This is a genomic window from Pseudomonas sp. FEN (assembly GCF_904067045.1).
In the GTDB taxonomy this organism is placed as follows: Bacteria; Pseudomonadota; Gammaproteobacteria; order Pseudomonadales; family Pseudomonadaceae; genus Aquipseudomonas.
Genome location: NZ_CAJFDC010000013.1, coordinates 345419 through 443169 on the forward strand (window position 1 = coordinate 345419; position 97751 = coordinate 443169).

General features: G+C 59.8%; 104 protein-coding genes, 2 tRNA genes and 6 pseudogenes. 62 read left to right on the forward strand and 50 right to left on the reverse strand.

The window, feature by feature from the left end:
- Positions 1 to 90 precede the first annotated feature (90 nt).
- The 4 genes from ggt to PFEN_RS15955 all read right to left on the reverse strand — a co-directional run bounded on the left by ggt (position 91) and on the right by PFEN_RS15955 (position 5645).
- Positions 91 to 1818, reverse strand: a complete 1728-nt coding sequence (gene ggt / locus PFEN_RS15940) for a gamma-glutamyltransferase (protein WP_191487771.1) — start codon at positions 1816 to 1818, stop codon at positions 91 to 93.
- A 182-nt stretch (positions 1819 to 2000) separates the two neighbouring features.
- Positions 2001 to 3356 carry an MATE family efflux transporter gene (locus PFEN_RS15945; RefSeq protein WP_191487772.1) on the reverse strand — a complete coding sequence of 452 codons (1356 nt, stop codon included), beginning with the start codon at positions 3354 to 3356 and terminating at the stop codon, positions 2001 to 2003.
- A gap of 89 nt (positions 3357 to 3445) precedes the next feature.
- Positions 3446 to 4480 carry a hypothetical protein gene (locus tag PFEN_RS15950; RefSeq protein WP_191487773.1) on the reverse strand — a complete coding sequence of 345 codons (1035 nt, stop codon included), beginning with the start codon at positions 4478 to 4480 and terminating at the stop codon, positions 3446 to 3448.
- Between the two features lie 286 nt (positions 4481 to 4766).
- On the reverse strand, positions 4767 to 5645 hold the full coding sequence (locus tag PFEN_RS15955; protein WP_191487774.1) for a LysR family transcriptional regulator: 879 nt from the start codon (positions 5643 to 5645) through the stop codon (positions 4767 to 4769).
- Positions 5646 to 5892: 247 nt separating this feature from the next.
- Between PFEN_RS15955 and ampC the strand changes: the two genes are divergently transcribed.
- Together ampC and PFEN_RS15965 are read left to right on the forward strand one after the other, a co-directional pair.
- Positions 5893 to 7065: a class C beta-lactamase gene (ampC, locus tag PFEN_RS15960; protein ID WP_191487775.1), complete on the forward strand. Its 1173-nt coding sequence runs from the start codon at positions 5893 to 5895 to the stop codon at positions 7063 to 7065.
- 111 nt (positions 7066 to 7176) lie between these two features.
- Positions 7177 to 7578 carry a hypothetical protein gene (locus PFEN_RS15965; protein ID WP_191487776.1) on the forward strand — a complete coding sequence of 134 codons (402 nt, stop codon included), beginning with the start codon at positions 7177 to 7179 and terminating at the stop codon, positions 7576 to 7578.
- Between the two features lie 8 nt (positions 7579 to 7586).
- Here the strand turns inward: PFEN_RS15965 and PFEN_RS15970 are convergent, their stop codons facing one another.
- The gene (locus PFEN_RS15970) at positions 7587 to 8495 is read right to left on the reverse strand and encodes a helix-turn-helix domain-containing protein (protein ID WP_191487777.1); all 909 of its coding nucleotides are present in this window, start codon (positions 8493 to 8495) and stop codon (positions 7587 to 7589) included.
- Positions 8496 to 8669: 174 nt separating this feature from the next.
- Between PFEN_RS15970 and PFEN_RS15975 the strand changes: the two genes are divergently transcribed.
- Entirely contained in the window at positions 8670 to 10028 is a 1359-nt protein-coding gene (locus tag PFEN_RS15975) for a glutamine synthetase family protein (RefSeq protein ID WP_191487778.1), read from the forward strand.
- Positions 10029 to 10120: 92 nt separating this feature from the next.
- Positions 10121 to 11422 (forward strand): NAD(P)/FAD-dependent oxidoreductase, encoded by a 1302-nt coding sequence (locus tag PFEN_RS15980; RefSeq protein ID WP_191487779.1) that lies wholly within the window; start codon positions 10121 to 10123, stop codon positions 11420 to 11422.
- An 87-nt stretch (positions 11423 to 11509) separates the two neighbouring features.
- Here PFEN_RS15980 and PFEN_RS15985 read toward each other — a convergent pair whose 3' ends face one another.
- The 3 genes from PFEN_RS15985 to PFEN_RS15995 all read right to left on the reverse strand — a co-directional run bounded on the left by PFEN_RS15985 (position 11510) and on the right by PFEN_RS15995 (position 13319).
- Positions 11510 to 11824: an AzlD domain-containing protein gene (locus PFEN_RS15985; RefSeq protein ID WP_191487884.1), complete on the reverse strand. Its 315-nt coding sequence runs from the start codon at positions 11822 to 11824 to the stop codon at positions 11510 to 11512.
- A complete protein-coding gene (locus tag PFEN_RS15990; RefSeq protein ID WP_191487780.1) occupies positions 11824 to 12519 on the reverse strand; it encodes an AzlC family ABC transporter permease in 696 nt (231 codons plus the stop codon). Before PFEN_RS15990 ends, PFEN_RS15985 begins: the two co-directional genes overlap by 1 nt.
- 143 nt (positions 12520 to 12662) lie before the next feature.
- On the reverse strand, positions 12663 to 13319 hold the full coding sequence (locus tag PFEN_RS15995; protein ID WP_191487781.1) for a ribonuclease T2 family protein: 657 nt from the start codon (positions 13317 to 13319) through the stop codon (positions 12663 to 12665).
- 195 nt (positions 13320 to 13514) lie between these two features.
- Here PFEN_RS15995 and PFEN_RS16000 point away from each other — a divergent pair, with 195 nt between their 5' ends.
- Positions 13515 to 14339, forward strand: a complete 825-nt coding sequence (locus tag PFEN_RS16000) for an aspartyl/asparaginyl beta-hydroxylase domain-containing protein (protein ID WP_191487782.1) — start codon at positions 13515 to 13517, stop codon at positions 14337 to 14339.
- 89 nt (positions 14340 to 14428) lie between these two features.
- Here PFEN_RS16000 and fabV read toward each other — a convergent pair whose 3' ends face one another.
- On the reverse strand, positions 14429 to 15625 hold the full coding sequence (fabV, locus tag PFEN_RS16005) for an enoyl-ACP reductase FabV (protein WP_191487783.1): 1197 nt from the start codon (positions 15623 to 15625) through the stop codon (positions 14429 to 14431).
- Between the two features lie 217 nt (positions 15626 to 15842).
- On the opposite strand from fabV, the gene PFEN_RS16010 reads away from it, so the two are divergent.
- The 3 genes and pseudogenes from PFEN_RS16010 to PFEN_RS16020 all read left to right on the forward strand — a co-directional run.
- Positions 15843 to 16787 carry a sensor domain-containing diguanylate cyclase gene (locus PFEN_RS16010; RefSeq protein ID WP_191487784.1) on the forward strand — a complete coding sequence of 315 codons (945 nt, stop codon included), beginning with the start codon at positions 15843 to 15845 and terminating at the stop codon, positions 16785 to 16787.
- A gap of 298 nt (positions 16788 to 17085) precedes the next feature.
- The gene (gene ppnN, locus PFEN_RS16015; RefSeq protein ID WP_191487785.1) at positions 17086 to 18459 is read left to right on the forward strand and encodes a nucleotide 5'-monophosphate nucleosidase PpnN; all 1374 of its coding nucleotides are present in this window, start codon (positions 17086 to 17088) and stop codon (positions 18457 to 18459) included.
- Between the two features lie 102 nt (positions 18460 to 18561).
- A pseudogene (locus PFEN_RS16020) lies at positions 18562 to 18687 on the forward strand (toxin-antitoxin system HicB family antitoxin); the annotation flags it as partial.
- A gap of 30 nt (positions 18688 to 18717) precedes the next feature.
- Here PFEN_RS16020 and tam read toward each other — a convergent pair.
- Entirely contained in the window at positions 18718 to 19482 is a 765-nt protein-coding gene (gene tam, locus PFEN_RS16025) for a trans-aconitate 2-methyltransferase (RefSeq protein ID WP_191487786.1), read from the reverse strand.
- A gap of 103 nt (positions 19483 to 19585) precedes the next feature.
- On the opposite strand from tam, the gene PFEN_RS16030 reads away from it, so the two are divergent.
- The 6 genes from PFEN_RS16030 (at position 19586) to PFEN_RS16055 (ending at position 24679) form a co-directional block, all read left to right on the forward strand.
- Positions 19586 to 20509 (forward strand): LysR family transcriptional regulator, encoded by a 924-nt coding sequence (locus PFEN_RS16030; protein ID WP_191487787.1) that lies wholly within the window; start codon positions 19586 to 19588, stop codon positions 20507 to 20509.
- Between the two features lie 76 nt (positions 20510 to 20585).
- Positions 20586 to 21035 carry an antitoxin Xre/MbcA/ParS toxin-binding domain-containing protein gene (locus PFEN_RS16035; RefSeq protein WP_191487788.1) on the forward strand — a complete coding sequence of 150 codons (450 nt, stop codon included), beginning with the start codon at positions 20586 to 20588 and terminating at the stop codon, positions 21033 to 21035.
- Positions 21032 to 21478 carry an RES family NAD+ phosphorylase gene (locus PFEN_RS16040; RefSeq protein ID WP_191487789.1) on the forward strand — a complete coding sequence of 149 codons (447 nt, stop codon included), beginning with the start codon at positions 21032 to 21034 and terminating at the stop codon, positions 21476 to 21478. The genes PFEN_RS16035 and PFEN_RS16040 overlap by 4 nt, the downstream gene beginning before the upstream one ends.
- Before the next feature lie 363 nt (positions 21479 to 21841).
- Complete coding sequence (gene dapA / locus PFEN_RS16045; RefSeq protein WP_191487790.1) at positions 21842 to 22717, forward strand: 4-hydroxy-tetrahydrodipicolinate synthase; 876 nt, start codon at positions 21842 to 21844, stop codon at positions 22715 to 22717.
- Positions 22718 to 22782: 65 nt separating this feature from the next.
- On the forward strand, positions 22783 to 23157 hold the full coding sequence (locus PFEN_RS16050; protein ID WP_191487791.1) for a DUF2784 domain-containing protein: 375 nt from the start codon (positions 22783 to 22785) through the stop codon (positions 23155 to 23157).
- 274 nt (positions 23158 to 23431) lie between these two features.
- The gene (locus tag PFEN_RS16055; RefSeq protein ID WP_191487792.1) at positions 23432 to 24679 is read left to right on the forward strand and encodes a ribonucleotide-diphosphate reductase subunit beta; all 1248 of its coding nucleotides are present in this window, start codon (positions 23432 to 23434) and stop codon (positions 24677 to 24679) included.
- Here PFEN_RS16055 and PFEN_RS16060 read toward each other — a convergent pair.
- Entirely contained in the window at positions 24649 to 24945 is a 297-nt protein-coding gene (locus tag PFEN_RS16060; RefSeq protein ID WP_191487793.1) for a hypothetical protein, read from the reverse strand. The genes PFEN_RS16055 and PFEN_RS16060 overlap by 31 nt on opposite strands.
- On the opposite strand from PFEN_RS16060, the gene PFEN_RS16065 reads away from it, so the two are divergent.
- Complete coding sequence (locus tag PFEN_RS16065) at positions 24944 to 25162, forward strand: hypothetical protein (RefSeq protein ID WP_191487794.1); 219 nt, start codon at positions 24944 to 24946, stop codon at positions 25160 to 25162. The genes PFEN_RS16060 and PFEN_RS16065 overlap by 2 nt on opposite strands.
- A 335-nt stretch (positions 25163 to 25497) precedes the next feature.
- Here the strand turns inward: PFEN_RS16065 and PFEN_RS16070 are convergent, their stop codons facing one another.
- Positions 25498 to 26166 (reverse strand): dihydrofolate reductase family protein, encoded by a 669-nt coding sequence (locus PFEN_RS16070; RefSeq protein WP_224770979.1) that lies wholly within the window; start codon positions 26164 to 26166, stop codon positions 25498 to 25500.
- A 290-nt stretch (positions 26167 to 26456) separates the two neighbouring features.
- On the opposite strand from PFEN_RS16070, the gene PFEN_RS16075 reads away from it, so the two are divergent.
- From PFEN_RS16075 to PFEN_RS16100, 6 genes and pseudogenes are all read left to right on the forward strand, one after another.
- On the forward strand, positions 26457 to 27053 hold the full coding sequence (locus PFEN_RS16075; protein WP_191487795.1) for a DUF4157 domain-containing protein: 597 nt from the start codon (positions 26457 to 26459) through the stop codon (positions 27051 to 27053).
- 12 nt (positions 27054 to 27065) lie between these two features.
- Positions 27066 to 27479, forward strand: a complete 414-nt coding sequence (locus PFEN_RS16080; protein WP_191487796.1) for an SgcJ/EcaC family oxidoreductase — start codon at positions 27066 to 27068, stop codon at positions 27477 to 27479.
- Positions 27480 to 27856: 377 nt separating this feature from the next.
- Complete coding sequence (locus tag PFEN_RS16085; protein WP_191487797.1) at positions 27857 to 28237, forward strand: hypothetical protein; 381 nt, start codon at positions 27857 to 27859, stop codon at positions 28235 to 28237.
- Positions 28238 to 28516: 279 nt separating this feature from the next.
- Positions 28517 to 28849 carry a hypothetical protein gene (locus tag PFEN_RS16090; protein WP_191487798.1) on the forward strand — a complete coding sequence of 111 codons (333 nt, stop codon included), beginning with the start codon at positions 28517 to 28519 and terminating at the stop codon, positions 28847 to 28849.
- Between the two features lie 207 nt (positions 28850 to 29056).
- Entirely contained in the window at positions 29057 to 29353 is a 297-nt protein-coding gene (gene tnpB / locus PFEN_RS16095; RefSeq protein ID WP_191487799.1) for an IS66 family insertion sequence element accessory protein TnpB, read from the forward strand.
- A 100-nt stretch (positions 29354 to 29453) separates the two neighbouring features.
- A pseudogene (locus tag PFEN_RS16100) lies at positions 29454 to 30162 on the forward strand (IS66 family transposase); the annotation flags it as partial.
- Here the strand turns inward: PFEN_RS16100 and PFEN_RS30645 are convergent.
- Positions 30145 to 30285, reverse strand: a pseudogene (locus PFEN_RS30645) (integrase); the annotation flags it as partial. The pseudogenes PFEN_RS16100 and PFEN_RS30645 sit on opposite strands and share 18 nt — an antisense overlap.
- A 166-nt stretch (positions 30286 to 30451) precedes the next feature.
- Between PFEN_RS30645 and PFEN_RS16105 the strand changes: the two are divergent.
- Complete coding sequence (locus tag PFEN_RS16105) at positions 30452 to 30985, forward strand: hypothetical protein (protein ID WP_191487800.1); 534 nt, start codon at positions 30452 to 30454, stop codon at positions 30983 to 30985.
- A gap of 180 nt (positions 30986 to 31165) precedes the next feature.
- On the opposite strand, the pseudogene PFEN_RS16110 reads toward PFEN_RS16105, so the two are convergent.
- From PFEN_RS16110 to PFEN_RS16120, 3 genes and pseudogenes are all read right to left on the reverse strand, one after another.
- A pseudogene (locus tag PFEN_RS16110) lies at positions 31166 to 31395 on the reverse strand (IS66 family transposase zinc-finger binding domain-containing protein); the annotation flags it as partial.
- A gap of 71 nt (positions 31396 to 31466) precedes the next feature.
- Positions 31467 to 31802 carry an IS66 family insertion sequence element accessory protein TnpB gene (gene tnpB, locus PFEN_RS16115; RefSeq protein WP_191487801.1) on the reverse strand — a complete coding sequence of 112 codons (336 nt, stop codon included), beginning with the start codon at positions 31800 to 31802 and terminating at the stop codon, positions 31467 to 31469.
- Between the two features lie 309 nt (positions 31803 to 32111).
- On the reverse strand, positions 32112 to 32810 hold the full coding sequence (locus PFEN_RS16120; protein ID WP_224770980.1) for a GlxA family transcriptional regulator: 699 nt from the start codon (positions 32808 to 32810) through the stop codon (positions 32112 to 32114).
- Between the two features lie 353 nt (positions 32811 to 33163).
- Between PFEN_RS16120 and PFEN_RS16125 the strand changes: the two genes are divergently transcribed.
- Entirely contained in the window at positions 33164 to 33628 is a 465-nt protein-coding gene (locus PFEN_RS16125) for a tautomerase family protein (protein ID WP_191487802.1), read from the forward strand.
- Positions 33629 to 33944: 316 nt separating this feature from the next.
- Here the strand turns inward: PFEN_RS16125 and PFEN_RS16130 are convergent, their stop codons facing one another.
- Positions 33945 to 34307, reverse strand: a complete 363-nt coding sequence (locus tag PFEN_RS16130) for a MerR family transcriptional regulator (RefSeq protein WP_191487803.1) — start codon at positions 34305 to 34307, stop codon at positions 33945 to 33947.
- Between the two features lie 53 nt (positions 34308 to 34360).
- Positions 34361 to 34936, reverse strand: coding sequence for an NAD(P)H-dependent oxidoreductase (locus PFEN_RS16135; protein ID WP_191487804.1), 576 nt, complete (start codon positions 34934 to 34936; stop codon positions 34361 to 34363).
- Positions 34937 to 35105: 169 nt separating this feature from the next.
- On the opposite strand from PFEN_RS16135, the gene PFEN_RS31030 reads away from it, so the two are divergent.
- The 3 genes from PFEN_RS31030 (at position 35106) to PFEN_RS16145 (ending at position 36957) form a co-directional block, all read left to right on the forward strand.
- Complete coding sequence (locus PFEN_RS31030; RefSeq protein WP_263596608.1) at positions 35106 to 35231, forward strand: DUF6124 family protein; 126 nt, start codon at positions 35106 to 35108, stop codon at positions 35229 to 35231.
- A gap of 203 nt (positions 35232 to 35434) precedes the next feature.
- Positions 35435 to 35626: a hypothetical protein gene (locus PFEN_RS16140; RefSeq protein WP_191487805.1), complete on the forward strand. Its 192-nt coding sequence runs from the start codon at positions 35435 to 35437 to the stop codon at positions 35624 to 35626.
- A 581-nt stretch (positions 35627 to 36207) separates the two neighbouring features.
- On the forward strand, positions 36208 to 36957 hold the full coding sequence (locus tag PFEN_RS16145; protein ID WP_191487806.1) for a substrate-binding periplasmic protein: 750 nt from the start codon (positions 36208 to 36210) through the stop codon (positions 36955 to 36957).
- Between the two features lie 59 nt (positions 36958 to 37016).
- Here the strand turns inward: PFEN_RS16145 and PFEN_RS16150 are convergent, their stop codons facing one another.
- Entirely contained in the window at positions 37017 to 37187 is a 171-nt protein-coding gene (locus PFEN_RS16150) for a hypothetical protein (protein WP_191487807.1), read from the reverse strand.
- 121 nt (positions 37188 to 37308) lie between these two features.
- On the opposite strand from PFEN_RS16150, the gene PFEN_RS16155 reads away from it, so the two are divergent.
- The 3 genes from PFEN_RS16155 to PFEN_RS16165 all read left to right on the forward strand — a co-directional run bounded on the left by PFEN_RS16155 (position 37309) and on the right by PFEN_RS16165 (position 41343).
- The gene (locus tag PFEN_RS16155) at positions 37309 to 38646 is read left to right on the forward strand and encodes a hypothetical protein (RefSeq protein WP_224770981.1); all 1338 of its coding nucleotides are present in this window, start codon (positions 37309 to 37311) and stop codon (positions 38644 to 38646) included.
- A gap of 58 nt (positions 38647 to 38704) precedes the next feature.
- Entirely contained in the window at positions 38705 to 40105 is a 1401-nt protein-coding gene (locus PFEN_RS16160; RefSeq protein ID WP_191487808.1) for an alkaline phosphatase family protein, read from the forward strand.
- Positions 40106 to 40425: 320 nt separating this feature from the next.
- Positions 40426 to 41343, forward strand: coding sequence for a DMT family transporter (locus PFEN_RS16165; protein ID WP_191487809.1), 918 nt, complete (start codon positions 40426 to 40428; stop codon positions 41341 to 41343).
- Between the two features lie 79 nt (positions 41344 to 41422).
- Here PFEN_RS16165 and PFEN_RS16170 read toward each other — a convergent pair whose 3' ends face one another.
- The 6 genes from PFEN_RS16170 to PFEN_RS16195 all read right to left on the reverse strand — a co-directional run bounded on the left by PFEN_RS16170 (position 41423) and on the right by PFEN_RS16195 (position 46127).
- Positions 41423 to 42331, reverse strand: a complete 909-nt coding sequence (locus tag PFEN_RS16170) for a LysR family transcriptional regulator (RefSeq protein WP_191487810.1) — start codon at positions 42329 to 42331, stop codon at positions 41423 to 41425.
- Between the two features lie 31 nt (positions 42332 to 42362).
- Entirely contained in the window at positions 42363 to 43148 is a 786-nt protein-coding gene (locus PFEN_RS16175; protein WP_191487811.1) for a sulfite exporter TauE/SafE family protein, read from the reverse strand.
- 155 nt (positions 43149 to 43303) lie between these two features.
- The gene (locus PFEN_RS16180; protein WP_191487812.1) at positions 43304 to 43699 is read right to left on the reverse strand and encodes a GFA family protein; all 396 of its coding nucleotides are present in this window, start codon (positions 43697 to 43699) and stop codon (positions 43304 to 43306) included.
- A gap of 80 nt (positions 43700 to 43779) precedes the next feature.
- The gene (locus PFEN_RS16185; RefSeq protein ID WP_191487813.1) at positions 43780 to 44550 is read right to left on the reverse strand and encodes a class I SAM-dependent methyltransferase; all 771 of its coding nucleotides are present in this window, start codon (positions 44548 to 44550) and stop codon (positions 43780 to 43782) included.
- Between the two features lie 44 nt (positions 44551 to 44594).
- Positions 44595 to 45155 carry a DUF4174 domain-containing protein gene (locus tag PFEN_RS16190; protein WP_191487814.1) on the reverse strand — a complete coding sequence of 187 codons (561 nt, stop codon included), beginning with the start codon at positions 45153 to 45155 and terminating at the stop codon, positions 44595 to 44597.
- A 69-nt stretch (positions 45156 to 45224) separates the two neighbouring features.
- The gene (locus PFEN_RS16195; protein WP_191487815.1) at positions 45225 to 46127 is read right to left on the reverse strand and encodes a LysR family transcriptional regulator; all 903 of its coding nucleotides are present in this window, start codon (positions 46125 to 46127) and stop codon (positions 45225 to 45227) included.
- A 141-nt stretch (positions 46128 to 46268) separates the two neighbouring features.
- Between PFEN_RS16195 and PFEN_RS16200 the strand changes: the two genes are divergently transcribed.
- The 4 genes from PFEN_RS16200 to PFEN_RS16215 all read left to right on the forward strand — a co-directional run bounded on the left by PFEN_RS16200 (position 46269) and on the right by PFEN_RS16215 (position 49984).
- The gene (locus PFEN_RS16200; RefSeq protein ID WP_191487816.1) at positions 46269 to 46967 is read left to right on the forward strand and encodes a CoA transferase subunit A; all 699 of its coding nucleotides are present in this window, start codon (positions 46269 to 46271) and stop codon (positions 46965 to 46967) included.
- A 37-nt stretch (positions 46968 to 47004) separates the two neighbouring features.
- Positions 47005 to 47664 carry a CoA transferase subunit B gene (locus tag PFEN_RS16205; RefSeq protein WP_191487817.1) on the forward strand — a complete coding sequence of 220 codons (660 nt, stop codon included), beginning with the start codon at positions 47005 to 47007 and terminating at the stop codon, positions 47662 to 47664.
- 14 nt (positions 47665 to 47678) lie between these two features.
- Positions 47679 to 48857, forward strand: a complete 1179-nt coding sequence (locus PFEN_RS16210) for an acetyl-CoA C-acetyltransferase (RefSeq protein WP_191487818.1) — start codon at positions 47679 to 47681, stop codon at positions 48855 to 48857.
- Positions 48858 to 49225: 368 nt separating this feature from the next.
- Entirely contained in the window at positions 49226 to 49984 is a 759-nt protein-coding gene (locus PFEN_RS16215) for a DJ-1/PfpI family protein (RefSeq protein ID WP_191487819.1), read from the forward strand.
- 87 nt (positions 49985 to 50071) lie between these two features.
- Here the strand turns inward: PFEN_RS16215 and PFEN_RS16220 are convergent, their stop codons facing one another.
- On the reverse strand, positions 50072 to 51094 hold the full coding sequence (locus PFEN_RS16220) for an AraC family transcriptional regulator (protein ID WP_191487820.1): 1023 nt from the start codon (positions 51092 to 51094) through the stop codon (positions 50072 to 50074).
- 163 nt (positions 51095 to 51257) lie between these two features.
- Between PFEN_RS16220 and PFEN_RS16225 the strand changes: the two genes are divergently transcribed.
- From PFEN_RS16225 to PFEN_RS16235, 3 genes are read left to right on the forward strand one after another with little or no spacing between them, the layout of a single operon-like run.
- Entirely contained in the window at positions 51258 to 52439 is a 1182-nt protein-coding gene (locus tag PFEN_RS16225; RefSeq protein ID WP_191487821.1) for an acetyl-CoA C-acyltransferase family protein, read from the forward strand.
- Positions 52440 to 52452: 13 nt separating this feature from the next.
- On the forward strand, positions 52453 to 53307 hold the full coding sequence (locus PFEN_RS16230) for a 3-hydroxybutyryl-CoA dehydrogenase (protein ID WP_191487822.1): 855 nt from the start codon (positions 52453 to 52455) through the stop codon (positions 53305 to 53307).
- 5 nt (positions 53308 to 53312) lie between these two features.
- Positions 53313 to 53978: a TetR/AcrR family transcriptional regulator gene (locus PFEN_RS16235; RefSeq protein ID WP_191487823.1), complete on the forward strand. Its 666-nt coding sequence runs from the start codon at positions 53313 to 53315 to the stop codon at positions 53976 to 53978.
- Between the two features lie 88 nt (positions 53979 to 54066).
- Here PFEN_RS16235 and PFEN_RS16240 read toward each other — a convergent pair whose 3' ends face one another.
- Positions 54067 to 54417, reverse strand: coding sequence for a hypothetical protein (locus PFEN_RS16240; RefSeq protein WP_191487824.1), 351 nt, complete (start codon positions 54415 to 54417; stop codon positions 54067 to 54069).
- Positions 54418 to 54854: 437 nt separating this feature from the next.
- On the opposite strand from PFEN_RS16240, the gene PFEN_RS16245 reads away from it, so the two are divergent.
- The 4 genes and pseudogenes from PFEN_RS16245 to PFEN_RS16260 all read left to right on the forward strand — a co-directional run bounded on the left by PFEN_RS16245 (position 54855) and on the right by PFEN_RS16260 (position 58705).
- On the forward strand, positions 54855 to 55202 hold the full coding sequence (locus tag PFEN_RS16245; RefSeq protein ID WP_191487825.1) for a bacteriocin: 348 nt from the start codon (positions 54855 to 54857) through the stop codon (positions 55200 to 55202).
- Between the two features lie 199 nt (positions 55203 to 55401).
- Positions 55402 to 55683, forward strand: coding sequence for a DUF2790 domain-containing protein (locus PFEN_RS16250; protein WP_191487826.1), 282 nt, complete (start codon positions 55402 to 55404; stop codon positions 55681 to 55683).
- 291 nt (positions 55684 to 55974) lie between these two features.
- A pseudogene (locus PFEN_RS16255) lies at positions 55975 to 57116 on the forward strand (HlyD family secretion protein).
- The gene (locus PFEN_RS16260) at positions 57113 to 58705 is read left to right on the forward strand and encodes a DHA2 family efflux MFS transporter permease subunit (protein WP_191487827.1); all 1593 of its coding nucleotides are present in this window, start codon (positions 57113 to 57115) and stop codon (positions 58703 to 58705) included. Before PFEN_RS16255 ends, PFEN_RS16260 begins: the two are co-directional and overlap by 4 nt.
- Before the next feature lie 168 nt (positions 58706 to 58873).
- Here the strand turns inward: PFEN_RS16260 and PFEN_RS16265 are convergent, their stop codons facing one another.
- The 4 genes from PFEN_RS16265 to PFEN_RS16280 form a co-directional block, all read right to left on the reverse strand.
- Positions 58874 to 60712 carry an amidohydrolase gene (locus tag PFEN_RS16265; RefSeq protein WP_191487887.1) on the reverse strand — a complete coding sequence of 613 codons (1839 nt, stop codon included), beginning with the start codon at positions 60710 to 60712 and terminating at the stop codon, positions 58874 to 58876.
- Positions 60713 to 60778: 66 nt separating this feature from the next.
- Positions 60779 to 61357 carry an antibiotic biosynthesis monooxygenase gene (locus PFEN_RS16270; RefSeq protein ID WP_191487828.1) on the reverse strand — a complete coding sequence of 193 codons (579 nt, stop codon included), beginning with the start codon at positions 61355 to 61357 and terminating at the stop codon, positions 60779 to 60781.
- Positions 61354 to 61788 carry a DoxX family protein gene (locus PFEN_RS16275; protein WP_191487829.1) on the reverse strand — a complete coding sequence of 145 codons (435 nt, stop codon included), beginning with the start codon at positions 61786 to 61788 and terminating at the stop codon, positions 61354 to 61356. The genes PFEN_RS16270 and PFEN_RS16275 overlap by 4 nt, the downstream gene beginning before the upstream one ends.
- 69 nt (positions 61789 to 61857) lie before the next feature.
- On the reverse strand, positions 61858 to 62502 hold the full coding sequence (locus tag PFEN_RS16280) for a hydrolase (protein ID WP_191487830.1): 645 nt from the start codon (positions 62500 to 62502) through the stop codon (positions 61858 to 61860).
- A 355-nt stretch (positions 62503 to 62857) separates the two neighbouring features.
- Here PFEN_RS16280 and PFEN_RS16285 point away from each other — a divergent pair, with 355 nt between their 5' ends.
- A complete protein-coding gene (locus tag PFEN_RS16285) occupies positions 62858 to 64804 on the forward strand; it encodes a DNA topoisomerase III (RefSeq protein WP_191487831.1) in 1947 nt (648 codons plus the stop codon).
- 73 nt (positions 64805 to 64877) lie between these two features.
- On the opposite strand, the gene PFEN_RS16290 is transcribed toward PFEN_RS16285, so the two are convergent.
- The 7 genes from PFEN_RS16290 to PFEN_RS16320 all read right to left on the reverse strand — a co-directional run bounded on the left by PFEN_RS16290 (position 64878) and on the right by PFEN_RS16320 (position 68200).
- Complete coding sequence (locus tag PFEN_RS16290) at positions 64878 to 65426, reverse strand: hypothetical protein (RefSeq protein WP_191487832.1); 549 nt, start codon at positions 65424 to 65426, stop codon at positions 64878 to 64880.
- Positions 65427 to 65605: 179 nt separating this feature from the next.
- Entirely contained in the window at positions 65606 to 66058 is a 453-nt protein-coding gene (locus tag PFEN_RS16295; RefSeq protein WP_191487833.1) for an SRPBCC family protein, read from the reverse strand.
- A 386-nt stretch (positions 66059 to 66444) separates the two neighbouring features.
- Positions 66445 to 66990 (reverse strand): NADPH-dependent FMN reductase, encoded by a 546-nt coding sequence (locus PFEN_RS16300; RefSeq protein WP_191487834.1) that lies wholly within the window; start codon positions 66988 to 66990, stop codon positions 66445 to 66447.
- Between the two features lie 126 nt (positions 66991 to 67116).
- Entirely contained in the window at positions 67117 to 67383 is a 267-nt protein-coding gene (locus PFEN_RS16305; RefSeq protein ID WP_191487835.1) for a hypothetical protein, read from the reverse strand.
- Positions 67380 to 67583 (reverse strand): hypothetical protein, encoded by a 204-nt coding sequence (locus PFEN_RS16310; RefSeq protein ID WP_191487836.1) that lies wholly within the window; start codon positions 67581 to 67583, stop codon positions 67380 to 67382. The genes PFEN_RS16305 and PFEN_RS16310 overlap by 4 nt, the downstream gene beginning before the upstream one ends.
- 304 nt (positions 67584 to 67887) lie before the next feature.
- A tRNA-Val gene (locus PFEN_RS16315) sits at positions 67888 to 67964 on the reverse strand.
- A gap of 159 nt (positions 67965 to 68123) precedes the next feature.
- Positions 68124 to 68200 (reverse strand) — tRNA-Val (locus PFEN_RS16320).
- A gap of 186 nt (positions 68201 to 68386) precedes the next feature.
- Between PFEN_RS16320 and PFEN_RS16325 the strand changes: the two genes are divergently transcribed.
- A complete protein-coding gene (locus PFEN_RS16325) occupies positions 68387 to 69670 on the forward strand; it encodes an NAD(P)/FAD-dependent oxidoreductase (protein WP_191487837.1) in 1284 nt (427 codons plus the stop codon).
- Between the two features lie 28 nt (positions 69671 to 69698).
- On the opposite strand, the gene PFEN_RS16330 is transcribed toward PFEN_RS16325, so the two are convergent.
- Both PFEN_RS16330 and PFEN_RS16335 read right to left on the reverse strand, forming a co-directional pair.
- Positions 69699 to 70385: a PA2778 family cysteine peptidase gene (locus PFEN_RS16330; RefSeq protein ID WP_191487838.1), complete on the reverse strand. Its 687-nt coding sequence runs from the start codon at positions 70383 to 70385 to the stop codon at positions 69699 to 69701.
- 581 nt (positions 70386 to 70966) lie between these two features.
- Positions 70967 to 71716: a TerC family protein gene (locus PFEN_RS16335; protein ID WP_191487839.1), complete on the reverse strand. Its 750-nt coding sequence runs from the start codon at positions 71714 to 71716 to the stop codon at positions 70967 to 70969.
- A gap of 137 nt (positions 71717 to 71853) precedes the next feature.
- On the opposite strand from PFEN_RS16335, the gene nhaR reads away from it, so the two are divergent.
- The gene (gene nhaR, locus PFEN_RS16340; protein ID WP_191487840.1) at positions 71854 to 72810 is read left to right on the forward strand and encodes a transcriptional activator NhaR; all 957 of its coding nucleotides are present in this window, start codon (positions 71854 to 71856) and stop codon (positions 72808 to 72810) included.
- A 199-nt stretch (positions 72811 to 73009) separates the two neighbouring features.
- Here the strand turns inward: nhaR and PFEN_RS16345 are convergent, their stop codons facing one another.
- Positions 73010 to 73519, reverse strand: coding sequence for a DUF1993 family protein (locus PFEN_RS16345; RefSeq protein ID WP_191487841.1), 510 nt, complete (start codon positions 73517 to 73519; stop codon positions 73010 to 73012).
- A 131-nt stretch (positions 73520 to 73650) separates the two neighbouring features.
- On the opposite strand from PFEN_RS16345, the gene PFEN_RS16350 reads away from it, so the two are divergent.
- Positions 73651 to 74298 carry a YceH family protein gene (locus PFEN_RS16350; RefSeq protein WP_191487842.1) on the forward strand — a complete coding sequence of 216 codons (648 nt, stop codon included), beginning with the start codon at positions 73651 to 73653 and terminating at the stop codon, positions 74296 to 74298.
- A 19-nt stretch (positions 74299 to 74317) separates the two neighbouring features.
- Here PFEN_RS16350 and PFEN_RS16355 read toward each other — a convergent pair whose 3' ends face one another.
- Positions 74318 to 75136 (reverse strand): shikimate 5-dehydrogenase, encoded by an 819-nt coding sequence (locus tag PFEN_RS16355; protein WP_191487843.1) that lies wholly within the window; start codon positions 75134 to 75136, stop codon positions 74318 to 74320.
- Between the two features lie 256 nt (positions 75137 to 75392).
- Between PFEN_RS16355 and PFEN_RS16360 the strand changes: the two genes are divergently transcribed.
- The 3 genes from PFEN_RS16360 (at position 75393) to PFEN_RS16370 (ending at position 76439) form a co-directional block, all read left to right on the forward strand.
- Entirely contained in the window at positions 75393 to 75731 is a 339-nt protein-coding gene (locus PFEN_RS16360) for a hypothetical protein (protein WP_191487844.1), read from the forward strand.
- 221 nt (positions 75732 to 75952) lie between these two features.
- Positions 75953 to 76147 (forward strand): hypothetical protein, encoded by a 195-nt coding sequence (locus tag PFEN_RS16365; protein ID WP_191487845.1) that lies wholly within the window; start codon positions 75953 to 75955, stop codon positions 76145 to 76147.
- Positions 76148 to 76256: 109 nt separating this feature from the next.
- Complete coding sequence (locus PFEN_RS16370) at positions 76257 to 76439, forward strand: hypothetical protein (RefSeq protein WP_191487846.1); 183 nt, start codon at positions 76257 to 76259, stop codon at positions 76437 to 76439.
- An 87-nt stretch (positions 76440 to 76526) separates the two neighbouring features.
- Here the strand turns inward: PFEN_RS16370 and PFEN_RS16375 are convergent, their stop codons facing one another.
- Positions 76527 to 77087, reverse strand: a complete 561-nt coding sequence (locus tag PFEN_RS16375) for a hypothetical protein (protein ID WP_191487847.1) — start codon at positions 77085 to 77087, stop codon at positions 76527 to 76529.
- A gap of 423 nt (positions 77088 to 77510) precedes the next feature.
- Between PFEN_RS16375 and PFEN_RS16380 the strand changes: the two genes are divergently transcribed.
- From PFEN_RS16380 to PFEN_RS16395, 4 genes are all read left to right on the forward strand, one after another.
- Complete coding sequence (locus PFEN_RS16380; protein WP_191487848.1) at positions 77511 to 77717, forward strand: hypothetical protein; 207 nt, start codon at positions 77511 to 77513, stop codon at positions 77715 to 77717.
- Positions 77718 to 78219: 502 nt separating this feature from the next.
- A complete protein-coding gene (pbpG, locus tag PFEN_RS16385) occupies positions 78220 to 79146 on the forward strand; it encodes a D-alanyl-D-alanine endopeptidase (protein ID WP_191487849.1) in 927 nt (308 codons plus the stop codon).
- Positions 79147 to 79395: 249 nt separating this feature from the next.
- Complete coding sequence (locus tag PFEN_RS16390; protein WP_191487850.1) at positions 79396 to 81858, forward strand: hypothetical protein; 2463 nt, start codon at positions 79396 to 79398, stop codon at positions 81856 to 81858.
- Positions 81859 to 81906: 48 nt separating this feature from the next.
- Entirely contained in the window at positions 81907 to 82743 is an 837-nt protein-coding gene (locus PFEN_RS16395; RefSeq protein WP_191487851.1) for an AraC family transcriptional regulator, read from the forward strand.
- Positions 82744 to 82749: 6 nt separating this feature from the next.
- Here the strand turns inward: PFEN_RS16395 and PFEN_RS16400 are convergent, their stop codons facing one another.
- Complete coding sequence (locus PFEN_RS16400) at positions 82750 to 83337, reverse strand: LysE family translocator (RefSeq protein ID WP_191487852.1); 588 nt, start codon at positions 83335 to 83337, stop codon at positions 82750 to 82752.
- Between the two features lie 189 nt (positions 83338 to 83526).
- Here PFEN_RS16400 and PFEN_RS16405 point away from each other — a divergent pair, with 189 nt between their 5' ends.
- A complete protein-coding gene (locus PFEN_RS16405; protein WP_191487853.1) occupies positions 83527 to 83736 on the forward strand; it encodes a hypothetical protein in 210 nt (69 codons plus the stop codon).
- Positions 83737 to 83974: 238 nt separating this feature from the next.
- Positions 83975 to 84457, forward strand: coding sequence for a DUF503 family protein (locus PFEN_RS16410; RefSeq protein ID WP_191487854.1), 483 nt, complete (start codon positions 83975 to 83977; stop codon positions 84455 to 84457).
- Positions 84458 to 84636: 179 nt separating this feature from the next.
- Here PFEN_RS16410 and yfcF read toward each other — a convergent pair whose 3' ends face one another.
- The gene (gene yfcF, locus PFEN_RS16415; RefSeq protein ID WP_191487855.1) at positions 84637 to 85269 is read right to left on the reverse strand and encodes a glutathione transferase; all 633 of its coding nucleotides are present in this window, start codon (positions 85267 to 85269) and stop codon (positions 84637 to 84639) included.
- A gap of 107 nt (positions 85270 to 85376) precedes the next feature.
- Positions 85377 to 86585, reverse strand: a complete 1209-nt coding sequence (locus PFEN_RS16420) for an MFS transporter (RefSeq protein ID WP_191487856.1) — start codon at positions 86583 to 86585, stop codon at positions 85377 to 85379.
- Positions 86586 to 86997: 412 nt separating this feature from the next.
- On the opposite strand from PFEN_RS16420, the gene PFEN_RS16425 reads away from it, so the two are divergent.
- The 9 genes from PFEN_RS16425 (at position 86998) to PFEN_RS16465 (ending at position 94659) form a co-directional block, all read left to right on the forward strand.
- Entirely contained in the window at positions 86998 to 87315 is a 318-nt protein-coding gene (locus PFEN_RS16425; RefSeq protein WP_191487857.1) for a DUF6124 family protein, read from the forward strand.
- A 98-nt stretch (positions 87316 to 87413) separates the two neighbouring features.
- Positions 87414 to 87887 (forward strand): hypothetical protein, encoded by a 474-nt coding sequence (locus PFEN_RS16430; protein WP_191487858.1) that lies wholly within the window; start codon positions 87414 to 87416, stop codon positions 87885 to 87887.
- Between the two features lie 149 nt (positions 87888 to 88036).
- Positions 88037 to 88570, forward strand: coding sequence for a nucleotidyltransferase family protein (locus tag PFEN_RS16435; RefSeq protein ID WP_191487859.1), 534 nt, complete (start codon positions 88037 to 88039; stop codon positions 88568 to 88570).
- A 260-nt stretch (positions 88571 to 88830) separates the two neighbouring features.
- Positions 88831 to 89460, forward strand: coding sequence for a CDP-alcohol phosphatidyltransferase family protein (locus tag PFEN_RS16440; RefSeq protein ID WP_191487860.1), 630 nt, complete (start codon positions 88831 to 88833; stop codon positions 89458 to 89460).
- Between the two features lie 74 nt (positions 89461 to 89534).
- Positions 89535 to 91292: a bifunctional alpha/beta hydrolase/class I SAM-dependent methyltransferase gene (locus tag PFEN_RS16445; protein ID WP_191487861.1), complete on the forward strand. Its 1758-nt coding sequence runs from the start codon at positions 89535 to 89537 to the stop codon at positions 91290 to 91292.
- A complete protein-coding gene (locus tag PFEN_RS16450) occupies positions 91289 to 92650 on the forward strand; it encodes a phosphatase PAP2/dual specificity phosphatase family protein (protein WP_191487862.1) in 1362 nt (453 codons plus the stop codon). Before PFEN_RS16445 ends, PFEN_RS16450 begins: the two co-directional genes overlap by 4 nt.
- A complete protein-coding gene (locus PFEN_RS16455) occupies positions 92640 to 93095 on the forward strand; it encodes a hypothetical protein (RefSeq protein WP_191487863.1) in 456 nt (151 codons plus the stop codon). The genes PFEN_RS16450 and PFEN_RS16455 overlap by 11 nt, the downstream gene beginning before the upstream one ends.
- Before the next feature lie 9 nt (positions 93096 to 93104).
- A complete protein-coding gene (locus PFEN_RS16460; protein WP_191487864.1) occupies positions 93105 to 93725 on the forward strand; it encodes a lysophospholipid acyltransferase family protein in 621 nt (206 codons plus the stop codon).
- A gap of 1 nt (position 93726) precedes the next feature.
- Positions 93727 to 94659 (forward strand): phosphatidate cytidylyltransferase, encoded by a 933-nt coding sequence (locus PFEN_RS16465; protein WP_191487865.1) that lies wholly within the window; start codon positions 93727 to 93729, stop codon positions 94657 to 94659.
- 1248 nt (positions 94660 to 95907) lie between these two features.
- Here the strand turns inward: PFEN_RS16465 and PFEN_RS16470 are convergent.
- The 4 genes and pseudogenes from PFEN_RS16470 to PFEN_RS30650 all read right to left on the reverse strand — a co-directional run.
- The gene (locus PFEN_RS16470; protein ID WP_191487866.1) at positions 95908 to 96258 is read right to left on the reverse strand and encodes a hypothetical protein; all 351 of its coding nucleotides are present in this window, start codon (positions 96256 to 96258) and stop codon (positions 95908 to 95910) included.
- Positions 96259 to 96264: 6 nt separating this feature from the next.
- Complete coding sequence (locus PFEN_RS16475; protein ID WP_191487867.1) at positions 96265 to 96615, reverse strand: hypothetical protein; 351 nt, start codon at positions 96613 to 96615, stop codon at positions 96265 to 96267.
- Positions 96616 to 97098: 483 nt separating this feature from the next.
- A complete protein-coding gene (locus tag PFEN_RS16480) occupies positions 97099 to 97353 on the reverse strand; it encodes a MafI family immunity protein (RefSeq protein WP_191487868.1) in 255 nt (84 codons plus the stop codon).
- Between the two features lie 202 nt (positions 97354 to 97555).
- A pseudogene (locus PFEN_RS30650) lies at positions 97556 to 97751 on the reverse strand (hypothetical protein); the annotation flags it as partial.

Here is a 97751-nt window from a genome sequence, read left to right on the forward strand (position 1 = left end):
AGCCAGAGAGTTCCGGCTACCAGCAATGGCGCTGCCGAATGTGACATCGCCATCGCCGGCAAGCCGGCGCCCACAGGTTACGCGTGAGCCTCAGTATCCCAGCGACAGCCCCGTATTACGACGCGGATCGTTCGCCCCATAGAAGCGGTTGTTGCCCACCGGCTTGCCACCGAGCGACGGTGCGCCGACCAGGATTGCCGCCAGGTGATTCGCGTCCTGGGGACCGGCAAACTTGTGGCCCCAGCTTTCGAGGATCTTGCGGGTATCCGGGCTGAGCGCGAAATTCTCCAGGTTGGTGGTCTCCGGCATCCACTGCTGATGGAAACGCGGCGCGTCCACCGCTTCCTGAATGTTCATCCCGTAGTCGATCACATTGAGCATGGTCAGCAAGGTCGCGGTGATAATCCGACTGCCGCCGGGCGTACCCACCACCATGACCGCCTTGCCATCCTTGGTGACGATGGTCGGGCTCATCGATGACAGCGGCGTTTTCCCCGGCGCGATGGCATTGGCTTCGCCCTGTACCAGGCCGTACATGTTCGGTACGCCGACCTTGGAGGTGAAGTCGTCCATCTCATCGTTGAGGATGACCCCGGTCTTGCTCGCCATGACGCCGGCACCGAACCAGTCGTTGAGGGTGTAGGTCACCGACACCGCGTTGCCCCACTTATCGACGATCGAGTAATGGGTGGTGTTGTTGCCTTCATGGGGCGCCACACCGGGCTTGATGTCCTGGGAGATTCCGGCCTTCTGGGGTTCGATGGCCGCCCGCAGCTTCTCGGCGTAGCCCTTGTCCAGCAGGTGCGCCACCGGGTTCTTGACGAAATCGGGGTCTCCCAGGTAACTGTTGCGGTCGACGTAGGCGTGACGCATGGCTTCGATCTGATAGTGCAGGCCCTGGGCCGAGTGGTAGCCCAGGTCCGCCATCGGATAGCCTTCGAGGATGTTCATGATCTCGCAGATCACCACGCCGCCGGAACTCGGTGGTGGTGCCGAGACCACGTGGTAGCCACGGTAATCGCACTCTATGGGCGCCAGCTCGCGGGGCTTGTACTTGTCGAGGTCAGCCTGGGTGATGATGCCCTTGCCGGCTTGACTTGAGTCGACGATAGCCTTGCCGACCCAGCCCTTGTAGAAGCCGTCACGGCCCTTGGCGGAAATTTCCTTGAGGGTTTTGGCCAGGTCTTTCTGTACCAGCTTCTGGCCGACCCGCATCGGCTCGCCCTTGCTCAGAAAGATCGAGCCCGAATCGTGAATGTCTTTCTTGAACTCGTCGGTGGCGGTGTGCAGCAGGTCGATATCGCCCTGCTCAAGCACAAAGCCTTCATCCGCCAGCTTGATGGCGGGAGCCATGACCTGTGCGCGTTTTTTCGTGCCGTATTTTTCCAGCGCCAACTCCATACCCGAGACGGTCCCGGGTACGCCAACCGCCAGATGTCCTTTCGAACTCAGGTCAGGAACGACATTGCCATCCTTGTCCAGGTACATATTGGCCGTGGCGGCCAGCGGGGCTTTTTCGCGGAAATCGAGGAAGGTCTTGCGGCCATCGGCCAACTGTACTGTCATGAAGCCGCCGCCGCCCAGGTTACCGGCTGCCGGATAGACCACCGCCAGCGCATAACCGACGGCGACCACGGCATCGACCGCATTGCCGCCGGACTTGAGCACATCGACACCGACATGGGTAGCCAGGTGCTGCGCCGTGACCACCATGCCATTCTCGCCCGCGACCGGAGCCTGGGAAGCAGCCTGTACAGGGGAAAACACCAGGATCAGCGCCGTCGCCAGGAGCGAACGCGCAAGGGGTTCAAACATCATGAGCCGACTCTCTTGTTGTTATTTGTAGGGAACGCGGACTCCCGTCCGCGCGGCCCTTATCAAGGTAGTCGCTATCGGCGCTATTCACCTGATACCAATGCCCGACTTTTTCAGCATGCCACGCTGCACAGTGGCACGTGGCGATCACTGGATACCGTCGGACACTCAGCCCCGGGACCCGGTCAAATCAACCGTTCGATCCGCTTGTGCCGCCACACCACCCGGTAATAGCTGGCCTGCAAAGCCAGCATGCACAGGTAGGCCACCGGAAAAGCCATCCAGACACCTTCCAGGCCGAAACGCGCATCGAGCAGATAAGCCACCGGCAACTCCACCCCGACGACGCAGAAGATCGAGATGAACACCGGTACCAGCACCGTGCCGCTGGCGCGCATGATGCCGCCCACCACCGCCTGGAAACCGAATACCAGGATGCTCCAGAGCATGATATGCAACAGATGTTCGGCCTGGGCACGGGTGATCGGGTCGGTGATGAACAGGCCCAGCAACCAGTGGGACAACCCGTACCCCAGGACAATCAGGGCACCGGTCAGGCAGGCGTTGATCATCAGCCCCGTGCGCAGGATCGGTCCCATGCGCTCCAGACGCCCGGCACCAATGGCCTGAGCACCGAGGATCGAGGCGGTAATGGCAATCGACAACGCCGGGAACTGCACATAGTTGACGATCTGGGTCACCGCGCCGTACGCCGCCGTCGCCTGGGATCCGTGCTGGTTGACCAGAGACAGGATCACCAGCTCGGACAGCGACAGCACCACCATCTGCAAGCCCGTGGGCAGGCCGATTTTCAGGACTTTGCTCAAGATGTCCCAATCCAGGCGCATCGCCATCAGCAAGCGGCGGTCCGGCGCCATGACACTGGCTTTATGCCGCAGGCGCAAAGCCAGGAAAAGCATCGCCAACGCCGTGCCCACCAACCCGCCCACGGCCGCGCTCTGGATGCCCATCCGCGGCAGTCCCAGCCAGCCGCGAATCAGCGCCGGGGTCAGGAACAAGCCGCTACCCGTGGAGACCGCCAAGGCCAGCAGCGGCGACAGCGTATCGCTGATGCCACGCAGCAACTGGGTGAAGAGCACGAAGACCAGCAACAGCGGCATGATCAGCATCATTACTTGGGCATAACCGACCGCTTCGTCGAGCACATCGACGGGCGTGCCCAGGCCGATCAGCGCCGGGCGCGCAAACACACTGCCCAGCACGGCCGCGACCAGGCCGGTCAGGACGCCCAGGGCCAGCGTCGTGCCGGCCACCGCCTTGACCATGTCCGGCTCGCGGGCGCCCCAGGCCTGCCCGATCAACACCGAGGCCCCCGCCCCCAAACCGATGATCAGGGCAATGAAGAAGAATACGATCGGAAACATCCCCGACACCGACGCCAACGCCTGGGTGCCAAGCATCTGGCCGATATAAATGCTGTTGAGAGTGCCGGAAAACGACTGGAGAAAATTGGAAAGCACCATGGGTGCCAGAAAAACCAGGTAAAGCCGCCAAAGCGGACGCTGGGCATTTTTTTGCATGAAGGGATCGGATTCCAAATGATTAGGTCGCGACAGGCTCGCCGACTCTACCTTATCGAACAACCCGTGTTGATCTTTCATCACCAGGATCAAGGACGCGCAGCGGCTTTCTCCGGCGGTTCGACCAGCACCCGCTGCTCCACCACCGTCGCGAGATGCCCTTCGATCTGTGCCGCCAGGTAGTGGGTCGTGGCCATCACGCCACTGCTCGGATCCGACACCAGCTTGAGCCAGGCCTTGTCGAAGGCCTGTCCCAGGCTCTTGCGAATCCGCACCTGGCTATCCGGCTGCTCCTGCTCATGGACGATGGCGCGAACCCCCGCCACCCCGAGGGAGATCATCGCCCCGGCCACTCGCCCGACCGCCGTCGCCACCGCACCGGCTACCCCGCGACTGGTGAACTCGCCCTGGAGCTTGTCGCTGGTCTGCTGCGCGACCGAGTTGATGCCCGCACTCGATGTTCCGTCACTGGCGCCTCCGGCTGCATGAATACGAGCGTTCAAGGCAACATAGGCCGGCAGCTTGGCCAACGGCGCAGCATGCAACGCTTGATACAGAGACACACTGTGATCGGCGGGCGGGGCCAGGGAGATCGCCGGAATCTGCTTGATGTGCTGGTCGAGTTGGTCCGCCGGCACGCCATAACGCTGGGCAATCAGCGCCAACTGCTTGGCCAACTGTTCAAGGTAGAACTGCGCCGCCTGATCCATGATCGCGTCGGGATCGATTTCCAACGCCACCGGCGCCAGTACCCGTGCGCGATACTGCTCCTGCAGGTAGCTCGCCAGGCGCTTGGCCGAGGGGTCCGGCTGGCCATTGTCATTGAGCCGGTACCAGCCGACCTTGATCGACAACCACTCCTGGGTCCAGTAACCGTCAAACCAGGGAATGAATTTCTCGTCGGTCTGCTGATAGATGCGTGTGCGCCAATACTCCATGGCGCTGCGCGCCCAGCCATCGGCTTGCCCGGTGGCTTGCTCGGAAGCCTGGATCAGATCGACATCGACTTGCTGCCAGACCATCGGCGAAACCGCGGCCGGCACCGGCGCTTCATGGCCGCGCTCACGACCGGCACACCCGGCCAGCAGTACCATCAAGGCAACGACCAGCGCACTCCGGCTCACGATCGCGACTCCCAAAACCCGGCCCAGGCACGGTCGTGCCGCCGGTATCACCTGTCTTGAGTATAGGCTGCGACCCCGCCCGGCCCGAACGACATATAACCCGGCGTTTTAATCATCATTTCGATTGATCATTCAAATCGCAAAACAGAATTTTTTATTTTTCCGCGATCCGTCCACGATAGGCCCGCCCCTATCTGTCGGACGAAGCCCCATGAACCTGAATTTCGCCATTGCCTGCGCCGTTGTCGTGTCCTTCGCGATTGCCCTGCTTCACTCCTGACGCGGCTCACCCCATGGCGACAGCCTCGCCCAACCAGCTTCTGAACGCCGCCATCGCCGCGGTTTCGGGACGAGACTGCAAACGCGTCAGCCAATAGCTGCCGGTGCTGATGCCGATATCGAAAGGTTGTCGAATCGCCCGCGCCTCCAGTTGCCGGGTGAACATCATCAGCGGCACCAGCGCCACCCCTGCCCCCTGCAGAGCAGCCTCCATCATCGCCAGCGAGGAGTCGAAGACGATGCTGTCGGGGACCCGCCCCTCGACCGGCAAGCCCGCCGCCTGAAACCAACGCGACCATTCATCCGTGCGATAGGAGCGCAGCAAGGTCTGCTTCAGCACATCGGCCGGGCCTTTCAGTTGTCCTGCGATCTGCGCGGTGCAGACCATCGACAGTGGCGTTTCCAGCAGGTGCAGGGCATCCAGGCCATGCCATGCTCCGGCACCGAAGCGGATGGCAAAATCAAGGCCCTCGGCCGCTACATCGACACGGTTGTTGTGGGTCGACAGACGCAAGTCGATAAACGGATGGCGGGCGCGAAAATCCGCCAGGCGCGGCAACAGCCAGCCCACCGCGAAAGTCCCCACGGCGCCCACCGTCAGCACTTCCCGATAGTGTCCGCCCTCGAAGCGCCCCAGCGTCTGGGCGATCCGGTCGAAGGACTCGTTCAGCACCGGCAACAGGCTTTCGCCTTCGGCCGTGAGCATCAACCCACGGGCAATGCGCTTGAACAGCGTGACCTTCAACTGACGCTCGAGGCCCTTGACCTGATGGCTCACTGCCGCCTGGGTCACGCACAGCTCGATCGCCGCCCGGGTGAAGCTCAGGTGCCGCGCGGACGCCTCGAAAGCGCGCAGAGCATTCAGCGGCAAGTGCGGTCGAACCATGCTCAAACCTCTAATTTTTCTAATAGCTAATCCGAAATTTCATTGTTTGTCGATTTCCCACGCGCTGACTACATTCGGCGTCCAGGCGCTTGCAGGGACAACCGAAAACGCGTGAAAAGCTGCATAAACAGGGGTTTTATCCCTATTCACTGCAACAACCGGGTGATCGCAGCGGCGCATTTTCGACAAAAAAACCGCTCCAGGCTGAGCGGTTAACATAATGAAACATAATGGGAGCCTTTGAACCATGTTCAAAAACCAGCGTGCCAAACTGGAAGTCCTCGTGACCTCACTGTTGTTGATCGGCGCCAGCCACAGCTTCGCGGCGGACCAGACCCAGGACAACATCGAGACCATCGTCGACGCGGCGATCAGCCCGCTCATGCAAGAGCAGAATATTCCCGGCATGGCGGTTGCCGTCCTGGTGAACGGCAAGCCGTATCACTTCTACTACGGAGTGGCCTCGAGGACGAGCCGGCAACCAGTGACCGATGACACGCTGTTCGAGATCGGTTCGGTCAGCAAAACCTTCACCGCCACGCTTGCCGGCTATGCCCAGGCGCAAGGCAAGCTGGTCCCGTCGGAGCGCGTCAGCCACTATCTGCCGGAGCTGCGAGGCAGCGCGTTCGACCGCATCAGCGTGCTCCAGCTCGGCACCTACTCGGCCGGTGGCCTGCCCCTGCAGTTCCCGGAGGCATTCGATGCCCAGGACAAAATGCTCGACTACTTCAAGCAATGGAAACCGACCTACGCAGCGGGCAGCCATCGGCAGTACTCGAATCCGAGCCTGGGACTGTTTGGTTATGTGGCCGCGAAAAGCTTGGGCGCCCCCTTCGATGAACTGATGGAGAAAACACTGTTTCCCAAGCTTGGCCTCAAGCACAGCTATATCCACGTTCCACAGTCGCAGATGAGCCATTACGCCCAGGGCTATACCCAGGATGACAAACCCGTCAGGGTCGGCCCGGGCGCACTGGATGCCGAAGCCTACGGTATCAAGACCACCGGGGCCGACCTGCTGCGCTATGTCGAGGCCAACCTCCGGCCGGAAGCCCTGGAGACCCCGTGGCACAAAGCCGTCGACCTGACGCAGATGGGTTACTACCAGGTCGGTGGCACGACCCAGGGACTGGGATGGGAGTTCTACCCCTACCCGGTCAAGCTTGATCAACTGCTGACGGGCAACGCTTCGGAAATGGCACTCGAGGCCCACAAGGTCAGCCCATTCAACCCGGCGCGGCCACCACAAAAAAATGCGCTGTTCAACAAGACCGGTTCGACCCGTGGCTTTGGTGCCTATGTGCTCTATGTGCCGGCGAAGCAAGTCGGGATCGTGATGCTGGCCAACAAATATTATCCCAACCCGGTCAGGGTCAAGGCCGCCTACCAGATTCTGCACGCGCTGGAAGGGCTGGAATAACCACTGTCAGCGTTCGACCGAACCTGGGCACCGGGCCGGATATCGGCTCGGTCCGCCGGCCTACGCAAGCGGATAGGCAAATGCCCGCGTGGTTGGCTATGATCGGAGCCCATGAGCGTCTCACTTCCGACCCGCCAACCCTGCCCACCCGGCGCCTGCAATTGCGAGCGGGAACAATTGCTGCAAAAACACGGCGCCGACCTGCGCATCCTGGGCCTGACCCGTCAGGAGGAGAAGCGTCTGCTCGAGCGTCTGGAAAACCTGCAGAGCCTGGCGGACCTCGAACGCCTGCAACAGCGCATGTACGAACAGTTGGGGCTGCGCGTGGCCGTCGCCCCGGGCTTCAACGAAGTACGCACCATGCGCGGCATCGACATCCAGATCGCCGAACACCCCGGCCTGTGCCGCAAGACCCGCCAATCGATTCCGGCGGCGATCCGCCGGGGCCTGGAGAAAAACCCGCAGATTGCCTACGCCCTGCTCAATGCCAATGACCTGTTGCGCGATGCTTGAGGCGCGGCTCAGCGCGGCCGCTGACTGCGTTTGAGCGTCTCGCTGGGCAGTTCGCCGAACAGCGCCCGGTAGCTGTTCGAAAAACGCCCCAGGTGCCAGAACGACCAATTCATCGCCACCTCGGCCACCGTCTTGTCCTGGGCCTTGTGCCCGAGCAGTTCATGGCGGGCGCTGTTGAGTCGACGCAGGCGTAGCCAGTGGCTCGGTGTCATCGCGGTATAGGCCTTGAACGCGTGCTGCAACTGGCGCAATGACACCCCGGCGACCCGGGAAAGCTCCAGCAGGTTCAGGGTCTGCTCCGGCGAATCGGCCGCCCACTCGCCGATGCGCTTCATGATCGAACGCTCCTCGGCGCGGCGCTGCAGGGATTCGTGATCCAGGCAGACGGCGTTGTCGAGAATGTACAGGCAGTCGTCCAGCAGTTGCTGCGTGAGGCTTTCCCGATCCGGCGGATCGAAGGTCTGCGCCAGGCGGGTCAAGGTCCCGCTCAACCAGCGGCTGAACAAAGCATTCTGCTGCGAGTTGAGCGGCGCCATGAACAACCCCTCCAGGCGCGCCACATCCAGGCCGTGGTACCGAACGAACTCCGCCCCGAACACCACCGCCACTTCCTGATAGTTCTCGGGGGTGATCCAGATATTGCGACTCTCGCCATTGAGCACATACAAGGCGTTGTCACTGCGATCGAAACAGAACGCCAGCGCCCCTGGCGGCGCACTGAAGTTCTGCTCGACCCGGGTGTTCATGCACTCCTCGTAGATCTGCACCCCTTGCAGGTCCAGGTAACGAATCTGCCCGGCGAAATGCCCCGGCGACATCTGCTGGTAATGCTGCACCCAACCCGGTGTCGCGCGTATCTGCTCGGCCACATCGGCGGTGTTGAAGGCTTGAACCCGCAAGGCGTTTGACTCTGTCATCGGCTGACCGCTCGCACTTATTTGGTGCGTATTGTGACGTCATAAAGTGGATAGATGAGACCCCCATCGCTCGCCCAAGATAGTCGCCAATGCGCCGCAGGGGAAGTCTCTCGCCGCTCGACCGGGATGCGGGCGCGTCACCCGGCGCAGAAAAAAACCAACGCCGAGGTCTTTATGAATGCCCCTTTCGATCAGCTGTCCGCCTGGCTGAAAGAACACAAGATTACCGAAGTAGAGTGCGTGGTCAGTGACCTGACCGGTATCGCCCGCGGCAAGATCGCACCCACCAACAAGTTCCTGCATGAGCGAGGCATGCGCCTGCCGGAAAGTGTGCTTTTGCAAACGGTAACGGGGGACTTCGTCGACGACGATCTCTATTACGACCTGCTCGACCCGGCCGATATCGACATGATCTGCCGGCCGGATTCGTCGGCGATCTACATGGTGCCCTGGGCCATCGAGCCGACCGCCATCGTGATCCATGACACCTTCGACAAGCAGGGCAACCCGATCGAGCTGTCACCACGCAATGTCCTGAAAAAAGTCCTCAAGCTCTATGCCGATAAAGGCTGGCAGCCCATCGTCGCACCGGAAATGGAGTTCTACCTGACTCAGCGCTGCGATGACCCGGACTTGCCGCTCAAGGCACCGCTGGGCCGTTCGGGTCGGGCCGAAAGCGGTCGGCAGTCGTTCTCCATCGATGCCGCCAACGAATTCGATCCGCTGTTCGAAGACGTCTACGACTGGTGCGAGGCCCAGGGCCTGGACCTCGACACGCTGATCCACGAAGACGGCCCGGCGCAGATGGAAATCAACTTCCGCCATGGCGATGCCCTGGACCTGGCCGACCAGATCACTGTGTTCAAGCGCACGATGCGTGAAGCCGCGCTCAAGCACAATGTGACCGCGACCTTCATGGCCAAGCCCATCGCCGATGAGCCCGGCAGCGCCATGCACCTGCACCAGAGCGTGGTCGACAGCGCCACCGGCAAACCGATCTTCGTCAATGACGACGGGCAGATGAGCGAGCTGTTCCTGCACCACATCGGCGGCTTGCAGAAGTACATCCCCAAGGTCTTGCCGATGTTCGCGCCCAACGTCAACTCGTTCCGCCGCTTCCTGCCGGACACCTCGGCGCCGGTCAACGTCGAATGGGGCGAGGAAAACCGCACCGTGGGCCTGCGGGTACCGACCTCCAGTCCCGACGCCATGCGCGTGGAAAACCGCCTGCCCGGCGCCGATGCCAACCCTTACCTGGCCATTGCCGCGAGCCTGTTGTGCGGCTACCTGGGCATGGTCGAGCAGATCGCGCCGAGCGCCAAGGTCGAAGGCCGCGCCTATGAACGACGCAACCTGCGCCTGCCGATCACCATCGAGGACGCGCTGGCGCACATGGAGGAGTGCCCGACCCTCGAACGCTACCTGGGTACCCAGTTCGTGCGCGGCTACGTGGCGGTCAAACGCGCCGAACACGAAAACTTCAAGCGCGTGATCAGTTCCTGGGAGCGCGAGTTCCTGCTGCTGAGCGTCTGACTCCACCCCCACACCCAGACTGAAAACAACCCCAAGAGGTGTCGAATGCGTCCATTGAAATCCATCGTTCCGCTAGCACTGGCCTTGCTGTAATGAGTCAAGCCAGCACAATGGAACATGCCCGCTCCTACTACGCGGCCACCGCCGGTCCGTTGCCGGCTTACCCTCGGCTCGAGTCGCGGGTGAATGCCGATGTGTGTGTGATCGGCGGCGGTTTTACCGGCCTCAACACCGCCATCGAACTGGCGCAACGCGGACTCTCGGTGGTGCTGCTCGAAGGCCGGCGGATCGGCTGGGGCGCCAGCGGGCGCAACGGTGGACAGCTGATTCGGGGCATCGGCCATGATGTCAGTGGTTTTGCCAAATACGTTGGCGCGGAAGGTGTGCGATACCTGGAGCGTGCCGGCATCGAGTCGGTCGAGGTGGTGGGCAATCGCATCCGCGAGCATGCCATCGACTGCGACCTGCGCTGGGGCTTCTGCGAACTGGCCAACACCCCGGCACAGTTCGCCGCGTTCCGCACCGAGCAGGACCACCTGGCGGAGTTGGGCTATGCCCATGAAACCCGGCTTGTCGCGCCCCAGGATATGGCCCAGGTGGTCGCCAGCACGCTGTATGCCGGTGGCCTGATCGACCGTGGCTCGGGGCATCTGCACCCGCTCAAGCTGGTGCTCGGGGAAGCGCGGGCGGCGCAGGCGCTGGGGGTACGGATCTTCGAGCACAGCCCAGTGCTGGAGCTGATCCATGGCGATACCGTGGAGGTGCGCTGTGCCGCCGGCACGGTGCGCGCCGCCAGCCTGGTACTGGCCTGCAACGCGCACCTGGACGACCTGGAGCCACGCCTGAGCGGCAAGGTGCTGCCGGCCGGCAGTTACATCATCGCCACCGAACCACTGGCAGCCGAGGTGGCGGCCGAGTTGATTCCGCAGAACCTGTCGCTGTGCGACCAGAAGGTCGGCCTGGATTACTACCGTCTTTCGGCCGACAAGCGACTGCTGTTCGGCGGTGCCTGCCATTACTCCGGACGCGATCCGGCGGATATCGGCGCCTATATGCGACCGAAGATGCTCAAGGTGTTCCCGCAACTGGCGGATGCGCGCATCGACTATCAATGGGGCGGCATGATCGGCATCACCGCCAATCGTTTCCCCCAGGTCGGGCGCCTGCAACAGCATCCGAATGTGTTCTATGCCCAGGGCTATTCGGGGCATGGCGTCAACGTGACCCACTGGACCGCCCGACTGCTGGCGGAGGCGATCCATGCCGGCCAGAGCAAAGGCATGGATATCTTCAGCGCGGTGCCGCACATGACCTTCCCGGGAGGCAAGGCCTTGCGCTCGCCGCTGCTGGCGCTGGGGATGTTGTGGCATCGGTTGCGCGAGGCACTGGGCTAAGCCGACGCCAGGTTGTGGGCACGACAATAACGTTGTGCCGGAGCGCCTACAGGGGTGGCGCGGTGTTTCTGAAGACTCGGCCCGAGATCACGCCAACCACCAGCGCAGCAGGAAAAAGAACGCCATGCTCAGCAACATGCTGAGCAAGGTATTGCGGGTGTAGAGCACCAGGCCGACGGCGACCAGTGAGCTGAGCAGGTACGGATTGTCGTACCGCAGGTTCAACTGGTGATCGGGCATGAACACGATCGGGCCGCAGATCGCCGTGAGCATGCCCGGCACGGCAAAGCCGAGGAACTGCCGGGCGTTGCTGCTCAGGCGCACCGGCGAGCGCGGTTCGAGAAACACATAACGATTGAGGAACACCAGCAAGCCCATCCCGACTATCACCGCCCAGACCATCATGCGCGCCCCCACAGCTTGTTGCAGACAAACCCCGCGGTCATCCCCGCCAGCCCCGACAGGACCAGTGCCGAACCCCACTGCCAGTAGCTGAACAGCACCGAACAGAACAACGACACGGCCACGCAGACCACGGTTGGCACATTGCGCACCACCGGGGCGATCAGGGCAATGAAGGTCGCCGCGATCGAGAAATCCAGCCCCAGGTGCTCAAGACCGGGAATACTGCGGCCCAGTACGATTCCCGCCAGGGTGAACAGGTTCCAGGCGATATAGAACGTCAGCCCCACCCCCAGCGCATACCAGCGATTGAACTGTTGCTTGTCGTGCTGGCTGGTCAGGGCGAACAGTTCGTCGGTGAGCAGGAACCCCAAACCGACCCGCCAACGGCCGGGCAGCGGGGCAATCACCGAACGCATGCTCATGCCGTACAACAGATGTTGTGAGGTCAACAGCGCGGTGGTGAGCAGGATCGAGAAAATCCCGGCGCCGCCCTTGAGCATGCCGATGGCGACCAGTTGCGCGGCGCCGGCAAATACAATGCTGGACAAACCCTGGCCTTGCAGCGGCGTCAGGTCGGCCTCGATGGCCATGGAGCCAGCCAGCAATCCCCAGGGCGCGGTCGCCAGGGACAATGGGATAATAGCCATGGCACCGCGCAGGAAGGCGGTGCGCGGTAACAGATGATCGGACATAAGACTCGAGCACAAGGAAAAAGACGCTGACTTTGCCAGCCCGCAGCGCGTCTGTCTTGAACATTTGTGCACGACCCGGCACTTGCCCCCGGGAACCCGTGACAACGCGGCGAATCACGCGTCGCCCAGGTCTCGCGGAGCAATCAGCGGATCGGCGGCAGGCGCACCGGCCCCTGCCGGCATTGATTCCTGACGCCCTTGCCACACTCACCGAAGCCCAGGTCCTTGGTCAGGCAGACCCGTACCTCGGCCAACTCCGGTCCGCTGCAACGTACCGTCACACCGCCTTCGGGCAGCCCTGGATTGCTCTGCCGGAACAGTTGGACGATCTGCTCGGCGGAATATTCGCGCGGCGTGGTCGAAGGTTGCAGGGCCTGCGGCACCACTACGGCTCCCAACGCCTGGTCAGCCGCTTTCAGGTAGCCCGAAGCCCCCAGGCCACTGCAGGTGCCGTGCTTGTTCCACTCATGCTCCAGCAGCTTGCCCGTAGGGAACAAGCCGAGGCCCTGCTGCCGTTCCTGCTGGGTCAAGGGCGTCAGTGGCGGGCAGGATTGCGGCCAGCCACCCTTGGCATACTGCGGCCACAAGCCATGCAGCACGAAACCGTAGCCCTTGCCACTGCACTGCTGGTCATTGGCATGGGTCAGACAGAAGGTCGGCGACCAGGACAAGGTCAGCAAGTAGTAATCGAAGACCCCCGCCACGGACTCCGTCTGCTGCCTCGATTGCCGGGCTTCGCTGATCCCTGCATGGCCCATCGCCAGGACGACGAGCAATGCGACTACAGAAGACAATTTCATTGGTTTTCCCATTCCATCAGGCGCCATGATGGCGATTAACGCAGCGTAACCTTAGCGTCAGATTGATATCCGGCTCTAACAAAAACTGTTAAATGCCACTACAAAACAGTAACATTCAGGACTTTTTTCCAGGCTTTACCGCGCCGTCCCGGCGCACGCCACACGTGACGTAGTCGCTCTAGGGAGCAGTGTTTCATGAGTATTCGCACCATCCGCAAGAAAGTCGTTTCGATCCTCTGGATCCTCGCCGTACTCGCGCTGATCTATTGCTTTCCAAAAACCATCCTCGGCTTTCTGCTGCTGGTTGTGGTCTGTGGTGTCTATGACTTTCTGCGCAATGGCATCTACACCGTCGAGCTGGCGAAGAAATATTTCATCGGCAGTGGCCGCAATACCTGGGTGTTGTCCCCCTTCAATTCGCTGTTCGACCTGATCAGCAAGCCCAACCGCGGCGTCTACCGGATGCAGGACCTGCCGCAGGACTGCCAGCGCGACCTGCAACAGGTTATCGACAAGGCCATGAGTCACAAGGATGAAATCATCCAGTACCTCGATTCACGGATGGCGGAAAACAAGCGCAGCATGCTGTTCTTCCAGTGGTACGGGCGCAAGATCGACACCGAACTGGACATCTCGGAACTCCAGCAGAAGTTCCCCTACGTCAAGACCGTGGGCGTGTCGGTATTCAATGAGAACCGCTCGACGTCCTTCCACTTCGGCCCCTTGCGCATGATGTTCCGGGTGCTCTACAACATGGCCCCGGCACCGCACCATGAAGGCGTCTATATCCAGTGCCGGAAACAGAAGCACTACTGGCACGATGATCCGCTGTTCATTTTCGACGACACGCTGCTGCACGCGTCCTTCAACAAGAACGATGCCAAGCGCTACTGCCTGTTCATCGACATCGTGCGCCCGTCCTACGCACCGTTTATTCTCAACGGCGTGATCTCGGCGTTCGCTGGCGGGGCATACGCCCTGCGCCGGGTCTTCTACAAGAACTGGAAGGTCATTGAGTAAGAGCGGGAATTGCGCCCCGCCTTCAACGCGGCGCGCACCGCCAAGCCCCTTGCGGACGCTGGATCGCCAGCCCCCGCCAGGGGTTTGACTCAGGCCTGGATCAGATTGGCAATCGCCACATCCGGGCTGACGTCCGCATCGTAGTCCACACCCTCGACCCCGAAACCGAACAGACGCAGGAACTCGGCCTTGTAGCCGGCAAAATCCGTCAGTTCGTTGAGATTTTCAGTGGTGACCGCGTCCCACAACTTCGCCACCTGCGCCTGGACTTCCGGCTCCAGCTCCTTGTAGTCGGCACGCAGACGGCCGTCTTCGTCGAGAATCGGCGTCGGCGAATACAGGCTGTCCTTGTACAGGCCGTAGACCTGCTCGATGCAGCCTTCGTGCGAGCCCTGCGCCTTCATCACCTTGAACAACAGCGACAGGTACAGCGGCATGATCGGGATCGCCGAACTGGCCTGGGTAACCACCGCCTTGAGCACCGAAACCCGCGCGTCGCCGCCCTTGGCCGCCAGACGCTGGCGAATCTTCAGGACCTTCTGGTCCAGGTCCTTCTTGGCCGCGCCAATGGAGCCGTTCCAGTAGATGTCATGGGTCAGCTTTTCGCCCAGGTAGGTGAACGCGGTGGTTTTCGCGCCGTCTGCCAGCACACCGGCTTCGTCCAGGGCATCGATCCACAACTGCCAGTCTTCGCCGCCCATGACCTTGACGGTACCGTCGATTTCTTCCTGGGTCGCTTCGGCCAGCGTGGTGACGTTGACTTCTTCCTTGTCGGTGTTCAGGCCGCGCTGGGTGACCGACTTGCCGATCGGCTTGAGCGTCGAGCTGTAGACTTCACCGGTTTTCGGATCGGTACGGCGCGGTGCGGCCAGGCTGTAGACCACCAGGTCGATCTTGCCCATGTCACGCTTGATGGTCTCGATGGTCAGGCGCTTGACTTCGTCGGAGAAGGCGTCGCCGTTGATGCTCTTGGCATACAGGCCCTTGGCTTCGGCGAACTTGTGGAACGCGGCGCTGTTGTACCAGCCGGCGGTGCCGAGCTTGCCTTCGTCGCCTTCACGCTCGAAGAACACGCCGAGGGTATTGGCATTGCAGCCGAAGGCCGCGGTGATGCGCGCCGCCAGGCCGTAGCCGGTGGAAGCACCGAGCACCAGGACGTTCTTCGGTCCGTCACTGACCGGGCCTTGCTGGGTGACGTAGTCAATCTGTTGCTTGACGTTGGCTTCACAACCCACAGGATGGGTGGTCACACAGATAAAGCCACGAACGCGTGGTTTGATGATCATAAGGTTCCCTTTTCTCATAGGCCGATATCGACACTGATGGTAAGCAGTGTCGCGGATTCTAGTCATAGACGTTCAAAAAGCCGAGGCGTCACTGCTTTTACAACACCGGCCCCCAGGGGGAAAGCAAAATCCCTTGCCTTGTATCGCCTGGACCTTGATTACCCGACGTTCGCACAACATTCTAGCGCCCACCCCCGCCAGCGAAGCCTGACCAATCATGAGCGCCACGCCTTCCGCCGAAACCGATAGTGACGTCTACAAGACCCTGCTCGAGTCGACCAAGGCCATTCCCTGGCGGATCGACTGGCAAACCATGACCTTCAGCTACATCGGCCCGCAGATCGAAAGCCTGCTCGGCTGGACCCCGGACAGCTGGGTCACCGTGGATGACTGGGTGGCACGCATGCACCCGGATGACCGGGAATACGTGGTGAATTTCTGTGTTTCACAGTCCAAGGCCGGCGTCGACCACGAGGCCGACTACCGGGCACTGACCCGCGACGGCGGGTACGTGTGGATCCGCGATGTGGTGCATGTGGTGCGCAAGGACGGCGAAGTCGAGGCGTTGATCGGTTTTATGTTCGATATCAGCGAGCGCAAGAAAACCGAGGAACATCTGATCCGCCTGCAGAAACAGCTGGAGGAGTACTCGTTCCAGGACGGCCTGACCGGCATTGCCAACCGACGCATGTTCGACACCGTGCTCGCGCGGGAATGGGAGCATGCCCAACGGAATCAACTGCCGTTGTCGCTGATTATCCTGGATATCGATTTTTTCAAGCAGTACAACGACCATTACGGGCATATCAAGGGTGACGAGGCCCTGCGACAGGTGGCCCAGACCCTGTCCCAGGCCACCAATCGGCCGCGGGACTTCATTGCCCGGATCGGTGGTGAGGAGTTCATCTGGCTGTTGCCCGAAACACCGGCGGACAAGGCCCGACAGGTGGCGGAGAAATGCCTGCAACTGGTTCGCCAGCAACAGATCGTCCACGAGAAGTCGGCGGTTTCCGGGCTGCTGAGCCTCAGCCTTGGGGTCGGCACCATACGCCCGGCCGTCGATGAAGTGGCGTTGAGCTTCGTCGAAAAGGTCGATGAGCTGCTGTACCGGGTCAAGCGCAATGGGCGGATGGGTGCCGAGTACGGCAACTTCAGCGACTGACAGCGGTGGCGAGCGGAGCATTGCCAGCTCATCGCCGGTGCTTTTGCATATCTGAGTATCCGTAATCTGCCAGGTACGCCGCCATACAGAGGCGCCGGCCCGTACACCGAACCCGAGTTGAACTCTGGCGACACACCTGCAGGTTTCGCGACGCGTTAAAATCCTGCAAGCTGGACCCACCGGCACCCACCACCTGGCTGCCCGGTTTAGCTATGCTAGGAAATACGCGCGTGCGCGAAGCCTTTCTGGTGCAGCCGGCGCCTTGCGGCCCGGCGACATCGCCTTGATGGAATAAAGCATGACCCAACGATCGGTAATCAACGCCTCGGTTAGCCCCAAGGGCAGCCTCGAAACCCTTTCCCAACGCGAAGTGCAGCAACTGAGCGAAGCCGGCTCCGGCAGCATCTACACGTTGTTCCGCCAGTGCGCCCTGGCCATCCTCAACACCGGCGCCCATGTCGACAATGCCAAGACCATCCTCGAAGCCTACAAGGACTTCGAGATCCGCATCCACCAACAGGATCGCGGCGTACGCCTGGAACTGCTCAACGCCCCGGCCGACGCCTTCGTCGACGGAGAAATGATCGCCAGCACCCGTGAAATGCTGTTCAGTGCCCTGCGCGACATCGTCTATACCGAAAACGAACTGGAAAGCCAGCGCATCGACCTGGAGAGCTCCCAGGGCATCACCGACTACGTCTTCCACCTGCTGCGCAACGCCCGCACCCTGCGCCCCGGCCTGGAGCCGAAAATGGTGGTGTGCTGGGGTGGTCACTCGATCAGCACCGAGGAATATCAGTACACCAAGAAGGTCGGCCACGAACTGGGCCTGCGCAGCCTGGATATCTGCACTGGCTGCGGTCCTGGCGTAATGAAGGGGCCAATGAAGGGCGCCACCATTTCCCACGCCAAGCAACGCATCACCAGCGGCCGCTACCTGGGCCTGACCGAACCGGGCATCATCGCCGCCGAGGCGCCGAACCCGATCGTCAACGAACTGGTGATCATGCCCGACATCGAGAAACGTCTTGAAGCGTTCGTGCGGGTCGGCCATGGCATCATCATCTTCCCGGGCGGTGCCGGGACCGCCGAAGAGTTCCTCTACCTGCTCGGCATCCTGATGCACCCGGACAACCGCGACCTGCCCTTCCCGGTGATCCTGACCGGCCCGCGCAGCGCGGAAGCTTACCTGCAGCAGTTGAACGCCTTCGTCATCGCGACCCTGGGTGAAAAAGCGCAGAAGCACTACGAAATCATCATCGACAACCCGGCCCAGGTGGCCCGGCACATGGCCCATGGCTTGAAGGCGGTCAAACAGTTCCGCCGCGAACGCAACGACGCCTTCCACTTCAACTGGCTGTTGAAGATCGATGGCGGCTTCCAGCACCCGTTCGATCCGACCCATGCCAACATGGCGAGCCTCAAGCTCAGCCGCAGCCTGCCCGCCCATGAGCTGGCGGCCAACCTGCGCCGGGCGTTTTCCGGGATCGTTGCCGGCAACGTGAAGGACAAGGGCATTCGCCTGATCGAAGAGCACGGCCCCTACGAGATCCATGGCGACGCGGCGGTGATGCAACCGCTGGACAAGCTGCTCAAGGCTTTCGTTGAACAGCACCGCATGAAGCTCCCGGGTGGCGCGGCCTATGTGCCTTGCTATCGCGTGGTGAGCTAGATCCTCGACAACGATCTGTTTGAGCCTGCCAGCCGGGTGCAAACAGATCGCCCTTCTTTGCCCAATACACAACGCCTGTAGGACCCGTCCAGAAAGGCCCCAGCGTTCAACGTGCGCGTGGGTCACGACCTCCATCTGGCCGCCGCGCTGACCGCGACGCGCCAGAAGGTGACCCTCAACGACCTGACCCGTCAGGCCCTGAGGGAGTATCTGCTGCAGCATGCCTGATCGACTCAGGCAGATACCCTTGTACGGGTTTCAACGCGTCGCGACCACGAACAACCTGGGAAACGGCAACAGCACTGTTCCATCGGCGAGCGCCGGATAGGCTCCGGTGATCGCCGCCAGGTAAGCCCGCAGAAAAGCCGCCTGCTGCCGCTCATCCAACGGCGCCAGGTAGGGCCGCAGCGCCGAGCCCTTGAACCACTCCACCACCGCGGCGTGACCTCCGGCCAATGGATGGTGATAGGTGGTGCGCCAGACATCCACCGTCGCGCAGTGCGGGCGTAGCAGTTCATAGTAGAAAGTCGCATCGTGCCGTGGCGGATGTCGAACCGTGGCGATCTTGTCCGCCCAGGGGCCGCTGGCGGCGACCTCGCGAGCCAGCCGGTGTGACGGCTCCTGCATATTGTCCGGGGTCTGCACCGCCAGGCTGCCGCCGACGGCCAGTTTGCTCACCAGATGGGGGTAGAGCGTGGCGTGGTCAGGCACCCATTGCAGCGAGGCATTGGCCAGGATCACATCGAAGACTGGGTCCGGGTTCCAGGTGGCGATATCGGCAAGTTCAAAATTCAACCCGGGCAAGCGCGCCCGGGCACTGACGAGCATGTCCTCGGAACTGTCCAGGCCGGTAACCCGCGCCTCGGGAAAACACCGGGCCAGGACTTCGGTGGAGTTGCCCGGGCCGCAGCCCAGGTCGACGGCCACCCTGACGGTGCGCGTAGGGATAGCGGCCACCAGATCGCGGACCGGGCGGGTCCGTTCTTCTTCAAACGTCGAATACTGCTTGGCTGACCAGGTCATCACGCTTGCTCTTGTATGTGGGGAGTGAGCACAAGCGTAGGTTTTGCACGCCATGATGACAAATGCTAATAATGACAAGCTGCCATACTGAAAAGGTATTGAAATGCTTGAGCTGCGTCGTTTGCATGCGTTTGTGGTGATCGCCGAAGAAGGTCATATCACCCGAGCGGCGGAGCGCCTGCATATGCAACAACCGCCCCTCACCCGCCTGCTCCAGAAGCTGGAGGCGGAGATGGGCGTGACGTTGATGGAGCGCCTGCCACGGGGTGTGCGCCCGACCACGGCGGGCCTGGCATTGCTGGAAGAAGCCCGTGCCGTGTTGGCGCGGGCCGAGGGGGTGACCGAGGTAGTGCGTCGCGCTGCCCGGGGGGAACAGGGACGGCTGGGTATCGGCTTCACCAGCTCCGCGGCGCTGCACCCGTTTGTGCCGGGCGTGCTGCGGCACTTTCGCGAGGCGTTTTCCGGCGTGTCGGTCGTCCTGGAAGAAGCCGGTACCGGCGAGTTGATGGACGCGCTGCTCCACGAGCGCCTGGATGCCGCCTTCGTGCGCTCGCCCTTGAGCGGCACACCGACCTTGCAGGCCGAGCCGATTCTGGTCGAGTCGATGCTGCTGGCGCTGCCGATGGACCATCCCCTGGCACAAGATGCCCACGTTCCCTTGCCCTTGTCCGCGCTCGCCGGCGAAGCCTTTGTGCTGTATCGACGCCGGGTGGGGTTGGGGCTTTACGACGCCATTCTGGTGGCGTGCCGTGAAGCGGGATTCAGCCCGCAGGTGATTCAAGAGGCCCCACGCATGGCCGCCACCCTGAGTCTGGTCGCCGCCGGACTGGGAGTTTCCATCGTTCCGGCCTCGATGCAGCGCCTGCGCGGCGATGGCATCGCCTATCGCGCATTGTCACAGTGCCCGGGACTGATCGCCCCGCTGCACCTGGCAACCCGCGCGGGCGATGGCTCGTCGGTGTTGCGGCGATTCCGGGAGTTGGTGATCGAAGCGGCGTCGGCGGAAAATCAATCTACCCAAACCTGAAACGGACTGCGCTTTCAATTTTACGGCATTTGCCTGATACTAATCGGCAAATGCCGGATATAAAGAGGTGCATCCAATGTTGGCTGAAGTCATGCGAGAACCCGCCTACGGTGCCTATCGGTTACGGCTGGAACACCTCCTGCAGATTCCGACGGATGCGAGCGAACTCGAAATCCACGAGATGATTCAGTTCGGCTTCGAAGCCCAGAGGCTGATGAAGCTATGCGACCAAGGCGATGTCACGCCACTGGAGCGCGATCAGATCATTCCGCTCAAGACCCTCAAGACCCGTATTGCCAAGGACCAGCGGCTGACGGTCGATGAAAGTGACCGGTTGTTTCGCGCCGCCCACATCGCCGCCATGGCCGATACACTTTTCGGCAGCGACGAGAAGGCCAGGCGCTGGCTGTCCAAACCCAAGGACCGCTTCTCGGGAAGAAGTCCCATGGCGATGCTGTCTACCATCCAGGGGACCCGGCAGGTCGAGGAGATGCTCATACAACTGGCCGAAGGATTTTCCTTTTGATTTTCTGGCGAATCAGCGCGTTCGCCGACCTGACGGGGCGTGGCGGAGTCCTCGCCAGTGGACGCTGGCACACGGCGGGCAGACCTGTCGTTTATCTCGCGGGAACCCCGGCGGGGGCCATGCTGGAAATCCTGGTTCACCTGGAAGTGGATCAGGAAGATTTTCCGGAAACCCTGCAACTGCTCAAGGTTGAGATCCTGGGTGATGTCAGCATCGCTCCGGCCCCGTCACTCAACGCAGATTGGGCCGATGACCTGCGTCACACCAAAAGTCTGGGCGATGCATTTCTCAAGAGCACGACGGCACTGTTGCTACCGGTGCCCAGCGCCATCATGCCGCACACACAGAACTATCTCTTCAACCCCCTGCATACAGACTCGACCAAGGCCGTTGTGACCCGCGAGATCTTCAAGCTGGATAATCGCCTGCTCAAGAACCGCTAGGTTTTCACCGACGCGCAGATGCCTGCCCGTTTAAAAAATGCTGAAACCTGCCGCCGACTGATCTCCAGGAATTGACAAACCCGCCGCCAGCTTTTAAAACTGAGCCCCTATCCAGGGTGCAAACAAACATGTCCGCAACGCTCAACCTCATCGCTTTCGCCGCTGGCTTGAATGCCAAGGCAGCGGCGTGTGTTGCGTTTGCCCCTAAATCGAAGAAACAGTCGCTCATGTGACCGGGGCGCGCTGTCCCGTCAGATGAGCTGACAGGACATTGAGCGCGACGACGGGTCACCGGCCCTCTCTCCCAACTTTCCTTCTACGCTTCTGACGGTGACGACACGGTCAACCATCAGGAGAAAGTGCATGTCATCGTTTCAAGGTATCTGGGTTCCCATCGTCACGCCGTTCGTCAACCAGGCCATTGACTTCGTCGCCTTGCGGCGGCTGGTCGCGCATCTGCTGGACAGCGGCGTCGACGGCATCGTGGTCTGTGGCACCACCGGGGAAGCCGCCGCACTGGGCAAGCATGAGCAACTGGCGGTGCTGGATGCCGTGCTCGAGCAGGTCCCGCCACAACAGGTGGTGATGGGCCTGGCGGGCAACAACCTCAGCGAGTTGCTGCAGTTCCAGAGCGAGATACTCAAGCGTCCCGTGGCCGGCCTGCTGGTGCCCGCGCCCTATTACATCCGCCCGTCCCAAGCGGGTCTGGAAGCGTTTTTCAAGACCGTCGCCGATGCCTCCAGCGCGCCGATCATTGTCTACGACATTCCCTACCGCACCGGGGTCAGCTTCGAGCAGGCGACCCTGCTCAATATCGTCGCCCATGACCATATCGTCGCCATCAAGGATTGCGGCGGCAACCTGGGCAACACCCTGGCGTTGCTGGCCAGTGGCCTGGTCGATGTGCTGAGTGGCGAGGACAACCAGATCTTCAATGCACTGTGCCTCGGTGCAACCGGTTCGATTGCCGCCTCGGCGCATATCCATCCCGAGTTGTTCGTACGCTTGTACCGGCAGGTCCGGGATCAACAGCTCACGGCCGCCAGGACCACGTTCTTCCAGTTGGCGCCATTGATCCAGGCGCTGTTCGTCGAGCCCAATCCCGGCCCGGTGAAAACCGCCCTGGCCCTTCAAGGCTTGATTCGCGACGAACTGCGCGCGCCCATGCAAGCCAGCAGCGATGCCACGACCCGGCGCCTGGAAAACATCCTGGCGACACTCAAGCGCGACGCCCGCTAGAGAGCGGATCGCCGACCCGAGTAGGATATCCGGACTTACCCCATGGATCTGCCAAGGAAGTCGAGATGTTCTACCGGATAGCGGCCGACGGGCTGGTGTCGTTTCACCTGCTGTTCATTCTGTTCGTGCTGTTTGGCGGGCTGCTGGTGCTCAGATGGCGCCGGCTGGCCTGGCTGCACCTGCCCGCCGCGAGCTGGGGCGTGGCCGTCGAAGTCTTGCACCTGGAGTGCCCACTGACCCGTTGGGAAAACCTCTTTCGCCAGGCCGCCGGACAAGGCGGCTATGGCGAGGGTTTCATCGAGCACTACCTGATTCCGCTGATCTACCCCGCCGGGCTGACGCCAACGATACAGCTGGGCCTGGGCGCCCTGGTGCTGCTGCTCAACCTCACGGTGTACCTGCGCCTGTTCACAACCCGAGGCCTGAAAGCCGCCCTCTAGGCGCCTCACCGAGGGGGCTGCGGCGAAACAGCGCTGCTGCCATCTCTCGGATTGACCCCCTGACAAAACCACCATATAGTGTGCCGATATTAAATAAAAACACTACATGATGTGCCACCCTTCTCCCACGGCACCACTCATAGCCCTGGAACGCCAGGGTTTTCCAATGCCTGTTTGTGCTGTGAACCCTGCTGAACGGGCGTTCAAAACACGTGTCTACCTGTCTGACGAAAAGGCAGTGAGACAGGCCTCCCCCCACACAAGGAACCATCCGATGCTCAGTTGGGACGAATTCGACAAGGAAGATGGCGTAGCGGCGATCAAGGGCGCCAACGCCGGCCACGCCAGCGAAGCCAACATGGACCGCCTCGACAGCGCCGGTGGCGCCGCGGCCCTGGCTGCCCGTGCCGTGACCGCTTCCGACTCGGCCGCCATCGCCCGCGCCAAGGCGGCACTCGATGCCCTCGACGTCGCCGAAGGCCTGGCCGAACTCGAAGGCGCCTCGGCCCGTGTCGCGGTCGACGAAAAGCGCATGATCAACTGCCGCGCCGACCTCAACCAGCTGGTGCCGTTCAAGTACGACTGGGCCTGGCAGAAGTACCTCGATGGCTGCGCGAACCACTGGATGCCGCAAGAAGTCAACATGACCGCCGACATCGCCCTCTGGAAAGACCCGGAGGGCCTGACCGACGACGAGCGCCGCATTGTCATGCGCAACCTCGGCTTCTTCTCCACCGCCGACTCCCTGGTGGCGAACAACCTGGTGCTGGCCGTGTACCGCCTGATCACCAACCCCGAGTGCCGCCAGTACATCCTGCGCCAGGCCTTCGAAGAGGCGATCCACACCCACGCCTACCAGTACTGCATCGAATCGCTGGCCATGGATGAAGGCGAGATCTTCAACATGTACCACGAGATTCCTTCGGTGGCGAAAAAGGCCACCTGGGGCCTGAAGTACACCCGTTCGATCTCCGACCCGGAATTCAAGACCGGCACCGTCGAGACCGACAAGGAACTGCTGCGCAACCTGATCGCCTACTACTGCGTGCTGGAAGGGATCTTCTTCTACTGCGGCTTCACCCAGATCCTGTCCATGGGTCGGCGCAACAAGATGACCGGCGTGGCCGAGCAGTTCCAGTACATCCTGCGGGATGAATCCATGCACCTGAACTTCGGCATCGACGTGATCAACCAGATCAAGATCGAAAACCCGCACCTGTGGGATACCGAGATGAAGGAAGAAGCCACGCAGATGATCCTGCAGGGCACCCAGCTGGAAATCGAATACGCGCGTGACACCATGCCGCGCGGCGTGCTGGGCATGAACGCGGCGATGATGGAGGATTACCTCAAGTTCATCGCCAACCGTCGCCTGAGCCAGATTGGCCTGAAGGAAGAGTACCCAGGCACCACCAACCCGTTCCCATGGATGAGCGAGATCATGGACCTGAAGAAGGAGAAGAACTTCTTCGAGACCCGCGTGATCGAGTATCAGACTGGCGGTGCGTTGAGCTGGGATTGATCGGGCAACAGTGAAATCACATCAAGATCTGAAACCGTCTCATTAAAAAATGGAACGGTTTCTGCAAAAAGGGCTGCTAACTGGCAACCCTTTTTTGCGTTTTCAAAAACCTGATCCTGGCGGCCGGCACCATGTGACCATAACGTCAGGCCACTACACGCCAACCTATCCGAAAAAAAAGCAATCCACTGTGATCCTGTTTTCTTGCTGCGATAGTGCGTCATCTTGAAGAAAATTCGGGCTTCTATCACCCGGACCTTACTCATGAAGCTATCTCCCCTTCTCCAGTCGCTCGACCTGACTGCCCCGCTGACAGTTCTTCCCACATGCTTCACCAGCGCCTGGGTCATCACGGCTCATGCCCATCCCGCCGAGGTGACAACGAAGCCCCATCTGATCTATCTGGATCGTCCCGGCCATCTGGAGGCAGGGATAGATGGTTTCTCTCAACTGGAGAAATCTCATGCCCCAGCAACCAAATGAAGATCGCGTCGATGCGCTGATGTACCCACTGTCTTTCACGTCACTGGCCTGGGACAAAACGGTACAAAACAACAAGCACCGATGTGGTTCAACCTACAAGAGCCGGTTGCATGATCTATTACACGCCGTATGCAAAGCGTATAAGCGGCAATCTGGAGCTCGGCAGATTCATTTCGGATTCTACCAGCGACTACGGACAGGACATCGCACGCAACAGTTCCATCTGAAACTTACACTCACCCTCATAAAAACAGACCCAGAGGCGCCGTACCTTCTCATCTCACTCAGGGAAGAGTTGATTAATTCATGACCTTACTCGCCCTACAGCACGACTATCAGGTGTCATTGTGCCCTTGGCGCCGGAGTACGACATGGGTAGCATTCTCCGATGCAACGAACTCAACGCATTCGTATCCTAGAGCGCGCGCGTCAACCCCCTCGAACAGTCGCTCGCCCCCGCCCAGCAGGACCGGCGAGATAGCGATGTGCAGCTCATCGATAAGGCCCGCACGAAGATATTGCCGGATGGTGTCGGGCCCGCCGCCAATACGCACATCCATTCCGTTGGCGGCGTCGCGCGCCTGCTCAAGCGCCTCGTGAATACCGCCCGTGACGAAGTGGAATATCGTTCCGCCTTCCATCTGGATCGGCGAACGCGGGTGATGAGTCAGGATGAAAGTGGGAACGTGATAGGGTGGGTTGTCCCCCCACCAGCCTTTCCAGTTCATGTCGGGCCAGGAACCGCGAATCGGTCCGAACATGTTTCTTCCGAGAATCCAGGCACCCACATTCTTGAAGCTCCGCGCAGCGAAGTCGTCATCGATCCCCGTTGTGCCACCGTCGACGCCAAACAGGGTCCGTTGGAACGTGCGTGTTGGGACTAACCACTGGTGCAAATCTGTCCCGCCCACGCCGAGTGGATGACTCAAGTCCTGATTCGGACCCGCCCCGTATCCGTCAAGCGAGACAGTAAAGCCTGCAACTCGAATACGTGTCATTTTCATGCCCTCCTTTCGATTGATGCCTGACTATCTATCTCGACAGCAATTGTGTTGCATAACTGCAAAAACAAATCTATTACCGCTTTCAAAAAGTAGCAGACTTTTCTATACGTGCTGAACCAAGAGCTGCCGCGGACGTATGTCGATTAAAGTGGAGGGGTTCACAGGAAAGGTGGTCTGTCGCTTCCCGCGGTTATATTGGGAGCGCCTAGTTCGGAACTACGCTAAAGCGATGCGGGTCGTCGATCAATTGTGATCCACTGCTCGCTCCGCATCCGCCCCCGGAGCGCCCAATGTCGCCCATCATCACGCGCCTGGTGGCGCTGCTTGTTCTTTGCCTGACTCTTGAAGTCCCCGCCCAGACCAATGCCTGCCCAGCGGGTGAGAAACAAGTGTGCCTGGATGGCTGCGTCTGTCTGCCAGACCTGGGACCGCTGCTCGGCCCCCTGCCCGATAGCATCTCCCGGCTCGCGGCCCCTGCCCTGGCGCTGTGGCTGAGCCAAGCCCGCGCTGAAGCAGCCAACGCCGGTACCCGCCCCATTCCACCGCACATCCGGGAGCAACTGCTACGCTGGTACGACCCCAGCGTCCTCGATGCCGCGCGCTACAATGTGAGCGACAACGGCCAACTCAATGCCGCCACCGCCATGCTGCAAAACCCCGATATCGGTGCCGTGACGCTGATCGACATCATTCTCTTCCGGGACGCTCAAACCGCAGAACAGAACGTCGCGCTCTGGGCTCACGAATTGAAGCATGTGCAGCAGTATCGGCAATGGGGGGTAGAAGGATTTGCCCAGCGCTATACACAAGATTTCAATGCCGTGGAGGCACCGGCTTATGCCATACAGGCTGAGGTCAGACGGTCGGTGCGGAAAGGGACTGACTGAAGGGTAGCGAAGATGAAAAGACCTGAAGATGCACCCGCTGCGTTCCAAGCGGCTTGGAACCGCCACGACATGGCTGCTCTCGGTGGCCTGTTCGATCAGAATGCGACGTTCGTGAATCGTTTCGGACACTATGTCCGGGGCATTGAAGAGATCGTGGCGCTCCACGTTCCCCTTCACGAAACGATCTACCGTGACTCCACGCTCCAGAACGAACTGATCGATATGACCCATATCGCCGACGGGGTAGCAGTCATACATTTCTGGAGTCGCCTGATGGCCGGCGCCGCTCACCCGGCCGGACCACATGCAGTGGATACGCTGATTCTCGCGGTGCTGACGAGACAGAACGAGCTCTGGCGCATTCGAGCGCTGGAGAATGTGACACTGACAAATCCGCGGACCGGTGAGGCGATCCTGCGCGATTAGCGAAACCCAGTTCCTCCGCCAGCAGCTTGATCGGTTGACCTGCGCGCAGGCGTCCTTGGGCCCTGGAGCTGACACTCAACCTGGTGGAAACAGACCCAGTGACACCGTATCTGCCCCTGTCACTCAAGGACGAGTTGGTTGCTTCATGAACTGACTCGCCCCACGGCAACACCTCACGCAAGCCCGACGCTGTCGGGCTTTTTTATGTCTGCGATAAACGTCCATGGCCGTGATAAGCCATCGCGGCCAAGCCTACGAACAGGCTTTCATTACCGAGCATTTATAGCGGAGCAAAATTTTGCGCCCTCATGGAAGCGGGTTACTCTCTGCGAACCTGCTCACTTGAAGCGGCAATGCAATACAGGAGAGGCAAAATAATGGATGATTTTCCGCGTTCACTCACCATCCAGATCTTCAATTCCAGCGCTGCCAATATCACAGTGAACTATGGCGTGCTGACGGGTGGCAGCTGGGCACCAGCACCGGTCCCCGGCACCATGATCCCGTCGACAGGCCAGCAGAGCTATGTGAACGGTGCTCCTAACACTTTCAGCTCTCTTGGCGGTCAGATTGTGCTGACACCGGCTAGCGGCGGCACGATCATCCCGATCTGGTCTTGGCCAGCCGACGGCCGCGTCTCTGGCAGTGTGAACACCGCCTCCGTTAACGGTTTGTCTGCCACCAGCCAACTGATTAACACCCAGACCAATTATGCCACCCTGCAGGTGATAATCAGCAACGCCCATACGTTCGGCTAGCTCTTCGAGGTAGGCAAAGATTCAGTCGCTTAACACACTCAGAAATGAAGGCTGACAGGGGGTCAGTTTTACATTGGCGGTGACAGCTGGATGAGCAAGCGGTCAGCGTCAGCAGCTGACAACGCCCTACGCAGAAGCGGGAAGCCTGGCTTCCCCTTTTGTCGCTCGTGGCTCAGGTCCTCGGTTGCAGGGCACTCTTGAGCTTCAGTGCCAATCCTTAAAGCAGTGCATGCATTGCCGAGCTTTCCAGGTTCTCAGTTGCCCGCCGCAGAACGTGCAATGAGCGATTTTCTGTTTGCAGATCGGAATCATCCGGTGCCGGAAGTACTCCCAAACGATGGCAGGGTCGATACCCTCACACCTGACTATCTCGTCGACCACAGCCTGTTCACCATGCTCGTGAAATGCACCGATAACCGACAGCGTTTCGATGGTTGGGCAGTAATTGGTAATCGTGTCTCCGCACCGGTTACAGAGGCGATGGCCAAGCTGGCGAGTCATGGGTTTGTCCATTGCGAGCGTGTTGCTATAGGTCTCATACAGCCTCTGGAGTATGCGTCCGGCCAACACCCCTTCCTGTCCACGATGCCAAAGGCGATGGTGTCCACCTAATTTAAGTGGACACCCTTTCCAGGCGCAGAAAACCATAGCACTGCAACCTGCTTTCATTCCGCTGCCCATGCAGCCAGCCGGAGCAAGTTCGCAAGCCGCGTCATCGACGATCTGTCTGGAAATCCCACACCCGCGAGGCACCGTCAAAGTGAACTGGCCGACCAAGAACGCCGCTGCCTGTGCGAGCTTTCTGCGAGACCTGCTGCGATGATTCGCATCGACGCTATCTGGCTCGCCACCGAACCTATGGCCATGCGCGCCTGCACCGAGACTGCATTGGCCCGGGTGATTGACGTGTTCGGTGCGGAGAAGCCGCGCTGCGCTTACCTGTTCGCCAATCGCCGCGCCACTCGCATGAAAGTGCTGGTCCATGACGGTGTGGGTGTTTGGCTTGCAGCGCGTCGGCTGCATCAAGGCAAGTTTCATTGGCCGGGTATACGCCATGGTCCGCAAGCCGAACTCGATACTGAACAACTTCAGGCTCTGGTACTGGGGCTGCCGTGACAGCGAGTCGGTTCAAACGCGGCAATCCCGATGCTCTGATACCCGCCATTCACCCATAGGCTGATCGCCGCTGAGTGCCGGCTCTGGCACAATCGGCGGCATAACTTCGCCCCCCGACCTTGACCACCTGCCCCCCGAACAACTGCGCGCTCTGGCAGCGCAGTTGATGCAGCGTGTCGGCACGCTCGATCAAGAGGTGGAGACGCGATACCCTCGGCAAAACTGTCGAGACAATGGGCAAGAAGATCCATCACGAACCGGACAGCACCCACTGCCAGTGCGGTTGCGCACTTAAGCGTATTGGCGAAGACGTCAGCGAGAAACTGGACTACACGCCTGGCGTGTTTACCGTCATCGACAAAGGCATCCCGACCGCTGGATTGTTGGCTCATGTCATGATCGCCAAGTTTGCCGATCATTTGCCCCTTTACCGCCAGGAATCGATTTTTGGCCGTGCCGGCTTGGCAATCCCACGCTCGACGCTGGCTCAATGGGTGGGGGCCTGCGGTGTGCAATTACAGCCACTGGTCGATGCACTGCGCGATGTCGTGCTCGCACATCCCGTCGTCCATGTCGATGAAACGCTGGTACAAATGCTCATACCGGGCTTGAATAAGACCCATCGCTCGTATGTCTGGGCCTATGCCACCAGCCAGTTCTGCGAAACGGCAGCGGTAGTCTACGACTTCAGCCTCAGCCGCGCCGGAGAGCATGCCCGGAACTTCCTGCAAGACTGGAAAGGTCAACTGGTCTGTGATGATTTCGATGGCTACAAGGCCAGCTTCGAACTCGGCGTGACCGAGATCGGCGATTTTCTGCCCGTCCTTTCCAGCTTTCTGATACAGGTGCAGCGACAGCGCCCTGACTTCGTGAAAGCCCGGCATCTCTTCTTCCTTCCACCCTGCGTAGCACTCGGCGGCCTCACGGGCTTCAAGGTCTGAGTTGCAAGTAGGTGTAGCTCGGATGCTTACGTTTGACAGCGTCAAAAGTCGCATCAATACTGCAACGGCGATTCCAAGGCATGGACTCGCGTAAAAAGGAGAAGTTCTTACCAAAAGAATTTCAGCACATACGGAAATAGCGAATAAGGAAATTACAATGAACCAAGCTACGCAGGAAAAAATTTCGATCCTGGCCCAGCAAGCCGTTGTACCGTTCACCCTTTTTGATCAGAACGGTATCAAGATCACCTTGAATCTGCCCAAGGCATTGCAGATCAACCAAAACAATCAGGAGACTTATCCTCCTAAGCCAACCCCGGGAGAAGGAGCTCCCATGTTGCATAACAACACGATCTTCCCCATCAAATCGGCAACGTTCTCCATCAAGCTCGAGGACGTGATCGATGGTTCGAGCAATGTGATTGCAAGCGTGCGGTGGTGGAGTGACGAAATTTTCGACGGAAAACAGACCATGGAGTTCACCGTTGAAAATATTCGTCCCGGCGAAGTGGGTATTTGTTCTCCCACCTCTTCCGGGTACAACCAGGTCCGCTGGGCCACTTCAGTATCCAGCGGGCGCGGTGTGGAAACCTTCACCAATACGCTGAATCTTGTCTCGCTCATATTCGGCCCGCTTCAACCAAACGGCCCTGGTGGGAACCCAACCGGCCCGATTGTCCAGATCGGCTGATTGAGCTGCACTGCGATGCCCGTTGAATCGGGCGTCGCACTCCCTCCGATGATACCTCCGCTCTATTGCTGCACAGCTTTCACATATGAACTGCAATCAACCCGACTAGCGCTCCTCACGCAGGCCCTTTACCTGGATCAGTGTTTCGCAGTCACCGCAGACCCACTTGCCACGCACCTAACGCTCGACGGTAAACACGCCAGGCGTGTAGTCCAATTTCTCGCTGACGTCTTCGCCAATACGTTTAAGTGCGCAGCCGCATTGCAGTGAGTACTGTCCGGCTCGTGATGGATCAGCGTGCGCGGAAACTCCGCTGGCAATGCGGTGCGCTTGGGTTTCTGTTTGGTCTCGGTCGTTGCCGGGGCGAGTTGCAATGTTTGAAGCTCAGCCTCGATCGCCGCGATATCGGAGCGAAGTCATGCTGCTGATTGTGCCAGAGCCGGCACTCAGCGACGATCAGCCTATAGGTGAGTGATGGGCATCAGAGCATCGTGATTACCGCGTTTGAACCGACCCGCCGGCACGGCAGACCCAGTACCAGAGCCTGAAGTTGTTCAGTATCGAGTTCGGCTTGCGGGCCATGGCGTATACCCGGCCAATGAAACTTGCCTTGATGCAGCCGACGCGCCGCAAGCCAGATACCCAACCCGTTGTGCACCAGCACTTTCATCCGATTGGCGCGGCGGTTGGCAAACAGATAAGCACAGTGCGGCTGCGCCGCACCGAACACCGCTACCACCCGCGCCAGCGCGGTTTCGGTGCAGGCGCGCATGTCCATCGGCTCGGTGGCGAGCCAGATGGCATCAATGCGGATCATCGTGTTAATCCACGAACAAATCGGGCGCAACCCTCGGGACCATTGGCGAGCCAATTAACCGTCAGAGTTTCGTGCTCCAACGGTACATTAATGCTGATCGATGTTTCAGGACGAGCTTGAACGTTCGACTCCAGCGTCAGAGGCACGAAAGCCGGCAAGTCTGGTTAGTGAATCGGGCAGGCCAACAGGTTGTAGCGCGGCTGATATTGCTATAGGAGCGTCACCAAATGGGAATGCCCTTCGGTTGACTCGACTCTCTGCATGCTGAGATTGCGTCAGTCGCATTAGTTTTTGTTCCCGCTGTATTTATTACCTCAGTTGCCTCGGGGTTACGTTCAGGTGACTCTTCAGCAGGCGACGCAGGGCTGTTGGGTCGCTGAAGCCCACTTGCTCGGCGATGTGCTCTACCGAGCATCGACTGCTTTCTAGTAATGCTCGTGCCTTATTCAGTTGGACTGTTCGAATTAGGTGTAGAGGGCCGCGCCCTGTGGCCTTGGATACCTGCCTGGAGAGTGTTCGTGTGCTCATTCGCATTTTTGTTGCCAGGGCGCTAACACTCACAGGTGTTGGCAGCGACGCCTCGACATGAGCGATCACCTGCGCGATTAGTTCACCATGCGCCATCAGTGCGGGAACCATGAAGGGAGATTGCAACTGCCGCTGATTTAAAAGTAGGGCTTTAGCCACTGCTTCGACCAGTTCAGGGCCAAAGCGTTGGCCGATCAAATGCATCAATAAATCGGTATGCCCTAAGGCGGCACCTGCAGTAATCAGAGGAGCATCCTCAATAACCATACGGTCTGGATCGACGATGCAGCGATTTGCAAGTTGCCGCAATGTGGCGGCCAGCCACCAGCTCGTCGTAACCGTCTTCCCTTCAGTTAGTCCTGCTGCATACAAGAGAAACACGGCTGAACATGACGCTGCTACAGTTCCGCCTGCAGCCACATGCTGACGTAAGGCAGCTAGCACTGGCTCCAGTTCAGGCTGTAATAAGTGCGATTTCAATACGACTGCAGCATCGATATCTAATCCGGGAAGAATCCAACAGGCTCGCCCATCGGACGGGAGTATCAAACTCTGCGCGAGGAGGCTGAGGCCATTTCCTAATGAAATAGCCCCTTCTACTGCTGAGCGCACAGTCCAGCGCGGCGCTGGTAAACCTAGCCGTGGTGCTAACTTTGATGCGGTTGAAAGTATGTCCAGCGATAGAGCGACGCTGGAAGCAAACGCCCTTGGGGGGGACAATAACAATGAAATCGTTCATTGGCTGATTCTGCCTGAAAGATGTCTGATCGGCCAATTTTTTTTGCGAACAGACCGCGTTCTAATGGTGGCTTATTCACCAAGAGGATTTATTTGTGCCAAATATCATCATTAAGCTTCCTGCTAATGTGCTAAGCGGTGACGCCATACAGCAACTTCTGGCCGCTGTTGATTCTGCAGCAGTAGAGGCAACGGGGCTCGGAAATGAGCCTCGGCAGCGACTCCTGTGTTGGGTCATGCTCGATGAGATTCCCGATGGGCGTTGGATTTGTGGTGGGCGCTGCGACTTTGACCAATTCATACCCTGTCATGTACAGGTACTAGCTCCAGCTGGAGAGTTGAATGCCGGGCGTCGGGCTCATTTCGCCGCATTGCTGCATAAGGCAATTGCCGGCAGTCTGGTCGAGGATGATTCCCGTGTTCTAATGACCTCTATCGTAATCGGCGACGTGGTGGATGGAACTTGGGCCGCTAACGGCGATATTTGGCATCTGCCAGATTTCGTGAAGGCTGCTGGCTACGCACCTCAAAAGGTTGTGGCTGATGCTTCGCTCAAATAGTTGAATTAAGTATAGGGGGGCTGTCTAGGTGTTTCTATTTCTGACGTTGCACAGCTTAAAGAGCAGAGATCATCTACACTTAAGTTTGAGCTACCCATCCCCTGTGATGCAGAACGATTATATGTCTATCGTTCTGCATTCACAGGATTCAGGAGTTCCCGCCTGGCAGCTTCTATCACCTTGCCCTCGATTCGCTTGAGGGCCCTTTCATAGATTTCTACAGTGCTGCATGAATCGCATCCACGATGCTTTGCGTCAATGTTTCATTCGGTGCCGTCGTAAGAACTGGTGTCCGAATGGTCGTGGAATCCGCAAGTTACACAGGGCACAACTGGCGATTTCGGGTCAGTTCGCCCTCGAACCATTCAAGCTGCGCGCATTGTGTTTCAAGGGCTTGAATCTGCGTCTTCAACGCCTGTTTTTTGGTCGCCAGTGCTTGTTGAGCGGCGCCCCAGGGAAAGCTCGCGGTCCACTCTGCCGGTATCAAAGCTTGCAATTCCTTGAGCTTGAAACCCAATTGTTGGGCGCACTTGATGAACCTCAGCAACTCGACACTTTGCTCATCGTAGAGGCGATAACGACCTTGGCGCCGCGCGGCAGGTAGCAGGCCAATGGCCTCGTAGTGGCGGATGGTTTTTACCGTCGTACCTGATAGTTGAGCCGCTTTACCGATGTACATGAACAATCCATTGATGATGTGCAGAGTACCGAAATTACCTGAAATTCCGCCCCCTAGCGACGGGCAATGGCCCGTGCTTGTGCCAACCAGCGTTCCCGCTGCTCAGGCCAGGACTTGATCAGCGGACCGAAGGTAATGGCCTTCACGGGTTTGATGCCACAGAACTCCAGGGTGGTCTTGCGCATTTGATGCACGCCAGGCATGCGATAGATCCAGTGGTAATACCAAGGTGGCGTATCGAGGGTAACCAACAGTTCGGCGCTACGGCCCTTGAGCAGTTGCTCCGGGAACGGCGAGTTCTGTCGGTACTTGAAGGCAAAGCCGGGTAGTAATACCCGATCCAGAAAGCCCTTCAAGAGTGCTGGGATCCCGCCCCACCAAATCGGATAGATGAACACCAGGTGTTGCGCCCAGGCAATGTCGGCCTGGGCCCGCAGAAGGTCTGGCTCTAGTGGTTGTGTCAGATGATAGCCGTCGTGCAGCACCGGGTTGAAGCGTTGCTCGCCCAATCGCAACAGGCGTACTTCGTGACCGGCCTGGAAAGACGACTCAAGGTACGCATCGGCTAGTGCCGAGCAGAAACTGTTGGCAGAAGGGTGGCCGAGAACGACCAGGGTGCGCTTGCTCATGTAGGGCTCCAGAAGGAATAAGCCCTCAGGGTAAAGTCTGCCCCTGGCAGGAGAGTCAAGCCCTCGATATTGCTTGGCTCAGGAGAGGTGCGTCATCGGGCTGATGTCGCTGGCATGTTGTGGGTGCCAACGAACCACTCGGAGCCGCCCAGTTCGAACGGGGTGAGCGATGCACGCCGACAACCAAACCGGTTCGAACCGCAAGGTGGCCATGGGCGTGGTGCACCTGATTGAGCTGGCACAGCTGAAAATGGACTCGGTGCTGGATGGACGGGCCTTCAACGCCTGCACCTGACAAGACTCGGTCATTGAGCGGGAAGCTGTGCTTCCTGTTCCGTCGAAGATCACGCCCACTGACAACGCATGATCTTCGACGGTGGTACATCGCGATAGTCATGAACTGAAACATCGCCGCGCCTCAAAAATGTGCTCCTGGGGTACAAAATTCACCTGTCAGCACTACAACCCCATACCCCCATCCCAACGATGGATAAGCTCATGTTGAGAGAAGAACGCGAACACCTCGAACTGGAAAACCTTTCGGTCGAAACCCGCAAGCTCATGGCAGAAATGAGCAAACTGAACACCGAAAAAGAAAAAATCAAGCGTGAAACCGTGCTTTACCCCCTCGTCGTTGGAGCAGGCCTGATCACCTCTCTGGCCGCACTATTTACGTTTCTGGACAAGTAGCAAAAGCAACCACAGGTTTGAGTATTCGTTAGTACCCATTCACAGTTAGTGGAACCAGACGACCATACCCCGTTGAATGAGGATGTGCATCATGCAGCCCCCGCGTACCGAAGAGTCCCGCAGTCTATCTGACGACCTGATACAGCTGCGTGCCGATGTGGCCGCCTTCCACCAAGAAGCAAGACGTACTCCCCCCTGTAATCCTCACGAGGTTTGGTTGCCTTTCGGACTAGGGGCCGGCATGGCACTGGCTGTGTTTATCATCGTTTCACTGATGAAGCACCTGGGCTGACCCCCTGCGAACACGCAACACACCTTGGGTGTGCTATCGACGCGGGCTATTCAGTGCAATAGATTTTGAACGGGCTCTATCAGGCCGGCTCCCCGATACACCACCATTGAACCGAAACCTCATCGTCAGGTTGAGTCACGTCATGCCCGTGCGATAGCAATAGCCCAAGACCAGCACGCGCATCATCTGTCCAAGATCAGGGGTTTGACGTGGGTCAGGGTCTATACTGGCCTCACCCCTTTTAATCAGATCCACCCTTGATCACCGCGCAGCCCACCAGGCAGAACACGTGAAGCATTCGACAGTTACTGCAGCGCTGCTCTGTCTATTGCTCGGCACTCCCGTCAGAGCCGAGCCGTATCAGATCGTTACCGAAGAGTGGGCACCGTACAACTACCAGGAGAACAATCGGCTCACGGGCCTGTCCACGGAGATCGTTCGGGGCATAATGGCGCTGACCGGGGATCACTTTGAGATCGTGCTGTTGCCCAGCATGCGAAGCATCCGCACATTGAAGACCCGGCCCAAGACCATCCTGTATTCCCTATTCCGCACGGCGGAGCGCGAACCGTTATACAAGTGGGTCGGACCGATCGTGGAAGAGTCCATTCACCCCTATCAGCTAGCCAATGCGCGGCAGCCGGTGAATTCCCTGGAGCAGCTACGGCACGCCCCCCGGATCACGACCAGACAGGCCGGCCTGATACCCGATACTCTGCAGGCGCAGGGCTTCAACAACCTCGAAAAGATTGCAAGCGAGAGCCAGCAGCTCTACCGCATGCTGCTGGCCGGGCGCACCGACATCATCGTAGGCGACACCGACGCGGGGGTGGCTTACTACAGCCGCCAGTTGAACATCGCCCTCGGCACGCTGCGGCGAATTCCCATCGAGCTCTATCGCTCATCGCTGTACATCGCCTTCAGCCCCGACTGTGACGACAAACTGGTCGCCGCCTGGGCCAACGCCCTGGAGCAGATGCGTCGCTCTGGCGAGCTGGAGCGCATCCAGGCTCGGTACAGTCAACCCATCGGGCCATGAGATCTCGGCAAGCAATTCAGGGTAGTAGACAGCCGCTTCCGGTTCGAAATTGAGGCTATTCAAAAACGACCTAACATAGCGACGATGATTGACTGGAAGAACAAATTTCCGTTGCTAGTGTTACCCATGGAGATGCCTGCCAAAGCGGCCATACTTCCTTGATAAAAAATGACAGCAGCAAGCATTGGATTTTTATTCGGAAAATCCGCCTGCTGCCTTTCCTTTTCCAATACGGCTCATCCTTGAGTAAGTGTCCATAGATAAAACACCATCCGCTCATTAGCCACAAGCGGCATACAAACAATCCCAAGCGTTCGCCATTTACTTTTTGAGAAACCAAGGAGTAGGTTCATGGCAGAATCCGATGGCAAAAGGACCAAGACTCACCTATTCAAAGAATCGCACTTCAGACCACGGGGACGACTCCTGCTTCTTACCGGGACGCTGTTGTTGATCAATATGACAGGCCTGTGGTTCATGTGGGTAGTGGCCGGACTTGATGGGAACATCTTATGGCTTGTGACTGTACTCGCGGCCTTCACCACGGTGATCACTGGTACCCCTCTCATCATGTTTTTGAGCCTGGGCTGGTTTTCCCGGTACAACGAATTCCAGAACAGCTTGAAAGGTGGCGCCCTGGTGGCCTATCTGCAACGCTTCTGGTCGCCCAGCCTCATTCATTCGCTCCAGGACGAAGGAAAATTGACTGAGGATGAACCCGCGGATCGTTGGCGCGCATGCGCCGATGAAAACCCGATACTGTGCGAACGTTTATTCGCACGGATATACCACGAGCAATATGGATTGGTGCCCTTTGTGGTGCCGTTCATCATTCTCTTGGCGGTGGCGTATGCAGCGGCCGCTTTGGTGGCCTGTAATTATGTCACCCAGAATTGCCCTCCCACGCTTCAGATCGCTTGCATCTATCATCTTGGCAGTCCGCTGCTGGTAAGTTCGCTGGCGGGGGCTTTCATGTTTGTCGTCAGCGACTCCGTCCTTAGTATCCGGCGCAAGTCATTGAATATTTCCGATGTGTATTGGTATTCCCTGCGATTATTTTTAGCCATTCCTCTCGCCTTGGTGATTGCGAATACCGGCACGGGCGATGGCGCACAAATCGTCACGGCCTTTGCCTTGGGGACCCTTCCAGTCGATTCACTGATGAAGGTCGTGCGAAGAATGGGCTTTCCCCAAATCACCGACCAGGACAAGCAGGACGGCAGTTCAGATAAGTTACTGGTCCTTGAAGGCGTAACACTGCCTGTGGTGGCGACACTGGAAGCCGAGGGCATCAACTCTATCGAGCAGGTCGCCGCGGCGGACCCGGTACTCCTTTCGATTCGTACTGGATTCCCCTTCAGGTTCACATTGCGCTTGGGCTCCCAGGCCATCGTGCGGCGCCATCTGGGGGAAAACGCCGCCCAACTGCTTCCAGTGGGACTGGGGGATGTCGTCCCGATTTACCTGCTGGTGCAGGCATTCAGCGCCGGGCCAATCGTCGGCGCCCCTGGGCCGTTTCCGTTGATTGAATCACCCGACCTGATCGTCCAGAACGCTGCCGCCCGCCTCTTCCCCAATGAAGATGAGGCGCAGCGTCAGGCCGTTACCAAAATGAAATTTCGTCAAATTGCGGCTGAAGAGTACACGGCGATGCTCGCACGGATAACGCCACCCGATATCGGGCTGTAGAGGCGGCGCCAGATAGCGGCTTCGCAAGACAGACAATTGATCACAGACGGTGGAAGCCATGAATCAAATTGAACATGTCGTCGTTGTCATGCTGGAGAACCGCTCACTGGATACGATGCTTGGCTGGCTCTATCCGACCGGCAGCCCGCCGTTGCATGTCCTGCCAGCCAGCAGCTCCCCTCAATTTGATGGGCTGCGCCCCGACATGTTCAACCCTCGTTCGGGCTCCACCCCCGCGCGTCATGTTGCAGTAACGCCGAATGCCAGTAGTTTTCAGGTCCCGGATCCCGACCCGCAGGAAACCTTTGCCAACGTCACCTACCAGTTGTTCAGGGACGGGCCCGTCAGCCCCGCCAATACGCCCCCCATGGGTTTTGTCGACAACTACGCCACCACGAAAACCACCAACCCCGATCAGATCATGCAGTGTTACAGTCCGGCACAGTTGCCGGTATTGGCCGAATTGGCCCGCGCCTATGCGGTTTCCGATGCCTGGTTCGCTTCCGTGCCCAGCCAGACGTGGCCTAACCGTGCGTTTGTTCACACCGGAACTTCCAATGGCCACGTTGACAACGGCACGCCTCCCGATCCGTTCGCCTGGGATGTCCCCACTATATTCAACGTGCTGAACTCTATTGGCTGCAGTTGGGGCGTCTACAGCAATACCATCCTGACCCCCTCCCTGACCCGGACGATGTTCCCCAAATTATGGGACCCCATGCTGAGTCCTCACTTCCGAGGGTTTTCCGCTTTTCTGGATGCGTGCCAAACCAACTCGTTACCCCGTTATTCGTTTATCGAACCGAGCTTTCTGGTCGACCCTAACGACCAGCATCCCCCGCATGATGTTCAGGCGGGTGAAGCCTTTCTGTATTCGATCTGGAACGCCGTCAGTACGTCGCCGGGCTGGAACCAGACCTTGCTCATCATCACCTACGACGAGCATGGCGGTTGTTTCGATCATGTCACCCCGCCGTTCAATGCCGCCCCGCCGGACCAGGCCCGTTCGCCGGATGGCAACGGCTTCGACTTCACGCGTTTTGGCGTACGCGTGCCAGCCGTGGTGATCTCACCTTACATTCAGGCTGGCACGGTGTTCAGATCGGACAGCGCAAACGCCCCGTATGATCACACCAGTATCCTGGCCACCTTGCGCGACTGGATCGGTATCCCCGCGAAGGACATGCTCCCCAGCAAGCGGATTGCGAATGCGCCGACGCTCAATCAATTGCTCACCCTGAGTACACCGCGTGTTGACCTACCCGCCATACAGGCGTCGACGGTCACCACCTTCACTCAGCCGGCGCCGAGCGCGGCGCTCAACGATCTTCAAAAAAGCCTGGTCACAGGTTCCGCGAAACGCTTCGGACTCGACCCGGCGGCGACCTTGCAGACGGTGGGTACCCGGCAACATGCCGTTGATTTCTTCACGCGACGGATCACTCACGCACACGCTTAGAGCGACTAATGCTCCAAGCTCATCAAGCGGTTACATTCGCAAGATAGGGCTCCTCGTGGAGGAGCCCGGTGGCGTCGGACAACAGAGCAATCCTTGCGCCCGATCATTCGATTTCTTCGAATTAACCCAGCAAAATAACTCGATATTCGTGCTACCGGCAGCTCCGTAAGCTTCCTTCGCCAAGCAATACGTTTGGTTTGCGGGTTTCAAAGCCGAAGGAGTACTGAATGTTTGATTGCTATCTGGATAAAGGCTTAACGCGCCCTCCACTGCCATCCCGGAACTTCGCTTGCAGGAAAAAGGTGTAAGGGGACCAGACCATGCCATACCTTTACCTCTCGCTGGCCGCCATCTTTTGGGGTGGCAACTATGTCGTCGGCAAGCTGATGGTCATCGACATTGATCCTGTCCTGCTGTCGCAAACCCGGTGGCTGCTGACAAGTGCGTTGTTGCTGCTCATCAACTATCGACCGCTGAGCCGATCAATGGGGGCAATTCGCCAGTCCTGGAAAACACTGACAATGCTCGCGATCTGCGGCCAGGTGCTGTTCCCGCTGACCTTGTATGTAGGGCTGCAGTACACCACCTCGTTGAATGCTGCCATCTATCTCTCGGCGACGCCGTGCCTGGTGCTGTCCATCAATCGCTTTGTATTCGGCGACAACATCTCACGGGCCAACTGGCTTGGCGTCGTAGCCAGCACGCTAGGTGTCATATGGCTGGTTAGCATGGGCCACCTCTCGGACTTGCGCTTCCTCAAGCAATTCAACAAGGGGGACCTGTGGACCATGCTGTCGGCAGCCAGTTGGGCAATGTACTGTGCGTTTCTGCGCACAAAGCCCAAGGCCATTCCCGGCGGCGCATTTGTTACCTACTCGGCGCTGGTAGGCACTGTATTGCTGATCCCCTTCACGCTCGTGACGCTATGCCTGACACCGGACAGCCTTCCCACTATGCTGAACGGCACCATCAGCTTATGGGGACTGGCGTATCTGGTCATCTTTCCATCATGGCTGTCTTATCTGTTCTGGAACCGCGGCATTGCTGAAATCGGAGCAACACGCGGGGAGATTTTTACTCATCTGGTGCCCTTGTCCGGTGGGGTCTTGAGCATCATCTTCCTGGGTACGCCACTCCATGCCTACCACTGGGTGAGCCTGATGCTTATCGTCGTCGGGGTTGTGATGTGCTCGGCCAAACCCAAGCCGAAACTGATCAGCAAAGTAGAGACGGCCTGATGCACAAATTGATGAGTACGTTGCGTCTGTAACGATCAAGCAAGTCCATCCGCAGACGGCTGCGCGCGAAGAACCATGGTTAGCCGTGGCTCTTCGTCCCCCCTGGTTCAATCATCGGTCTGGCCTCACACTTCTCGCCTTCAAGAATCCATTGGGTAAGCCGCCTTGCAGCAGAACCAGACGATGCATCGAGAAAGACCATTTCTGTATTGAACGTCGCATAGGGGCCAGTCAGTTCCAGACTGAGCACTTTATGGGTAGGGGCGAAGACCTCAACCAGTGCTTGGGGCACCAGTGAAACACCAGCACCATCGGCCACCTGAGAAAACAGAAGCGAATAGGAACCGCATTCAACGATCCGCCCAGGCGTCGCACGATGAAACGTCAACAACTCTTTAAGGTTGCGTTGCGAGGCACTTTGCCGGCTATTGACCAAAAAGCTGCAGTCATCCAGAGCGTCCAGCGATACTGGAGCATGTGACTCACCATAAATCAGCGTCAGGCGATCTTCGAACAATCCAAGCCGGGTCAGATGCCCCGGGGCGACTCCAGCCCCCACGATGGCAGCGTCGCAAACGCCCGACTCCAGTGCATCGATCAAATAGGTGGAGTTGCCTAAGGTGACATCGATCTCTAATGCAATCGGATTGCTCAATATCCGTTGTAACAACGACTGACGAGCCAGCGTGAAGTTTTCGCTCACGCCAAGGCGCAGCTTCTGCGCACCACTGCCCTGCCCAAAACTGGCCTCAGCCTTCGCTACCCACTCAAGGATTTTCGAGGCATAGCCATACAGTTCGTTGCCAGCAGCTGTCACTACGATGCGCCGGCCTGAACGTTCGAACAGGCGAACGCCCAACTTGGACTCCAGCGTCTTGATGCGGAATGAGATGCTTGATTGCACGCGGTTGAGCCTCAGCGCGGCCTGAGTGACACTGCCGTAATCGACAATAGCCTTGAATGCTTCCAGCTCGGCGTTTTCCATCATGGAAAAATAGCTCCCGGTCCCATAGTCCCACTCAAAACACCAACTTGTACCCGATCGAAAACAGCATGACCGCCAGGAACGGCCGCAGGACGCCATCGGGTACCCGCCCGGCCAGATGGCTACCGATGTAGATCCCCGGCAGCGAGCCCATCAACAAGAAGCCCAGCAGCTCCCAGTTCATATTGCCCATGCTCGCATGCCCCAGGCCCGCGACCAGGGTCAGCGGCACCGCATGGGCGATTTCCGTGCCCACCAGGCGCCGGGTCGGCAGGAACGGATAGAGGATAAACAAGGCCACCGTGCCCAAGGCACCGGCACCGATGGAGGTCAAGGCGACCATGGTGCCGAGGGTCAGGCCGGTCAGCAGCGTCAGTCCGTTCAACTTCGACTCGCTGAACTGCGTGTGATCGACACCCCGTCGATGGGCAAATGCCAGCAGCTTGTTCCTGAACAACACCGCCAGTGCCGTCAGCAACAGCACAAAACCCAACGACTGCTTGATGACACTGTTCAAGGCTTCGGGCGCAGTGTGCAGACTGCTCAAGAACCACAAGGTCAATAACACCGCTGGCACGCTGCCCAGGGTCAGCCAGCCGGTGATTTTCCAGTCGATATTGTCGTTCGTCCTGTGAACGAGAACGCCGCCGGACTTGGTGATCGCGGCGTACAACAGGTCCGTGCCCACGGCGGTGGCCGGGTTGATGCCGAACCACAGCAGGATAGGTGTCATCAACGAACCGCCACCGACGCCGGTCATCCCGACGATAAAGCCGACCACCAGGCCCGCGACGACAAAACCGAAATTCCCGACATCCATTGGCAAACCCTGTGAATTCAGCACAACCACAAAAACTGGCAGGCAGCATAGCGCCTAACGTTATGACTCTTTATATAAATATAATCTAACGTTATAACTCATCGTGGTATGCGCGCGGTATGGAAACAACACGCCTATCGTCCAGGAACCCTGAGTCAGCGCCCCGGCTGCCACTGCGGATACTCGGCCATTTCCTCATACTGTAGCCACGGCACGTCATGGGATACCCAGATATGCTGCTCGGCCACCACGCCCGGGTCCTCATCCAGGGTCGCGACCCGCACAATCACCAATGGCAACGCTGGTCTCTCGGCCATCAAATGCGAGCCGCACCGCGAACAGAAATGCCGTAGTTTGCCTGGTGAGGACTCATAGGCTGTCAGTCTTTCCTGGCCCTTGAGCCAGCGGAAATGCTCGCGCTTGACCCCGGCGGTGCTGGCAAACGCCGCCGCATGGGTTTTGCGGCAGGTATGGCAATGACAATGTCCGATCGGCATGTCGATAGAGTCGATTTCATACTCGACGGCCCCACAAGCACAGCTACCCTTCATACCCGCTCCTTGACCATGAATCCGCCTGATGCAGCATCCCGACCTGCTCTTGTATCAGGCGTTAAGCTGGCCAGCAACGGTCAGTCCAGGCGAATGCAGCGATACGCCTCGGTCCGATAAGGAAAAGCGATGGTCTCCCTGCCACGCAAGGCCGGGTGGGTTTGAATCAATGCCTGAAGCTGCTCGGTGACCTTGGCTTTTTCCGCCACGGGCAATGCGGCAATAAAGCTGACCGACAGAAAGCGATCGATGATGACTTCCTCGGGCGTGCCCACGTGGCGGTACTCAAAGCGGCTCAGCTCGGGTGCCGAGAAGTAGCGACCGTTGAACGGCTGGCGCCAGGCACCGCTATGAAAACGCGGAGTATCGCCCTCGTAAGGGGTAATGATCCGGGTAATGGCCGCCACCCAGTCAACCGACTCGTCACGCACGTTCCACACCAGCCCGAGCCGTCCGCCCGGCTTGAGTACCCGGTGAATCTCGGCCAGCGCCGCTTCATGGGCAAACCAGTGAAATGCCTGGGCACACAACAGCGCATCGGCAAACTGGGACTCCAGCGGTATGGCCTGCGCCGTCCCCGACAGCGCTCGGACCTCCGGCAGGCGCGCCACCAGCTCGGCACGCATCGCCTCGACCGGTTCAATGGCCGTCACCGTGGCTCCGGTCGCCGCCAACAAGCGCGTGAACTTGCCAGTGCCGGCCCCCAGGTCGATCGCCTGCCCACCCGGCACGACCCCCAGGGAGTCGCGCAGCCATGGCAACAATTCGGCGGGATAGTCAGGACGCCCATGGGCATAGGTTTTGGCTTCAGCGCTGAAACCGACTTGTGCTGCCTTGTGAACACCCGACATGACAATGACCTCCATGGATTGGTTAGGGCGACTACTACCTTGCGTCAGTCATCCAGATCCTTGGGCGGTGCTGCCGACTTGCCGGCCTTCTCGCCCTTGGCACCTTTCGCGCCCTTCGCTGGCTTGGCTTCCGGTACCGCGGGCGGCGTGGGCGCGACGGCGGCTTTTTCCGAGGCTGGCAAGGCATCGACCGCACTGAACACATCCTTGAGCGCAATCGGCCCCTCGTGTTCGAGGATCTTCTGCTCTCCGTCCTTGCCCACCAGGATCACCGTGGACTTGCCCTCCGGCGTGACCCCCAGCTTGAGCCCGCGAATCAACGCCATGGTGGTCGGCTGTTCCATCCATTTACCCGCACGCTTGCCGACAGTCTGCGCCACTTCGTAGAGCACCAGTTGACGCTCGTCGACCTCCTTCCTGTTGGCGGGGTCGTCGATCGCCTTCTTCAGGCTGACCAGCGTGGGATCCGCCGTACTCGGCGCAATCACGATCAACGGGCGGTTTTTCCCCAGATCCTGGGCCAGCGGAGACGCCTCATCGGCCGCCCATACGGGACTTGCAGCAACGACGGACAGTACAGCGAGGGTCAATGACCGGATCAACATACACACCTCCTTCGGATATCCATGGGCTAATGATTGCGCATCGTAGGAAAAGGTCCACAAGCAACGCAGTTATTTTTCAAAATTCAAGTAACTTGATCTTTCCTCGAGCAAGACGTCGAACAACGCCTGGGCTGCCGCCGACAGTTCATGGCCGGGTTTGGTCAGTACGCCGATGGCCCGTTCGACCACTGGGTCACACAGGGTGATACAGCGCGCGCCGAGCTCGCGCATTTGCCCGACACACAACGCCGGCACCGCGCTGACCCCCAACCCACTGGCAACCATCCGCCCTACCGTTGCCAGTTGATGACTCTCGAACTCCACCGGCAAGCTCATGCCCCGGGCCCGCAGATGCTCCTCCAACATGACCCGCACCGTGGACGGGCGCTGCAAGGTGATGAAGGGTTGCGTCAACAAGGTGGGCCAATCGATCCGGGCCTGGTCAATCCAGGGCGAATCCGCCGGCACCACGGCGACGAATCGGTCGATATACAACGGCGTGAAAGCCAGCGACGAGCCCTGCTGCGGTTCGAAGGCCACGCCCAGTTCCACCTGGCCGTCGCGCACCATCTCCAGGACCTGCTCGTTGATCACATCGTTGACCGTGACATTGACCTGGGGATAGCGTGCACGGAAGGTCTTGAGGATCGACGGCAGCAGGTTGCCGGCGAACGACGGCATGGCCGCCAGGGTCACACGGCCACGCTGCAGGGTGAAACGCTGGCGCAGTTCGTCCTCGGCATTGTCCCAATCGGCGATCAGGCGTCGGGCCAGGGGCACCAGGACCTCGCCTTCCGGGGTCAGGGCGACATTGCGGGTGTTGCGACTGAACAGCCGCCCGCCCAAGCCTTCCTCCAGGGCCTTGATCGTCAGGCTCAGCGCCGATTGCGACAAATAGAGACGCTCGCCCGCCACGGCAAAGCTCAGGCTCTGGGCAACGGCAAGAAAGGCCCTAAGCTGTTTAACGGTCATGGACAAGATCTCTACTGGGGAAAAGGTCACTCTTGAGCTTTATCAATCAATCGCCCCTAAAAATCAACTTAACAAATATATCTTCTGGAGCAACACTCACTTCCAACGGCGAGTCCGACAAACAACAAGAGGATGGTGCATATGGCAGGTTTCGATAAACGCGTGTCTTCCTATGAAGAAGCCCTGGCCGGGCTCGAGGATGGCATGACGGTTCTCAGCGGTGGCTTCGGCCTGTGCGGTATCCCCGAGAACCTGATCGCCGAGATCAAGCGCAAGGGCACCCGCGACCTGACCGTGGTCTCCAACAACTGCGGCGTCGATGGCTTCGGCCTCGGGGTGCTGCTGGAAGACCGGCAGATCCGCAAGGTAGTCGCCTCCTATGTCGGCGAAAACGCGCTCTTCGAAAAGCAATTGCTCAGCGGCGAAATCGAGGTGGTGCTGACCCCGCAAGGCACCCTGGCCGAAAAAATGCGCGCCGGCGGTGCCGGTATCCCGGCCTTCTTCACCGCCACCGGAGTCGGCACCCCGGTCGCCGACGGCAAGGAAACCCGTGAATTCAACGGTCGTCCGTACCTGATGGAAGAGTCCATCACCGGCGACTTCGCCATTGTCAAAGGCTGGAAAGCCGATCACTTCGGCAACGTCATCTACCGCCACACCGCGCAGAACTTCAACCCGCTGGCCGCCACCGCCGGCAGGATCACCGTGGTCGAAGTCGAGGAAATCGTCGAACCTGGCGAGTTGGAGCCATCGCAGATCCACACCCCGGGCATCTACGTCGACCGGGTTATCTGTGGCACGTTCGAGAAGCGCATCGAACAGCGCACCGTGCGCAAGTGATCGTCGGCCCTTCCCTCGACTAACGGAGAACAAGAACATGGCACTTTCCCGCGAACAAATGGCCCAGCGCGTCGCCCGCGAAATGCAGGACGGCTACTACGTGAACCTGGGCATCGGCATTCCGACCCTGGTCGCCAACTACATCCCCGCCGGCATGGAAGTCATGCTGCAATCGGAAAACGGCCTGCTCGGCATGGGCGCCTTTCCCACTGAAGACGAAGTCGATGCCGACATGATCAACGCCGGCAAGCAGACCGTCACCGCCCGAATCGGCGCTTCGATCTTTTCCTCCGCCGAGTCTTTCGCGATGATTCGCGGCGGCCATATCGACCTCACGGTGCTCGGTGCCTTTGAAGTCGACGTAGAGGGCAACATCGCCTCCTGGATGATCCCCGGCAAGCTGGTCAAGGGCATGGGTGGCGCCATGGACCTGGTGGCCGGCGCGGAAAACATCATCGTCACCATGACCCATGCGTCCAAGGACGGCGAGTCGAAACTGCTGTCGCGTTGCAGTCTGCCGCTGACCGGTGCGCACTGCATCAAACGCGTGTTGACCGACCTCGCCTACCTGGAAATCGAAAACGGCGCGTTCATTCTCAAGGAACGTGCGCCCGGTGTCAGCGTCGAGGAGATTGTCAGCAAGACCGCGGGTAAACTGATCGTCCCCGACCACGTGCCTGAAATGCAATTTTCCTGATGAGGAATGAAGCGATGCAAGATGTAGTGATTGTGGCCGCCACCCGCACGGCGGTGGGCAGCTTCCAGGGTTCGCTGGCGACTATCTCCGCCGTCGACCTCGGTGCGGCGGTGATTCGCCAACTGCTGAGTCAGACCGGCCTGGATGGCACCCAGGTCGATGAAGTGATCATGGGCCAGGTGCTCACCGCCGGTGCCGGGCAGAACCCCGCGCGCCAGTCCGCGATCAAGGCCGGCCTGCCTCACGCGGTACCGGCCATGACCCTGAACAAGGTCTGCGGTTCGGGTCTCAAGGCTCTGCACCTGGCCACCCAGGCGATTCGCTGCGGCGATGCCGAGGTGATCATCGCCGGCGGCCAGGAGAACATGAGCCTGTCCAATTACGTGATACCCGGTGCTCGAACCGGCCTGCGCATGGGCCACAGCCAGATCGTCGACACCATGATCAGCGACGGCCTGTGGGATGCGTTCAACGATTACCACATGGGCATCACCGCCGAGAACCTGGCAGCCAAGTACGACATCAGCCGTGAAGCCCAGGATGCCTTCGCCGCCGCTTCCCAGCAGAAAGCCGTCGCGGCCATTGAAGCCGGGCGTTTCGTCGATGAGATCACCCCGATCCTGATTCCCCAGCGCAAGGGCGACCCGGTGGCCTTCGCTACCGACGAACAACCGCGCGCCGGGACTACTGCGGAGTCGCTGGGCAAGCTCAAGCCGGCCTTCAAGAAAGACGGCACGGTCACCGCGGGCAATGCCTCGTCGCTGAACGACGGTGCCGCCGCCGTGATTCTGATGAGCGCCGCCAAGGCCAAGGCTCTCGGCCTGCCGGTGCTGGCGAAGATCGCCGCCTATGCCAACGCGGGCGTCGACCCGGCGCTCATGGGCATCGGCCCGGTCAGCGCCACCCGTCGCTGCCTGGACAAGGCCGGTTGGTCCATCGACCAGTTGGACCTGATCGAAGCCAACGAAGCCTTTGCTGCTCAGTCCTTGTCGGTGGGCAAGGAACTGGGGTGGGACGCGACCAAGGTCAACGTCAATGGCGGCGCGATTGCCCTGGGGCACCCGATCGGCGCGTCGGGCTGCCGGGTGCTGGTGACGCTGCTGCATGAAATGCTCAAGCGCGATGCAAAAAAAGGTCTGGCGACCTTGTGCATCGGTGGCGGCCAAGGCGTGGCGCTGGCGATCGAGCGCTAGCCCCCGACAAAGCCGATGATGGCGGTGAATCTTACATCGCCATCGTCGGCAAGCCGGCCACAATCTCTGTGCCGAACCGAAAGTCTGCATGCAACCGGAAACCTGTGGGAGCGGCGCTTGTCGGATCGCCGCACCGCCGCGAAGCTTTTGGCGGTCTCAAGGGCCTCTTCGCGGCGGTCCGGCGCTCCGGTAAATCCGGCTCCCACAAGGATCTGCGCCGAACACAAAATTTGCGTAAGACAACAGTCCTGTGGGAGCACACTGCTGTTGCAACATATCCCACAGGCTTCATAGCATTGTCCGGCACGGCCAGGTAACAATCCTGCTGCTATCCTCGATCTCTACCCCGTAGAAATCGAGCCGCCAGCATGATCCTTGTCCTGCTCCCCCACTCCGACTACGACCCCACCGAAAGCAGCGTGCCCTGGCAGGCCATGCGCCGGGCCGGGATTGAGGTGCGCTTTGCCACTCCGCTGGGCGCCCCGGCCTACGCCGACCCGCGCCTGGTGGAGCACGGTTTCGGCCTGCTGAACGCCATGCTGATGACCCGCGACAGTGACCTGCAAAGCTACAACGCGATGATCGCCGACGAGCATTTTCGCCAACCGCTGGCCTATGCCGATGTCGACCCCGAACAGTTCGAAGGCTTACTGGTGCCCGGCGGGCATGCCGAGGGCATGCGCAGTCTGCTGGAGTCGGACGCGGCCAAGCACATCGTCCTGCACTTCTTCAAAACCGACAAACCGGTTGCCTCGGTGTGCCACGGACCGTTGCTGCTGGCCCGCACCCTCGACCCCGACAGCGGACGTTCGGTGCTCCACGGGCGCAAGGTCACCGCGCTACTGTCCACCACCATGGAACTGGCCGCCTGGCTGATCACCGCGCCATGGCTCGGACGTTATTACCGGACCTATCCGCAAACCGTCGAGTCCGAGATCAAGGCCGCGCTGGCCAGTCCAAAGGACTTTTCCCAGGGCCCGCCAGCACTGCTGCGCGACTCCGCCGCCAAGCCGAACCGTGGCTTCGTGGTCCGCGACGGCAACCTGCTGACCGCGCGCTGGCCGGGGGATTGCCATCGCCTGGCCGCCGAGTGGGTCAAGCTGCTGAGACCCGCACAAGCCGCGTAGAAGCCGATTGGCCGACGCTGACTGTCACCTCAAGCCTGCCTGGTTGCAGAACAACGATGGATGAAACGAAGGTTATAGCTGAATCCATCAGGGCTGCGCTGATCCTTGCGCCCCGCGCGAACGAAAACTCCCGGGGCTCTCTCCCGTCCACTGTTTGAAGGCACGGTGAAAGGCGCTGGGCTCGCGAAAACCGACTTCCTGGGCAATATCGGCAATGCTCATGCCGGTGCTGCGCAAACGCTCGAAGGCGATGGCCCGACGCACCTCGTCCTTGATTTCCTGATAGGAAAAGCCCTCGCGCTGCAACGCCCGACGCAGGCTGGCCTGGTGGATATCGAACTCCACCGCCAGTTGCTCCAGGGTCGGCCAATGGTCATAACCACAAGCACGCAAGCGCTGGTGCACCCGGGCGCTGAAGCCCTCGCGATTGCGAAAACGGATAAACACCGATTGCGGCGCGTCACGCAGGAAGGTGTAGAGCGACTTGCGATCCTGCAACACCGGCAAGCGCAGATATTCGCGCTCGAATTCGATCTCGGTCACCGCCGCATCGAACTCCACGTAGGCCCCCCACAATAGATGCTCGTCGCCATGGGGCGGGCGGGCATGGGCGAACCGGGCGCGGCTGATGGGAATGCGCCGCCCCGCCAGCCAGCACATCAAACCGACGATCAAGATCAGGAAAGTCTCGGTGATGACCGCTTGCAGGTAAGGGTCCGGGGTCTGGGTACGCATCACTACCACCACCCGCTTACCGCGGACCTGTAGCTGGGCATCGATATCACGCAGGAACAGGGCGAAATATTCCAGCGACAGGCCCAGGGCCTTACCCACGGTCGGCGCCTGGATCAGCCCCCGGCAGATCAGGGCGAAGCTGCCAATGGGCATGCCATGGGAGTCGAAACCGAAGAACTCATCACCCAGCTCGCGAATCACCGTCAGCCAGAGTTGCGCCAATAGCCTGGGCGCAACCCGCTCGCCCAGTTCATCCAGGGAACGCTCGGCAAAGCCCGCGGCCTGCAACAGTTCGGCAATGCGCTGCGGCCGGTCGAGAAAACGCACCAGCAGGGCTTTGATGAAATAGGACGACACCGAATGTTTTTCTTTCATGAATCCCGGGCTGCGTATGGCAAAAAATCACAGGTTTACTGAGCAGTTTCGGCATAGGCCGAGTGCATGAGCAGTCCTAGACTTACCTCATCGGATGCACTGCCCAGCTCGCGCCTGACAAGATCATTCGAGCTGATCCACCACAATAATCAGGACTGCCCCCATGTCAAAGCCCGAAGTGTATATCGTCAGCGCCGCCCGTACCGCCATCGGCACTTTCGGCGGTTCGCTGAAAGACGTTCCCTTGAGCGAACTGGCCACCACCGCCGTCAAGGCCGCCCTGCAACGCAGCGACCTGGACCCGGCACGGGTCGGCCATGTGGTGATGGGCAACGTGATTCCCACCGACACCCAGGACGCCTATCTGTCGCGGGTTGCCGCCATCAACGCCGGCATTCCCAAGGAAACCCCGGCCTTCAATGTCAACCGCCTCTGCGGTTCGGGCTTGCAGGCGATTGTCTCGGCGGCGCAGACCCTGTTGCTGGGCGACGCCGATATCGCCATCGGCGCCGGTGCCGAATCCATGAGCCGTGGCCCCTATCTGCTGCCCTCGGCCCGCTGGGGCGCACGCATGGGCAATGTCCAGGCCATCGACTACATGCTGGGCATTCTCCATGACCCGTTCCATGGGATCCACATGGGCATCACCGCCGAGAATATTGCCGAGCGCAACGGCATTACCCGGCAGATGCAAGATGCCTTGGCCCAGGAAGAACAAGTGCGCGCCAGCCGCGCCATCGAGGAAGGCCGTTTCACCTCGCAGATCGTCCCGGTGGAGGTGCGCAGCCGCAAGGGCACGCAGTTGTTCAGCGTTGACGAGCACCCCAGGGCCACTTCGCTGGAACAGCTAGGACAAATGCGTACCGCCTTCAAGAAGGACGGCACCGTCACCGCCGGCAACGCCTCGGGGCTGAATGACGGCGCCGCCGCCCTGTTACTGGCCACCGGCGCGGCGGTCCAGGCCGACGGCCTGAAGCCCCTGGCCCGCCTGGTGGCCTACGCCCACGCCGGGGTCGAACCGGAACTGATGGGCCTCGGCCCGATCCCCGCCACGCGCCTGGCGCTCAAGCGTGCCGGCCTGACGGTGGCCGACCTGGACGTGATCGAGGCCAACGTCGCCTTCGCCGCCCAGGCCTGCGCCGTCAGCCAGGAGTTGGACCTCGATCCGGCCAAGGTCAACCCCAACGGCTCCGGGATCGCCCTGGGCCATCCGGTGGGGGCCACCGGCGCGATCATCGCCACCAAACTGATTCACGAACTGCACCGCACCGGCGGCCGCTACGGCCTGGCGACCATGTGCATCGGCGGCGGACAAGGCATCGCCGTTATCTTCGAACGGGTTTAAGGACAGTAAAAATATGAGTATTCAACGTATCGCCGTGATCGGCGCCGGTATCATGGGCAACGGCATTGCCCAGGTCTGTGCGGTGGCCGGTCTTGAGGTGTCGCTGATCGATGTGTCGCAGCAGGCTCTGGACAAAGGCCTGGCGACCCTGACCGGCAACCTCGACCGGCAAGTGCGCAAGGCAGTGATCAGCGCTGACGACAAGCAGGCCGCCCTCGGGCGCATCAGCCTGAGCACCGACTACGCGGTGCTCGCCCGCGCCGAACTGGTGATCGAGGCGGCGACGGAAAACCTCGAACTGAAGAAGCGCATTCTCAAACAGGTCGCCGAAGTGGCCAGTGCCGAGTGCATTATCGCCACCAACACCTCGTCGCTGTCGATCACCGAGCTGGCGGCGGCGATCGACCAGCCGGAACGCTTTATCGGCCTGCACTTCTTCAACCCGGTGCCAATGATGGGCCTGCTGGAAGTCATCCGCGGCCTGCAGACCAGCGACACCACCCATGCCCAGGCCGTGGCCTTGGCCGAGCGGATCGGCAAGACCGCGGTCACCGCCCGCAACCGCCCGGGTTTCGTGGTCAACCGCATCCTCTGCCCAATGATCAACGAAGCCATCTTCGTGCTCCAGGAAGACCTGGCCAGCGCCGAGGATATCGACGCGGGCATGCAGTTGGGCTGCAACCAGCCGATCGGTCCGTTGGCCCTGGCGGACCTGATCGGCCTGGACACCCTGCTGGCGATCATGGAGAGCCTGCACACGGGCTTCGACGAACCCAAGTACCGCCCGGCGCAACTGCTCAAGGAAATGGTTGCCGCCGGCTATCTGGGCCGTAAAAGCGGTCGCGGCTTCTACCGCTACGAGCGCTGATCGCCATGGCCCGCGCCGCCCTCGCCGCTATCGTGCCGGAAGCCGAGCTTCAGGCCAGGACCTCGCGTCATCTGCAAACCCGCGAAAAGGCCGTGGCGTTGTTTGCCCAGCGCGGGTTCGCCCAGGTAGGCCTGCGAGAGTTGGCCGGGCACCTGGGCATCCAGGCAGGCTCGATCTACAACCATATCGAGAGCAAGCAAGCCTTGCTCTTCGAGCTGATCGAGAGCCTGCACCTGGAGCTGCTGGGGATCGTCACGCAGCCGGTGCGCAGCACGCGCTCGGCGGAAAAACGCCTGAACGAACTGATCACCGCGCACCTGGACCTGCATCGTGCCAAGGGGGATTTCTTCCGGGTCGCCGAGCACGAGTTCCATTGCCTGGAGGCGGCGCAGCAGGCGGCGATCCTGGTCTTGCGCAGGCGCTATGAAAGTCATCTGATCAAGTTGCTGGCGCCGTTGGGGCTGTCGAGCGACGACACCCTGGCCCTGACTACCGTGCGCACCTTTCTCTGCCTGCTGAACAACCTGCCGGCCTGGACCGAGGAGGCTGGACTGGATTCGGCGACTTATCAGGCGTTGATGCACAACATTGCGCTGGGAGCGGTCAAGGGCGCGCTAACTCCCTCCGCCCGAGGAACACGGTCCCTGCAGGAGCCGGCTTGTCGGCGATGAGGTCGGTGAGTCCTGCATCGATCCGGCGGCCGCCAGCGTCGGCAAGTCGGCTCCCACAAGGTTTGCGCTGTTCCCTGGAAACGCAGCGTTACAGGCAGGTTGCTACAGCCGCCAGCCGTCTTGCGCCAATCGGCTTGCTGTTGGTCGCGTAGTAGTCGACCACCGTGCCCGCGCCCTCGTGGCGTACATCGGCAAAGAATTCCGCGCCACGGGTATAAACGGTCGAGCCGTCCTTGTAACCGGGCTGCAGATAGGCCGCCGCGTCCACACCGAACACCGCGTCGTCCTGCCAGGAAAACTGGATGCACTGGGCAACGACATTCTCGGCCTTGCTCGACGTGAAGCTCTTGGTCGGTCCGGTGGTGCGGGTCTGGTTCATGCCGGGCCCCATGCATCCTGTCAACGCCACTGCCGCCAAAGCCCCGATTAACATCCGCATGACCGTTCCCCACCGAAAAAAAGAAGCGACTTTAGCATTGTGGCCATTCAATACGAATCACTACTGAACAAGAGATCGTCCGCAGCCCGACGGAGGCCCCCCTTTCTGAAACTTTCACTTTTGTTCAGGCAAAAAAAAGCCCAAGCGGCTGATGGACGCTTGGGGCTGAAAAATGCATAAACCGTGGTAGGTGAACGCGGAGCAATATTAACTCAGTGCGACAATCTGTAACAACATGTTTTTCAAGTTCTTATTGACATAAGCCCTTCAATAACTACATGTTTTTTATGGTTTTGCGAACCAAAATGGGGCACAAGCAGTGGCCTTTTGTTACTAATACAGACTGTCGGATGGTTTGATATCACCCACAACAGTATTTGCTTCACCAACCGGGGGCGGCGACAATTGCCATTCCATTTTCTTTCGAGGTTTGCAACATGCGTAAAGCACTTACCGTCCTGGCCCTCAGCGCCCTGTTTGCCCAAGGCGCCATGGCGGCAGGCGGCACACAGGCTGCGGTCGGCGGTGGTCTGGGCGGTGCCCTGGGCAACGTCCTGGGTCAGAAGATGGGCGGCAGCACCGGCGCGGCGCTCGGTGCCGGCGTGGGCGGCGCGGCCGGTGGCGCGGTGGCAGCCAAGAAAGGCAAGAAAACCAAAGCCGCCATTGGCGGTGGCCTCGGCGCAGCCGGCGGTTCGCTGCTGGGCAACCAGTTGGGCGGCAAGACCGGAGCAGCCATCGGTGCCGGCCTCGGCGGCGCAGCCGGTGGCGCCCTGGGCGGCAAGTAAGACCACGTGCTCATTGTAGGAGCCACTGGCTCCTACAAATTTCTGCGGGATTTTCCAGATTCCATTGCCTTTGCCCAGTATCGATCACGCTGATATCCGCTATCGGCAAGGATCCGTTCTACTGGCGTCGGTACCATTCGTAAAATGGCGCCACTGCCTCACTACCGTCAGGTGAGGGGATGTCTTTCCAGAGACCGCCATGAAATACCTTCTGTTTGTCCTGCTCTCGCTGTTCAGCCTGGTTGCCACCGCTCAAGGCGATGCGAGCGCCACTCCCCAGGGCCACGGTGCCACCGCCAGCAGCCGCGCTGAACCCTACGACTATTCCGAAGACCTCGACATCGCCAAGGCCGTGCGCGCCGACAGCGCCGCCGCGTCCGACTGTGGACCGGTGCAGGGGCACGTGGTCTACGTCGACGGCCAGGGCGTGCGCCACGAACTGAACTTCATTCGCCTGGGCAATGCTTGCCAGCACGGCTGATCGACTGCCCTGACCTCTCGTCCCCGCCTGAAAATACCGACAGGGAATGACTTGCAAATTAAAAGTCGGCCAAATATATTACACCCATAATATTACACTCGAAATACCATCGACGCGCCGAGGCCCAGACCATGAAAAGAACAAGCGTTGATTACCTGCCGACCGCTCGCGGCCAGGACTTCAGGTCGGCCGGATCACCGATAAGCCCATGCACCGACTGTTTAAAACGCTGGTAGCTGGCGACGTTGCAAGCCGCTGCTTTCGATCCGCCCGCCAACCGGTAACTCCACCATGACCAACCTGTCCTCGGCCGCTGCTCCTGAACTGGCCGTTCAGAAAAAACCGGTGCTGCTCAAACGCCTTCTGCTGCTGGCGGTGATCACTGGCGCACTGATATTCGCCGCTTTCTACGGCCTGCACTGGTGGACAGCCGGGCGCTTTATCGAAAGCACCGACGATGCCTATATCGGCGCCGATGTGACGGTGATCGGGCCCAAGGTGCCGGGTTACATCGCTGAACTAAAGGTCACCGACAACCAGTTCGTACACGCCGGCGACCTGCTGGTGAAAATCGATGATCGCGACTACCTCGCCGCCCTGCAAAAGGCCGAAGGCGCGGTGGCAGCCCAACAGGCGTTGCTGGCCAACCTCGACGCCACCGAGCAGTTGCAACATGCGGTGATCAGCCAGGCCCGGGCCGGCATCGATGCGGCCAATGCGGAAACGGTACGCTCGCGCAACGACCCCGTTACGAAAGCCTGGTGGGCCGCTCGGCGGTGTCGGTGGAAAGCGCCCAGCGGGTCGACGCCACCTTCAAGACCGCCCAGGCCAATGGTGCCAAGGCACAAGCCACGCTGCTGGCCAATCAGCGCCAACTGGATGTGATCGAAACCCAGAAGCTACAGGCCAAGGCCGCTCTGATGCAGGCCGCCGCCGAACGCGACATGGCCCGCCTGAACCTGTCCTACACCGAATTGCGGGCACCGGTGGACGGCGTGATCGGCAATCGTCGGGCGCGGGTCGGTGCCTTTGCCGCGGCCGGTTCGCAATTGCTTTCCGTGGTGCCGCAACAGGGCCTCTGGGTCGATGCCAATTTCAAGGAAGACCAACTGACCCACATGCTCCCCGGCCAAGCGGTAACCATCCGCGCCGACGTCCTGCCCGGCAAGGTCTTCCACGGCCACCTGGACAGCCTGGCCCCCGCCACCGGCGCCCAGTTCAGCGTACTGCCGCCGGAAAACGCCACCGGTAATTTCACCAAGATCGTGCAGCGAGTGCCGGTCAGGGTCATGCTCGACCAGGCCGACGGCGTGCTTGGGCAATTACGTCCGGGGCTCTCGGTCACCGCCGAGGTGGATACCCTGCACACGGCCAGTGGCCTCGTCAGTCGCCCGGTCGAAGGGAGCGCTCAGCAACTGGTCGGCGCACCATGAGCAGCCGTGCCCCGACGAAGCCTTTCGATGCGGCGTCAATGAGTACCTCGGTCAAGGTGTTCGCCTTCGCCACCCTCTGCGTGGGCATGTTTATCGCGCTGCTGGATATCCAGATCGTCTCCGCTTCGTTGCGCGATATCGGCGGCGGACTGTCGGCCGGTGCCGATGAAACCGCCTGGGTGCAGACCAGCTACCTGATCGCCGAAATCATCGTGATTCCGCTGTCGGGGTGGCTGTCGCGGGTATTTTCCACGCGTTGGCTGTTCTGTGCCTCGGCGGTGGGTTTCACCCTGGCCAGCCTGCTCTGCGGTGCGGCCTGGAACATCCAGAGCATGATCGTGTTTCGCGCCTTGCAGGGTTTCCTCGGCGGTTCGATGATCCCCCTGGTCTTTACCTCGGCGTTCATGTTCTTCAGCGGCAAGCAACGCGTTATTGCTGCCTCGACCATCGGCGCTATCGCCTCGCTGGCCCCGACCCTCGGGCCGGTGATCGGCGGTTGGATCACCGATATATCCTCCTGGCACTGGCTGTTTTACATCAACCTGGTGCCCGGCGTGTTCGTCGCCGTGGTGGTGCCGATGCTGGTGCGGATCGACGAGCCGGAGCTGCGCCTGATCAAGGGCGCCGACTACCCGAGCATGCTGCTGATGGCGGTGTTTCTCGGCTGCCTGGAATACACCCTGGAGGAAGGCCCGCGCTGGAACTGGCTCAGTGACAGCACCATCCTGGCGACCGCGTGGATTTCCGGCCTGGCCGGCCTGGCCTTTGTCAGCCGCAGCCTGATGGTGGCCAATCCGGTGGTGGACCTACGTGCGCTCAAGGAGCGCAATTTCGCCCTGGGCTGCTTCTTTTCTTTCATCACTGGCATCGGCTTGTTCGCGACCATTTACCTGACCCCGCTGTTTCTCGGCCGGGTGCGCGGCTACAGCGCGCTGGACATCGGCCTGGCGGTGTTTTCCACGGGTGTGTTCCAACTGGCGGCGATTCCGTTGTACGCATTCTTTGCCAACCGGGTCGACCTGCGCTGGCTGATGATGCTGGGATTGGGTCTGTTTGCCGTATCGATGTGGGACTTCTCGCCGCTGACCCATGACTGGGGTGGCAAGGAGCTGATGTTGCCCCAGGCCTTGCGTGGCATGGCCCAGCAATTCGCCGTACCGCCCACCGTGACCCTGACGCTCGGCGCCCTGGCACCGGCGCGCCTGAAACAGGCTTCGGGCCTGTTCAACCTGATGCGCAACCTGGGTGGCGCCATTGGTATCGCGGTTTGTGCGACGATCCTCAATGATCGGACCAACCTGCATTTCAGTCGGTTGGCCGAGCACCTGAACAGCACCAACGAGGCGCTGAACCAGTGGCTGAGCCTGGTCGGCGGCAACTTCACCAACCTCGGCCAGAGCGGCAGCGAAGGCACCAACGCGAGCCTGCATCAACTCTGGCAACTGGCCTATCGCGAGGCGCAGACCCAGAGTTATGCCGATACTTTCCTGGTTATCATGGCCTGTTTCATCATCGCCACGGCCCTGGTGCCGCTGATGCGCAAGGTGCAGCCACCGCCGGTTGCGGCGGCCTCACCGGATGCGCACTAAAGGCCCAACACCGTCCTGTAGGCGCCAGCTTGCTGGCGATGGCGATTGCTCAAGCGACAGCGATGCCGCCCCTCAAATCACATCGCCAGCAAGCGGGCTCCTGCAAGGGGACCGCGTTGCCGCTCATTGCCAGTCCAGGGTCAAGACAATCCGTGCAGGGCTCATGACTCAGAACGCGAAACACGAACAGCCAAAAGCACCCCAGAAACCCTGGAAGTCACTGACCGGCACGCTCGACATCCGCGCCCGCTCGTGACCATGGGCATGCACCCCGCACGGGCCACTGCACTGGTGCACTTGAGCCTGCAACGGCGAGTTCGGCCGCCAGTGTCCCGGCACCTTGACCACCGGCGACCAATCCGGGGTCACCGGCAGCGTCGGCGGCGCGAGCTTGTCAAAATCACCCGCTGCGTGCACCACTTTGCCGTCGACCACCGTCAGCACCGATTCGATCCACTTGATGGCCTCGGCCTCAACGCTGAAATAGTCCGCCGACAAGGCCACCAGGTCAGCCAGTTGCCCGACCTTGATCTGGCCTTTCTTGCCCTGCTCCGAGGAGAACCAGGCACTGCCATGGGTGTACAGCTCCAGCGCGGTTTCCCGTGGCAGGCCCTCGGGGTAGAGCTCGAGCCCACCGACGGTGCGACCGCTGACCATCCAGTACAGCGAAGTCCAGGGGTTGTAGCTCGACACTCGCGTGGCGTCGGTGCCCGCGCCCACCGGCACGCCTTCGGCCAGCATGCGCTTGATCGGCGGCGTGGCTTCGGCGGCCTTGGCGCCATAACGCTCGACGAAGTATTCACCCTGGAAGGCCATGCGGTCCTGGATAGCAATGCCACCGCCCAGCGCCCGCACCCGCTCGATATTCTTCGGCGTGATGGTTTCACAGTGATCGAAGAACCACGGCAGGCCATTGAACGGAATATCCCGGTTGACCTTCTCGAAGACATCCAGCATCCGCGAAATCGATTCGTCATAGGTGGCATGCAGGCGGAATGGCCAGCGCTGCTCCACCAGGTGCCGGACCACCGGTTCCAGTTCCTGCTCCATGGTCTGCGGCAGATCCGGACGGGGCTCGAGGAAGTCTTCGAAATCCGCCGCCGAAAACACCAGCATCTCCCCTGCCCCATTGTGCCGCAGGAAGTCATCGCCCTGGCCATAGGTGACCTTGCTGGTCCAGTTCTTGAAGTCCGCCAGTTCTTCCTTGGGCTTCTGGGTAAACAGGTTGTAGGCGATCCGCACGGTCAGTTGCTGCTTGGCCGCCAGCTCTGTGATGACTTCATAGTCGTCTGGGTAGTTCTGGAAACCACCGCCGGCATCAATGGCACTGGTGACGCCCAGGCGATTGAGTTCACGCATGAACTGACGGGTCGAGTTGACCTGATATTCCAGCGGCAACTTCGGCCCCTTGGCCAGGGTCGAGTAGAGAATCATCGCATTGGGCCGGGCGATCAACATACCGGTCGGCTCACCCTTGGCGTCGCGGACGATCTCGCCACCTGGCGGGTTCGGCGTGTCACGGTTGTAGCCCACCACCCGCAACGCCGCGCGGTTGAGCAAGGCGCGGTCATACAGGTGCAGGACAAACACCGGGGTATCCGGCGCGGCCTTGTTCAGCTCTTCCAGGGTCGGCATGCGTTTTTCGGCGAACTGGAATTCGTTCCAACCGCCGACCACTCGTACCCATTGTGGCGCCGGGGTGCGCTCGGCCTGGTCCTTGAGCAGGCGCAGCGCATCCACCAGCGAGGGCACGCCCTCCCAGCGCAGTTCGAGGTTGTAGTTCAGGCCGCCACGGATCAGGTGCAGGTGCGAGTCGTTGAGGCCGGGGATGACGGTGCGCCCCTTGAGGTCGATCACCTGGGTCGCGCTACCGCGCAACGCCATGGCCTCGCCGTCATTGCCCACGGCGATGAAGCGACCGTCCTTGATCGCCACCGCCGTGGCCTTGGGTTGGGCACGGTCGACGGTATGCAGGCGGCCGTTGTGCAGAATCAGGTCAGCGATCACATTGCTCATATCAGTTCTCCTTGCTTGACGGAATGTAACGGTCAGCGAAATCGGTCGCTTGCCGCCTCATGAGGGACTTGCCGGTTGTAGCCATCGACTGAACAGGCGGGTCACACGGGGCATGAACACATAGACCACCAACAACACAATGCTCAGGGTGATCAGTACGTTGGCCTGCACGTAACCGCCCAGCCAGGGCAACCAGGCGAACAACGGGCGCCACAATATGGGTACCAGGAAACTCAGGGGCAGGATCACCAGGAAGGTCACGCAGGCCTGTTTCCAACGCGGCACCGGGCCTGGCGAGCCGACCTCGGCCGGGGTGAACCAGAACTCGCGGTCGGCATTGATCTCGGTCTGGTCGCCGTCGGCCAGCATGGGCTGGGCCTCCTCCACCAACTCACGACGGTCGCTGGAGTCCATCCAGTGTTGCAGTTGTTCGGTAGAGGCGAAACGCAGCACGCTGGTAAACAGTGTTTGTCCCTGGCTATGCCCGCGCACCACATCGATGCCCAGGTGCCCCGGATAACTGCGGGCCATGGCGATGGTGCGGCGCAGCCAGACTTCATAGTCCTGCTCCCGACCTTTCTTGATCCGATGACGGACCAACAGGGTCACCACGCCATCCAGTAATTCGATATTCATGGGCGATGGCTCTCCAGGATAGTCAACGGTGAGTAACGCCGACCCAGGGCGATGCTCCCGGAGCCACCGATCAGCAAAGCAGTGAAGACGATCAGCAGCAACCAGGCGAACTGGCCGTCGGCCAGGCTCCACTCGGGGTGCACCCACACCAGTGAAACCAGCAGCAGGAACAGCACCGGCAGGGTGGCCAGGCGCGTCAGCAGACCGAGGACAATCAGCAGCGGACACACGACTTCGGCGAAAATCGCCAGGCTCAGGGTCAGGTGCGCCCCCAGGCCGAAAGGGTCTTCGATCAATGTCAGCTGATGCTGGAAGTCCAGCAGCTTGGGCAGGCCATGGACCCGCAAGAGCAGGGCCGAACCGGCCAGGCGCAGCCAGAGCAGCGCCCAGTCAGCCGACGTACGAGAGGACAACAAGGGGTGAGTGACCATGTCAGGTCTCCCGGCGAAGGCTGGGTGAAATAGAGCGTCGGGCGCGGCCAGCGCGCCCGACTCACTGGGTTACTTGACTTGGCGTTGTGGTGCGTTGTGCACCATGGTGTAGGCGTAGTCCACGCCCATGCCGTAGGCGCCGCTGTGTTCGCGCACCAGATTCATCACCGCGTCGTAGGTTTCCTTGTGGGCCCAGTCACGTTGGAACTCGAGCAGCACCTGCTGCCAGGTCACCGGCACGGCACCGGCCTGAATCATCCGTTGCACCGACATGTCGTGGGCTTCCTGGGTGGTACCGCCAGAAGCGTCGGTGACGATGTACACCTCGAAACCTTCGGCCAGGGCTTCCAGGGCCGGGAAGTTCAGGCACACCTCGGTCCACAGCGCGGCCATGATCAGCTTCTTGCGACCGGTGGCCTTCACCGCCTCGACGAACTTCTTGTCTTCCCAGGAGTTCATCGAGGTGCGCTCGATCGGCTGTGCGCCCGGGTTCACTGCCAGCAACTCAGGCCAGATGTAACCGCTGAAGCTCTTGGTTTCCACCGAGGTATAGATCGTCGGCACGTTGAAGATCTTCGCTGCCTTGGCCAGGCCCACGGTGTTGTTCTTCAGGGTCTGGCGATCGATCGATTGCACACCGAAGGACATCTGCGGCTGGTGGTCGATCAGGATCAGGGTGGAGTTGGTTGGGTTGAGCAGTTCACGGATAGACATGGCGAGTTCCTTATGGCTGTAGAAGGTCTGAGTAGTCTGGAAGCTCGGCGCGATCTCCGCTTGGATGTATGTGCTGCCGGCTTGGAATGAACTTTAGGCCACCAACCAAAACAGGACAATCCACCAAAACAAGGAATCATTGTTTCTATTTTTGAGACAACCATAAATGCCCTCCCACTTGCATGCATGTGTTCTGGATGCCCACACCAGAGCCACCACCAGCAGAGCCGGTTCGACGAAGCCCGGCGGTCGAACCGAAATAAAACTGTATATTCATACAGATAAAGGTTGCCCGACGGACCAACACTGAGCATTCTGTATCCCTCTTGCCCAGCCCTGATGAAACAAGGTGGTTATGCGGTTGTTCCTCTGTGAGAAGCCCTCCCAGGCCAAAGACATTGCCGCCGTGCTCGGAGCCACGCGGCGTGGCGACGGCTGCTGGGTGGGTCCGAATGCCACTGTCACCTGGTGCATCGGTCACCTGCTGGAAACCGCCCCGCCGGATGCCTATGACGCCCGCTACAAACGCTGGGTTTTGGCCGACCTGCCTATCGTTCCGGAAAAATGGAAGATGCAGGTCAAGCCCAAGACCGCCAGTCAGTACAAGGCGGTCAAGCGCCTGCTGGGCGAGGCCCAGGAGTTGGTGATTGCCACTGACGCCGATCGCGAAGGGGAAATGATCGCCCGGGAACTGGTCGAGCATTGCCGCTATCGCGGACCGATCCAGCGGCTCTGGCTGTCGGCGCTCGACGACGCCTCGATCCGCAAGGCGCTGGCGGCGCTCAAACCCGGCGGAGAAACCTTTTCGCTCTATCATTCGGCCCTGGGGCGCTCGCGGGCCGACTGGCTGATCGGCATGAACATGAGCCGCTTGTTCACCCTGCTCGGGCGCCAATCCGGTTACCAGGGCGTGCTGCCGGTGGGACGCGTACAAACCCCGACCCTGCGTCTGGTGGTAGACCGCGACCGCAGCATCGCCAACTTCGTGCCAGTGGCCTATTGGGCGATCGACGTACATCTGCTGCATGACGGCCAGCCCTTTGTCGCGCAGTGGCGCGCCCCCCAGGACACCTGTGACGACCAGGACCGCTGCCTCGACCAGGCCCTCGCGCAACAGGCCGCGACCGCCATGGAAGCGGCGACCAGCGCCAGGGTCGTGAAACTCAAGACCGAGCGGATTCGCGAGCCGGCGCCCCTGCCCTTCGATCTCGGCACCCTGCAGGAAGTCTGCTCGAAAAGGCTGGGACTGGGCGCCCAGGAGACACTGGACATTGCCCAGGCGCTGTACGAAACCCACAAGGTCATCACCTACCCGCGCAGCGATTGTGGTTTTCTGCCGCTGAGTCAGCACGGCGATGCCGGCCGGGTGCTGGCGGCGCTGGAACGGGCCGATCCGAGCCTGGCCAAGCTGGCGGCGTATCTCGATCCGACGCGCCGCTCGCGGGCCTGGAACGATGCCAAGGTTACGGCCCACCACGGCATTATCCCGACGGGCACGGGCGCCAGCCTTGAGCGTTTGCAAGGCAAGCCGCGCGCCGTCTACAGCCTGATTCGCGCCCGTTACCTGGCGCAGTTTCTGCCCAATCACGAATACGACCGGACCCAGGCCGATTTCGACTGCGCGGCACAGGCACTGCGGGCCGTGGGCAAACAGATCGTCGAACCCGGCTGGAAACGTGCCCTGCCTGAAGCGCTGGTACCGGCCAAGGGCCGTGAGGCCGCCGAGCCACAGCCCTTGCCGGCGCTGCGTGAAGGCACCGAGTGCGCCCTGAACCGGGTCGACCTCAAGGACCTCTGGACCCAGCCACCAAAACCGTTCACCGAAGGCGACCTGATCAAGGCGATGAAAAACGTCGCCAAGTATGTGGAGGATCCGCGCCTCAAACAGAAACTCAAGGACACCACCGGCATCGGCACCGAAGCCACCCGCGCCGGCATCATCCAGGGTTTGCTCGATCGCAGTTACCTGGTCAAGCATGGCAAAAGCCTGTCAGCGACCCCAGCGGCCTGCAGCCTGATCGATGCGGTGCCGCGGGCCATTGCCGACCCGGGCACCACGGCGATCTGGGAACAGGCACTGGACATGGTGCAAAGCGGTGAGATGAGCCTGGAAGAGTTTGTCGCCAAGCAAGCGGCATGGATGAGCAAGCAGGTGGGACGCTGCGTCGAGTTGAAGCTGCAGATCACTATGCCCGCCGGGATGGCGGGACAAGGGGCGGCGCCCTGGAAGAAGAAACGCAAGGCTTCGGCAGGCAAGACAGCAAAGCCCCGACGCACGACGAAGTCGGCGGCTGGTTCCTGACTGATCGAGCGCTCCCACGCGCAAGGTGGGAACGCTCACATCCAGGCTTAAGTGAATGCCATTGCAGCCGTCATCATTTCACCTTTCTGCTCAGGTCATCCACGTTGCGTTTCAGACTTTCCAGATCGCGCTGCTGATCACTGATATCGCGCTTGAGACTGGAGAGCTCGCTGGCGCTCGAACTAGAGCTTGAGCCTGAACTGCGTTTGAGATCATCCACCTGGCTGGCCAACTTCTCAATGCTGTGATTCTGATCGCTCACACTGCGCTTGAGATCGGAAAGCTCGCTGCTGTTCGAGCTGGAGCCCAAACCGCTATTACGCTTGAGTTCCTCGATGACACGAGTCTGGTCATTGATGATCTTCTTCAGGCTGTCCAGTTCATCGGCATTACGCTTCTGCAGGTCCTGCATCTTCTGAAGATCATCAACCGTAAAATCGGTATTACGCAGTGAGTATCCAGACCCCATGCCGCCATTGGTCGCGGCGAGGTGATCGAAACGCCCGGCATCCAGGTTTTCGACCTCCACCGCGGCCTGAGCTGGAAGCGCCAAGCCAGCCAGCAAAAGCATAAACAAACCAGTAGCGGGAATCGTGGAAGAAGGCTTGAAGCGAGCGGGCATTACTGTCGTCCTTGTGAAGTGCCGAGATGGCATATAGCTATGACTGACTTTGCCCGAAGTGGTTCCGCCCCCACCCGTCGTCTTCCAGGAGCCAATGGATTCCAACCCCGCTCCTGGCTGCCATACACCGCGCAAGAGCGTGCGCTATCAGTGGTTGAGGCCAGCAGATCGGATGGCGGTCATGTGACATCCAACAACTGCTGCATATTGCGATGGCGCGCCTCGAAGATGCGATTCATGTAGGCGTCGACGAACAGCCATTCCAACAGCGCGCCGCCGATGGCCCGGTAGGTGACCCGGTCGGTATAGAGCGTCCCCCCCTCGGCGGCTTCGACCCGGTGCTCATGACGAAACGCACTGAGCGGCCCCTTGATCATCTCGTCAATGAAGTGCTGGTTATCCCTGACCTCGCGAATGCGTACAGTCCAGTTGGCCGGGATGAAACCGAACATCCAGTGCCGGAAACGAAACTCGCGCCCCTGCTCGATACGCAGGTCGGCGATGTCGACTTTGCCCAGTGGCGCGACACGCTCTGGAAAGATCCTCGGGAAGTTGGCACCCTCCAGGCAAAAATCAAACACTTCGGCGCAACTGCGCCCCTTGATCAACGTGGTCTTTTCCAATACCGGCATGTAGCGCGCTCTGCAGATGGGTTCGACAACCGAATGGAAACGCTCGACGCAACACTGCCGGACCTATGGGGCCAAGCCGATTGCATCATCACCAGTACGCCGAAACCGGACACCAAGACAATGGCGTCGCTCGAGAGGATCGCGTCCTGCGATGGAACACTCCATTAATACGAATGAGAACTTATCACAAAATATCTCATCAGAACATCAGTGAACTGCCCCCTCGCTCCTGCATGCCAGTCTGAGAGTGGTTTCCCGGAATACGGGAGACCACGTGGTTATCCATCAGGACCGCAAGGTCGACTGATCAGCCGGCCTGCCCGCGATGGACGTCAACGATGATGAACATCACGGCGCCGCCAGGTCCATCGCGGGCCACCAGCCGGCTATTCCTCTGCGATCCGAGCCCCCTCTTCGATCCGGTCCTTGAATGCCTCGAGGGCTGAGACGATTTGTTGACGAATCTGCGGATCTGCCGCAATGGCGGTTTCATCCATCTCCTTGGCCAGCAGGTTCACGGTAATGGATGCCGGTTCGACGATACTCGCCGACATCGTCTCCAGCACCAACCTGAGCGCCGCCTGCGCATGACTCGCCCGCGGCGATGCGTTGAACAACGCTACCGGCTTGCCGGGAAACTCGTGGCTGGCAACCAGCCAATCCAATGCATTCTTGAACGCCCCCGGGATGCCGCGTGCGTACTCGGGGCACGAAATCAGAATGCCATCCGCCTGACCAATCAGCTCGCGCAGCGCCACAACGATTGGCGGCGGATTATCCGCCAGGTCCGGGTCGAAATGCGGCAGTTGCCCCACCTCCAGATAGTGCCGGATCGACACCCCTTCGGGATTGAGCCTCTCGGCGGCGCGAAGTAGCGCGGAATTTGAAGAGGCCGTCCGAAGACTCCCCGAGACTGCCAGTAGCCGTACCATTGATCCTCCCTGATAACGTGTAACGCCCTGAAAAAAAGCCCGCTCAATGGCGGGCGCTTGGACACTCAACACTCATGAACAGATTATCCGGGAGTCTGCGAATATCGGCCGGAATGGGAACTGAGACTAGAGTTTCGTCCCCAGGGCTTGCAGTTTCAAGCTTGCACTCCTGGGGTTCCTCGAGTCAACTTGCTGTCTTTCTTCAATTTTTCTGCCGAGATAGCTGACTTCCGCCCTGAGCGCCTGCAACTCGGTCGTCGCTTGATCGAGCAGTTCGCGATCAGATGGCAGTGGCCCCTCACTGGAATGCCTTCGTTTACGACCACGATAAACAGCGACGGCTATCAGCATAACGATACCGGCCAACCAAAGGAGAACGATTGTGGCTTTCACTGCCCCACCTCCTGTATTGCACACACGTAAGAGAAGACAAAACAAAAAAGGCTGGCGATAAACAGCGTGACACTCAGCAACACCCTCTCGGGCGTTGCATCCCCGGCCAAAAGGTACAAAGTTGAAAAGCCGGTGATCGCCGCTCCAGCTCCCAAGCCAACCATCAAGTCAGTCAGCCACCGAATCGTTTTACTTTCCATGCCGCATCCTTGCGCAAAACGTAGCAGAGCAATTCCGCCCTGACGCCCACCACCTGAAGTCCACTGAAGGTGAATAAAAAGCCCAATGCTTGAGGACGGATTTTTAGGAGAAGATGGGGCGCGGTCAACCCACTGAGTGTGTGGCGGTATTTCAGGAGCGTCGTGGATCGATCCTCAAACGAGCGCGGACGGCGAACCGCCCGGTACGGACTCGACGCGCAGGAGGATCACCAAACGCAAGACGCAAAAAAGGGCCAACCTTTCGATTGACCCTTTTAGACCGCCCAGCAGAGCGGATTTTGTTTGGTAGGCGCGATTGGACTCGAACCAACGACCCCCACCATGTCAAGGTGGTGCTCTAACCAACTGAGCTACGTGCCTGCTGTGAGGCGGCATTCTACGGAATCTAGAAAGGCTGTCAACCCCTTTTCTTTCCGCTAAGCCTATGAATATGCGTATTTTTTAGTGAACACCCGGAAAACGAAAAGGGCCAACCTCTCGATTGACCCTTTCTGACCGCCCAGCAGAGCGGATTTTGTTTGGTAGGCGCGATTGGACTCGAACCAACGACCCCCACCATGTCAAGGTGGTGCTCTAACCAACTGAGCTACGTGCCTGCTGTAGGGCGACATTTTGCGGATTTTCTCCGCGCTGTCAACCCTTTTATTTAGCTAACCCTTTGAATACATGTATTTTTTACCAAGACTTGGGCAAACCGGCTTTTTTCCAGGGTGGCTGGCGGGGGTATTTTATCTAAGGTAGGATCAGGCCACTCGTAAAAAATATAAAACAGAGGTTGCAGGATGGCGAACACTCCCTACCCCCAGTCCTACTACGCCGCTTCGGCGAACCCGGTTCCTCAACGCCCCACCTTGCAAGATGACGTCGAGACCGATGTGTGCGTGATCGGAGCCGGTTACACCGGGCTGTCCAGCGCGTTGTTCCTGCTGGAGAACGGCTTTCGGGTCACGGTGCTGGAAGCGGCCAAGGTCGGCTTCGGCGCATCGGGCCGCAACGGTGGGCAGATCGTCAACAGCTACAGCCGCGATATCGATGTCATCGAACGCAGCGTCGGCCCCAAGCAGGCACAGTTGCTCGGGCAGATGGCCTTCGAAGGCGGGCGGATCATTCGCGAACGAGTAGCCAAGTACAACATCCAGTGCGACCTCAAGGATGGTGGCGTATTCGCCGCCATCACCAAGAAGCAGATGGGCCATCTCGAATCCCAGAAGAAGCTCTGGGAACGCTACGGCCATACCCAGCTCGAACTGCTGGACGAGCGACGTATTCGTCAGGTGGTCGGCTGCGACCAGTACCTGGGCGGCATGCTCGACATGAGTGGCGGCCATATTCATCCGCTGAACCTGGCGCTGGGTGAAGCGGCCGCGGTCGAGTCGCTGGGCGGGACGATCTACGAGCAGTCACCGGCGGTACGCATCGAGCGCGGCGCCAGTCCCGTGGTGCATACACCGCAAGGCAAGGTCAGGGCCAAATTCATCATCGTCGCCGGTAACGCCTACCTCGGTAACCTGGTACCGGAGCTGTCCGCCAAATCGATGCCGTGCGGCACCCAGGTGATCACCACCGCGCCGCTGAGCGATGCACTGGCGAAGTCGCTGCTGCCTCAGGACTACTGCGTCGAGGACTGCAACTACTTGCTGGACTACTACCGTCTTTCCGCCGACAAGCGCCTGATCTTCGGCGGCGGCGTGGTGTATGGCGCACGGGACCCGGCCAACATCGAGGCGATCATCCGGCCGAAAATGCTCAAGGCGTTCCCACAGCTCAAGGATGTGAAGATCGACTACGCCTGGACCGGTAACTTCCTGCTGACACTGTCACGTCTGCCACAGGTCGGGCGCCTGGGGGACAACATCTATTACTCCCAGGGCTGCAGCGGCCATGGCGTGACCTATACCCACCTGGCCGGCAAAGTGCTGGCCGAGGCCCTGCGCGGCCAGGCCGAGCGTTTCGACGCCTTTGCCGACCTGCCGCACTACCCCTTCCCCGGCGGCCAGTTGCTGCGCACACCGTTCACCGCCCTGGGCGCCTGGTATTACACGCTGCGGGACAAGCTGGGAATTTAAACCGCACAGCGTGTTGCAGCTATTGCCATCAATGTCCGGCCAAGGCCTTCGTGGCCTGGGCCGCCGCCTGCTCCTGACCGGTCTGGGCCAGGTCGCTGGCGGCTTTCAGCCAGCGCTGCCGATCAACCTGGGCCGGCAATTGCGTCGGTGCCTGGATCAGCACCGCCCAACCGCCGGCATCCTTCCAGGCCGAAGCAAAGGAGCTGAACTTCATCGGCATCCGCGGGCTCATGCCCGAGCGCAACAATACGGTCTGTTTGGTTCGGTTATAACCGACCAGCACCGCATAACGTGGCGTGGACCACACCCGGCCCTCGTTGAAACGCACCAGTACCGGATAGCCGGCCGCCACCTGGGTCAGCAACGCCGACAACTCAGGGTCCAGCGGATACACCACCATGCCGTACTCACGGGCCAGGACCTGCATGTTGCGCTCAAGACCGTCCTCGGCCCCCGGCAACTTCAGCGGTTTCTCCAGCAATCCCGGCGTCACGCTGACACTCTGCTGCGACAGCATGGTGGCCAGGGCGATGGTACCGCCTTGATAGGCCTCGCCACGGAAGAACGGCACCGCATTGAGCTCAACCCGCTCTGGCAGGCGCTGGACGTCTGGCGAAACACCGCCGGCACAACCGCCCAACCCCAGCAACAATGCGCCCACCAGCCACAAGCGCCGACCCCGCACCCTACACACACCTGTTGATCCCTTGAACATCTTCACTCTCTTGGTCAATCGCCAGGCCGTTCAACACCTGGCAGGGCCCCTGATCATAGGTCGCACATGAACGGGGGTATAGCCTTTCGTTGCAGATTGCCTGACGCGATAGAGCGAAATGACTGACCTTACACGACCTTCGGTCAATGGACTGAAACACAGCGACGTCTAGACTGGAGTGACAGGAAAGACGAAGTGAGTGAGCCCGAACGGGCGAAGGAGGCACCGATGAGCCTTGTAGCGATAATTGCACTGTTGGTGCTCGGCTGGGTGACTGTCGCGGCGGCCATGTTATGGGGAGTCCTGAGAATCTCCCGCCGTCACCACCCAGCGCTGCCTGCACAACTCAAGACCGGCGAACAGCCACAGGCCCGCACTGCCACTAGCCACTGACGCTGCATACCATTGACTCAAGCTTGAACGCGCATTTATGAGAGCGATACTCGCGTGGGAGCGGTGCTTGCCCGCGAAGCTTTTAGCAGTCTCAGGGACCTCTTCGCCGGCAAGCACCGCTCCCACAAATCATTTTGCGCCTTTACGATTGAAGGCCCTTACTTAAGTGAACAGTATGGCCGCCAGTATCAGGCCTTTGTCGCCTGACGCTTGTGCCGCGCACGTCGGGCCAGCATGTTCAAGCCTTCAATCGCCGCGGAAAAGGTCATGGCCGTGTAGACATAGCCCTTGGGCACATGGGCACCGAAGCCTTCGGCAATCAGCGTCATGCCGATCATGATCAGGAAGCCCAAAGCCAGCATCACCACCGTCGGGTTGTCGTTGATGAACTTCGCCAGCGGCTCGGACGCCAGCAACATCACCAGAACCGCCACCACCACCGCGACCACCATGATCGGCAGATGCTCGGTCATGCCCACGGCGGTGATGATGCTGTCGATGGAGAACACCATGTCGAGCATCAGGATCTGGCCGATCGCCGCCGCGAACCCCAGCGATACACCGGCCGTGCCGTGGTCGGCCTCCTTGGCCTCGGGGTCCATGCTGTGATGAATCTCGGTGGTGGCCTTCCACACCAGGAACAGGCCGCCGGCGATCAGGATCATGTCTTTCCAGGAGAACGCCTGACCGAACAACTCGATCACCGGCGTGGTGAGCTGGACAATGTAGGCAATCGTGCTCAACAAGCCCAGCCGCAAGATCAGGGCCATGCCGATACCGATGCGCCGGGCCTTGGTCCGAAACTGCGCCGGCAGCTTGTTGGTCAGAATCGAAATGAAGATCAGGTTGTCGATGCCCAACACAATTTCCATGACGATCAGCGTCGCCAGGGCAATCCAGGCGGTGGGGCTGACGGCGAGTTGCAACAGGTATTCCATGATTCAATCCTGATTCCGGGGTGAGGCGGCCATATGCTGGCCCACCGATAGCGCTGCATTCTATGGAAGCAGACACTTCAGAAAAATTCGTATTTTTAAGAGTTATACTTCGGTTTTAACGAACCGAATAGAGTCCGATGCTCAACTATCGCCAGCTTCACTATTTCTGGGTCGTGGCCAGGACCGGCAGTATCGTCAGGGCCTGCGAACAGTTGAACCTGACGCCGCAAACCATCAGCGGCCAGATCAGCTTGCTGGAGCAGACCTTTGGCGTGGAGTTGTTTCGCAAGGTCGGGCGCCAGTTGGAACTGACCGAAGCCGGCCGCCGGACCTTGCCCTACGCCGAGCAAATGTTCCAACTGGGCAATGAACTGGAAGCCATGCTGCGAACCCAGCCGAACGAACAGCAGAGACTGCTGCGGGTCGGAGTCGCCGACGTGGTGCCCAAATCCATTGTCTACCGCCTGATCGCGCCGACCATGGAGCTGGATGAACCGATCCGCATCACCTGCCGCGAAGACAAGCTCGAACGCCTGCTCGCCGACCTGGCGATCCAGCGCCTGGACCTGGTGATTTCCGACAGCCCCATGCCCAGCCACCTGGATATCAAAGGTTACAGCCAGAAACTGGGGGAATGTGGGATCAGCTTCTTTGCCACTGCGTCACTGGCGGCGCGCCATGCCGATGCTTTTCCGCGCTGCCTGCACGGTGCGCCACTGCTGATTCCGGGGCAGGAAAGCATGGTTCGCAGCCGACTCCTGCGCTGGTTCGCCGAACACCAACTGCATCCCAGGATTGTCGGCGAGTTCGACGACAGCGCTCTGATGCAGGCGTTCGGTCAATCCGGTAGCGGAATTTTCATTGCCCCGAGCGTGATCGCCAAAGAGGTGTGTCGGCAGTATGGCGTCGAGCTGATCGGTCAGACCGATGCGGTCAGCGAGTCGTTCTACGCGATCTCGGTGGAGCGCAAGGTCAAGCACCCCGGGATTGTCGCCATCACCGAGGGCGCGCGACGCGAACTGTTTACCACTCTGGAAGACCAGGCGCGGACCGTGCGGGATTTGGCCCCATCAGTGCCAACGCCAGCAGGATAAAACCGGCGGCTGACAACAGCAGAATGGGCAACAACATGAATCACTCCAGAAACGACAACGCCAGCGATAGCCCGAAGGCCCGCTGAACAAGAGATGAAAACAGAGGGGAAGTGACCGCTATAACAGAAGGTTTGTGGCGAACGGGCTTACCCGCTCGCCACAAGATTACCGGCAAGTCAGATTTTAACCGGTGACGAAATCAGAACGCGCCCATGTAGTCACGTTTGCCGATTTCCACACCGTTGTGGCGCAGGATCGCGTAGGCGGTGGTCACATGGAAGAAGAACTGCGGCAGGCCGTAGGTCAGCAGATAGGCCTGGCCACTGAAGCGCTTCTCTTTCGGGGTACCCGGGCGGGTCACGATCTCGATGCCTTCCTTGCCATCGATCTGCGCCGGAGTAATGCTGTCAAGGTGAGCCAGTACCTTGCTGATCAAGGCTTGCAGCTCGGCGAAGGTGGTTTCAGTGTCCGGATAGGACGGCACTTCGATCTCGGCCAGGCGCGAGGAAACGCCCTTGGCGAAATCGACCGCGATCTGCACCTGGCGGTTCAGCGGGAACATGTCAGGCGCCAGACGGGCTTGTACGAAAACACTCGGATCGATGTTCTTCGCCAGTGCATGGGCTTCGGCCTTGTTCAGAACATCGCTCAAGGCATTGAGCATTTGCTTGAAAACCGGAATGGAAGCTGCGTACAGGGAAATGGTCATGAGGATCTCGCAGTGAAAAATGGCAGGAGTTGAGCTGGACGATTATAGCCAGGCTGAAGCGCATCGCGGCTTGTCTTTTTACAGGCGAAAGCCCTACGCTTATGACCTTTCAACGCACAGGGAAACGCACAATGGGTAGCGAGCAAGAGACTTCCGTCGATCAGCCACGATTGAACAGCACGGAAATCCGCGTCCTGGGCTCCTTGATCGAAAAACAGGCCACCAGCCCGGAAACCTATCCCCTGACTCTCAACGCCCTGGTCCTGGCCTGCAACCAGAAAACCAGCCGCGAGCCGGTGATGAATCTCAGCCAGGGCCAGGTCGGCCAGAGTCTGCGCGCCCTGGAAGGTCGTGGCTTCACCCGCCTGGTGATGGGCAGCCGTGCCGACCGCTGGGAGCATCGGGTCGAGAAGGCTCTGGAACTGGTACCGGCCCAGGTGGCGTTGACCGGCCTGCTGTTCCTGCGCGGCCCGCAGACCGTCAACGAACTGCTGACCCGCAGCGCCCGAATGCATGACTTCGAAGACAGCGAGCAGGTCGTGCACCAATTGGAACGCCTGATTGCCCGTGGCTTGGCCCTGCTGATTCCGCGCCAGGCCGGACAGCGCGAAGACCGCTATACCCATGCCCTGGGCGACCCGGCGGAGATCGAAGCCATCCTTGCGGCACGTCAGCAAGGGCCGGAACGCCATACGGTCGGCGCCGTGTCCGTGGAGCGCATCGAAGAACTGGAAGCCCGAATCGCGGCGCTTGAAGAGCGCCTGGCGCGATTGGAATAACCCTGCGCCCGATCGTCATTCAGCCGCGCGCAAACGCCACTGCTTTCTGGAACTGTTCGTTACTCGGCCGCACACCGGTGTACAGCACGAACTGTTCCAGCGCCTGGATGGCAATCACCTCAAGCCCTGTGATCACGCGCTTGCCTTGGGCCCTGCCACGCAGGATCAACGGGGTCTCCGAGGGCACCGCGACCACATCGAACAGCGTTTCGGCCGCATCCACCGCCGCCGCCTCGAAGGCCAACTGATCCGCCTCGGGACCGCCGCTCATGCCAATCGGGGTGACATTGACCAGCATTCGCGGGCGTAGCGTCCCCAACTGCGCCTGCCATTCATAACCGCAACTCTGCGCCAAGGCCCTGCCCGCCACTTCGTTGCGGGCCACGATCAGCCCATTGCGATAACCGCCGTCACGCAGGGCCGACGCCACGGCCTTGGCCATGCCGCCACTGCCCTGCAGCGCGAAGGTGATCTCCTTGGGTACCGCGTGGCTGTCGAGCAACTGCGCAATGGCGATATAGTCGGTGTTATAGGCCTTCAGGTGACCGGTGCTATTGACGATGGTGTTGATGGATTGAATCGCCGCGGCAGAGGCATCCAGCTCATCGACCAGGGCGATACAGGCCTCCTTGAACGGCATCGACACCCCGCAGCCACGAATACCCAGGGCCCGAATCCCCGCGACCGCGCCGGGCAGGTCTTGGCTACTGAATGCCTTGTAGTAAAAGTTCAGCCCTAGTTGCTCATAAAGGTGATTGTGGAAACGCAAACCGAAATTCCCGGGGCGCCCCGACAGCGACATGCACAACTGGGTGTCTTTGTTGGGGTTCATCTGCATGTTTCATCTCCTGGAGAGTGCTTTCGGACAAATGGGATTAGGCATTTACCCAACTTTCGTCGATCATAGACAACCGCTGCAAGGCTCTGGCACCTGCTGTGGATACCGCTAAAGACGCCAGGCCATGATCCTTACACAAAATTTACTCAACGACTTCGCAGTTTTTCAAAAAGTCGTTGTCATAGAAGTATCCCCACGATAGTTCTTGAGTCTATTGCAGACAACAAGCGCTGGGGCTGGAACCCGAGGAATAATCATGATTCGTACAATCCCCAAGATAGCCTTGCTCGTTGGTGCACTCGCTGTCGCAGGTCAGGCCTCTGCCCACGGTGGCGGTAACTGGGTCGGTCCTGCCTTGTTGGGTGGCGTGATCGGCGGAGCCATCGTCGGTTCGATGGTGAGCCGTCCGGCTTACGTTGAGCAGCCGGTGTATGTACAACCGGCTCCGGTCTATGTGCAACAGCCGCCTCCGGTCTACTATCAACCCGCGCCGGTCTATGTCCAGCCGGCTCCTGTCTACGTCCAGGGTGGCTACTATGGCCGTCCGGTGTACTACGGTCACCCGCATCATTACTACGGCGGCCCACGCTGGTAATCGACAGGCAAAATACCCAGGCCCTGCTCGCAAGAGCGGGGCCTTTTTTTTTGCGATGTCTGAATTACACCCTCAAAGGTCGCAGTCAAGACAACCACCCGCCGCCGATAAAAGGCATGATATGACCTGTCGTCGCCCAGGATGGGCGTTAATACGACTGTCATATTTATGCCATGCCCGATCAGCAAGATCTGACTGAATGATAAGAACAAGGACGAGCCATGCCTACACAGAACCCACACCGCGCCGCCGGACTCTGCACCTCCAGCAAGGTCTACAGTGCCCTCACCGAGCTCAAGCAGCTCGAAGGCCATCGCACGGCCAAATTTCTCTCGTTGCTGGCCGAGAACCTGGTCCATAAAGGGCTGCTGAATGAGCAGGAAGTGTTGAAGATGCTGGATCAGGTCGTCGACTGACGCCCCTTTCACAGCCTGTCGATCTCGTCGATGTCCACTATCGAGCGCGATGATTTTCCTCGAACGTAGCCGAGCCTTAAGGTAGCCCCATCGATTGATGGAGGTCCTCATGGCCAAGGTTCAGATCATGTCCGTTATCGGCAGCGCCGTTCCCACCTCGCTCAGGGAGCTGGGCCTGCTCGCCTGCTGGTACCTGGTTCGAGACGGTGTACCGATCAGCGGACCATTTACTTCACTGTTGGCGGCAAAAGCTTCGTCGCAAATCCTGAACCTGCATGCACTGAATGCCTGACCGGCCGAAGATTCCCGAAAACGTGCGTTGCTCCGCACACCCCTTTGCCCGCACTCGTTGCGGGCTTTTTTATGACCCGCGCGCTCATCAGCCGCGCTCAGCCAATGTGGCATTGACCTGGGCACGATGCGTGAGCTTCTGCAGGCGCTTTTCCAGCTCGATCATCACCACGCGATCGCTGCGGCCACTTTCCAGCTCGTCGATCAAGGCCTGGCTCACCTGGCGCAGTTCATGGCTGATGACGATCCGGTCATCGTTCAGATCATGCTTGTGGGACTCGAACAAACGGTGCAGGAAATCCTCGAGGGTATGCTGGCAGCGATGCCGATCGGTGGCCCGCAAGTGAGCCAGATTGGCACTGATGCGCCCCAGCAGGTCCAGCAGCTCGATGCCAAAATAGTGCAGCCGCCGCGCATAACCCACATCGCATTCACGACGTTGCTTGCGCTGCTCCTGTAACTCCTGTTTGCGCTGGATCGCCGGCACGCTGATGGCCACCATCAACCCGACGATCAAGCCAACGGCCTGGATCCAGCCATACCAGTCCGCCGATTTCGGAAAGAACGCAAACCCCAGCAACAGCACCGCCACCACCCCCGCCCAGACCACCATGGGCAGGTAATCCCTGCTGATCAACCCCTTCGGCATTGCCGGACTCCCGAGCTATTGGATCGCACCGATCACGCTGCAAACGCCGATGCTAATCGCTGCGCAAGTCCGGCACCACCACGTATCAAGCTGAATACACAATTAAATAGCCATCACTCAGGGAAAACCTTGGACTCGTCTTACTTTCCAAGGTTCTTTAGCGCCGCCCGAAGATACCCGATAGGTCATACCTCGCAAAATGCCCGCGATGTCGCGTTGTGCGGACGGCGTCTTGCCAGACTTCCGCATGACACCATTCGTCGCATATGAAAACGTGACGCGCAATACACCACCCTGTCTGGCTTACGGTTTGCAAAGGCCGGTCGTAGCAGCCCCAGAGCGACGTAATTCTGACGCGGCAGCAATCAAATCCACGCTTCAGGACCCCAGCGCCACGCTTGGTCAATCACCGGGAGATGTACCGTGTCAACGCTCAATGAAATCGCAGCGAACCACGCGAGAATGGCTAAGGCAAAAGTAGAAGAGTCGATCGAATTGAGTGAGCGACACCTCCAGATAGTGTGTAACTTCGAAATCCCATCCAGCGATGCTCAACAATGCATTCCACTGCACCTCATCTCTGGAACGCAGGACAATCAGCTCGGACAAGCAGCCAACTACTTGCTCTGACCATGCTCGACCTGGTCAGCCACTGACAAGAGCGTGACAGCGGGCCCGGTGTGTCCGCGAGTCATTGCCATACGTGTGCCAGCCAGCCGGAAGCTCCGAATACGTCAGGCGCGTTGCAGCCCTCACCCGTCACTACGCAAGAGCCCTGGAGCCCATGAAAATAAGGGGCCACAACCCATACAACTAGCGTCATACCTACGCTACTATATGTCTTATGGCCAGCATGCATCCAACCTTCATCGCCGGCCAGTTAGGACACAGCGTTCAGGTCCTCCTGTCGACCTATGCACGCGGGCTTAGCTCAACCACGGATCGGACCAAGATCGGAAAGCTCGAAGAGAAATTGGGCACAAAATAGGCACAAAAGTAAATTTTGTGTCAGTTAAGCCCAATATCTACAGAGGCATGGAAACTTTCTGAACTATATTCATAAAATGTAACGCTTTTTTTAGAACGACCCGTTACCAACGGCTTACCCATTATTTTTTGCGAGTCCATCCGCGTGAACATTCGTCATTCCATTTTCGGCCTGGTTTTTGTCCTGGCAGGTGCCGTTATCCCCCCCAGCGTAGAAGCCCGCGAAACCGTCTCCGCCCCCCGCGATACCAGCCACCTGCAAATCGCTTCCGGTAGCGCCCTGGTTATCGACCTGCAAACCAACAAGACCCTGTACTCCAGCAACCCGGACGTGATCGTGCCGATCGCCTCGGTGACCAAGCTGATGACCGCCATGGTGGTGCTGGACGCCAAGCTGCCAATGGACCAGTACATCTCGGTGAATATCGCCGACACCCCGGAAATGAAAGGCGTGTTCTCCCGGGTCAAGCTCAACAGCGAGCTGCCGCGCAAGGAAATGATGCTGATCGCCCTGATGTCGTCGGAAAACCGCGCGGCGGCTAGCCTCGCCCACCACTACCCGGGCGGTTATGCGGCTTTTATCGCGGCGATGAACGCCAAGGCCAGGTCCCTGGGCATGATCAACACCCACTATGTGGAACCCACCGGCCTGTCGATCCACAACGTCTCCACTGCCCGTGATCTCAGCAAGCTGCTGGTTGCCGCCCGCCACTATCCGATGCTGAGCGAGCTGAGCACCACCAAGGAAAAGACGGTGACGTTCCGCAAGCCCAACTACAGCCTGGGCTTTCACAACACCGACCACCTGGTGAATAAAGCCAACTGGGACATCAAGATCACCAAGACCGGTTTCACCAACCAGGCCGGACACTGCCTGGTGCTCGTGACCAGCATGGGCGGCCGTCCAGTGGCCCTGGTGATTCTCGATGCGTTCGGCAAATACACCCATTTCGCCGATGCCAGCCGCATCCGCAACTGGGTCGAAACCGGCAAGAGCGGTGGCGTACCGGATGTGGCCCTGCGCTACAAGGCCGACAAAAACCTCAGAAGCCGGGCCCAAGCGGCAAAGTAACCGCTGATACTGCGGCCCGGTTCTTCGGGTCGCGTGCCGTTGTGCTTGAGTGTCTGTTCCTGGGCGCCTATCACCTGGCCGAGCTGGACTCGTCGGCCTGCGCCATCGCCGCTACCGGTGGCGAGGCGCAGCCTGTCGTGCTCGATCTACCGAAAGCGGAGTCGCCCCCTCCTCCATGAGCCCGGAGGTGCCGCACCGCACCTAAACCGGCATAATCGCGCTCCGCCTCCGTCATACAGGACGTCATCCGTGAGCGCTGCCCGCAACCCAACCCACGAGAAAAATATCGGTCGCCTGCTGCTTGAATTGCTGTGGCAGATCCTGGTGCTGGTGGTGCCGATTTTCTTCGTGACGATCCTCCCACCCCTCTTCGCCCTCGCGATGGTCATTGCCTGCGCCGGGGCGATGTGGATCTGCGTGAAACTCGGCTGGTCCGACGCTGGCCGGGCCTTTGCCCGACTGATGATCTCGGCGGTCTTTGGCCTGGGCTTCAGCCTCGGACGGGCACTGCCTGAATACTGGAACATCGCTGCCGCCTGCCTGGCGATTTTCCCCGGGCTGGCGTGCGTGAGCACCTGGGAAAGACGCCTGGGCCTGGTGACAGCCATCACCGAAAACCAGACCTCGGGCAACAGCGCCAGTGCCTGGGGTGGCCAGGAACCGACGCTGACACCCGAAGGCGAACCGATCCGGGTGTTCAACCATGGCGAAATTGCCATGGGCGGCCCGGTGATGTGCGACTACCTGTTTCCCGACGGCATCCTGCTCGAAGGGCTGGGGGCCTCGGCACGTTTTTCCAGCGATGCCCGCTACTTCGCCGCCCCGGTTCCCTCACGCGGAAACTGGAGCCTGGTGATCCTCGACCGCCTCTTGCGCCGCCTCTATCGCTGCCGTGCCGACCAGTTCTGGGAACTGGATACGTTCAACGAGCAAGGCCTGGGCGGGCGCTACAGTCCGCTGGTGGATAACGCCGCCCATCAGCAGCCCCTGGAGACGTTGCTGCAAGACGCCAAAGCCATCGACCTGCTCCCGGTAGGCGACCTCTGGCTCGAACCGGGGAACTGGCAACAAACCCTGGCCCGCCAACAGATCGAATATCGCTCCCCCGATGGCCGTCATCTGCTGGAAGGCCAGTTGAGTCTGCCCGTCAGCCTGCGGGAACTGGACCAACCGACCAGGCCGGTCAGCCATCCCGACTACCGACTCAGCCTCGACGGCGTTCCCTCCCCCTTGTTGATCACGGCCCAGACGCCGATCGTCTGGAGCACTGACAGCCACAGCCTGGTCTGCATGGCCCGCACGTTCGAGTCGCCAGAGCTACACCGGTCACTGTGGCTCTGGCAACCGGACCACGGCTGGCGGCCGCTGCGCAGCCCCTGGAGTGCCGAAGACCGCGGCCCCAGCGGATACTGGAGCGATCCGTTGGCGCTGGATGAGCAACAGGTCTGGCTGGACAGCTACCTGCCGCTGTCGCAGCTCGACAACGGTCGTTTCGGTTACCAGTTGCACAGTCTCCACAGCGATTCGCAGATCCTGGTCGGTCACGACCCTCTGGGCCGCGAGCAGAACGCCGAATGGAACAGGCCGCGCGTCCGCCTGGTCCTGCCGCTGGACAGTGACGGCAGCACGGCAAGCGTGACCATCGAGTCGGAGCCGCTGGCGGATGGCGTGCGCGCCCACTTCAGCCAGGCACGGGTCGACCAGGACGAATCCGTCGGTTACCGCTGCCGGATTGGCGACTGGACCCTGCCCGGCCTCTGGCGCGTGGATCATCGAGTGAGTGATTGCTCCCGCTATCTGGCGCTGGTGCCGTTTACCCTGCATCCGGCGCTGCCCGAGCGTGTGGTGGTGGCCGATCCCCAGCAACATCGACTGATCGACAGCCCGCCGATGCGGGTAGCCGGGCTGGTGGACTTCAGGGCCACGACACTGAGCGTGGCGGTGATTGTCGGGCGCCTGCCCCGGGACATCGCCAGCACACCGCTGCAACGCTATACCGAAGCCGCCCCGGCAGCGTCCGAAGCCGCCGAGTTCTGCCAATACCACGAGGATTCGCGCCTCTACTACGAACTGCAACGCTGGCAACTGGCTGCGGACGGTCTGCAAGACTTGCCCACCTGGCGACTGGTTCAGCAGCCGCAGATCGCCACCGCCGAAGGCGACTTTATCCAGCCTTCCCCGACCGGCCTGGACGCCGCCTGGTTGTTCGGCAGCACCACCGAATACGGCGACGACTTGGGGCGCGGGCATATTGCCCGCCTCGGTGGGCACCTGCTGACCGCTTCCGGCTGCGCCCTGTCGGATCTGGCGCCCTCAATGGCCTGGTCGCCGAAAGGACGTTACCTGGCGTTGACCCGGCTGTATCTCGAGCACCGCGACTTCGCCGACAGTTACCATCGCCGCGCCTGGAAACTCCTGCTGTTGGACCTCGAGGCACACACCTTGCGCACCGCTCCCGACTGGCTGGGCAACCGACCGCAATTCATCGACTTTGGCGCCGACGCCCTGCACCTGCGCCAGTTCGAGGCGGACTGGGACCTGCGCGATGGCAGCGACCCGGGCAGCCGTGTAAAGATCATGTTGAAAGAGATACTGGAGTGGCCATCCGAACCCCTGCTGCCTCATGCGGACCTTTGGCTGACAGCGACCGAGGCGCCTCATGCGGCGGCCTGGCAATCCCTGGAGCGACCACAGCCGCTTCGGCGTCTGTAGGAGCAGCCGGTCACTCACCGTCCCCTATATCCCACACCGGATCCGCCAATGAGCAAAGCCCTCCCTGCCGCCCCCGATGACAAGGCTCCCTGCTTCTGGCGGGACGAGCGCCTGCCCTTTATCGAAGCCCGCTCGATCCAGGACGGTCGCAAGGTCTGCTATTCCCGGCATTCCCACGAACAGTTCTCGATCGGCGCGATCACCCAGGGCCAGAGTACCTACCTCAGCGAGCAGAATCAGTGGCGGGTCGCTGCCGGCACCGTGGTGCTCATGAACCCGGGGGAGGTACATGCCTGCAATCCCATCGACGAGCAGCCCTGGGCCTATCGCATGCTCTATGTCGAAACGCCCTGGCTGACTTCACTGCAACATGAACTGGGGTTCAGCCCGGACTTGAATTTCCGGGCCTTTTCCACGCCCCACAGCAACGATCCGGTACTCTATCAAGGCTTGAACAGCCTGTACGAGACGCTGCTGGATGACGACCTCGCCCTCCTCGAAAAACAGTGTGCCCTCGTCGAGTTCTTCACCCTGCTGCAACAGCGCTTGAACCCGGCGCCACGGCCAGCCCGGGAGATCAACCAGAAGCTTGAACGGGCCGCGGCCTACATTCACAAACACTGCACCGAAGCCCTGAAGCTGGAGGACATCTGCCAGGCCGCACAACTGTCGGCATCCTACCTGACCCGTGCTTTCAAACAGCATTACGGCATGACGCCCCACGCCTTCCTGGTCAACCGGCGCATCCAGTACGCCCGCACCCGGCTACGCCGTGGCGGCCTGATCGCCGACGTCGCGCTGGAGGCCGGCTTCGCTGACCAGGCGCACTTCCAGCGGGCATTCAAGCAACACCTGGCCGCAACCCCGGGGCAGTATCGCGGCTGAGCCGCCTCAAGGCAGCAACAGGTAGATCGCGCTGAGCACCAGCAGCAATGCCATCAGCCGGTTGAACAGGCGCATGCCCCTGGGGTTGTCCAGATAGTGCCGTAAAAAGGTCCCGGCAAACGCCCAGCAGGCAATCGAGCCGTAGCAGATCACGAAGTACACCGCCGCGAACTGCCACACCAACCATGCCTCGCCATTGGCCACAAACGCCCCCATTCCTGCCACACAGGCCAGCCAGGCCTTGGGGTTGAGCCATTGCATCAGCGCGCCGAGCGTCATTGTCGGTTGCTTGCCGGGCTGGCTGGTGTTGAGGGCGCCATCGTCGGCGGCCAGCTTCCAGGCCATGTAGAACAGGAACGCCACGCCGGCCAACTGGATTGCCCGGGTCAGGCTCGGCACGCGCAACAGTAGTTCATTCAACCCCAGGCCGATCAGGACCAGCAACAGGGTGAACCCCAGGGTCGCCCCGGTCACGTGCCGCAGGCTGGCGCGCCAGCCGAACTGCGCTCCGGAACTCAGGGCCACGATATTCACCGGACCGGGTGTGATGGAGGCGGCCAGCGCAAAGGCCGCCATGGAAACAAGGACGCTCATTGCCTACCTTCCGCATGAATGGATGTCGAGACTGAAGATAACGAGGCGCATAGGCAGCGGTATTGAAGAAAACTCCCCTGGCCAATCTTTTGCCCAGCCGCGAAATGTTTCATCCAACAGAGCGATCAAGTGGCGTAGGATGCTCAAGGCGTTATCCGTGCATCGCATCCAGCCTGGGGAAACCGAACCATGAAGCAGAATCTCGTCAACGTTGTGCTGCTGCTGAGCGCCCTGCTGTTGAGCGCCTGCTCCGGCACGAGCACGATGAGCAGCAACAGCGCCTGCTATACGCAAAGCTGCAATCAACACTACGACAGTAAACCTGTCACCCAGAACTTTGGCGGCTCGAACCTGGGCAGCAGCTTCCGTGAGTACGGCACCAACATGCTGCACGACTAAGCTCGATCACGAATCATCGGCGGGCTGCATCCCCGGCAGCCACGTTGATTTGCATGCAAAAATCCAGGCCCAGTCCCGCTACTCCATAGGAAATGTCCGACTTTCCACGCCATAGCTTTGCATCGACTATCTGAATCTGGATCGCTGTCCTCGACAGCGCCTGCCCAGTCTTCGCTTTTTGACGGAAACCTGTCGTCAGGCGATGCCTTCTGGTCACTTGTCCCTTGCAGGAGATACGATGAAGTTATCGATGAACTTATACGACGCACTGACCGCCATCAGCGTGCCCCCGAACAAGGCCAAGGCAGTTGTAAATGCCTGGGAGTCGGATATGGAAAAATTCGCGACAAAGTCTGATCTGCTCCGAACCGAGACACACTTGCAAGCGTCGATCACGGAGTCGAGCTCGGATCTGCGCGGCACCATCACGGCGTTGAGCTCGGAGCTGCGTGGCATGATCAAGGATCAGAGTGTGGAGATCCGCGCTTTGAGTTCAATGATTCAAGAACAGGGAGTAGAACTACGCGCGTCCATCAAGGAGCAAGGTGCAGAGCTGCGATCCGCCATTGCAGAACAGGGTGCAAAATTCCAGATATCCATCTCCGAGATGGACTCACAGAACAAGATCCTGCGCTGGCAGCTTGGTATCCTACTCGTCTGCATCAGCATTCCGGTGCTCAAGCTGGCTTACGATATGCTGATAAAAACCAGCTTGTACTAATTCACCTTCATAGAACAAACGCTAACTAATTGACCTTGAAAAATTATTTCTCAAGGTCAATTTAGCCCCCCGCCCGGTTCTTTGCGCGATAGCCCGAAGCCTCGGCGGCGGGGCATCTCCTACCGGTTTGCGGTGCATCCAGGATCCGATTTCATCCAGGTTTTGCGCAGTGTCGCCGACTACAGCGCAGGACGTTGAAACCTGACCCACTCCTGCACCGCCGGCCGCTGCCATTGGCGCTGCGCGTATTCCACCAGCACGGCGGGCACGGTATCGCCGTTGAGCACCAGTCGGTTGAGCATCAGCGCCAGATCGACATCGGCGATCGACCATTGTCCGAACAGATTTTCCCGACCGTCCGCCAGCAACGCTTGTGCGGCAGCAAACAACTTACCCGTCGCCGCCTGCGCCGCGGGCGACAAAGGCCCCGACTTGATGCCACAGAACACCACCAGGGTCGAGCGTTCCTGGCGGATCGGCAGAAGGTCACTGCGCAGCCAGGCCTGGATCTGCCGGGCCTTCGCCCGTTGTTGACGGTCTTGCGGATAAACCGGCACCTGCGGGAAGGTTTCTTCCAGATACTCGGCAATCGCCGACGACTCGGACAAGGCAAAGTCACCATGCACGAGCGTGGGCACCCGCTGGGTCAGCGACAGGCTGGCGTAGTCTTCGGCCTGGTTTTCCAAGGTATCGAGGTCCAGCGGGATCACTTCGAAGTCGAGGCCCTTTTCCCGCAGTACAACGAAATCCGACAGGGCATAAGGGCTGGTGAATTGAGCATCAACGTACAGGCGCAGGCGGGCATCACTCACGGCACATCTCCATATCCATAGGCGGGAGAAGACACGCTACGAGATTCGGCGCCATAAATGAAATGCAGGATTTTCATGCGCGCATTCCCGACGGGAATACTCTGGTTTCAGCCGTCCAGGGCACGCTGTACGCACCAGGACAAAGGCAGCGTCAGCAGCACCGTGACCGCCAGGGCCATCACCGCGACCGGGATTCCAGTCACATCCCCCAGCCCCCCGAACAACACCGGCGCCAGCGCACCTGCGCCGATGGTCCCGGTATAGAACAGCGCGAATGCCTGCTCGCGTTTGCCCGCCGCCGACAACTCCGGCACTACGCCATACAGCACCGACGATGTGCCGTTCAGGACCAGCCCCAGCAGCGGCAGCATCACCATCATGGCGGACAGCGGCAGATACACCGCCAGCACGATCAACACCGAGGTGGAGGACTCCGTCAGCCACACGGTCTTCATCATGCCGATACGCGCACCGAGATAACCGCAGGACAACTTGCCGAACGCGCCGCCGACGAACAACAGCATCAATGCCAGACCGATCCCGGCCGTCCCGGCCCCCTTGCTGGTCAACAGGAACGGTAGGAAGGTGAGAAAGCCCATCCGCACCGCACTGTCCAGCGTGCCCGTCAGCAACAGCGCGCGCAGCCCGCCGACGGAGCCCCTCCCCGCCAACGCAGTGGAGGCTTTGCGCCCCTTGAGCGAGGTTAACGCCCGTGTCGGGACCAGCCACCACAACAGCACGGCGGCGGCCAGGCCAAGCAGCCCCATCAGCGTGACACTGGCGCGCCAACTGACGACCGTCAGCAGCAGGCCCACCAGCCCCGGTAGCAGCGTCTTGCCGATATCGCCGGAAAAGTTGTACTGCGACAGCGCCTCCTTGACGCCACCGCCGGCGTCATGGGTATCGGTAATCAGCGAGGATGCCAGCGGATGCTGGGTGCTGGCGCCCAGCCCACCCAGCAACAGCGCCAACAACAGCACCGTCAAGCCGCCGGCCTGGCCGGCGAGCAGGTAAGCCAGGCCGGCCAGCGCCGTACCGCCCACCAGCAGACGCTCGCGTCCCCAACGCCTGGCGGCCCGGCTCGCGAGCAATTGGAAACCGGCCATCATCCCGGAATAGGCGCCACGCAACAGCCCCACCTGCGCGTAGCTCATGCCGAACTGCGCCTGCCAGATCGGCAGCAACACATAGATCATATCGGTCAGGCCGTCATGTACGGCGTGGGCGCTACAGGCGGCCAGCAGGGACCGACGACGCAGCGAGGTCTCGGAAGGTTGCACTTCGCTCAACGTGAGTGGGGTTTTCAGATCATTCATCGTGGTCCCTCGGCAGGCCTCTCGTTTTATGACGAAAGGGCTTTATAGATTACTTCACTTGAGAAGATGAACTCGCTGGGCATACTCCCGATGAAAGATCTCTTTCGTTTGACGGACATTTCCTAGAAAATCCCAACCCGTTGCGTCCGCCTAAATCGATGACTAGTCTGCATATCGTCACTGCCTATTCAGTGACCGGTTTTGACAGACCGAAACTCACAGGCGCCAACAGCGCCCCAAGACCTTGCAGGCGCTTTTTTCATGCCTGTCGTTGTGTGTCATGGCGGCTGTGCGCAGGGCATCTTCGGATGCGCCGGGTATCCTGTGTCCGGTCTGTCAACCTACGTACAGCTGCCACCCAATCCTGTTTGACAGCAGGGAGTGGCAGCTCCTTCAACACAGGAGCGACACCATGTTCAAGATCACCCCTAATCCACCTGTTGACCATCTTGCTCCACCCGCCTTCCAGCTCGCCGCTGAACGCGCTTTCGCCCACTATGCACTACCACCGGCTGACAGCCGATCTAGCCCAAACCGCCCACACGGTTGGGAGGAAACCTTGGTCCACATTTACGAAATCCTTCAATGCGCCTCAGTCAACGCCTATGAATGCGCGGACAACCTCCAAGGCTCGAACCGTAAACTCGCCCTGGGTGCGGTGCACCTGATCGACATGGCACAGCAACATTTGGATTCACTGCTTGATAAAGAACCGGCCAGAGCCGACTGACAAGTGACTCCTCATCGCTCCTGCGCCTATGTCCAGGAGCGATTACGGAATTCGAAAGTGACGAATGACTTATTCGCAACCCTTCAGGTAGCCAGATAATGACGAAACCCTTTTGCGTCACCCTCGCCTTCACATTGCTCCTCGTGCTATCGAACGCCGCCACCGCTGAAACAGCAAACGAAGCAGCCCGCAGTTTCATTGCCCAGTCGCATGCCGGCGATGATCTCGCCGCCATTGCCCTGTCGGCTGCCAAGCGAACGCAAACCTATGGGATGCTCGCTGCAAAGCTGGGGGCTGCCGAGGCCAACACTGCCGTAACGAGCGAAATCAATGCGCTACTCCCACAGTACCAACCGAAATGGAACCAAAACCTTGCCGCCGCTTATGAGAAGTCTTTCTCTCCAGCAGAGTTGTCATCACTCGCGTCTGAAGGTCGAGCATCAAAATACGCAGGTAAAGTGATCGAGCGACAATCCGCAATCGGCAAAGAAATGCAGTCAAGTTCAAGCCCCACTTTGATTTCACTGGTCACCGCGGCACTCGAGGCGAGTCTTTCCAAGCATGGCTTGTAAACCTGGGCGGCTGACAGACTTTCTCGAGACGCGAAATACTCCCCGTTACAAATTTTCATAACCCCTTGAGCTATCCTAGGCAGCCTGGACTCGATCTACACTCAAGGGACGAAAATGACATTGACTGCGAACGCCTGATCAGCCTGGCCATGGCCAACCCGGTAAACGCTCAAATAGCCTCACGCCTGCCCTCCCTCGGTTTGAGTCAATGCATGCTCACCGCAGGTTGTCTGTTCCAGGCCGCCTGGAATCAGCGCTCGAACCTGCCGCCCGCCTGGGGCGTCAAGGATTACGACGTTTTCTACTTCGACAACAACCTCTCCTGGGAAGCCGAAAACGAGGTTATCCAGGCCACCCAACAGCTCTTCCAGGACCTCGGCGTCAATATCGATATCAAGAACCAGGCCCGCGTCCACCTTTGGTACGCTCAACGGTTCGGGAAGGCTTATTCTCGACTGGAGTCGGCCAAGGACGGCATTGATCGTTACCTCATTGCCGGCACCTGCATCGGGTTGGATATTGCCACCGGTGAGGTTTATGCACCCTACGGCCTGACCGATATCGAGCAAGGCCTGCTGCGGATCAATCCGGCCCATCGCGAACCCGCCTTGTTCGAGCAGAAAGCAAAAAGCTATCAGGTTCGCTGGCCTTGGCTGACCATCGTGGAAACCCATCAATCATAAAAACCGTGTGGTCTTGCCAAGAAGCTCAACGGGCTGAATCGTGAGACGGCGAGAGTGCGCGCTGCTTGCGCAATCGCCCGCTGTAAAAATCGGTTTGTTTCTGGAATATGTCTGGTTGCACACATTTTTATCCGGAAGCTGATGTCAGCGTCGGTCATTTCTGGCAATAATCCACCTGACTCGCCAGTCAGCGGTCTCTCCTGCTCACAGGAGCCCCCCAAGGCCCCGCTCATCGCCCCCGGACAAGGACCGTCGCCGTCATGCCTTCGATCTACCAGCTCAAGCCCCGCTTTCAGAACCTGCTGCGCCCCGTGGTCCAGCGCCTCTTCGATAATGGCACCAGCGCCAACCAGGTCACCCTCAGCGCCGCGGTGATTTCCTTGTTGGTGGGCGCCGTGGTCGCCACCTTCGCCGGGCACGCCTGGGTGTTCGTGATCATCCCGCTGTGGATGATCCTGCGCATGGCCTTGAACGCCATCGACGGCATGCTCGCCCGGGAGTTCGGCCAGCAATCGAAACTCGGCGCCTACTTGAACGAACTCTGCGACATCGTCGCCGACAGCGCGCTGATCCTGCCATTTGCCTTGTTGCCCGAGGTCAGCCTGCTGGCGGTGCTGCTGGTGACCCTGCTGGCGCTGTTCAGCGAATACGCCGGTGTATTGGGGCCAATGATCGGTGCCTCACGGCGCTACGACGGCCCCATGGGCAAAAGCGATCGTGCCTTCGTCCTCGGCGTTATCGCCACCGGCGTGGCCTTCGGCCTGATCAATGCCCCATGGATAAACGGGCTGTTCCTGCTGATGGCGGCGTTGTTGCTGGTCACCCTGGTCAATCGGGTACGACAAGGTTTGAAAGAAGCCGGAACAACCGCGCAACAATCGGTCGAATAACTGAATCTCGAAACCACCCCATCAAGATCGGCTTCAATCCCCCCCTCTCCAAGATCCGCTATAAGGACATTGCAATGCGCGACGAGCAAACCCAGACCTTCAGTACCCATGATGGTGTCGAGCTGTTTTATCGTCATTGGCCGGCTACCACGCCGGTCGCTGGCGAGCCGCGCAAGGCTGTCCTGCTGTTCCACCGCGGGCATGAACATTCCGGGCGGATTGCCCACCTGGTGGATGAACTCAACCTGCCGGAGTTCGATTTCTTCGCCTGGGACGCCCGTGGCCACGGCCAGTCGCCAGGCGCGCGCGGCGACAGCCCGAGCTTCGCCACCAGCGTGCGTGATGTGCAGACCTTCTGCGATCACCTCGGCACCACCTTCGCTATCGCCGAAGAAAATATCGCGGTGATCGCCCAGAGCGTCGGCGCGGTGATCGTCGCCACCTGGGTTCACGACTACGCGCCAAAAATCCGCGCGCTGGTGCTGGCTTCCCCGGCCTTCAAGGTCAAGCTCTACGTGCCTTTCGCCCGCCCGGGCCTGGCCCTGATGCGCCGCTTTCGCGGCAATTTCTTCGTCAACAGCTACGTCAAGGCCAAGTTTCTCAGCCACGACCCCGAGCGCATTGCTTCCTATGACAGCGACCCGCTGATCACCAAGGCCATTTCGGTGAACGTCCTGCTCGGGCTCTACGAGGCCGCCGATCGCGTGGTCGCCGATGCCAATGCGATTCAGGTACCGACCCAGTTGCTGATTTCCGGCGCGGACTTCGTGGTCCATCGCAAGCCCCAGGAGCAATTCTTCCAGCGCCTGGGCAGCCTGAAAAAGGAACGGCACATACTGCCCGGCTTCTTCCACGACACCCTCGGCGAACGCGACCGGCATCTGGCCGTCAGCCGCGCCAAGCGTTTTATCGAACAGAACTTCCTCTCGCCGGTCAACCGCCCGGCCCTGCTCGATGCGGATCGCATCGGCGAGACCTGCGCCGAATCCGAGTCGTTGGCGGCGCCCCTGCCGCACAACTCGCCACGCGACCTCTACTGGCGCCTGACCCGCGCCAGCATGGGCCTGGGCAGCAAGCTGTCAGCCGGGGTCAAGCTCGGCTTCGACACCGGTTTCGACTCCGGCAGCACCCTGGACTACGTCTACCGCAACACACCCACCGGGCATACCGCGCTGGGTCGGATGATCGACCAGAACTACCTGAACTCCATCGGCTGGCGTGGCATCCGTCAACGCAAACTGCATGTCGAGGAACTGCTGCGCCTGGCCATGGCCCAACTGCGCGAGCAAGGCCGCGCAGTGCGGATCGTCGACATTGCCGCCGGCCACGGACGCTATATCCTTGAAGCCCTGCAAGGGGTGACACCGCTGCCCGAGTCGATCCTGCTGCGTGATTACAGTGATATCAACGTGCGTGACGGCAGCGCCCTGATCGTCGAAAAAGGTCTCGGCGATATCGCTCGCTTCGTCAAGGGCGATGCCTTTGACCGCGCCGATCTGGCCGCGCTGGAGCCCAAGCCAAGCCTGGCGGTGGTATCCGGCCTGTACGAACTGTTCGCCGACAACAGTATGGTCGGCAACTCCCTCGCCGGCTTGGCCGAGGCCTGCGAGCCGGGTGCTTATCTGGTCTACACCGGACAACCCTGGCACCCGCAGCTGGAACTGATCGCCCGCGCCCTGACCAGTCACCGCCAAGGCCAGGCCTGGGTCATGCGGCGCCGCAGCCAGGCGGAAATGGACCAGTTGGTGGAAGCCGCCGGGTTTCGCAAGCTCACTCAACGGGTCGATGAATGGGGGATCTTCAGTGTGTCCCTGGCGCAACGCGTGCAATGATAAGCCCTACTCCCCGCGAAGCCGGCCTGCTGAAACGCGCCGTGCTGTGGCTGATCCTGCTGGCGCCGTTGTTCTTCTCCAGCTACGGCTTCGCCACCTGGTACACGGCCCAACGCAACGATGTCGGCCACTACGTGTTCGGCTGGGAAAGCCAGATACCGTTCTGGGCCTGGACCATCGTGCCCTACTGGTCCATCGATCTGCTTTACGGTTTGTCGCTGCTGCTGCCCAGGAGCCGGCGCGAGCTCGATCGACATGCCTTGCGCCTGCTGACGGCCCAGCTGATCGCCGTCTCCTGCTTCCTGCTCTGGCCGCTGACCTTCACCTTCACCCGTCCCCCGTTGGACGGCGTGTTCGGCTGGCTGTTCGCGGTGTTGGCGGGTTTCGACAAGCCCTTCAACCAGGCGCCTTCGCTGCATATCGCGTTGCTGGTGATTCTGTGGGTCATGTACCGCCGACACTTCGCCGGAGCCAGTCGTTGGCTGGTGCACGGCTGGTTTGCACTGATCGGCGTGTCGGTGCTGACCACCTATCAACACCACTTTATCGACGTGCCCACTGGCGCCCTGGCCGGCTGGTTGTGCGTCTGGTTGTGGCCGGATGAAGCGGCCGTCCCGTTGGCCACGGCGCGCCTGGCACGCGATGGCAAACGTCTCGTCCTGGCCGCTCGCTACGGGCTGGGGGCGGTGCTGCTGGCAATCCTGAGCGTGGGTTTCGCCGGTGCCGCGTTGTGGTTGCTCTGGCCGGCCCTGGCCCTGGCGCTGGTGGCGCTCAATTACGCGGTGTTCGGCGCCGAAGGCTTCCAGAAACGCGCCGACGGCAGCTTGAGCCCGGCGGCACGCTGGCTGTTCGCGCCCTATCGGGCTGGCGCCTGGATCAACTCGCGGTTATGGACGAAAGCTCATCCACAGCCCGATCACGTTGTCGACGACCTTTGGCTGGGGCGCCTACCGAGTCGACGCGAACTTCAGGACAGTCCGTTCGCGGCCATCGTCGACCTGTGCGCCGAACTGCCGCTGGTCCCCCAGGGCCGGGCCTACCGCAGCATCCCGGTGCTGGACCTGATCGCGCCCTCGGCGGCGCAATGTCGAGAAGCCGCCCTGAGCATCGAGCAACTGCGCTCGCATGGACCGCTGCTGGTCTGCTGCGCCCTGGGCTATTCGCGCAGTGCCACCGCGGTCGCCGCCTGGTTGCTGCGCAGCGGTCGGGCGACGCAGATCGATGAAGCCATGGCGCTGATACGCGCGGCACGTCCCGGAGTGGTCTTGCATCCGCGGCATCGCCAGGCGCTGGAAGCCATGATCAGCCTGGCGCCCAGCGAAGCATGCGCTCGCGTGAGGGTCGCCGATGTCCGCTGATCTGCAATTACAGGTGGTCGCCAGCCTGCTGCGCCGCGGTCGCGCACTGGACCAGCTATCCACTGGGCTGAGTGTACTGGGCGTTCTGCTGGGCCTGGCGCCGTTGCTCTTGAGCACGATCAGCCCATGGTGCCTGGTCACCAGCGCATGGCTGGTGCTGTCGGGCCTGCTGCAAAAATACTGGGCCTTTCGCGTCGCTTTCGATGCCGACCTGTTCCAGTTGATGGCACGGGATCCCGGCAACCTCAGCGACCGTACCGAGGCGCTGGACCAGGCCCTGCAAGACCTCGGCCTGCAAGCGCGGCAATCGACCGCTCGCCCCTGGGCCGAGCGCAGCCGTGGCGCGCTGGGCCTGCTCAAGCGCCAGGCGTTGCTGGTGCTGGTGCAAATTTCCCTGCCACTGATCGTCATTCTGGCCAGCCCCTGGCTGCCCTTTGCCGGATAAGGAATCCTCATGTTCGAACCCGTGGTTGCCACCCTCATCACCTCCGGCGCCCGCCTGATCACCGGGGCCCGCAGCCTGTGGATCGGTTGCGGACCCGATCCGGTACAGCGTATCTACTTCGCCAACCACAGCAGCCACGGTGACTTCGTGTTGCTCTGGGCCTCGCTGCCGCCAGCACTGCGTAAACTCACACGGCCGGTGGCCGGCGCCGACTACTGGAATAAAAGCGCATTGCGCCGCTACATCATCCGGCGCGTCTTCAATGGCGTGCTGATTGACCGCGAACGCAAGGAGCCCGGGGACAACCCGCTGCAACCGATGCTCGATGCACTGGAACAAGGCCACTCGCTGATCATTTTTCCCGAAGGCACACGCAACCAGGAGGACGGCCTGCTGCCGTTCAAGAGCGGGATCTTCCATCTGGCCCGGAGCTACCCGCAGGCAGAGCTGATTCCCGTGTGGATCGCCAACCTCAACCGGGTGATGCCCAAGGGCCGGGTCTTGCCTCTGCCGCTGCTGTGCACCACCAGTTTTGGCGCCCCGCTGCGCCTCGAAGAAGACGAAAGCAAAGAATACTTCCTGCAACGCAGCCGCGATGCGCTGCTGGCCCTGGCACCGGAGCAACACTGAAATGGATAGGCAGACCCTGATGTTGTTCGCCGGGATCGGCATGATCCTGGTCCTGGCCTCGTTGATCGGCTTTGTCCTCAAGTGGCGTACCCGGGGCACCCCGAGCGCGGTGATCGACAATCTCAACGCCCGGATCAATGCCTGGTGGGTAATGGTGCTGGTGATCGGTATCGCTTTCTGGCTGGGCACCGGCGCGGTGATCCTGCTGTTCTACGCGGTGTCCTTCTACGCCCTGCGCGAGTTCCTGACCCTGACGCCAACCCGGCGCAGCGACTACCCGGCGCTGGTGGCGGCGTTCTACCTGGCCCTGCCGTTGCAGTACCTGCTGATCTACAGCGACTGGTACGGGCTGTTCTCGATCTTCATTCCGGTCTACGTGTTCCTGCTGCTGCCGATCCTCGCTTCGCTGGGCGGTGACAGCACGCACTTCCTGGAACGGGCCTCGAAGGTCCAGTGGGGCTTGATGATCGCGGTGTTCTGCGTGTCATTCGTGCCGGCGCTGCTGACCCTGGACATTGCCGGCTACGAAGGCCGCAACCTGCTGCTGATCGCCTACCTGGTGATCGTGGTGCAGTTGTCCGATGTGTTGCAGTACGTCTGCGGCAAGCTGTTCGGCAAACGCAAGATCGCGCCCAACCTGTCGCCGTCGAAAACCGTCGAAGGCTTTGTCGGCGGGATTACCCTAGCCTCGTTGATTGGTGCCGCGCTGTTCTGGATTACCCCGTTCAACCCCTGGCAAGCGGGGTTGATCGCGTTGTTGATCAACCTGCTGGGGTTTGCCGGCGGCATCGTCATGTCGGCGATCAAGCGCGACCGTGGGGTCAAGGACTGGGGGCATATGATCGAAGGCCATGGCGGCATGCTCGACCGGCTGGATTCGGTGTGCTTTGCCGCGCCGATATTCTTTCATCTGGTGCGGTATTGGTGGACGTGAGGGGCTTAGTCGAGGTGTAAAGGCAGGACAATGCCCTTTCTCTTGACTGAAATTTCCTAGAAAATCCAACCCGCTTGCGCCTACCATTTTCGCTGGCTAGTCTGCTCCTTGTCACTGCTCATCAGTGATCGGGTTTAGTCGCCCACGAAACTACGGCGCACAGCGCCATCCTTGAGACGGGCGCTTTTTTATCACCTGCTCTTTATGGTGGTCGTGCGCAGGGCGCCCGAGGGGTGTCCCACGCACAGACTCCATTACATGAAATGTGCGGGCACAAAAAGCGCTTGCAATTCGAATGATGGGCGCCTATACGCCGGTCAACAAGGTTCGAGATCAGGAAGATTAGCGTCCGAAGAAGCTTAAGTAAGTACCATTCCTGCCCGACCCTATTATCAAACTGACTATAAGCTTTCATCACCATAGTCTCTGATGACAGCGCACCAACATCCACTTCGGCAAATGCGACGGTTCCTTCACGAGGTAATCCTGTCCGAATATCACTAACTGCCGCCGAAAGCCTATCCCTGATTCTCGGCGCGGTGGAGTTAGATAGGTAGACTAGGCGTTCCCCCTCCGCAATCATCCCAGTCGCTTTTGCACCAACAGTATCACCTGTCGCGAAATTCGTAGTCTACACGTGCAACGCCTGACGGGACGTGGCCTGCGAGCCGGTCGGCCCAGGTGATGCACTGTCGCTGCATAAAACTACCCCGACGCGGGTTTTTAGTCAGTCACGCCCCGACCTAAATCAATCGAAAATAAAGAGTCCTAACGGTTCGGTGGCGCAGCCATGGGAAGGCAAGGCGCGAAAGCCCCTCCATCGACACATCAAAAAATCTCGTGCCTAAGCAAACTAAATCCCCCCTCTACTTTTAGTGTATCCATTAACTCAAGAGAACGATCTGTTGCGTTTACATAAAACAGAATCGGGTAATCCGAAAATGCTTGCTCTACAGATTCACCATCAAAAGGATCAATATTTTTTCAAAACGAAGTACTCCAAACTATTGTCACCATGAAAATAATAAATGCCTCCATGATAAGTACTGTCTCTTTCTTCAAGTGAAATCCCTGCAAGTTTTTCTACCTGTGCCCTTGCCAAAACAAGGTTCAAACATTTTATTCCATACAAATCATAAGTCTTCATTTTGGTAGTACTACGCTTGGTGTCGGCTTCAATTCAATAACTGTGTTGCACTCAGCTCCTGCAACCGCCCTATTTTCTCAACGCCAATTTTTGCCTACTGTCTATTTAACCATAAGAAACCTAGGATCCTCAGTCATAAGTCTTAAAACTTCTGACCAGTTCCAAAGTATGCCAGGAAGATGATCCCTCGGGACAAACCTCCCACGTTCAGAGTTTGGAAATTTTTCCATAGCAAGTTTGCAATTTTCATAAAACAATTTGAAGCAATGTGCATCCACTTCATCTAAAGCGATAAAACTCTGCCCCTGCTCGTCCAGCGGCCTATAAATCTCACTCATGCAACCCGCCTGACTACCACTAAATTGCTTTCTGGTTGCCTCGATTATGCAATCAAAAACGCCTCCAGAGGTTCCCCAGCCTACATTCTTGCTAATTGCAATATACATACCCATAACGGTTCACCTAAATATTAAAACCTTATTTTGCTGATTTTCAGGGAGAGCTTTTATCCAGCCGTTAACCATATTTTGGTTTGCCTGCGTGAGATTTCTGTAGTCCAACGGAACTATATCAGCTTTGTTTATATGATCTATTAAATGGGCTTGATTTCGAGCAGCATTGTTTGAGAAAAATTTATTTATCTGCTCTGCCCTGGTAGAGTCAGTCCACATGAAATCGACCGTTTTCCCAGCATTTGGGCCGTCAGTGAAAATAAAGTCAGGATTTTTCTGCCCTTGAATAGGCTCTACGCGTTTCAGGGTACTGCCGAAGGTATTCTCCAGTTGAACGGCAGCCTGCCCTTCGTGCAAAGCTAGCTTTCCAGTATCCAGATCTTTAGCTAAGTCTTGAATCCTTCCCGTATTTATTGACGTAACCGGGTTGTCGGCGGCAATTTGTTATTTTTTAACTGATCTGCTGCCAAATCATTGAATGTCTTACCTGGATAAGCCTCAACACCTGTCTGATTTCGCCCGAACCACTCACTTCGAGGGATAGCTGCCTGCTCAAGCGCGGTAGAAGTTCGCGTATTCAAAATAAGGCGAGCCCCATTCATATCTACATAATCAACGGGAAGCTGATTCGGTTTAATTGTCCCAGCCCTCAAAGCGCCGGCTAAGTCATCAACTGTCTTGATCGGTGTGCCAGCCAGCTCTGAGTATACCTTTTGCCCATCCTCACTAAAGGACCGATCAGACTTGATTTTATTTTGAGCAAAATTTGCTTCTGTTAACGTCCCTCTCTCTGCATTAGCAAGGGTACCTGCCGCTTTTGCACCAACTAACCTCTAGCTTTTATTTCTTTAAACCCAACAAATGCTTAAATGGGCCCTCATTCAAATCAAATCCAATATCTTGAATTAGACGAACAGCCTCATTGTACTCTTCGTCCGTGATTGAAATATCATATTCGCAAACATGATCACACAAGATCTCAAAGGCTAAGCTCTCTTCATTATACGTAATATAATCCAAGGCTCCTTGGAGAAGGTCGGAATCCAATCGACCTTCAAATTTCTTTCCGAACTTAATGATGCGATCTGCGAACATAAATTCTACTTAATTGGCTTATAGGGTGGAATCATCGCATCAACAATCTTATCTCCTGACCAACTTTCAGGAAACACTGCCTTTCCCTCCTGTCCAGGCCACATATGTCCACCACTGCCTGGCTTATCGCCGTACAAAATATGTTGCTTTGCTTCAGAAGAAAGAATGTCAACGTAGTCCTTTTCAAGACCTTTTGCACCGACTAATCAGTAATAACCGCTTCTACCTCTCCTCCCCGAATTATGACCCGCCCCCAATCGCCAGACAGAGTATAAGCACCATCAACTCTAACAAAACTGTCTATATTTCCATAGTCCAAATCACCTGTACTATCTACAAACCCTATGCGTCTTCTATCAAACCATTCGATAGAGTCCGCATTAAAAAACCGCAACAGA

What these genes read in the sequence shown, in the direction of transcription:
- PFEN_RS16395 (WP_191487851.1), top strand. Translation starts at nt 81,907, where the DNA reads ATGAGCAAAGCCCTCCCTGCCGCCCCCGATGACAAGGCTCCCTGCTTC.
- PFEN_RS16195 (WP_191487815.1), bottom strand. Translation starts at nt 46,127, where the DNA reads ATGACCGTTAAACAGCTTAGGGCCTTTCTTGCCGTTGCCCAGAGCCTG.
- PFEN_RS16085 (WP_191487797.1), top strand. Translation starts at nt 27,857, where the DNA reads ATGGATGATTTTCCGCGTTCACTCACCATCCAGATCTTCAATTCCAGC.
- PFEN_RS16075 (WP_191487795.1), top strand. Translation starts at nt 26,457, where the DNA reads ATGTCGCCCATCATCACGCGCCTGGTGGCGCTGCTTGTTCTTTGCCTG.
- PFEN_RS15975 (WP_191487778.1), top strand. Translation starts at nt 8,670, where the DNA reads ATGAATGCCCCTTTCGATCAGCTGTCCGCCTGGCTGAAAGAACACAAG.
- PFEN_RS16285 (WP_191487831.1), top strand. Translation starts at nt 62,858, where the DNA reads ATGCGGTTGTTCCTCTGTGAGAAGCCCTCCCAGGCCAAAGACATTGCC.
- PFEN_RS16325 (WP_191487837.1), top strand. Translation starts at nt 68,387, where the DNA reads ATGGCGAACACTCCCTACCCCCAGTCCTACTACGCCGCTTCGGCGAAC.
- PFEN_RS16370 (WP_191487846.1), top strand. Translation starts at nt 76,257, where the DNA reads ATGGCCAAGGTTCAGATCATGTCCGTTATCGGCAGCGCCGTTCCCACC.
- ggt (WP_191487771.1), bottom strand. Translation starts at nt 1,818, where the DNA reads ATGATGTTTGAACCCCTTGCGCGTTCGCTCCTGGCGACGGCGCTGATC.
- PFEN_RS16360 (WP_191487844.1), top strand. Translation starts at nt 75,393, where the DNA reads ATGATTCGTACAATCCCCAAGATAGCCTTGCTCGTTGGTGCACTCGCT.
- PFEN_RS16350 (WP_191487842.1), top strand. Translation starts at nt 73,651, where the DNA reads ATGGGTAGCGAGCAAGAGACTTCCGTCGATCAGCCACGATTGAACAGC.
- PFEN_RS16050 (WP_191487791.1), top strand. Translation starts at nt 22,783, where the DNA reads ATGTTCTACCGGATAGCGGCCGACGGGCTGGTGTCGTTTCACCTGCTG.
- PFEN_RS16375 (WP_191487847.1), bottom strand. Translation starts at nt 77,087, where the DNA reads ATGCCGAAGGGGTTGATCAGCAGGGATTACCTGCCCATGGTGGTCTGG.
- PFEN_RS16130 (WP_191487803.1), bottom strand. Translation starts at nt 34,307, where the DNA reads ATGTACATCGGTAAAGCGGCTCAACTATCAGGTACGACGGTAAAAACC.
- PFEN_RS16010 (WP_191487784.1), top strand. Translation starts at nt 15,843, where the DNA reads ATGAGCGCCACGCCTTCCGCCGAAACCGATAGTGACGTCTACAAGACC.
- PFEN_RS16185 (WP_191487813.1), bottom strand. Translation starts at nt 44,550, where the DNA reads ATGTCGGGTGTTCACAAGGCAGCACAAGTCGGTTTCAGCGCTGAAGCC.
- PFEN_RS16000 (WP_191487782.1), top strand. Translation starts at nt 13,515, where the DNA reads ATGAGTATTCGCACCATCCGCAAGAAAGTCGTTTCGATCCTCTGGATC.
- PFEN_RS16275 (WP_191487829.1), bottom strand. Translation starts at nt 61,788, where the DNA reads ATGGTCACTCACCCCTTGTTGTCCTCTCGTACGTCGGCTGACTGGGCG.
- PFEN_RS16455 (WP_191487863.1), top strand. Translation starts at nt 92,640, where the DNA reads ATGTCCGCTGATCTGCAATTACAGGTGGTCGCCAGCCTGCTGCGCCGC.
- PFEN_RS16310 (WP_191487836.1), bottom strand. Translation starts at nt 67,583, where the DNA reads ATGGAAAGTAAAACGATTCGGTGGCTGACTGACTTGATGGTTGGCTTG.
- PFEN_RS16345 (WP_191487841.1), bottom strand. Translation starts at nt 73,519, where the DNA reads ATGACCATTTCCCTGTACGCAGCTTCCATTCCGGTTTTCAAGCAAATG.
- PFEN_RS16055 (WP_191487792.1), top strand. Translation starts at nt 23,432, where the DNA reads ATGCTCAGTTGGGACGAATTCGACAAGGAAGATGGCGTAGCGGCGATC.
- PFEN_RS16230 (WP_191487822.1), top strand. Translation starts at nt 52,453, where the DNA reads ATGAGTATTCAACGTATCGCCGTGATCGGCGCCGGTATCATGGGCAAC.
- PFEN_RS16235 (WP_191487823.1), top strand. Translation starts at nt 53,313, where the DNA reads ATGGCCCGCGCCGCCCTCGCCGCTATCGTGCCGGAAGCCGAGCTTCAG.
- PFEN_RS16035 (WP_191487788.1), top strand. Translation starts at nt 20,586, where the DNA reads ATGTTGGCTGAAGTCATGCGAGAACCCGCCTACGGTGCCTATCGGTTA.
- PFEN_RS16080 (WP_191487796.1), top strand. Translation starts at nt 27,066, where the DNA reads ATGAAAAGACCTGAAGATGCACCCGCTGCGTTCCAAGCGGCTTGGAAC.
- PFEN_RS16210 (WP_191487818.1), top strand. Translation starts at nt 47,679, where the DNA reads ATGCAAGATGTAGTGATTGTGGCCGCCACCCGCACGGCGGTGGGCAGC.
- nhaR (WP_191487840.1), top strand. Translation starts at nt 71,854, where the DNA reads ATGCTCAACTATCGCCAGCTTCACTATTTCTGGGTCGTGGCCAGGACC.
- PFEN_RS15945 (WP_191487772.1), bottom strand. Translation starts at nt 3,356, where the DNA reads ATGCAAAAAAATGCCCAGCGTCCGCTTTGGCGGCTTTACCTGGTTTTT.
- PFEN_RS31030 (WP_263596608.1), top strand. Translation starts at nt 35,106, where the DNA reads ATGCACGCCGACAACCAAACCGGTTCGAACCGCAAGGTGGCCATGGGC.
- PFEN_RS15985 (WP_191487884.1), bottom strand. Translation starts at nt 11,824, where the DNA reads ATGGTCTGGGCGGTGATAGTCGGGATGGGCTTGCTGGTGTTCCTCAAT.
- PFEN_RS16295 (WP_191487833.1), bottom strand. Translation starts at nt 66,058, where the DNA reads ATGCCGGTATTGGAAAAGACCACGTTGATCAAGGGGCGCAGTTGCGCC.
- PFEN_RS16105 (WP_191487800.1), top strand. Translation starts at nt 30,452, where the DNA reads ATGAACCAAGCTACGCAGGAAAAAATTTCGATCCTGGCCCAGCAAGCC.
- PFEN_RS16225 (WP_191487821.1), top strand. Translation starts at nt 51,258, where the DNA reads ATGTCAAAGCCCGAAGTGTATATCGTCAGCGCCGCCCGTACCGCCATC.
- tnpB (WP_191487799.1), top strand. Translation starts at nt 29,057, where the DNA reads ATGATTCGCATCGACGCTATCTGGCTCGCCACCGAACCTATGGCCATG.
- PFEN_RS16140 (WP_191487805.1), top strand. Translation starts at nt 35,435, where the DNA reads ATGTTGAGAGAAGAACGCGAACACCTCGAACTGGAAAACCTTTCGGTC.
- PFEN_RS15990 (WP_191487780.1), bottom strand. Translation starts at nt 12,519, where the DNA reads ATGTCCGATCATCTGTTACCGCGCACCGCCTTCCTGCGCGGTGCCATG.
- tnpB (WP_191487801.1), bottom strand. Translation starts at nt 31,802, where the DNA reads ATGATCCGCATTGATGCCATCTGGCTCGCCACCGAGCCGATGGACATG.
- PFEN_RS16240 (WP_191487824.1), bottom strand. Translation starts at nt 54,417, where the DNA reads ATGCGGATGTTAATCGGGGCTTTGGCGGCAGTGGCGTTGACAGGATGC.
- PFEN_RS15965 (WP_191487776.1), top strand. Translation starts at nt 7,177, where the DNA reads ATGAGCGTCTCACTTCCGACCCGCCAACCCTGCCCACCCGGCGCCTGC.
- PFEN_RS16170 (WP_191487810.1), bottom strand. Translation starts at nt 42,331, where the DNA reads ATGATGGAAAACGCCGAGCTGGAAGCATTCAAGGCTATTGTCGATTAC.
- PFEN_RS15995 (WP_191487781.1), bottom strand. Translation starts at nt 13,319, where the DNA reads ATGAAATTGTCTTCTGTAGTCGCATTGCTCGTCGTCCTGGCGATGGGC.
- tam (WP_191487786.1), bottom strand. Translation starts at nt 19,482, where the DNA reads ATGACCTGGTCAGCCAAGCAGTATTCGACGTTTGAAGAAGAACGGACC.
- PFEN_RS16175 (WP_191487811.1), bottom strand. Translation starts at nt 43,148, where the DNA reads ATGGATGTCGGGAATTTCGGTTTTGTCGTCGCGGGCCTGGTGGTCGGC.
- PFEN_RS16425 (WP_191487857.1), top strand. Translation starts at nt 86,998, where the DNA reads ATGTTCAAGATCACCCCTAATCCACCTGTTGACCATCTTGCTCCACCC.
- PFEN_RS16070 (WP_224770979.1), bottom strand. Translation starts at nt 26,166, where the DNA reads ATGAAAATGACACGTATTCGAGTTGCAGGCTTTACTGTCTCGCTTGAC.
- PFEN_RS16440 (WP_191487860.1), top strand. Translation starts at nt 88,831, where the DNA reads ATGCCTTCGATCTACCAGCTCAAGCCCCGCTTTCAGAACCTGCTGCGC.
- PFEN_RS16400 (WP_191487852.1), bottom strand. Translation starts at nt 83,337, where the DNA reads ATGAGCGTCCTTGTTTCCATGGCGGCCTTTGCGCTGGCCGCCTCCATC.
- PFEN_RS15980 (WP_191487779.1), top strand. Translation starts at nt 10,121, where the DNA reads ATGAGTCAAGCCAGCACAATGGAACATGCCCGCTCCTACTACGCGGCC.
- PFEN_RS16445 (WP_191487861.1), top strand. Translation starts at nt 89,535, where the DNA reads ATGCGCGACGAGCAAACCCAGACCTTCAGTACCCATGATGGTGTCGAG.
- PFEN_RS16335 (WP_191487839.1), bottom strand. Translation starts at nt 71,716, where the DNA reads ATGGAATACCTGTTGCAACTCGCCGTCAGCCCCACCGCCTGGATTGCC.
- PFEN_RS16160 (WP_191487808.1), top strand. Translation starts at nt 38,705, where the DNA reads ATGAATCAAATTGAACATGTCGTCGTTGTCATGCTGGAGAACCGCTCA.
- PFEN_RS16270 (WP_191487828.1), bottom strand. Translation starts at nt 61,357, where the DNA reads ATGAATATCGAATTACTGGATGGCGTGGTGACCCTGTTGGTCCGTCAT.
- PFEN_RS16470 (WP_191487866.1), bottom strand. Translation starts at nt 96,258, where the DNA reads ATGGGTATGTATATTGCAATTAGCAAGAATGTAGGCTGGGGAACCTCT.
- PFEN_RS16465 (WP_191487865.1), top strand. Translation starts at nt 93,727, where the DNA reads ATGGATAGGCAGACCCTGATGTTGTTCGCCGGGATCGGCATGATCCTG.
- PFEN_RS16365 (WP_191487845.1), top strand. Translation starts at nt 75,953, where the DNA reads ATGCCTACACAGAACCCACACCGCGCCGCCGGACTCTGCACCTCCAGC.
- PFEN_RS16030 (WP_191487787.1), top strand. Translation starts at nt 19,586, where the DNA reads ATGCTTGAGCTGCGTCGTTTGCATGCGTTTGTGGTGATCGCCGAAGAA.
- ppnN (WP_191487785.1), top strand. Translation starts at nt 17,086, where the DNA reads ATGACCCAACGATCGGTAATCAACGCCTCGGTTAGCCCCAAGGGCAGC.
- PFEN_RS16405 (WP_191487853.1), top strand. Translation starts at nt 83,527, where the DNA reads ATGAAGCAGAATCTCGTCAACGTTGTGCTGCTGCTGAGCGCCCTGCTG.
- PFEN_RS16215 (WP_191487819.1), top strand. Translation starts at nt 49,226, where the DNA reads ATGATCCTTGTCCTGCTCCCCCACTCCGACTACGACCCCACCGAAAGC.
- PFEN_RS16460 (WP_191487864.1), top strand. Translation starts at nt 93,105, where the DNA reads ATGTTCGAACCCGTGGTTGCCACCCTCATCACCTCCGGCGCCCGCCTG.
- PFEN_RS16300 (WP_191487834.1), bottom strand. Translation starts at nt 66,990, where the DNA reads ATGGTACGGCTACTGGCAGTCTCGGGGAGTCTTCGGACGGCCTCTTCA.
- PFEN_RS16330 (WP_191487838.1), bottom strand. Translation starts at nt 70,385, where the DNA reads ATGTTCAAGGGATCAACAGGTGTGTGTAGGGTGCGGGGTCGGCGCTTG.
- PFEN_RS16165 (WP_191487809.1), top strand. Translation starts at nt 40,426, where the DNA reads ATGCCATACCTTTACCTCTCGCTGGCCGCCATCTTTTGGGGTGGCAAC.
- dapA (WP_191487790.1), top strand. Translation starts at nt 21,842, where the DNA reads ATGTCATCGTTTCAAGGTATCTGGGTTCCCATCGTCACGCCGTTCGTC.
- ampC (WP_191487775.1), top strand. Translation starts at nt 5,893, where the DNA reads ATGTTCAAAAACCAGCGTGCCAAACTGGAAGTCCTCGTGACCTCACTG.
- PFEN_RS16220 (WP_191487820.1), bottom strand. Translation starts at nt 51,094, where the DNA reads ATGAAAGAAAAACATTCGGTGTCGTCCTATTTCATCAAAGCCCTGCTG.
- PFEN_RS16410 (WP_191487854.1), top strand. Translation starts at nt 83,975, where the DNA reads ATGAAGTTATCGATGAACTTATACGACGCACTGACCGCCATCAGCGTG.
- PFEN_RS16135 (WP_191487804.1), bottom strand. Translation starts at nt 34,936, where the DNA reads ATGAGCAAGCGCACCCTGGTCGTTCTCGGCCACCCTTCTGCCAACAGT.
- PFEN_RS16200 (WP_191487816.1), top strand. Translation starts at nt 46,269, where the DNA reads ATGGCAGGTTTCGATAAACGCGTGTCTTCCTATGAAGAAGCCCTGGCC.
- PFEN_RS16290 (WP_191487832.1), bottom strand. Translation starts at nt 65,426, where the DNA reads ATGCCCGCTCGCTTCAAGCCTTCTTCCACGATTCCCGCTACTGGTTTG.
- PFEN_RS16435 (WP_191487859.1), top strand. Translation starts at nt 88,037, where the DNA reads ATGGCCAACCCGGTAAACGCTCAAATAGCCTCACGCCTGCCCTCCCTC.
- PFEN_RS16450 (WP_191487862.1), top strand. Translation starts at nt 91,289, where the DNA reads ATGATAAGCCCTACTCCCCGCGAAGCCGGCCTGCTGAAACGCGCCGTG.
- fabV (WP_191487783.1), bottom strand. Translation starts at nt 15,625, where the DNA reads ATGATCATCAAACCACGCGTTCGTGGCTTTATCTGTGTGACCACCCAT.
- PFEN_RS16155 (WP_224770981.1), top strand. Translation starts at nt 37,309, where the DNA reads ATGGCAGAATCCGATGGCAAAAGGACCAAGACTCACCTATTCAAAGAA.
- PFEN_RS16260 (WP_191487827.1), top strand. Translation starts at nt 57,113, where the DNA reads ATGAGCAGCCGTGCCCCGACGAAGCCTTTCGATGCGGCGTCAATGAGT.
- PFEN_RS15970 (WP_191487777.1), bottom strand. Translation starts at nt 8,495, where the DNA reads ATGACAGAGTCAAACGCCTTGCGGGTTCAAGCCTTCAACACCGCCGAT.
- PFEN_RS16250 (WP_191487826.1), top strand. Translation starts at nt 55,402, where the DNA reads ATGAAATACCTTCTGTTTGTCCTGCTCTCGCTGTTCAGCCTGGTTGCC.
- PFEN_RS16065 (WP_191487794.1), top strand. Translation starts at nt 24,944, where the DNA reads ATGAAGCTATCTCCCCTTCTCCAGTCGCTCGACCTGACTGCCCCGCTG.
- PFEN_RS15955 (WP_191487774.1), bottom strand. Translation starts at nt 5,645, where the DNA reads ATGGTTCGACCGCACTTGCCGCTGAATGCTCTGCGCGCTTTCGAGGCG.
- PFEN_RS16355 (WP_191487843.1), bottom strand. Translation starts at nt 75,136, where the DNA reads ATGCAGATGAACCCCAACAAAGACACCCAGTTGTGCATGTCGCTGTCG.
- PFEN_RS16245 (WP_191487825.1), top strand. Translation starts at nt 54,855, where the DNA reads ATGCGTAAAGCACTTACCGTCCTGGCCCTCAGCGCCCTGTTTGCCCAA.
- PFEN_RS16205 (WP_191487817.1), top strand. Translation starts at nt 47,005, where the DNA reads ATGGCACTTTCCCGCGAACAAATGGCCCAGCGCGTCGCCCGCGAAATG.
- PFEN_RS16430 (WP_191487858.1), top strand. Translation starts at nt 87,414, where the DNA reads ATGACGAAACCCTTTTGCGTCACCCTCGCCTTCACATTGCTCCTCGTG.
- PFEN_RS16280 (WP_191487830.1), bottom strand. Translation starts at nt 62,502, where the DNA reads ATGTCTATCCGTGAACTGCTCAACCCAACCAACTCCACCCTGATCCTG.
- PFEN_RS16190 (WP_191487814.1), bottom strand. Translation starts at nt 45,155, where the DNA reads ATGTTGATCCGGTCATTGACCCTCGCTGTACTGTCCGTCGTTGCTGCA.
- PFEN_RS16420 (WP_191487856.1), bottom strand. Translation starts at nt 86,585, where the DNA reads ATGAATGATCTGAAAACCCCACTCACGTTGAGCGAAGTGCAACCTTCC.
- PFEN_RS16180 (WP_191487812.1), bottom strand. Translation starts at nt 43,699, where the DNA reads ATGAAGGGTAGCTGTGCTTGTGGGGCCGTCGAGTATGAAATCGACTCT.
- PFEN_RS16480 (WP_191487868.1), bottom strand. Translation starts at nt 97,353, where the DNA reads ATGTTCGCAGATCGCATCATTAAGTTCGGAAAGAAATTTGAAGGTCGA.
- PFEN_RS16060 (WP_191487793.1), bottom strand. Translation starts at nt 24,945, where the DNA reads ATGAGTAAGGTCCGGGTGATAGAAGCCCGAATTTTCTTCAAGATGACG.
- PFEN_RS16090 (WP_191487798.1), top strand. Translation starts at nt 28,517, where the DNA reads ATGAGCGATTTTCTGTTTGCAGATCGGAATCATCCGGTGCCGGAAGTA.